This window comes from Mycobacterium sp. KBS0706 (assembly GCF_005938675.2).
In the GTDB taxonomy this organism is placed as follows: Bacteria; Pseudomonadota; Alphaproteobacteria; order DSM-16000; family Inquilinaceae; genus Inquilinus.
In genome coordinates this window covers 1-115343 of sequence record NZ_VCCH02000006.1, presented here as the reverse complement: position 1 = coordinate 115343, position 115343 = coordinate 1, and the positions used below count along the sequence as shown (strand labels likewise).

At 69.8% G+C, this 115343-nt stretch carries 93 protein-coding genes (1 of these 93 running past the window's edge); 67 read left to right on the top strand and 26 right to left on the bottom strand.

What is annotated here, in order from left to right; genetic code table 11:
* The 5 genes in view from tssG (FFK22_RS05090) to FFK22_RS43760 are tightly spaced (at most 33 nt apart) and all read left to right on the top strand, a layout consistent with a single transcriptional unit that may run on beyond the window.
* Positions 1 to 16, top strand: the 3' portion of a protein-coding gene (gene tssG, locus FFK22_RS05090; RefSeq protein ID WP_138889005.1) for a type VI secretion system baseplate subunit TssG. It extends 1073 nt beyond the left edge of the window; 16 of the gene's 1089 nt are visible here — the last part of the coding sequence; its start codon lies off the left edge, out of view; its stop codon occupies positions 14 to 16.
* A complete protein-coding gene (gene tssH / locus FFK22_RS05085) occupies positions 16 to 2664 on the top strand; it encodes a type VI secretion system ATPase TssH (RefSeq protein WP_138889006.1) in 2649 nt (882 codons plus the stop codon). The genes tssG (FFK22_RS05090) and tssH (FFK22_RS05085) overlap by 1 nt, the downstream gene beginning before the upstream one ends.
* 11 nt (positions 2665 to 2675) lie before the next feature.
* Complete coding sequence (locus FFK22_RS05080; RefSeq protein WP_138889007.1) at positions 2676 to 4772, top strand: type VI secretion system Vgr family protein; 2097 nt, start codon at positions 2676 to 2678, stop codon at positions 4770 to 4772.
* A 33-nt stretch (positions 4773 to 4805) separates the two neighbouring features.
* The gene (locus FFK22_RS05075; RefSeq protein ID WP_138889008.1) at positions 4806 to 6071 is read left to right on the top strand and encodes an ImcF-related family protein; all 1266 of its coding nucleotides are present in this window, start codon (positions 4806 to 4808) and stop codon (positions 6069 to 6071) included.
* A complete protein-coding gene (locus FFK22_RS43760; RefSeq protein WP_221938398.1) occupies positions 6071 to 7435 on the top strand; it encodes a M23 family metallopeptidase in 1365 nt (454 codons plus the stop codon). The genes FFK22_RS05075 and FFK22_RS43760 overlap by 1 nt, the downstream gene beginning before the upstream one ends.
* 50 nt (positions 7436 to 7485) lie before the next feature.
* Here the strand turns inward: FFK22_RS43760 and FFK22_RS05065 are convergent, their stop codons facing one another.
* Positions 7486 to 8103 (bottom strand): hypothetical protein, encoded by a 618-nt coding sequence (locus FFK22_RS05065; RefSeq protein WP_138889009.1) that lies wholly within the window; start codon positions 8101 to 8103, stop codon positions 7486 to 7488.
* A gap of 172 nt (positions 8104 to 8275) precedes the next feature.
* Here FFK22_RS05065 and FFK22_RS05060 point away from each other — a divergent pair, with 172 nt between their 5' ends.
* Genes FFK22_RS05060 through FFK22_RS05035 form a run of 6 tightly spaced genes read left to right on the top strand, consistent with a single transcriptional unit; the run spans position 8276 to position 15819 of the window.
* Positions 8276 to 8788, top strand: coding sequence for a peptidase S1 (locus tag FFK22_RS05060; protein ID WP_138889010.1), 513 nt, complete (start codon positions 8276 to 8278; stop codon positions 8786 to 8788).
* Positions 8789 to 8796: 8 nt separating this feature from the next.
* Positions 8797 to 10260 (top strand): serine/threonine-protein kinase, encoded by a 1464-nt coding sequence (locus tag FFK22_RS05055; RefSeq protein ID WP_138889011.1) that lies wholly within the window; start codon positions 8797 to 8799, stop codon positions 10258 to 10260.
* On the top strand, positions 10257 to 12269 hold the full coding sequence (locus FFK22_RS05050) for a vWA domain-containing protein (RefSeq protein WP_138889012.1): 2013 nt from the start codon (positions 10257 to 10259) through the stop codon (positions 12267 to 12269). Before FFK22_RS05055 ends, FFK22_RS05050 begins: the two co-directional genes overlap by 4 nt.
* Positions 12266 to 12994 (top strand): ABC transporter ATP-binding protein, encoded by a 729-nt coding sequence (locus FFK22_RS05045; RefSeq protein ID WP_138889013.1) that lies wholly within the window; start codon positions 12266 to 12268, stop codon positions 12992 to 12994. Before FFK22_RS05050 ends, FFK22_RS05045 begins: the two co-directional genes overlap by 4 nt.
* A 4-nt stretch (positions 12995 to 12998) precedes the next feature.
* Positions 12999 to 14213, top strand: coding sequence for an ABC transporter permease (locus FFK22_RS05040; RefSeq protein WP_138889014.1), 1215 nt, complete (start codon positions 12999 to 13001; stop codon positions 14211 to 14213).
* On the top strand, positions 14206 to 15819 hold the full coding sequence (locus tag FFK22_RS05035) for an SUMF1/EgtB/PvdO family nonheme iron enzyme (protein WP_138889015.1): 1614 nt from the start codon (positions 14206 to 14208) through the stop codon (positions 15817 to 15819). The genes FFK22_RS05040 and FFK22_RS05035 overlap by 8 nt, the downstream gene beginning before the upstream one ends.
* Before the next feature lie 33 nt (positions 15820 to 15852).
* On the opposite strand, the gene FFK22_RS05030 is transcribed toward FFK22_RS05035, so the two are convergent.
* On the bottom strand, positions 15853 to 17535 hold the full coding sequence (locus tag FFK22_RS05030; RefSeq protein ID WP_138889016.1) for a hybrid-cluster NAD(P)-dependent oxidoreductase: 1683 nt from the start codon (positions 17533 to 17535) through the stop codon (positions 15853 to 15855).
* A gap of 52 nt (positions 17536 to 17587) precedes the next feature.
* A complete protein-coding gene (locus FFK22_RS05025) occupies positions 17588 to 20713 on the bottom strand; it encodes an FHA domain-containing protein (RefSeq protein WP_138889017.1) in 3126 nt (1041 codons plus the stop codon).
* A 270-nt stretch (positions 20714 to 20983) separates the two neighbouring features.
* Between FFK22_RS05025 and FFK22_RS05020 the strand changes: the two genes are divergently transcribed.
* The 3 genes from FFK22_RS05020 to FFK22_RS05010 all read left to right on the top strand — a co-directional run bounded on the left by FFK22_RS05020 (position 20984) and on the right by FFK22_RS05010 (position 24798).
* On the top strand, positions 20984 to 22036 hold the full coding sequence (locus FFK22_RS05020; RefSeq protein WP_138889018.1) for a cytochrome-c peroxidase: 1053 nt from the start codon (positions 20984 to 20986) through the stop codon (positions 22034 to 22036).
* Positions 22037 to 22079: 43 nt separating this feature from the next.
* Complete coding sequence (locus tag FFK22_RS05015) at positions 22080 to 23795, top strand: DAHL domain-containing protein (RefSeq protein WP_138889019.1); 1716 nt, start codon at positions 22080 to 22082, stop codon at positions 23793 to 23795.
* Between the two features lie 85 nt (positions 23796 to 23880).
* Positions 23881 to 24798, top strand: coding sequence for a response regulator (locus tag FFK22_RS05010; RefSeq protein WP_186002313.1), 918 nt, complete (start codon positions 23881 to 23883; stop codon positions 24796 to 24798).
* Positions 24799 to 24868: 70 nt separating this feature from the next.
* Here FFK22_RS05010 and FFK22_RS05005 read toward each other — a convergent pair whose 3' ends face one another.
* From FFK22_RS05005 to FFK22_RS04995, 3 genes are read right to left on the bottom strand one after another with little or no spacing between them, the layout of a single operon-like run.
* The gene (locus FFK22_RS05005) at positions 24869 to 25711 is read right to left on the bottom strand and encodes an alpha/beta hydrolase (protein ID WP_138889021.1); all 843 of its coding nucleotides are present in this window, start codon (positions 25709 to 25711) and stop codon (positions 24869 to 24871) included.
* Positions 25708 to 27801: a substrate-binding domain-containing protein gene (locus FFK22_RS05000; RefSeq protein WP_138889022.1), complete on the bottom strand. Its 2094-nt coding sequence runs from the start codon at positions 27799 to 27801 to the stop codon at positions 25708 to 25710. The genes FFK22_RS05005 and FFK22_RS05000 overlap by 4 nt, the downstream gene beginning before the upstream one ends.
* A gap of 4 nt (positions 27802 to 27805) precedes the next feature.
* Positions 27806 to 29077, bottom strand: coding sequence for an amidohydrolase family protein (locus FFK22_RS04995; RefSeq protein WP_138889023.1), 1272 nt, complete (start codon positions 29075 to 29077; stop codon positions 27806 to 27808).
* Between the two features lie 562 nt (positions 29078 to 29639).
* Between FFK22_RS04995 and FFK22_RS04990 the strand changes: the two genes are divergently transcribed.
* The 7 genes from FFK22_RS04990 (at position 29640) to FFK22_RS04960 (ending at position 36617) form a co-directional block, all read left to right on the top strand.
* Positions 29640 to 30734, top strand: a complete 1095-nt coding sequence (locus FFK22_RS04990; protein ID WP_138889024.1) for a Gfo/Idh/MocA family protein — start codon at positions 29640 to 29642, stop codon at positions 30732 to 30734.
* A 42-nt stretch (positions 30735 to 30776) separates the two neighbouring features.
* Complete coding sequence (locus tag FFK22_RS04985; protein ID WP_138889025.1) at positions 30777 to 31682, top strand: sugar phosphate isomerase/epimerase; 906 nt, start codon at positions 30777 to 30779, stop codon at positions 31680 to 31682.
* A 140-nt stretch (positions 31683 to 31822) separates the two neighbouring features.
* Positions 31823 to 32884, top strand: coding sequence for a LacI family DNA-binding transcriptional regulator (locus FFK22_RS04980; protein ID WP_138889026.1), 1062 nt, complete (start codon positions 31823 to 31825; stop codon positions 32882 to 32884).
* 16 nt (positions 32885 to 32900) lie between these two features.
* Positions 32901 to 33752 (top strand): phytanoyl-CoA dioxygenase family protein, encoded by an 852-nt coding sequence (locus FFK22_RS04975; RefSeq protein ID WP_138889027.1) that lies wholly within the window; start codon positions 32901 to 32903, stop codon positions 33750 to 33752.
* Between the two features lie 96 nt (positions 33753 to 33848).
* On the top strand, positions 33849 to 34781 hold the full coding sequence (locus tag FFK22_RS04970) for a substrate-binding domain-containing protein (protein ID WP_138889028.1): 933 nt from the start codon (positions 33849 to 33851) through the stop codon (positions 34779 to 34781).
* Positions 34782 to 34863: 82 nt separating this feature from the next.
* Positions 34864 to 35835 carry an ABC transporter permease gene (locus tag FFK22_RS04965; protein ID WP_138889029.1) on the top strand — a complete coding sequence of 324 codons (972 nt, stop codon included), beginning with the start codon at positions 34864 to 34866 and terminating at the stop codon, positions 35833 to 35835.
* Between the two features lie 5 nt (positions 35836 to 35840).
* Positions 35841 to 36617 (top strand): ATP-binding cassette domain-containing protein, encoded by a 777-nt coding sequence (locus FFK22_RS04960; RefSeq protein ID WP_138889030.1) that lies wholly within the window; start codon positions 35841 to 35843, stop codon positions 36615 to 36617.
* On the opposite strand, the gene FFK22_RS04955 is transcribed toward FFK22_RS04960, so the two are convergent.
* The 8 genes from FFK22_RS04955 to FFK22_RS04920 form a co-directional block, all read right to left on the bottom strand.
* On the bottom strand, positions 36618 to 38939 hold the full coding sequence (locus tag FFK22_RS04955; RefSeq protein ID WP_138889031.1) for an alpha-L-rhamnosidase: 2322 nt from the start codon (positions 38937 to 38939) through the stop codon (positions 36618 to 36620). It lies immediately after the preceding gene.
* Between the two features lie 102 nt (positions 38940 to 39041).
* Positions 39042 to 40052, bottom strand: a complete 1011-nt coding sequence (locus FFK22_RS04950; RefSeq protein ID WP_186002312.1) for a LacI family DNA-binding transcriptional regulator — start codon at positions 40050 to 40052, stop codon at positions 39042 to 39044.
* Between the two features lie 63 nt (positions 40053 to 40115).
* Positions 40116 to 40943: a carbohydrate ABC transporter permease gene (locus FFK22_RS04945; protein ID WP_138889033.1), complete on the bottom strand. Its 828-nt coding sequence runs from the start codon at positions 40941 to 40943 to the stop codon at positions 40116 to 40118.
* Positions 40940 to 41878 carry a carbohydrate ABC transporter permease gene (locus tag FFK22_RS04940; RefSeq protein ID WP_138889034.1) on the bottom strand — a complete coding sequence of 313 codons (939 nt, stop codon included), beginning with the start codon at positions 41876 to 41878 and terminating at the stop codon, positions 40940 to 40942. Before FFK22_RS04940 ends, FFK22_RS04945 begins: the two co-directional genes overlap by 4 nt.
* Positions 41878 to 43164: an ABC transporter substrate-binding protein gene (locus FFK22_RS04935; RefSeq protein ID WP_138889035.1), complete on the bottom strand. Its 1287-nt coding sequence runs from the start codon at positions 43162 to 43164 to the stop codon at positions 41878 to 41880. Before FFK22_RS04935 ends, FFK22_RS04940 begins: the two co-directional genes overlap by 1 nt.
* 248 nt (positions 43165 to 43412) lie before the next feature.
* A complete protein-coding gene (gene kdgD / locus FFK22_RS04930) occupies positions 43413 to 44333 on the bottom strand; it encodes a 5-dehydro-4-deoxyglucarate dehydratase (RefSeq protein WP_138889036.1) in 921 nt (306 codons plus the stop codon).
* A 20-nt stretch (positions 44334 to 44353) separates the two neighbouring features.
* Positions 44354 to 45349: a mannonate dehydratase gene (locus FFK22_RS04925; protein ID WP_138889037.1), complete on the bottom strand. Its 996-nt coding sequence runs from the start codon at positions 45347 to 45349 to the stop codon at positions 44354 to 44356.
* Positions 45350 to 45436: 87 nt separating this feature from the next.
* Positions 45437 to 46177, bottom strand: coding sequence for a FadR/GntR family transcriptional regulator (locus tag FFK22_RS04920; RefSeq protein WP_221938397.1), 741 nt, complete (start codon positions 46175 to 46177; stop codon positions 45437 to 45439).
* A gap of 144 nt (positions 46178 to 46321) precedes the next feature.
* Here FFK22_RS04920 and FFK22_RS04915 point away from each other — a divergent pair, with 144 nt between their 5' ends.
* The 6 genes from FFK22_RS04915 (at position 46322) to FFK22_RS04890 (ending at position 52412) form a co-directional block, all read left to right on the top strand.
* A complete protein-coding gene (locus FFK22_RS04915; RefSeq protein ID WP_138889039.1) occupies positions 46322 to 47914 on the top strand; it encodes an ABC transporter substrate-binding protein in 1593 nt (530 codons plus the stop codon).
* Between the two features lie 28 nt (positions 47915 to 47942).
* Positions 47943 to 48968, top strand: coding sequence for an ABC transporter permease (locus tag FFK22_RS04910; RefSeq protein WP_138889040.1), 1026 nt, complete (start codon positions 47943 to 47945; stop codon positions 48966 to 48968).
* Positions 48968 to 49861, top strand: a complete 894-nt coding sequence (locus FFK22_RS04905; protein ID WP_138889041.1) for an ABC transporter permease — start codon at positions 48968 to 48970, stop codon at positions 49859 to 49861. Before FFK22_RS04910 ends, FFK22_RS04905 begins: the two co-directional genes overlap by 1 nt.
* Positions 49851 to 50717, top strand: coding sequence for an ABC transporter ATP-binding protein (locus FFK22_RS04900; protein WP_221938396.1), 867 nt, complete (start codon positions 49851 to 49853; stop codon positions 50715 to 50717). Before FFK22_RS04905 ends, FFK22_RS04900 begins: the two co-directional genes overlap by 11 nt.
* Complete coding sequence (locus FFK22_RS04895; protein WP_221938395.1) at positions 50714 to 51475, top strand: ABC transporter ATP-binding protein; 762 nt, start codon at positions 50714 to 50716, stop codon at positions 51473 to 51475. Before FFK22_RS04900 ends, FFK22_RS04895 begins: the two co-directional genes overlap by 4 nt.
* 100 nt (positions 51476 to 51575) lie before the next feature.
* On the top strand, positions 51576 to 52412 hold the full coding sequence (locus FFK22_RS04890; RefSeq protein ID WP_143956798.1) for an IS5 family transposase: 837 nt from the start codon (positions 51576 to 51578) through the stop codon (positions 52410 to 52412).
* 55 nt (positions 52413 to 52467) lie between these two features.
* Here FFK22_RS04890 and FFK22_RS04885 read toward each other — a convergent pair whose 3' ends face one another.
* The 8 genes from FFK22_RS04885 to ccrA form a co-directional block, all read right to left on the bottom strand.
* Complete coding sequence (locus tag FFK22_RS04885) at positions 52468 to 53748, bottom strand: acyl-CoA dehydrogenase family protein (RefSeq protein WP_186002311.1); 1281 nt, start codon at positions 53746 to 53748, stop codon at positions 52468 to 52470.
* Positions 53749 to 53812: 64 nt separating this feature from the next.
* Positions 53813 to 54280, bottom strand: coding sequence for a MaoC family dehydratase (locus FFK22_RS04880; RefSeq protein ID WP_138890179.1), 468 nt, complete (start codon positions 54278 to 54280; stop codon positions 53813 to 53815).
* A gap of 16 nt (positions 54281 to 54296) precedes the next feature.
* Complete coding sequence (locus tag FFK22_RS04875) at positions 54297 to 55364, bottom strand: beta-ketoacyl-ACP synthase III (protein WP_186002310.1); 1068 nt, start codon at positions 55362 to 55364, stop codon at positions 54297 to 54299.
* A 13-nt stretch (positions 55365 to 55377) separates the two neighbouring features.
* Complete coding sequence (locus FFK22_RS04870; protein WP_221938394.1) at positions 55378 to 59262, bottom strand: type I polyketide synthase; 3885 nt, start codon at positions 59260 to 59262, stop codon at positions 55378 to 55380.
* Positions 59262 to 60560: a carboxymuconolactone decarboxylase family protein gene (locus FFK22_RS04865; RefSeq protein ID WP_138890178.1), complete on the bottom strand. Its 1299-nt coding sequence runs from the start codon at positions 60558 to 60560 to the stop codon at positions 59262 to 59264. The genes FFK22_RS04870 and FFK22_RS04865 overlap by 1 nt, the downstream gene beginning before the upstream one ends.
* Before the next feature lie 132 nt (positions 60561 to 60692).
* Positions 60693 to 62804 (bottom strand): AMP-binding protein, encoded by a 2112-nt coding sequence (locus tag FFK22_RS04860; RefSeq protein WP_138890177.1) that lies wholly within the window; start codon positions 62802 to 62804, stop codon positions 60693 to 60695.
* A gap of 80 nt (positions 62805 to 62884) precedes the next feature.
* On the bottom strand, positions 62885 to 63640 hold the full coding sequence (locus FFK22_RS04855; protein WP_138890176.1) for a glucose 1-dehydrogenase: 756 nt from the start codon (positions 63638 to 63640) through the stop codon (positions 62885 to 62887).
* Between the two features lie 122 nt (positions 63641 to 63762).
* Entirely contained in the window at positions 63763 to 65001 is a 1239-nt protein-coding gene (gene ccrA, locus FFK22_RS04850; protein ID WP_221938393.1) for a crotonyl-CoA carboxylase/reductase, read from the bottom strand.
* Between the two features lie 900 nt (positions 65002 to 65901).
* On the opposite strand from ccrA, the gene FFK22_RS04845 reads away from it, so the two are divergent.
* The 15 genes from FFK22_RS04845 to FFK22_RS04775 all read left to right on the top strand — a co-directional run bounded on the left by FFK22_RS04845 (position 65902) and on the right by FFK22_RS04775 (position 79437).
* The gene (locus tag FFK22_RS04845) at positions 65902 to 67050 is read left to right on the top strand and encodes a LeuA family protein (protein WP_186002309.1); all 1149 of its coding nucleotides are present in this window, start codon (positions 65902 to 65904) and stop codon (positions 67048 to 67050) included.
* 55 nt (positions 67051 to 67105) lie between these two features.
* A complete protein-coding gene (locus FFK22_RS04840) occupies positions 67106 to 68851 on the top strand; it encodes a thiamine pyrophosphate-dependent enzyme (protein WP_138890174.1) in 1746 nt (581 codons plus the stop codon).
* Between the two features lie 2 nt (positions 68852 to 68853).
* Complete coding sequence (locus tag FFK22_RS04835) at positions 68854 to 69351, top strand: MEKHLA domain-containing protein (protein ID WP_138890173.1); 498 nt, start codon at positions 68854 to 68856, stop codon at positions 69349 to 69351.
* A gap of 223 nt (positions 69352 to 69574) precedes the next feature.
* Complete coding sequence (locus FFK22_RS04830; RefSeq protein WP_138890172.1) at positions 69575 to 72037, top strand: type VI secretion system Vgr family protein; 2463 nt, start codon at positions 69575 to 69577, stop codon at positions 72035 to 72037.
* Complete coding sequence (locus FFK22_RS04825; protein WP_186002308.1) at positions 72034 to 73056, top strand: DUF4123 domain-containing protein; 1023 nt, start codon at positions 72034 to 72036, stop codon at positions 73054 to 73056. The genes FFK22_RS04830 and FFK22_RS04825 overlap by 4 nt, the downstream gene beginning before the upstream one ends.
* Entirely contained in the window at positions 73053 to 73922 is an 870-nt protein-coding gene (locus tag FFK22_RS04820) for a hypothetical protein (protein WP_138890170.1), read from the top strand. Before FFK22_RS04825 ends, FFK22_RS04820 begins: the two co-directional genes overlap by 4 nt.
* Positions 73923 to 73933: 11 nt before the next feature.
* On the top strand, positions 73934 to 74479 hold the full coding sequence (locus FFK22_RS04815) for an SMI1/KNR4 family protein (protein WP_138890169.1): 546 nt from the start codon (positions 73934 to 73936) through the stop codon (positions 74477 to 74479).
* Between the two features lie 13 nt (positions 74480 to 74492).
* Positions 74493 to 75191 (top strand): hypothetical protein, encoded by a 699-nt coding sequence (locus FFK22_RS04810; protein WP_138890168.1) that lies wholly within the window; start codon positions 74493 to 74495, stop codon positions 75189 to 75191.
* Positions 75188 to 75481 (top strand): PAAR domain-containing protein, encoded by a 294-nt coding sequence (locus tag FFK22_RS04805; RefSeq protein WP_138890167.1) that lies wholly within the window; start codon positions 75188 to 75190, stop codon positions 75479 to 75481. The genes FFK22_RS04810 and FFK22_RS04805 overlap by 4 nt, the downstream gene beginning before the upstream one ends.
* 13 nt (positions 75482 to 75494) lie before the next feature.
* Entirely contained in the window at positions 75495 to 76196 is a 702-nt protein-coding gene (locus FFK22_RS04800) for a DUF4123 domain-containing protein (RefSeq protein WP_186002307.1), read from the top strand.
* Positions 76129 to 76533: a hypothetical protein gene (locus FFK22_RS04795; RefSeq protein ID WP_138890165.1), complete on the top strand. Its 405-nt coding sequence runs from the start codon at positions 76129 to 76131 to the stop codon at positions 76531 to 76533. Before FFK22_RS04800 ends, FFK22_RS04795 begins: the two co-directional genes overlap by 68 nt.
* Positions 76534 to 76537: 4 nt before the next feature.
* The gene (locus tag FFK22_RS04790) at positions 76538 to 77470 is read left to right on the top strand and encodes a hypothetical protein (RefSeq protein WP_138890164.1); all 933 of its coding nucleotides are present in this window, start codon (positions 76538 to 76540) and stop codon (positions 77468 to 77470) included.
* Between the two features lie 9 nt (positions 77471 to 77479).
* Positions 77480 to 78061: an SMI1/KNR4 family protein gene (locus tag FFK22_RS04785; RefSeq protein ID WP_138890163.1), complete on the top strand. Its 582-nt coding sequence runs from the start codon at positions 77480 to 77482 to the stop codon at positions 78059 to 78061.
* Between the two features lie 111 nt (positions 78062 to 78172).
* Positions 78173 to 78754: an SMI1/KNR4 family protein gene (locus FFK22_RS04780; RefSeq protein WP_138890162.1), complete on the top strand. Its 582-nt coding sequence runs from the start codon at positions 78173 to 78175 to the stop codon at positions 78752 to 78754.
* Positions 78751 to 79437 carry a hypothetical protein gene (locus FFK22_RS04775; RefSeq protein WP_138890161.1) on the top strand — a complete coding sequence of 229 codons (687 nt, stop codon included), beginning with the start codon at positions 78751 to 78753 and terminating at the stop codon, positions 79435 to 79437. Before FFK22_RS04780 ends, FFK22_RS04775 begins: the two co-directional genes overlap by 4 nt.
* A gap of 62 nt (positions 79438 to 79499) precedes the next feature.
* Here the strand turns inward: FFK22_RS04775 and FFK22_RS04770 are convergent, their stop codons facing one another.
* From FFK22_RS04770 to FFK22_RS04760, 3 genes are all read right to left on the bottom strand, one after another.
* The gene (locus FFK22_RS04770; protein WP_138890160.1) at positions 79500 to 80036 is read right to left on the bottom strand and encodes a hypothetical protein; all 537 of its coding nucleotides are present in this window, start codon (positions 80034 to 80036) and stop codon (positions 79500 to 79502) included.
* Positions 80037 to 80047: 11 nt separating this feature from the next.
* Entirely contained in the window at positions 80048 to 80764 is a 717-nt protein-coding gene (locus FFK22_RS04765) for a hypothetical protein (RefSeq protein WP_138890159.1), read from the bottom strand.
* Between the two features lie 78 nt (positions 80765 to 80842).
* The gene (locus tag FFK22_RS04760; protein WP_138890158.1) at positions 80843 to 81319 is read right to left on the bottom strand and encodes a type VI secretion system tube protein Hcp; all 477 of its coding nucleotides are present in this window, start codon (positions 81317 to 81319) and stop codon (positions 80843 to 80845) included.
* A 352-nt stretch (positions 81320 to 81671) separates the two neighbouring features.
* Here FFK22_RS04760 and FFK22_RS04755 point away from each other — a divergent pair, with 352 nt between their 5' ends.
* The 25 genes from FFK22_RS04755 (at position 81672) to FFK22_RS04635 (ending at position 114400) form a co-directional block, all read left to right on the top strand.
* Positions 81672 to 82181 carry a peptidase S1 gene (locus tag FFK22_RS04755; RefSeq protein ID WP_138890157.1) on the top strand — a complete coding sequence of 170 codons (510 nt, stop codon included), beginning with the start codon at positions 81672 to 81674 and terminating at the stop codon, positions 82179 to 82181.
* Positions 82182 to 82327: 146 nt separating this feature from the next.
* Positions 82328 to 83470, top strand: coding sequence for a type VI secretion system protein TssA (gene tssA, locus FFK22_RS04750; protein WP_138890156.1), 1143 nt, complete (start codon positions 82328 to 82330; stop codon positions 83468 to 83470).
* 54 nt (positions 83471 to 83524) lie between these two features.
* Entirely contained in the window at positions 83525 to 84058 is a 534-nt protein-coding gene (gene tssB, locus FFK22_RS04745) for a type VI secretion system contractile sheath small subunit (protein ID WP_138890155.1), read from the top strand.
* A gap of 5 nt (positions 84059 to 84063) precedes the next feature.
* Complete coding sequence (gene tssC / locus FFK22_RS04740; protein ID WP_138890154.1) at positions 84064 to 85563, top strand: type VI secretion system contractile sheath large subunit; 1500 nt, start codon at positions 84064 to 84066, stop codon at positions 85561 to 85563.
* Positions 85564 to 85573: 10 nt separating this feature from the next.
* On the top strand, positions 85574 to 87127 hold the full coding sequence (tssC, locus tag FFK22_RS04735; protein ID WP_221938392.1) for a type VI secretion system contractile sheath large subunit: 1554 nt from the start codon (positions 85574 to 85576) through the stop codon (positions 87125 to 87127).
* A gap of 40 nt (positions 87128 to 87167) precedes the next feature.
* Complete coding sequence (locus tag FFK22_RS04730) at positions 87168 to 87995, top strand: type VI secretion system accessory protein TagJ (protein ID WP_138890153.1); 828 nt, start codon at positions 87168 to 87170, stop codon at positions 87993 to 87995.
* On the top strand, positions 87982 to 88476 hold the full coding sequence (gene tssE / locus FFK22_RS04725; RefSeq protein WP_138890152.1) for a type VI secretion system baseplate subunit TssE: 495 nt from the start codon (positions 87982 to 87984) through the stop codon (positions 88474 to 88476). The genes FFK22_RS04730 and tssE overlap by 14 nt, the downstream gene beginning before the upstream one ends.
* Positions 88469 to 90280: a type VI secretion system baseplate subunit TssF gene (gene tssF, locus FFK22_RS04720; RefSeq protein ID WP_138890151.1), complete on the top strand. Its 1812-nt coding sequence runs from the start codon at positions 88469 to 88471 to the stop codon at positions 90278 to 90280. The genes tssE and tssF overlap by 8 nt, the downstream gene beginning before the upstream one ends.
* Positions 90277 to 91311: a type VI secretion system baseplate subunit TssG gene (gene tssG, locus FFK22_RS04715; protein ID WP_221938391.1), complete on the top strand. Its 1035-nt coding sequence runs from the start codon at positions 90277 to 90279 to the stop codon at positions 91309 to 91311. Before tssF ends, tssG (FFK22_RS04715) begins: the two co-directional genes overlap by 4 nt.
* 37 nt (positions 91312 to 91348) lie before the next feature.
* Entirely contained in the window at positions 91349 to 94003 is a 2655-nt protein-coding gene (tssH, locus tag FFK22_RS04710; RefSeq protein ID WP_138890149.1) for a type VI secretion system ATPase TssH, read from the top strand.
* 48 nt (positions 94004 to 94051) lie between these two features.
* On the top strand, positions 94052 to 95404 hold the full coding sequence (tagH, locus tag FFK22_RS04705) for a type VI secretion system-associated FHA domain protein TagH (protein WP_138890148.1): 1353 nt from the start codon (positions 94052 to 94054) through the stop codon (positions 95402 to 95404).
* A 176-nt stretch (positions 95405 to 95580) separates the two neighbouring features.
* Entirely contained in the window at positions 95581 to 96069 is a 489-nt protein-coding gene (gene tssJ / locus FFK22_RS04700; protein WP_186002306.1) for a type VI secretion system lipoprotein TssJ, read from the top strand.
* A gap of 3 nt (positions 96070 to 96072) precedes the next feature.
* The gene (gene tssK, locus FFK22_RS04695) at positions 96073 to 97413 is read left to right on the top strand and encodes a type VI secretion system baseplate subunit TssK (RefSeq protein WP_138890146.1); all 1341 of its coding nucleotides are present in this window, start codon (positions 96073 to 96075) and stop codon (positions 97411 to 97413) included.
* Positions 97414 to 97416: 3 nt separating this feature from the next.
* Complete coding sequence (gene icmH, locus FFK22_RS04690) at positions 97417 to 98823, top strand: type IVB secretion system protein IcmH/DotU (RefSeq protein WP_138890145.1); 1407 nt, start codon at positions 97417 to 97419, stop codon at positions 98821 to 98823.
* Between the two features lie 4 nt (positions 98824 to 98827).
* A complete protein-coding gene (gene tssM / locus FFK22_RS04685) occupies positions 98828 to 102475 on the top strand; it encodes a type VI secretion system membrane subunit TssM (RefSeq protein WP_138890144.1) in 3648 nt (1215 codons plus the stop codon).
* Positions 102457 to 103170 (top strand): type VI secretion system-associated protein TagF, encoded by a 714-nt coding sequence (tagF, locus tag FFK22_RS04680; protein WP_138890143.1) that lies wholly within the window; start codon positions 102457 to 102459, stop codon positions 103168 to 103170. Before tssM ends, tagF begins: the two co-directional genes overlap by 19 nt.
* The gene (locus tag FFK22_RS04675; RefSeq protein ID WP_186002318.1) at positions 103167 to 103934 is read left to right on the top strand and encodes a PP2C family serine/threonine-protein phosphatase; all 768 of its coding nucleotides are present in this window, start codon (positions 103167 to 103169) and stop codon (positions 103932 to 103934) included. Before tagF ends, FFK22_RS04675 begins: the two co-directional genes overlap by 4 nt.
* Positions 103931 to 105475, top strand: a complete 1545-nt coding sequence (locus FFK22_RS43755; RefSeq protein WP_221938390.1) for a serine/threonine-protein kinase — start codon at positions 103931 to 103933, stop codon at positions 105473 to 105475. Before FFK22_RS04675 ends, FFK22_RS43755 begins: the two co-directional genes overlap by 4 nt.
* Positions 105472 to 107481: a vWA domain-containing protein gene (locus FFK22_RS04665; protein WP_138890141.1), complete on the top strand. Its 2010-nt coding sequence runs from the start codon at positions 105472 to 105474 to the stop codon at positions 107479 to 107481. The genes FFK22_RS43755 and FFK22_RS04665 overlap by 4 nt, the downstream gene beginning before the upstream one ends.
* On the top strand, positions 107478 to 108212 hold the full coding sequence (locus FFK22_RS04660; RefSeq protein ID WP_138890140.1) for an ABC transporter ATP-binding protein: 735 nt from the start codon (positions 107478 to 107480) through the stop codon (positions 108210 to 108212). Before FFK22_RS04665 ends, FFK22_RS04660 begins: the two co-directional genes overlap by 4 nt.
* A 7-nt stretch (positions 108213 to 108219) precedes the next feature.
* Positions 108220 to 109434 (top strand): ABC transporter permease, encoded by a 1215-nt coding sequence (locus FFK22_RS04655; RefSeq protein WP_138890139.1) that lies wholly within the window; start codon positions 108220 to 108222, stop codon positions 109432 to 109434.
* A complete protein-coding gene (locus FFK22_RS04650) occupies positions 109427 to 111055 on the top strand; it encodes an SUMF1/EgtB/PvdO family nonheme iron enzyme (protein ID WP_138890138.1) in 1629 nt (542 codons plus the stop codon). Before FFK22_RS04655 ends, FFK22_RS04650 begins: the two co-directional genes overlap by 8 nt.
* Before the next feature lie 17 nt (positions 111056 to 111072).
* A complete protein-coding gene (locus FFK22_RS04645) occupies positions 111073 to 112353 on the top strand; it encodes an ImcF-related family protein (protein WP_186002305.1) in 1281 nt (426 codons plus the stop codon).
* Positions 112353 to 113852, top strand: a complete 1500-nt coding sequence (locus FFK22_RS04640) for a M23 family metallopeptidase (protein WP_138890137.1) — start codon at positions 112353 to 112355, stop codon at positions 113850 to 113852. Before FFK22_RS04645 ends, FFK22_RS04640 begins: the two co-directional genes overlap by 1 nt.
* A gap of 161 nt (positions 113853 to 114013) precedes the next feature.
* Positions 114014 to 114400, top strand: a complete 387-nt coding sequence (locus tag FFK22_RS04635; protein WP_186002304.1) for a DUF3060 domain-containing protein — start codon at positions 114014 to 114016, stop codon at positions 114398 to 114400.
* Between the two features lie 157 nt (positions 114401 to 114557).
* On the opposite strand, the gene FFK22_RS04630 is transcribed toward FFK22_RS04635, so the two are convergent.
* Positions 114558 to 115304 carry a VOC family protein gene (locus FFK22_RS04630; protein ID WP_138890135.1) on the bottom strand — a complete coding sequence of 249 codons (747 nt, stop codon included), beginning with the start codon at positions 115302 to 115304 and terminating at the stop codon, positions 114558 to 114560.
* Positions 115305 to 115343: the final 39 nt, after the last annotated feature.

Below are 115343 nucleotides of genomic sequence, written 5' to 3'. Positions count from 1 at the left end.
CTCGTGGAGTCCGTGATGACGGGCATCAGCCGCCGCAACCTGTTCAGCAAGCTGAACGCGCCCTGCTACGCCGCGATCGAGAGCGCCACGGCGTTCTGCAAGCTGCGCGGCAACGCGTATGTCGAGCTGGTCCACTGGCTGCACCAGCTGAACGAGGTCGCCGATTCCGATTTCGGGCGGATCCTGCGCAGCTTCGGCGTCGACCCGGGCATCCTGGCGCGCGACCTGACCCGGGCATTGGACCGGCTGCCGCGGGGCGCCACCGCCGTCTCAGACCTGTCGCAGCACATCGAGGACGCGACCCAGGAGGCCTGGCTGGTCGCGACCCTGGCCTTCGGCGACGACCGCATCCGCTCCGGCCATCTGCTCTATGGCTGCCTGTCGAGCCGCCCCCTCAGCCATGCCTTGCTCGCGATCTCGCCCGAATTCGGCAAGCTGGCGCTGGACCGGCTGCGCGACGGCTTCGAGGCGATCACCCGCGGCTCGCCCGAGGCCACGGCCGCGCAGGCACCGGTGGAGGCGGCGGGCGAAGCATCGCCGGCGGCTCCCGGCGGGCGCGGCGGCGCCCTGGCGCGCTACACCGTCGACCTGACCGCGAGCGCCAGGGCCGGCAAGCTCGACCCGGTGATCGGTCGCGACCCCGAGATCCGGCAGATCATCGACGTGCTGATGCGGCGGCGGCAGAACAACCCGATCCTGACCGGTGAGGCTGGCGTCGGCAAAACCGCCATCGTCGAAGGCCTGGCCCTGCGTATCGTCGCCGGCGAGGTGCCGGCACCGCTGCGCGACGTCGCCCTGCACGCGCTGGATCTCGGCCTGCTGCAGGCCGGCGCCGGGGTGAAGGGCGAGTTCGAGCAGCGGCTGCGCGACGTCATCGCCGAGGTCCAGGCGGCGCCCCATCCGGTGATCATGTTCATCGACGAGGCGCACACCCTGATCGGCGCCGGCGGCCAGGAGGGCACCGGCGACGCCGCCAACATGCTGAAGCCCGCTTTGGCCCGCGGCACGCTGCGGACCATCGGCGCCACCACCTGGGCCGAGTACAAGCGGTACATCGAGAAGGACCCGGCGCTGAGCCGGCGCTTCCAGGCCATCCCGGTGGCCGAGCCGGACGAGCCGCAGGCCGTCACCATGATGCGCCGCATGGTGCAGGCGCTGGAGAAGCATCACGGCGTCGAGATCCTGGATGAGGCGGTGGCGGCGGCGGTCGCGCTGTCGCGGCGCTACATCCCCGCCCGCCAGCTGCCGGACAAGTCGCTGAGCCTGCTGGACACCGCCTGCGCCCGGGTCGCCGTCAGCCGCCATGCCCGCCCCGACCGGCTGGAGCATGAGCGGCAGCGGATCGACGCCCTGACGCTGGAGCTGGAGATGCTCGGCCGCGAGGAGGCCGATGGCGGCGATGTCGGGAAGCGCCGGGCGGAGGTGGAGGAGGCGCTGGAAGAGGCCAGGCAGGAGGCGGCGCGGCTCGACGTCCGCTGGCAGGCCGAGCGCAGCCTGGTCGAGGAGATCCAGCGGGCCCGGGCCGCGCTCCGCGCCGACGGCGACGCTGCCGATCCGGCCGAGCTGCGGCAGCTCGACGGCGAATGGCGCGAGATCCAGGAGGAGGCGCCGCTGGTGCTCGACCGGGTCGACCGCAACGCCGTGGCCGCCGTGGTGCAGGACTGGACCGGCATCCCGGTCGGCCGGCTGCTGAAGGACGAGGCCACCACCCTGCTGTCCCTCGCCGATTCCCTGGGCCGGCGCGTCGTCGGCCAGGACCACGCCATGGAGGCGATCGCCCAGCGGGTGCAGACCAGCCGCGCCGGCCTGGACGATCCGGCCAAGCCGATCGGCGTCTTCCTGCTGTGCGGCCCGTCCGGCGTCGGCAAGACCGAGACGGCGCTGGCTCTGGCCGAGACGCTGCTGGGCGGCGAGAGCAACCTGATCACCATCAATATGAGCGAGTTCCAGGAGGCGCACACCGTCTCCTCGCTCAAGGGCGCCCCGCCCGGCTATGTCGGCTACGGCCAGGGCGGCGTGCTGACCGAGGCGGTGCGCCGGCGGCCGCATGCGGTGATCCTGCTCGACGAGATCGAGAAGGCGCATCCGGACGTCCACGAGATCTTCTTCCAGGTCTTCGACAAGGGCGTGATGGAGGATGGCGAGGGTCGCAAGATCGACTTCCGCAACACGCTGATCCTGCTGACCTCGAATGTCGGGGGCGAGCAGATCGCGCGGCTGTGCGCCGCCGAGGCTCGGCCGGAGCCGGAGGTGCTGGAGAGCGCGCTGCACCGGCCGCTGCGCGAGGTCTTCCCGCCGGCCCTGCTGGGCCGGATGACACTCGTCCCCTACTACGCGCTGAGCGACGGCATGCTGGACCGCATCGTGCGCCTGCGGCTGGACCGGATCGCCGACCGGATGATGCAGGCCCACAAGGTGCCGCTGACCTGCGACGACGCCGTGGCCGAGCTGATCGCCCGGCGTGCGCGCCAGGTCGACAGCGGCGGCCGCATGGTCGACGCCATCCTGACCAGCACGCTGCTGCCGGCGATCAGCCGGCACATCCTGGCCGAGCAGCGGGACGGCCGGCCGGTCGGCGCGCTGCACATCGGCGTGCGGGACGACGCCTTCCACTACCAGTTCGACGGCGGCCTGCCGGCCGCATCCCTGCAGCCCAGCGACTAGGCGACATCACCATGCCCCTGTCGACGATCGAAACCCTGCTGAAGGACAACCGCTTCGCGGCGGTGACCTCGGCCGCCTTCCAGCTGAACGAGGTCTATCTCCGGCGGCTGAGGGGCGTCGAGCGGCTCGGCGAGCCCTTCCTCTACGAGGTGACGCTCGCCAGCCCCGACCCGATCCAGGGCTTCGCCAAGGTGCCCGGCCAGACCCTGACCGCCGGCCTCAAGCTCAAGGGCACGGCGACGCGGTACTTCCACGGCATCGTCACCCGGTTCCAGTATGTCGGCCTGGACGACACCGAGCGCCTCAACTACGTGGCGGAGGTGCGGCCCTGGCTGTCGCTGCTCGAATACCGCCGCAACAGCCGGATCTTCCAGAACAAGACCAGCATCGAGATCATCACCACGATCTTCCGGGAGCACAACGGCACCTTCAAGAACAAGACCACCGGGAGCCTGCCGCGGCGCCCTTTCTGCGTCCAATACGACGAGACCGACCTGGCCTTCGTCAGCCGGCTGATGGAGCAGGACGGGATCTACTATTACTTCGAGCATGCGGAGAACCGGCACGAGCTGGTGCTGGTCGACAACGCCTCGAGCCACCAGCCCTGCACGCCGCAGGTGGTGGAGACCCACCACAATCTGCGGCCGGCCCGCAACCTCCACCAGGACGACCTGATCCTGCGCTGGGAAGAGGTGGTGTCGATGCAGCCGGACAGCATCGTCATGCGTGACTACGACCATGAGAAGCCGACGGCGAACCTCGACGCCGTGGCACGAACCCCCGCCGTGAAGGTCGGCGGCATCCCGCCGCGCAAGACCCTGGCGGGCGCCGCCCCCGGGCGACCCGGCGGAACGCCGGTCGCGCCTGTGGCGGCGGTCAAGACGACGACGGCCCCCGGCAGCCCCTCGTCGACGCAGGAGAGCTTCGTCTATCCGGGCCGCTACATCGAGAAGAAGGACGGCGATTTCTATGCCAGGATCCGGGCCGAGGAGCTGGCCTGCAGCGCCTATCGCGCGCGGGTCGAGAGCACGGCGCGGCAGATCACGACCGGATCGATCTTCACCGCGGCGAATCCCTTCTATTACGGCGATGTCGATTCCCGCCCCAAGCCCACCGAGCGGTTCCTGGCGGTGGGCAACGAGTTCACGGTCGTCGGCGAGGTCGGAGAGGTCGCCGACGGGCCGGGGAACGCCGTCGACGCCAGCGACCGCTTCCTCTACCGCAGCATGGTCGAGATCATCCCGGCGACCACCCAGTACCGCCCGCTGCGCCGCACGCCGGCGCCGGTCATTCAGGGGCCGCAGACGGCGCTTGTCGTCGGCCCCAAGGCCGACACGATCACGACCGACAAGCTCGGTCGCATCAAGGTCCAGTTCTTCTGGGACCGCGAGGGCAAGAAGGACGAGAACAGCTCCTGCTGGATCCGGGTGGCCCAGAGCTGGGCCGGCAAGGGCTTCGGCGGCCTGATCATCCCGCGCATCGGCCAGGAGGTCGTGGTCGACTTCATCCACGGCAACCCGGACTGGCCGCTGGCGACCGGGGTCGTCTACAACGCCACCAACCTGCCGCCCGAGACCCTGCCGGCGGACAAGACGCGCTCGACCTTCCGGACGCACACCGACCGCGGTGCGGTCGACGCCTATAACGAGCTGCGCTTCGAGGACAGGCGGGACCGCGAGGAGGTCTGGCTGAAGGCGCAGAGGCAGTACAACGTCAAGGTGCTGCAGAAGCACGCCATCGATGTCACGGAGAAGTTCGTCCTCACCACCGGGGCGGCCACCGAGGAGAAGACATCGGCGATGCCGTCCCTTCCCGGGCAGCAGGCAAGCTCCCGCATCGAGGTCACGCCGGACAGGATCAGGTTCCTGGTCAAGGGCGCCAAGGACTGGCAACTCCTGGAGCTCGGCCCGGACGGCCTCATCATCCTCGCCGACGGCTTCTCGATGATCACCGCCGAAAAGGCCGAATCCTTTCCGCCGATCCTGCCCGGCCGGCCGCCGAAGGAGGCCTCCAAGGCCAAGCTGGAACTGGGCATGGAGATGAGGCAGGGCCTCGAGCCCGGGATCGGAGAGGACAGCCCCGGCAGCAAGGTCTTCGGCGCGGCGTAGCGCCATGTCCCATCGCACGGAGGGGTGAGCGCAATGCGCCGTCGGGCATGCATCGCGGGCTGCATCCTGGCCCTGCTCGCCGGCCTGGCGGCGATCCATGTCTCGAACCACCGCGTCGCCGACCGTGCGCGCGCCGCGATCGAGGCCGCGCAGGCGGCGACGCCTGCGCCCGACGCGGCGCCGGAGGATCCGGCGGCCGCGCTGCCGGCCCTCGACGCGCTGGCCGCCTCGCCGTTGGCGGCTCCTGAGCCCCTGCCCTGGTGGCGGCAACTGAGCCTGAACGCCGCGCCGCTGGAGGATCTCGCCGCCGCGACCACCGGGCTCGACCGCGAGTTGCTGCGGGAGGCGTTCCTGCATCGCCTGGCGCAACGGATCCTGGCCCGGATCGACCAGCCGGATGTTGGCTCGGACCTCGCCTTCGACGGGCTGAAGGCGGCGCTGGCCATCGGCGGCACCGGCCCGCGGCAGGACGGGCTGATCCGGCTCTGGGCGTCGACCGACTGGTCGATGACTGCCCCGGACGCGCTGCGCCAGGCCCTGGTGGTGCAGCTCGACCGCGCCCTCGCCGCCGAGCCGCGCCTCGCCCCTGCGCTGGACATGGCGGTGGTGGAGCGGATCCGAGCCCGGCTGCGCGGCGAGCCGCTGTCGGCCCGGGCCTATGCTGCGATCCGCACCTCGGATGCCGCCCAGGGCCTGCCGCCCTTCCGCGCCGACCTCGTGCTCGGGGCGGACAGCTGGGCGGTGCGGCGCCGGTCGGGCGCCTCGCTGGCCACGCCGATTCCCGGGCTGCTCACCGCCGACGGCTTCCACCGGGTGGTCGTGCCGGCACTGACGGATCTGTCCGCCTCGCTCGGCTCCGACGACTGGGTGCTGGGCGCGGCGCCGTCGGGCGGCGGCGACCTGACCGCCGCCGTGCTGGCGCTCTATCTCGACGACGTGGCTCGCGCCTGGGATGGGCTGCAGGACGACCTCGCGCTGGTCCCCGCCACCGATCCGGAGACGGCGACCCATCTCCTCGCCGCGCTGACCCCGGCGCAGGGACCGCTGCTGCGCCTCGCCGTCGCCGCCCGCCGGGCCACGCTGTTCGACCGCGGCCAGGCCGACGACGCGGCCCTGGCGACCCTGGCGCGGAAGCTCGGCGGGCTGCGCCTGTGGACCGCCATCGACCGCCGCTATGCCTGGCTCGACGGTACGGAGCTGCAGGGCGCCCTGCTGCTCGACGACGCCATCCGCCGCTTCGTCGCGACCGCCGGCAGCATGCCCGCCGACACCGCGGCGCCGGCCGGGGCTCTCGACTGATGCCGCGGGACGTCATCGCCGAAGCCGAGGCCGCCGCCTCCGGCATCGTCGCCGGCGCCGCCGGTGCCGCGTGCCTCTGCCGCCCCGAGCTCGGGCTGTGGGCCGTGGTCGCGGCCGGGGCCGCGCAATCCCGCCGCCTGCTCGAGGATCTCGCCGCACTCGATGGCGCGGTTGACGAAGCGCAGCTGACGCGCATCGTGCGGCGGAAGACCGGCGTCTCGGCGATGATCGCCCTGCTGCGGCCGCCGCATCTGCTGTGCCTGCGCCTGGGCGGCGGCAGCGCCCATCGCCTGGGTCGGGCCGGCCTCGCCCCCCTCGCCCCGGACGCCGGGACGATCCGCGTCCGGCTGGACGCAGGGGACCGCGTCATCCTCGGCGCGCCGGCCGTCGCCGAGATCGTCGACAGGACCGCGCTATTGCTCGAACGGCTGCCGCCGGAGGCCGCCGCCCGGCTGCTGGTGCAGCGCGCCGGGGAAGCCGGCCGGCACGGCTGCGGGACGGTGGTGCTGGCGCTGCCCGACCGGCTGCCGATGGCGGCAAGACCCGTCGAGACCCCTGCGTCGGCCCCTCCGCCATCCCGCATCCGGCCGATGGCCGTCAGCGCCGCAGCGGCCCTGGCTTTGTCCTTCACCGCGGTGCTCGGCATCGCCGTCCTTCGGGATGCCCCCGAGCCGACGCTGCAGCGCCAGGTCGCGGAGGCGCCGTCCCAGGAGAGCGGACCGGTATCGGCGGATGAGGGCGACCTGGCTGCGGCCGACCGCCGCTTCGCCCAGACGGCGCGGCTGGCCGTCGCCGTCGCCGCGATCGACCGCACGCTGCAGCAGCTCGACCTGGCGCCGGCCGCGGAGGATCGCGACGCCGCGATCCGCCCCTTCTCTCCGGGGTCGATCGACGCGCAGGCCCGGGCGCTGGCGGCCCGCCTGCCCGGCTGGCCCTTGTCGGTGCCGCTGCGCGTGCCCTTGCGGCTGTCCAGCCCCTTCGGCTGGCGGGTCCATCCGGTGACCGGCGTTCCCACCCTGCATGCCGGGCTGGACCTGGTGGCGCCGGCGGGAACCCCGATCTACGCGACCGCCGACGGCCGCGTGCTGCGGGCCGGGCCGGCCGGCGGCTACGGCAACATGGTGGAGATCCAGCATGCCGACGGCCTGGTCACGCGATACGGCCACATGCAGTCGATCGCGGTGGAGGCGGGGCAGGAGGTGACGGCGGCCACGGTGATCGGCCAGCTCGGCTCGACCGGCGTGTCGACCGGCCCGCATTTGCATTACGAGATCCGGCGCGCCGAGCAGCCGGTCGACCCGATGCCCTTCCTGCAGGCCGGGCAGGCGCTGAAGTCGATGCTCGTCGCCGTCGCCGGGAACTGAAAGGGCGGCCCCAAGCCGCCCTCCATCCTTCTGTGGAACCGACCCGAGGCTCAACTTGCGCCGGGCGGAGTGACGACCGCGGCGGCGGGCGCGACGACGGGAAGGGCCTGCGCCGGCGCGAACACGCCAGTCCCGCCGACCTCGGCCGGTTTCGCCACGTCCCCGGTCTGCGCCGTCGTCCCGGGAACCGGCTGCCCGTCGCCGATGGTGTTGACCAGCCCGGAGACGGAGACGATCAGGCCGCTGAGGTCGTTGATCGTCGATGCCTGCTCGGTCCAGCCGGCGGTCTGATCGCCGGTGGAGATCCGGGCGCGGACCATGCCGCGGCGGACCTGGCTTTCCGCCTGCCGCAGCGCCGCATACTGCGCTGGGGTGCCGTTCTGGCCGAGATTGGCCCTGGCCTCGATCACCAGCTTCTTCAGAAAGCTCAGCCGCTGCTGCACCGTGTCCATCGCGCGGTCGAGCGTGACCCGCGATGACTGCGCCTTGCGGGCGATGACCTCGATCGGCAGCGTCGTGCTGGCGACCGGCGTCGCGGGCAGCGTGCCGGCGGCCGCGGCCCCCTTGCCGAATTGGGGAAACGGCTTCGGATCCGGCAGGCGATCGGCGCAGGCGGCGCAGAGCAGGCCCAGACCGAGCACGATCATCGGCGACTTGAGCGGAGACATGGGCAGCGCCTTCTCGAAGATTGCGGGAAGCCCGGCATCCTGATCCCGGCATCACCGCTGCGGAGCATGCGAAATCGACATGATCGTATCCGGGCGAAAGGCCGATGAATTCTGGCCCGCCCCCAGATCACGACGCATATTTCCTGGGAACAGCCCCGACCTGGAGGCACCTATGCCAATCGCAAAACGCGCCTTTGCGGTTCTTTTCTTCCTGTTATTGACGACGCCGGCCTCGATCGCGCAGCAGGTCGCAGCCGTTTCGGCGACACCGCCGGACCCGACGGCCCGGCCCTACTATCTGGCCGCCACCCTGACGGGGGCGTTCCGGACCGATCCGTTGCCGATCGGCGTCCTGGCCGGAGGGCGCATGTCGGTCGTGGGCCTGGCCGGCGACTGCGTCGGCAACATCACGCCGGAACGCCCCGATGCGACGATCGATCTCGAGGATGTCCCCGGCCCGGTGAATTTCTACGTGGCGGCGGGCACGGACACGGCGCTGGTGGTCCACACCCCCGCGGGGCAGTGGCTCTGCGCCGACGACAGCGAGGCGGGGGGCGTCAACCCGGCGATGACGATCAACGCGCCCGGGAACGGCTCCTACGCCGTCTGGGTGGCGTCGGTCGAGGCCCCCGACCGGCCGGTGCCGGCCGTGCTGGTCGTCAGCGAGCTGCCGCCGGTCTGGTAGCCGTGGTCATGACCGCCGATCCGATGCGTGACGCCGAGACGCCGCCGGCCGACGAGACGCGCCTGGTCGCACCGGCCGCGCCGAGCGCCTCGGCCGCACCGAGGGCCTCGGCCGCGCCAGGCGAGCCCGACGCCCCGGCCGCGCCGGCGGAGGACGGGCCGTCGCTGGCGCCGGGGACGGTGGTGCTGCACACCTACCGCATCATCCGGCTGATCGGCCGCGGCGGCATGGGCGAGATCTACCAGGCCGAGCACCGCGACCAGCGGACGCTGCATGCGATCAAGATCATCCGGCCCGACCTGGCCGGCGACGAGTCGATCGTCAGCCTGTTCCTGCGCGAGGCCGAGGCCCTGCGCAAGATCCGGCACGCGGCGATCGTCGCCTATGACGGCCTGTTCCGCGACTCAACCGGCCGACTGCATCTGATCATGGAGTATGTCGACGGCCCGTCACTGCGCGACCGGCTGCGCCAGGGACCGCTCGCGCCGCACGAGATCGCCCAGCTGCGCGACCGCCTGGCCGCCGGGCTGGCCGAGGCCCATGACAAGGGCATCTATCACCGCGATCTGTCGCCCGACAACGTGATCCTCGAGCATGGCCGGCTGGAGCAGGCGAAGCTGATCGATTTCGGCATCGCCCGCTTCGCCGACCCGAGCATGCGGACCCTGGTCGGCAGCCGCTTCGCCGGCAAGCTGTCCTGGGCCTCGCCGGAACAGATCGGGTTGTTCGGCGCCCAAGTCGACGGCCGGTCCGACATCTACAGCCTGGGCCTGGTTCTCGCCGCTGCCGCGCGCGGCCGGCCGCTGGAGATGGGCAAGACCATGATGGCCACGGTCGAGGCCCGCAAGACCACCCCCGATCTGGACGGCGTGCCGCCCGGCCTCGCCACCCAGATCACCCGCATGCTGGCCCCCGATCCGCGCGACCGGCCGCAATCGATGCGCAGCCTGGTCGACGAGGCGGAGCCCGACCGGCTCCGTTGGCTCGAACGCCTCCGATCGCGGCCGGCCCTCGGTGCCGCCCTGCTCCTCACTCTGATGGCCTTCGCCGGCGCGGGGTGGTGGTGGTCCGGTCCGGACTCTCCCCCGGCGGCACCCGCGCCGCTGCCGCTGATGTCGGCACCGCCGGGCGCGGCGGAGCCGGCGCAGGAGCTCGACCGCGAACAGCTGCCGCGGATCCTGACGCTGGCGCCGGCCGAGGTCTTCGCCGCCGGCCAGCGCTTCCTGACCGAAAAGCGCGACGCCGACACGGCGCTGGTGCTGTGGGAGGAGGCCTCGCGGCGCGGCAGCGGCGACGCGGCCTTCGGCATCGCGCAGTTCTACGACCCGAATGTCCGGACCACCGGCCCGAACCCATTCAGCGCCCCCAACCCGACCAGGGCGCGGGAGTTCTACGCCTTGGCCCTGCAGCGCGGCATCGGCATCGCCCGCGCCCGGCTGCAGGCCCTCGACAACGCGGAGTCCGCGCGATGACGATCCCAGCCTTCCGGCTCCGCCTCGCCACCCTGCTGGCCCTGGCCTGGCTGGCGGCCTTTGCCGCCCCGGCGATCGCCCAGGACCCGGCACCTTCGCCCGGCGCCCGCAAGCCGCTGCTGATGGCCGGCACGACGAGCCTGTGGCAGCGGGTGCTGACCCGCCCGGGCGCGCGGCCGTCCCAGTCCCCGGGCGGGCCGCCGGCCGAGGCCGAGATCCCGCCGCTGACCATGGTCTTCGTCTATGCCCGGGCGGCCGGCGACGGCGGCAACTGGCTCGAGGTCGGGCCCAACACCGGCGGCCAGACGCTGGGCTGGCTTCCCGAGGCCGAGGCGATCGACTGGAAGCAGACCCTGGTGGTGAACTTCACCAACCCGGTCAACCGCGACCGTGCTCTATTCTTCAAGGATTCCGCGCCGCTGCTGTCGATCATGGAAGCGCCGGATGCGGAGGCCCGAACCGCGGCGCTTCGGCAAGCGGCGGTTTCCGGAACGCTGCCGCCGGACAGCCCGATCGCGGCGATCGAGCCCTCGACCTGGATCGATCCGGCCAAGACGTTCTACCTGCTGCCGATCCTGAACTGGACCGATGGCTATTTCGCCAAGGGCTTCCCCGGCCTGGCCCTGCAGGTTGCGGCGACCTCGCTGCAGGAGACTGCAGACCCGCCACCGCAGGCGACCAACGCCGCCGACACGGCGCAGGTGATGGCCGGCTACCGCGCCGGCGTCGTCTTCGTGGTCGACACCACCGTGTCGATGGACCCCTATGTGGCGCGGACGCGCGAGACCATCCGCACCCTGATCGAGAAGCTGCACGCCGAGGAGGGCGACAAGCTCAGCCTCGGCCTGGTCGGGTTCCGCGACGTGCTCGATGACGGCCGCCCCGACGAGTACATCGCCAAGGTCTTCGCCACGCTGTCCGACGGGCTCGACCCGAAGGGGTTCCTCGACCGCTTCGACGCGGCCAAGGTCTCGCATGCCGACAACCGCGACTTCCGCGAGGATTCCTTCGCCGGGGTCAAGGCCGCGCTGGACGACATCGACTGGACCGGCGTGGCCGGGCGGCTGATCGTGCTGATCACCGACGCCAGCCCGCGCCGGGCCAACGACCCCTATTCCTCCACCCATCTCGACCCCGACCAGCTGCGGCTGCTGGCCCAGTCGAAGGGCGCCGCGGTGCTGGTGATCCACCTGAAGACCGCCGCCGGCAAGGACGACCACGCCGCCGCCGAGGACGCCTATCAGCCGCTGTCCGACTATCCCAATGTCGGCAGCCTGTACTTCCCGATCGAAGGGGGCGACCTGCGCACCTTCGGGTCGGTGATCGACCGGATCGCCGGGATCATGCTCGGCCAGATGCAGACGGCCGCGGAGGGCCAGGTGGCGCCCGCGGCGGATGCGCCTGCCGCCGCCGACACCAAGGCCGACGATCCGAGCCGGGAGGCGCTGGCCCGCACCGGGCTGGTCGGACGCGCCATGCAGCTCGCCTATCTCGGCCAGAAGGAGAACGGCCGCGTCCCGCGCCTGTTCTCGTCCTGGATCTCGGACCGCGACATCGCCAACCCGGCCCGCAAGGCGCTCGACGTGCGCGTCCTGATCACCAAGAACCAGCTGTCCGACCTGCAGACGACGCTCGCGGCGATCATCGATGCCGGCGAGGCGACGCGGGTGGCGCCGAACGACTTCTTCCGCCAGCTGCGCAGCGCCGCCGCGACCATGGCCCGGCGGCCGGAGGGCGTCGGCCAGGAGGAGTCGCGGCACCTGGCCGAACTCGGGCTGATCGGCGAATACCTCGAAGGCCTGCCCTATCGCAGCCGGATCATGGAGCTGACCGAGGATGACTGGCTGTCCTGGAGCTTCGGCCAGCAGCGCCAGTTCCTGGACGACCTGCAGGCCAAGGTGACGCTGTACCAGCAGATCTACGACAACACCGATTTGTGGATCGCGCTCGACGGCCAGCGCACCGGCGGCGAGGCGGTCTATCCGATGCCGCTCGATGCGCTGCCATGATCGGCCCGGCCCCCGTCTACACGCTGCGCGACGTGGTGCTGCGGCGCGGCGCCCGCACGGCCGGGTTCGAGCTGCATGTCAGCAACCTGGTGGTGCCGCGCAGCGAGATCCTGTTCCTCAACGGCCAGTCGGGATCCGGCAAGTCGACGCTGCTGGACCTGCTGGCAGGGACGCTGGCGCCGGACCGGGCAGAGACCTTCGAGCTGGCGGCCATCGGCCGTCCGCCGCTGGATCTCGCGGCGCTGTGGCGCCGGCGGCGGCGGGACGCGCTGGCCGCGCTGCGGGCGCGCAGCATCGGCTATGTGCTGCAGACCGGCGGCCTCCTGCCCTATCTCTCGGTGGTCGAGAACATCGCCCTGACCGCCCGCATCGCCGGGCGCTACGATCCCGGCCATGTGCGCGAGCTGGCGGACCGGCTGGGCCTCGGCCGGCTGCTCGGCCTCAAGCCGGACCGGCTTTCGGTGGGTGAGCGGCAGCGGGTCGCCATCGCCCGCGCCCTGGCCCATCGCCCGGACGTCCTGCTGGCCGACGAGCCCACCGCCTCGCTCGACCCGCCGACGGCCGACCGGGTATTCGCCCTGCTGGTCGAGACGGTCGAACGCTTCCGGACCACGGCCGTCATCGCCTCGCATGACTGGTCGCGCACCCAGGCCAGCGGGCGGCGGATCATCGGCCATGCCCTGCGCCGCGAGGACGACGTCGTGCGCGCCTATTTCTGGACCTGAGCCGATGACCGGACGCATCACCATGGCGGCGCGCCTCGCCACCCGGGATTTCGGCCATGACTGGCGCATCGCGCTGTGCCAGGTGCTCGGCCTGGCCGCGGTCCTCGCGCCCCTTCTCGTCCTGTTCGGGCTGCGCTTCGGCCTGATCGACACCATGGCCCAGCGCCTGATCGAGGACCCGCGCAACCGCGAGATCGTCCCCGCCGGCAGCGGCTGCTTCGGCGACGCAGTCTTCGCCGAGCTCGCCGCCCGGCCGGACGTCGCCTTCGTCACGCCGGCGACCCGCGCGATCGCCGCCGGCATCACCCGGCTGCGCAGCGAGGCGGGCGGCCGCACCCTGTCCGGCACGCCGATGCTGCCGACCGGCCGCGGCGACCCGATGCTCGGCGCGGCCGAGCCCCCGGCCGGCGCCGCGGTGGTGCTGACGCGGCGGCTGGCCGAATCCCTGGGCGTCGCCGAGGGCGGCCGGCTGGTCGCCGAGATCACCCGCCAGCGCGACGGCACGCTGGAGGCGCAGCGCATCCCGCTCACCGTCTCCGGCATCACCGACCAGCCGGTCTCGCCGGGCGAGGCGATCCTGGCGCCGCTCGACCTGCTCGTCGCCACCGAGGACTGGCGCGACGGCTACGCCGTCGACGACCGCGGCTGGTCCGGGGGGCCGCGGCCGCAGACCGAGCGCAGCTTCGCCCGGTTCCGCCTCTATGCCCGCTCGATCTACGACGTGGCCGGGCTGGAGGAGGCGTTCCGGCGCCAGGACATCGCGGTCCGCACGGCCGCGGCCGACATCGCCCAGATGCAGTCGCTCGACCGCAATCTCGGCGTCGCCTTCTGGCTGATCGCCGGCTGCGGCGGCTTCGGCTACCTGATCTCGCTGGCGGCCGGGCTGCGCAGCCATGTCGAGCGGAAGCGGCGCGACCTCGCCCTCTTGCGGCTGATCGGCCTGCCGACCCGCGCCCTGGTCGCCTTCCCGGTGACCCAGGCCGTTCTGATCGCGCTGCTCGGTCTCGTCCTCGGCGCCGCGGTCTTCCAGGGCGCCGCCACCGTGCTCAACACCACCTTCGCCACCGGCCTCCTGCCCGGCGAGCGCATCTGTCGGTTGCTGCCCGTCCACCTCGCCGTGGCCGCGGCGGCGACGATGGCGGCGGCGCTGCTGTCGGCCAGCTGGGGCGGCCTGTTGGCGGCCCGCATCGAGGCCTCCAAGGAGCTCCGCGATGGCTGAGCGCCGGTCGTCCCTCCGGGGCCTGCTGATCGGCGCCGCGCTGCTGACGGCCTCTCCGGCCATCGCCGAGGACGCCCCCTGGCCGGTCGAGGCCTACAACCCCGCCCCGGCGGAAGGCGACGTGGTGCTGCCGATGCCCTGCGGCGGCGCCATGGCGTTCCGCCGCGTCGCCCTGCCCTCGACCGGGGTGCTCGACGACGTCCGGGTCCAGTTCGGCGACGCCCAGCCCGAGCTCGGCTTCTTCAGCGACCGGCGCTATGACGTGATCGCCGGCGCCTTCGGCGACCCTGCCGTCCCCGGCACCCGCTATTTCCTGATCGGCAAATACGAGGTCACCCGCGCCCAATGGGCGGCGCTGTCCGGCGATGCCTGCCCGGCCCCCGGGATGCGGCAGCGCGTGCCGCAGACCGAGATCTCCTGGTTCGACGTGGTCGGCTTCGCCAACCGCTATTCGCAATGGCTTCTGGCTCATGCGCGCGACAAGCTGCCCGCGGAATCGGGCACGCCCGGCTTCCTGCGCCTGCCGACCGAGGACGAATGGGAATATGCGGCCCGCGGCGGCATGGCCGTGTCCTCCGAGAATTTCCTGGCGGCCCGGTTCCCGATGCCGGAGGGCGCCGCCGACTATGTCTGGTACCAGGGCACCGGCTCGGCCGAGGGCCGGCTGCACCCGATCGGGCTGCTCAAGCCCAACCCGCTCGGGCTGCACGACATCCTGGGCAACGCCGCGGAGATGATGCTGGAATCCTTCCGGCTGAACCGGCGCGGCCGGCTGCACGGCCAGGCCGGTGGCTTCATCGCGCGCGGCGGCGACTACAACACCCCGCTGAGCCAGATCCGGTCCGGCATGCGGGTCGAGATGCCCTACTACGCCGCCGGCGCCGCCACGGCCACGGAAAGCCAGCAGCTCGGCTTCCGCCTGGTGGTCGCGGCGCCGGTGGTGACCTCGCCCGAGAAGCTGACCGAGATCGAGAAGGCCTGGGAGGCGATGCCGTCCTCCGGCGAGGCCCCGTCGACCGCGCGCCGCGAGGATACCGCGCTCGGCACCATCGACCGCCTCGCCGACCAGGCGGGCGACGAGGCGGTCCGGGCCCAGCTGCGCGACGCCGGCCGATCGATCCGCGAGGCGCTGGTCGACCGCAACGACGCCCGGGACCGCACCATCCGGCTGCTGATCAATGTCGGCGCCCTGCTCGGCAACAAGCTGCGCACCGACCATCAGCGGCTGCTGGCGGTGCAGCGCGCGATCGAGGGCGTGGCCCGGCCGGCGTTGCGCCAGCTGCAGGCCCGGCGCCAGGATCCGCCGATCCGCAAGGCCATCGCCGACGCCACCGCCCGGATCGGCGAGATGGAGGCCCAGCGGGACGGGCTGGAGGACACCGTCAAGACCTCACGCGAGACCTATGTCGACACCGTGCTCAGCACCGGCAGCGACTATTCGGACGAGATCATCGCCGCCCAGTTGCCGGCGCTGAAGGCCGAGCTGCACGCCCGCGGCTCCGACGCGCTGCTGCCTTATGTCGACCTGTTCGTCCAGCACATGCGGCGGATGCGCGACAACAGCGCCGCCGACCCCCAAAGCCTGATCGACGACCTGACCCGGTGAGGCGGCGACCGATCGGCCGCCGCCTCACCGCTCTCAGGCGTCGATCACGACGGTTCCCCTCGCCTGGCCGATGCAGGCCAGGAAATAGCCGTCCGCGATCTCGGGATCGGACAGGACGGCCTGGCCATCCATGCTCACGGTGCCGCTCAGCTTCCGCATCCGACAGGTGCCGCAGACGCCGGAGCGGCACGAGCTCTGGACCGGAATCGCATGGCGGTCGGCGGCGTCGAGGACGGATTCGCCGACGCGGCAATCGACCGTCCGTTCGCTGGCCTGGAAGACCAGCCTGGCCTCGACGGCAGCAGCGGCGGCCGGGGCCGGTGCGGCCGCGGCGGTCGCCTTCGGGACCGCGGGAGCGTGGACCGCCGCCGTAGCCTGGGGCGCCGGCAAGGCGGGGGCGGAGGCCGGTGCGCCGCCGAAGCTTTCCTCGTGGTAGCGGGCCATCGGGAAGCCGCGCGCCTGCAGCAGCGTCCGGATCATCGCCATGTAGCCGGCAGGGCCGCAGACGAAGACCTCGCGCTCCATGACGTCCGGCGCCAGCAGCCGCAGCAGCGCCTCGCTGAAATGGCCGGTCGGGCCGTTCCAGGACTGTCCCGGGGATACCCGCGACGGCACGACGGCGAGACGCAGCGCCTCGCCCAGGCGCGAGCTGAGATGCTGCAGCTCCTGCCCGAAGATCACGTCGTCCGGCGTGCGGACATTGTTGATCAGCACGATGTCGGCGGCGCAGCCGGTGTCGGCGAGCCAGCGCAGCATCGACATCGCCGGCGTGACGCCGCTGCCGCCGGCGATGAACAGCAGCCTGGCGGCGGGCCGGTCGACGCAGGTGAAATGGCCGTGCGGGCCGATCAGCTCGAGCTCGAATCCCGGCACCATGGTGTCGTGCAGCCAGTTCGAGACCCAGCCCTTGGGCACGCGCTTGACCGTGATCGACAGGGTGTAGGGCCGCGACGGAGAGGACGAGATCGTGTAGCTCCGCCGCAGGGTCCGGCCGTCGACCGGCAGCTCCAGCGTGATGAACTGGCCGGGCTTGTAGCTGAACAGGCGGGGCGGGTCGGCGGCCAGGGTGAAGGTCCTGGTGTCCCGCGTCTCGTCGATGCTGGCGATGCAGCGAACCTTGAGCCGGCCGCCCTGCCAAACCGGCGCCTCGCCGATCGCCATCCGCGCCGCGGTCCAGGGCTCGGCGCCGGCCGTCGCAGCCGCGGCCGGTTCCGGTCTCGGCTCGATCTCGGCCTCGCGCGGCGCGTCCGCCGCGGCGGGCGTCGGATGCGCCAGCAGAGCCTCGAGCTCCTGCCGGGCGTTGGCCCGCCCCCGCGACTCGCCGAGGGCGAACCGGACGCCCGCCCGTGACGGCCCCCGGCTGACGCGCTGCACGAAATCGGCGAGCGACGCCTTCAGCGCGTCCGCCCGCCCGGTGCCGAAATCCTGGTCGAACCGGGCCAGCTGGCGGGCGATCGCCTCGCGGTCCGCCGACAGCGTCCCGGCCTCGTAATCGGCCCAGGTCGCCGTATAGTTGAACCGCAGCGTGGTCAGCGCCCGGCACATATCTTCGTTGTCGGTCCAATGCAGGTCGTTCATCAGCGTCTGGAAGCGCTGCACCTCCTGCGGCGTGATGTCCTTTTCGCTGTCGGCGACATAGACAAAGACCAGGAACACGAGAACCGCCAGGTCGACGCCCTGTGTTTCGGCTGTAATATTTTCGGTCAGCGTATCCATTGCGCGTGGTTTCCCTGTCTTGGTTCTCGTGTTTTGTGGTGCGATCCGGCGATCAGCTGGCGTAGCGGAGGGACGGCGTGAGATCCGCGGCCTCAGCGGCGACCGGCGGCGGCCGATCGTCCGGCGCCGTCGCGGCCAGGCCGGGCCGCCCGATGGTCATGACGATCGCGAAGTCGCTGACGATCTCGAAGGCTGCGTCGCCATCGCCCGGATCGATCAGATCGCCGGCCTCGAAGCTGCGCGCGAACGTGCGGACCGATCCGAACTGGAGGAAGCGCATGTCGCCCGACCCGGCCGCCGCCGGCAGCGTATCGCCGGCCCGGAAGCGCCCGACCCGGCAGTCGCGGACGATGTCGGCGAGGGCGGAGAGCCCCAGCGGCCGCAGCGCCGGGCTACGGGCCAACGCCACCAGCCGCAGCGCCGGATCGAAGGATCGCAGGCAGCGGCTTTCGGCGGCGTCCTGCCAGCCAATCTGCAGGCTGGCCCCGGCGCCCGGCCCGAAGGTCAGCAGGGCGTCGCGGCGAAGGACGAAGGATTCGCCGTCGCCGGCGACGCCGTCGACGAAGATCCGGGCGCCGTCGAGCCGCAGGATGCGGACCTCGCCATGGGCCGAGGACAGCGCCATGTGGTACGGCCACACCATCGGGCTGGCGATGGTGATGTCGTTGCCGGGGCCGCGGCCCACCGTGATCATCGGCTGCGCATGCGTCGAGCGGCTCCGGGTGCCGTCGGGCAGCGCGACCACGGCGTGGATCACCGGCTCGGCCGCGCCGGACTCCGCCGCCGCGGCACCGGCCAGGATGTCCACCGTCTGCCGCAGCAGCCAGTGGCCGTCGGCCTGCCCGTTCTCCGCGAGCCGCCGCGCGGTGCCACGCGCCAGCGCGTCGTCGACATAGCTGAACGCGGTCAGCGTCAGGGCGCGGACGACCGGCGCCTCGTGCTCCAGCAGCAGGGCCAGGCTGGCGGCGCGATCGAGGCCGGCGGCGATGACCTCGCGGAACGACCGCCGCGGCAGCTCCGCGGGCCGCTCGCCGTCGATCTCGGGCGCCATGCCCTGCAGGACGGCGGTGATCGCTTCGCCGAGCGCCTGCCCCCAGCTGAGATCCTCGTGCCCGGCGACCGGTCGGGACAGCCCGTCGACCACGCCATCGCCGGCCAGGGCGGCCAGATCCTGCGCATACCATCGGCCGAGCTTGCCGTCGCCGAAGGCATGCAGGCAGGACAGTCCGGCCTCGCACAGCGCCCCGAACCGGTCCTCGTCGGCCGCCAGCAGCAGCTCGTTCAGGGTGCCGGCGAAGCGGTCGGGCAGGCTGGAGCTCTGCAGGCAGAAATACGCCCCCTGCAGCTTCGCCAGGGCATCGAGGATCGACTCCATCTGCCGGGCCAGCATGCCGCCAGGCGCGGTGAACTCCGCCATCACGCCGCGATGCTCGGCATCGGTGATCTGCAGGCTGGTGCGCAGGGTCCTGATCGTCGATTGCATGCCCGGATCGGTCCGGACCGTGTCGAGCGTCCGGCCGGACGCGACATGGGCGACGAGATACCGGCCGATGATCTGGTGGTAGTTGGCGACGCAGGCCATCCGCTCCTTGGTGGTGGTCCGGACGGCGCCGAGGACCGCGGCCTCGGAGATCTCCGGCTCCTCCAGCAGCCGCAGATGGTCCTCGTCACTGATCTCCATCTGCTGCCGCACGTCGTGCAGCAGATCGGCAGACGACACCGCCCCGGTCTTGCCGGTGGTGATGGCGTCGTCCAGCAGGTTGCGATAGGCCTCGAGCTTCTGGTCGTGCGACAGCTCCGGCAGCACCTTGGCCAGGACGTAGATCTCGTCGGGCTTGAGCTCGCCGACCGACCGGCCATCCAGGTACCGGCTGAGGTCGATCTTCAATTTTTTCAATTGATTGAGCAAACTTGACGCGATCTTCTCACGCTCATACCGGAACGCCGAGCGATTGAGCGTCTGCCACAGCCACATCGTGCTGAGCGAGACGATCAGGATGTCGACGAAATGGATCGCGGCCGGGGGCAGCATCAGCAGGCTGGGCCGGCCGCCATACAGGTAGAAGATGTTGATCGACAGATAGGCGCTGACGCCCAGGCAGTGGTTGACGATCTCCACTTCGGGGATCGGCTTGCCGGCGCGGCTCCGCAGCCAGCGATAGGTCCGCTCCAGCCCGGTGCCCAGGGCCAGCGAGGCCAGGACGGCGGTCCCCATGACCAGCGGCACGGCGACCAGCTTGGGGATCGGGATCGCCTGGCCGGCGAGATACAGGCCCGGATCGAGCAGCCGGCCGAGCGCCCCGGCCTCATGGCTCCAGACCCCCGAGAGGTAATAGTCCCAGCTTCCGGCATACAGGTAGAAATACCAGTAGAAGCCAATGATCAGCCCGTTGAACATGTAGTAGATGCGGCGCCGGGCCGGATCGAGGATCGAGCTCCAATAGGATTGCTCGAGATCGATATCGCCGCAGTTGGCGGTGCAGCCGACGCAGGCGCTGCGGTCGCCGCCGGGCGAGCTGGTGCGGCACATCGATTGCGGCACGGCCGGGCGCTGCAGATGCGGCGCGCTTTCCAGCAGGCCGCGCGGCTCGGTGTAGATCTTCTGGACGATGTTCGCCGGGCAGAAGTAGTTGCACCAGGACTTGCCGCCCCAGAGGAAGCCGACCAGGAATGCCGCCGCCAGCACAACGAGCAGGGCGGCCGCCAGCGCATAACGATCGCTGTTGATGAACAGGATCCGCGCATTCAGCCCGGCGAACAGGATGCCGAACTGGATGTACCAGGCGTTGCGGTCGAGCCAGCCGCCGCGCGGGATCAGCGCCAGCGTCCGCTCGAGCTTGCCGGTCCGGCGCCGCACAACCGTACGCTGCCGCTGCCAGCCCAGGTAGCGCGGCAGCTGGGACATCAGCGACAGCGGGCAGATGCGCCGCCAGGCCTCGTGCCCGAACACCATCAGGAACAGCGGGATCAGCGGGACGACAATCGTCCAGAACACCCGGGCCCCGACCTGGTACGGCTCGCTTTCCAGCACGCCGTCCTGGACCGCGACGGGGGTGCCGGCATGGGTCCAGCCCATCGAGACCGGATCCCAGAACAGCGAGGCGATGAGACCGGCCCATCCGGTCAGCAGCACGCCCCTTGCCACGAGCATCTTCCGTTCGGCGGTCCGCGCGAGCATGTCAGGCCTTCCCTGCAGTGGCGGCTGGGCAACGACCGGCCGGGACGGGTGAATCCTGGCCGGTGGTGCGCGACGCTCGGGGCTGGTGTCAGCACTCTGCTCCCAGAGGCCCGCGGTCCTGACGGTACCGCAGCGGCGTGGGCTCGCCGCCCATCACCGCGATGATGTGGCCATAACCAGATCGCATAGTGTGGAGATCTTCTTCCGACGGACACTAATTCCAGCCACGCATCGTCGTCGCGGCCACTAATCCGTCAGGGCAGGCAGAAGATGAAGCATGATCCCGACCCTCAGCACTGTCGCGTGACAGGGCAGGCTTCGGCCCCGACCGTCGGGCGGCAGCTCCTGCTCGCCGCCGTGCCCGCCCTGGCCCTGGCGTTTCTGGGACCCGCTTTGGTTGCCGCGCAGACGCCGGAGCCGATCGCTCCGATCCCGTTCCAGCTGGAGCTGGATCAGCGCAAGGTCAATCTGGGCGAGGCCCTGTTCCACGATGTCCGGCTGTCCAAGGACAACGAGAATGCGTGCTCGTCCTGCCATGACCTCGACAATGGCGGCGACGACGGCCTGGCCAAGTCGAAGGGGCTCGGCGGCAAGGCCGGGAAGCGGAACACGCTGACGATCTTCAACTCGACGCTGAACTTCCGCATGATGTGGGATGGCCGCTTCGCATCGTCGGAGCAGCAGGTCGAGGCCGCGATCCACGACCCGGCCGTGATGGGCACGACCTGGCCGGCGATCCTCGACAAGCTGGCGCAGGACCAGGCGCTGACCCAGGCCTTCGCCGGGCTGTATCCCCAGGGGATGCAGCCGCAGACCATCACCGACGCGCTGGTTGTCTATGAACGGTCGCTGATCACGCCGAATGCGCGGTTCGACAGGTTCCTGCGCGGCGACGCGGCGGCGCTGGACCCCGACGAGCTCGAAGGCTACCGCCTGTTCAAGACCTATGGCTGCGCCTCCTGTCATCAGGGGGTGAATGTCGGCGGCAACATGTTCCAGGTGTTCGGGGTGCTCGGGATGCCGGGGGACTATTTCCGGTCGCACGGCCCCGTCGCCGATCCCGATTTCGGACTCTACAACACCACCAAGGCCGAGGAGGACAAGTTCGTCTTCCGCGTCCCCAGCCTGCGCAACGTCGCGCTCACGGCGCCCTATTTCAACGACGGCTCGGCCGCCACGCTGACCGAAGCGGTCGACGCCATGGCGAAATACCAGCTCGGGCGCCAGATCCCGCCGCGCGACAACGCGCTGATCGTGGCATTCCTGCGAACCCTCACCGGCGAATACAAGGGACGCCCGCTCGACGCGCGCGTTTCGCAGTGAATCGGCCCACCGCAATTGAAGAGACGGTGACGGAGATCATGTCATGATCGTCAGACCCAGGATCGTCTGCAGTGTCCTCGTCGCCGTTCTTCTCACGGCCCTGGCGAGTCTTCTGGCGATGCTGCGCGCGCCGGACACCCGGCCGTCGGAGCTGCTGGCCAACCTCGCCGAGATGAAACAGATCGACGCACTGTGGAGCGCCGACGTCCTCAGCCTGGAGCTGGGCCTGAACCCCAACTACGACTCCGTGGCCGCGCCCGTCGGCAAGCTGGCCGATCGCTACCGGACGATCGAAGGCCTGGCCGAAGGCGATCCGGCGGAGACCGGGGACCTGTCGTCCTCGCTCGCCGCGTATCGCTCGGCGATGGATGACAAGATCCGCATCGTCGAGCGGATCAAGGCGCAGTATTCGATCATCAGCAACTCCTCGCGCCTGCTGCCGATCGCCGCGGCGGACCTGTTCGCCGAGCTCGAAGGCGGCGCGGACCGGCCCACGTCCAATCCGCCGATCGCCAACCTGCTGACCCGCATCGTCATCGACGTGGCCAGCTATATCGTCACCCCCAGCGAGCAGCTCCGGCAGGTCATCGACAACCAGATGGCCGCGTTGCGCGAGGCCGCCGGCCGGACATCGCCCGAGGCGGCGTCCAAGGCGGACACGCTCTTGGCCCATATGGCGGTCATCCTCCGCCAGAAGCAGCTCGGCACCAAGCTGATCGTGGACCTCACTGCCGTGCCGACCGCCCAGGCGATCGACCGCCTGCAGCGCGACGCGCAGGCCCTGGAGGCCGACCAGAACCGGTACCGGTCGCTGCTGCGCGACCTGATGCTGGTGTGCTGCTTCATGCTCGTCCTGGCGACGGCCTGGGCCGCCTACCTGCTGCGCCGCCACTACCGGCAGCTCAACCAGGACAAGTCCGCGCTGCAGCAGGCCAACCAGGATGTGCAGTCGCAGCTGATCCAGTCGTCGAAGCTGTCCGCGATGGGCCAGATGGTGGCGGGCATCACCCACGAGATCAACACGCCGCTGGCCTATGTGAAAGCGGTGTTCTGCCTGATCCGGGACCAGATGGCCGAGATGCAGGTGGGCAGGACGGCCGCCTCCGGCATCATTGCGGAGCTGCGGCCGGCCGGGGCCGACGGGCTGCCCGACGATCAGATCGGCGAGCTCAACATGCTGATCGACGAAGGGCTGCACGGCCTCGAGGAAATCACCAACCTGATCATCACGATGAAGAACTTCTCGCGCCTCGACAAAGGCCGTCTCGAATATATCGACATCGAGGAAGCCCTGGACGGCGCCGCCCTGATCGCCCGCTCCGAAGTCAAATACATCGCCGACACGATCAAGGACTACGGCAAGATCCCCAAGATCCATGCGTCGGCGACGCAGCTGAAGCAGGTGTTCCTGAACCTGATCAACAACGCCGCCCATGCCATGGCCGATCAGCCCAGCCGCGGCAAGCTGACCCTGCGCACGCGGGCCGAGTCCGAGGACTCGATCCGGATCGAGATCGAGGACAGCGGAACCGGCATCCCGGCGGACGTCCTGCCCAGGATCTTCGATCCGTTCTTCACCACCAAGGATGTGGGCAAGGGGACCGGCATGGGGCTGTCGATCTGCTACCGCATCATCCAGACCCATGGCGGCACCATCTCCGCCAGGTCCCAGCCCGGCGTCGGGACCACCTTCACCATCATCCTGCCGCATCGCGCCAAGGCCGATGCCGAGCATCGGCTCGAGCAGGCCGCCGCGTGAGACACCTTCACCATCCGGCCGCCGCCCGGCCCGACTCCGCTTGCCACCCCTCCCATGACGCTTCGCAGGTATGAAGGAGAGCGAGATGACTGACAGGCCCAGCCTGCTCTTCGTGGACGACGAAGAGCGCATCGTGAAGCTGCTCAAGGTGATGTTCCGGTCCAGCTATGACGTCCACACCGCGACCAGCGGGCGGGAGGCCCTGGCGATCCTGGAGGCCCACCGGATCGACGTGATCGTCTCCGACCAGCGCATGCCGGAGATGGTCGGGATCGAGCTGCTGTCGCAGGTCTGCAGGCGGTGGCCCAACACGGTCCGCATCCTGCTCACCGGCTACAGCGACCTGGTCGCCATCATCGGCGCGGTCAACGAGGGCGAGGTCTTCCGCTTCCTCAACAAGCCGTGGAACCAGGACGAGCTGCGCCAGGTCATCGCCGAGGCGGTCGAGATCGCGCGCTCGGCCCCGGCCGCGGCCGAGGAGGCGGAGGCGGTGCTGACGCCGCCGCTCGGCGTCGCCACCAAGCTGCTGGCGATCGACGGCCTGGCCAGCGATCGCCAGGAAATGCTCGAGATGTTCACCCGCGACTACAGCATCCTGACCGCCTCGACCGTGGAGGAGGCGCTGGAGATCCTGGAGCAGGAGGAGATCGGCGTCATCGTCACCAACAGCGAGGTCGACGGCGTCGATGTCACCGACATGCTCTCGCAGATCGCCAGGATCGATCCCTCGATCACCGTGGTGGCGACGACCTCCGCCCCCGACGCCGACACCATCGTCAAGCTGATCAACCAGGGGCAGATCTACCGCTTCGCCATCAAGCCCCTCAGCCCCAACGTCTTCCGCCTCGCGGTCAGCGCCGCCATCCGCGAGCATCGCCGGCGCCTGGTCGACCCGAGATTCGCCCGACAGCCGGTGCAAAGGCAGGTCGCGACGGCGGAGGGCGGCGGCGGACTTCTCGACAACATCGTCCGCAGCCTGGGCCGCTTCACCAAGGTCAGCTAGATGCGGCCCGGACCGCGTGGACCACCTTCCGGATATCTGCTCTTCGATGCAGCCGAAGGCCGGCGTCAGATCAGGCGCCTTGTCGCGACGCCGCGATCGTCCGCCCGAGCCGCTCCGCCAGCGCCGAGCCCGGAGTGCCCAGCGCCGTGGCGATGCTCATATGGTTCTCGCCCGGGAGGGTGGCGAAGCGGCTGTCGACGCCCGCCCCGGCCAGGCGCTCGGCGAAGGCCTGGCCCTGGGTCAGGAAGGGCAGCGTCTCGTCGGCGCCGACCACGACATCCACCGCCGGCCCCGGCACCGGCGTCGCCGAAAGCGGGGACCAGGCCGCCACCTCCTCCCCCGTCAGCGCGATCTCCGGCTGCAGGAAGCTGCTTGTGATCGGGTCGAGGTCGTAGATGCCGCTGACCAGCAGCAGCGACCGCACCGGCAGGGCCGGCGCCGCCGCCTCCCCCGCCCCGCGACAGGCGAGAAAGCTGGTGAGATGGGCGCCGGCGGAGGTTCCGCTGGCGCTGAGCGCCGCCGGGTCGCCGCCCCAGCGCCCGGCATGGACGGACAGCCAGGCCACCGCCCGCCGCACCTGGCCGACGATCGTCGCCATCCGTGCCTTGGGCATCAGCGAGTAGTCGATGATCGCGGCGATCGCGCCATGGCCGGTGATGGCATCGGCGACGAAGGCGAAGTCCTGCTTGGAAAAGGCGCGCCAATACCCGCCATGGACGAAGACATGGACCGGGAACGGTCCCTCCCCCTCCGGCGGCAGGTACAGGTCGAGCTTCTCGTCCGGATGATCGCCATAGGCCAGGTCGCGGACGCCGCGCAGCGACTGCCGGGTACGCTCGCTGGCTTGGCGATAGGCGGCGAGATGGGCTTCGAACTCCGGCACATGGGCGCGGATCATGAAGGGGTCGGTCATGGCAGCACGGCCTCGGTGACGGGAGGGGGATCGGTCGGAAGCACGGACGCGGCGGTGTCCGGCAGGTCGAGGCTTTCGAGCGCCGCCCGGGCCGCCGGCAGATCGGTGGCCGGCACGCGCAGCAGCAGCACGGCGCGCACCTGACCGTCGGCGCCGCGGATCGGCCGCGCCGCTTCGCCGAGATCCGGTCCGGCCTCACCGGCAAGGGCGGCGACGCGCTGCCCGCCTTGGGCCCGGATCGCCGCGACCAGCTCGGGCAGCGTCAGCGAGGCGTCGCGCCGCGGCCGGGCATGGGCGGCCAGCAGCCAGCGCATCCGCCGCTCCGGCAGCTCGGCCACCAGCAGGCGGCCGGCCAGGGTCCAGTTCACCGGGGTGCGGCAGCCGACCGCGATCGGCGGCATCCCGGGCGCGGCACGGCCGAGGGCGATGGTGCAGCGCTCGCCATGCAGCACCGCCAGCGCAGCGGCGCCGCCGGTCGAGCGCGCCAGCCGGTCCAGAATCGGCTCGGCCATGGCGGCGAGATCGGCGATGCCGATCGCGGCGAAGCCGGCGGCCCGGGCCCGCGGCCCGGCGCGGATCCGGCCGCGGCCGCCGCGCTGCAGCAGCCCCTGCCCGGCCAGCGGCCCGAGCAGATCGTGCAACGATGAGCGCGGCATCGCCACCGCCTCCAGCAGGTCGGCGATGCCGGCCTCGCCGCCATGCGCCTTGAGCCAGACCAGGATGTCGAGCGTGCGCAGGATTGAGCGGGCGCCGCCTTCGGCCGCCGCCCTCTTCCCGACCGCAAAGGTCGTCGGGTCGTAATCCTCGCCCATGCCGTGGCCCAGGACCAGGCTGGGCGGCCGGTCCCAGCGCACATGGTCCTCGACGAAGATATCGGCGCGGACCGAGGCGGTCTCGCAGCCGCGGCTGATCACCAGCGGCGTGTGCACCTCGATCCGGCGCGGCAAGGTGCGGCCGGCCAGGATGTCGAGCGCGGCCTCGACCGCGCGGATGCCCATGGCTGGCGGGAAGTCCATCGCCGCCAGCTTCACGCCGTGCAGGATCGCCAGCTGGTAGACCGCGTTCTGGTCGCCGCCGGTGTGCGGCGGCACGCGGCCGTCGCGGCCGGCATCGACCCAGGCCTGGATCGACCCGGCGCCGTGCAGGCCGCTGTCGCACCAGATGCCGTCGATGGCGTCGCCCCAGCGCCCGATCAGCGCGGCCATGGCGCGGCGGCCGGCCGCGACCGTCAGTTCGGTGCACACCGTGTCGAGGATGCGGATGCCAGGCGCCAGGGCGAAGACCTCGCGTGCCGCCCGGGCCCGGCGCAGCAGCGGTCCGATCTCCGGGTCCCCCACCATCATCACCAGCCCACCGCGGCCGCCCAGCGTCTCGACCAGCCATTGCGCCGGCAGCCGGCCGATCGCGGTGTCGGGGCCTGCGACCTGGACCAGGGAATGCGCCGTGTCGCCGAGCAGCCGGTCGACCATCACCACCGGCAGCCCGGCGGCGCAGGCCCGGGCCAGCGGTGGCAGCAGCGCCTCCGTCTCCAGCGGGCTGACGATCAGCGCGTCGACGCCCATGGCCAGGAAGGCGTCGATGTCGCGCGCCTGGGCCGCGGGGTCGTCATCGGCATGGGCGATGCGCAGCGCCGCGACGCGGTCGGCCTGCTCCGCCGCCGCGAACTGGACGCCATGGATCAGCCCCTGGCGCCAGAGATTGGCGCGGGATCCGTTGGAGAAGCCGAGGACGTGGGGCGGCTGCCGGGCGAAGGGCGCGGCGTCGACCAGCTCGGTGAAGCCGGGGTTCCACAGGAACGACCGGGCCGGGCCGGTCGTTCCCCGCAACCGCGGCCGGGATGGCGCGGCCTGCGACTCGGCCTCCAGCGCCACAGCCAGGTCGAACCAGGCGGCGCCGAGCCGCACCGCGCCGCGTCGCGGCGCCTCGAGCCAGCCGGCGGCCAGCATCGGCCGCAGCACGGCATAGAGGCTGGAGCGCGGCACGGCGAGGTCCTCGGCCAGAACGGCAACGGCCGCCCCGCCGGGCGTCTCGATCAGCCGGTCGACGACCCCGAGCAGGACCTCGACGCCCGACTGATGGACACCTGCCACCGCGTCACTCGGCGGCAGCCCGCATCGCCCGCCGCGGCGACAGGCGGTGCATGGCGCCGTCCTTCATCACCATGCGGATGGCGCCGTGGTCGTGGATCAGGGCGATGTCCTTGAGCGGATCGCCGTCGACCAGGATCAGGTCGGCCAGGAAGCCCTCGCGCACCTGGCCCAGCCGGTCGCCGAGGCCCATCAGCTCGCCGCCGATCCTCGTCGCGCATTGCAGCGCCTCGGACGGGGTGTAGCCGAAGAGCGTGACGAAGTGCTCGACGTCGCGGGCGTTGGTGCCCTGCGGCGTCCAGGCGAAGCCGTAGTCGCCGCCGATGACGACGCGGATGCCGCGCTTGCGCATCTCGGCATAGGTGCGCTGGCTGGCCTCCATGCACAGATGCATGCCCAGCTTGCGCGCCTTGGCCTCGTCGATACCCCAGGGCCCGGCCTCGTGGATGGTGTTGTAGATCAGGCCGATGGCGGGACCGACGAAGACCTGGTCCTTCTTCGCCTCCAGCATGTCCAGCGCCTCGCTGTCGGCATGCTCGCAATGATAGATCACGTCGACCCCGGCGCGGATGGCGCGCTTCACCGCCTCGCTGGCCCGGGCATGGCAGTTGACTTTGCGGCCGAAATCATGCGCGGTCTCGACCGCGGCCTCGACCTCGACCCGCGACATCACCGTCATGCCGCCCTTGGCCGGGTCGACGAAATCGTCGCCGGAGATGTTGATCTTGATGTTGTCGACATCCTCGCGGATGCAGGTGCGGACGGCGTGGCGGATCGCGTCCGGCCCGTCGCAGACCCAGCCGAAGCTGGACCGCTCCAGGTGCAGCCGGCTCTCGTCGCCGAGGCCGCCCGTCACCGTGATCTCCGGGCTGGCAGCGCGGATGCGCGGGCCTTTCAGCCGGCCCTGGTTGACCTTGTCGCGGATCACCACATCCAGCCGGGTCTTGGCGGCCGCCGCCGAATAGGCGCTGGTGAAGCCGTGGTCGAGCAACAGCTCGGCGTTCCACATCGTCTCCAGCACATGCTCCTCGACGGGCACGTCGCCGAGATCAGTGTTCCGCGCGGCACCGCAGAAGGACAGATGGGCGTGGCCCTCGACCAGCCCCGGCAGCAGCGTGGCGCCGCCGCCGTCGACCGTCTCGCAGCCGCCGGCATCCAGCCGCTCCGCCGCCGGGGCCACGGCTTGGATGCGGTCGCCGCGGACCACGACCTGGCCGGGATAGGGGTCGCGGCCGCTGCCGTCCCAGATCATCGCGCCGGTGATGTGATAATCGCCCATGGGATCCTCCGCCTTGAGCAGGAGGCGGGTCGGCCCGCCTTCCGCGCGTTGCCGATTTGCCGATCCGCCGCTGCGCTCGGCCTGCGGCCCGATGCAGCGCGTGGTCCCGAGCCCGAGAACGCGTCGGGCGGCGAACGACAGGTCCCGCCGATGACCGGCAGCTCGACGCCGTCATAGCCGTGGCGCTTCAGGGATTCGAGCACCGGGCGGTCGGCGGGCGTGATCGCCCCTCTCACCACCAGGAGATTGAAGCCGATGTGCAAGCGTTCCTCCCAGTTCCGGGCCCGTGGCCATCGCCCGCGCCCTGATCTGTTTCCCGAAGGATGAGGTTCACCCGCCGCTCGCGTCAACGCAGCGGCGCGGACCGATGTCCGACATTCTGGACAATCCGTCCCCGAACGATCGATCAGGCATAACATCCTAGTTGAATGACATGTCGCCCAACGTCCGGTAACGCACCTCATTCGATCATCTTCAGTCGAAAACAACCCCCTCCAGATTCATCATTGAAGCCAAAAAGGCGAATCGGTAACGTACCTCAAAACATGCCAGGGAGGCCGCCATGTCCGTGCCGTCGGGTTTCGCGCCCGATCCCGAGATCCGTTGCCGTGACCATCACATCGGCGCGATCGGGGCCGGGTTCATCATGGCGGATGTGCATCTGGCGGCGTATCGAGAGGCCGGCTTCCCGGTCGTCGCCATCGCCAGCCGCACCCCGGACAAGGCCCGCGCGGTGGCGGAGCGCTGGGGCATCCCCCGCGTGCACAATACGCCGGCGGCGCTGATCGAGGACCGCGAGGTCGAGATCCTGGACATCGCCTTCCCGCCCGACCAGCAGCCGGCCCTGATCCGGCACGCGTTGCGCCAGCCGCATATCCGGGCGATCCTGGCGCAGAAGCCGCTGGCGATGGACCATGCCGAGGCGCAGCGCCTGGCCGCGGAGGCCGCGGCCGCCGGCAAGGTGCTGTCGGTCAATCAGAACATGCGCTTCGACCAGTCGATGCGGGTGCTGAAGCAGCTGCTCGACCGCAACGCGCTCGGCACGCCGGTGCTGGCGACCGTCGAGATGCGGGCGATCCCGCACTGGCAGCCCTTTCTCGAGGCCTATGGCCGGCTGACCCTGCTCAATATGAGCATCCACCATCTCGACGTGCTGCGCTTCCTGTTCGGCGATCCGGTCGAGATCTACACCGCGGCGCGGACCGACCCGCGCACGGCCTTCCCGCATCGCGACGGCATCTGCTGCTCCACCCTGTCGTTCCCGGGCGGGCTGATGGCGGTGAGCCTGGAGGATGTCTGGTCCGGCCCGCGCGCCGAGGGCTTCGACAGCGACATCTACATCAAGTGGCGGGTCGAGGGCACCGACGGCCTGGCCCAGGGCACCATCGGCTGGCCGGACTATCCGAAGGGCAGCCCCAGCACCCTCTCCTATTGCGCGCCGGAGACCGGCGGCAGCTGGGTGCAGCCGCGCTGGGACACGATGTGGTTCCCGCACGCCTTCAAGGGCGTGATGGAGCAGCTGCAATACGCGGTGAAGACCGGCGAGCCGCCGCTGCTGAGCGGCGCCGACAATGTCCGCACCATGGCCTTGGTCGAGGCCGCCTACCGCTCGCTCACCGAAAAGCGCGCCGTCCGCCTGGCGGAATTCGGCGCCTGACCACAACAAACACGGACAACAACAAACACGGAGGAACGCGTCATGATCCAGGTCGGCATCTTCACCGGATACTTCCCCTATTCGCTGCCGGAGACGGCGAAGAAGATCCGCTCGCTGGGCTTCAACACCGTCCAGCTCGACCTCGCCTTCAAGGACATGGACCTGTCGACGAGCGCGATCACGCGCGACAAGTGCCGGACCATCCGCGAGACCTTCCGCGACCACGACCTGCCGGTCTGCGCCGTCAGCGGCTACACCAACATCGTCCACCCCGACCCGGCGGCGCGGCAGGCCAAGCTGGAGCATCTGCGGACGCTGATCCGCCACGCCCGCGACCTGGGCAGCCCCTATGTCATCAGCGAGACCGGCACCTTCGCCACCGACAGCGACTGGGTGCACCACCCGAAGAACAAGACCGAGGAAGGCTACGAGGAGTGCCGCGCGGTGGTCGAGGACCTGGCCCGCACCGCCTATGACCACGGCGCCGTCTTCCTGCTCGAGACCTATGTCAACAACGTCATCGGCTCGGTCGACGAGACGCTGCGCCTGTTCGCCGACGTGCCCAGCCCCGGCCTTGGCCTGCTGATGGACCCGACCAACTATTTCGAATCCCACAACATCGACCGCATGGACCGGGAGCTGAACCGGATCTTCGACGCGCTGGACGACCGCATCCGGATCTCCCACGCCAAGGACGTGAAGCGGTCCGGCACCGACAAGTCGGAGAAGCATGCCGACATCGACGCGTCGGAGGCGCACAGCTTCCGCGGCGTCGGCGAGATCGAGCTGCCAGCGCCGGGGCTGGGGTCGCTGAACTACGACCTGTACCTGCAGCGCCTGTCCCGCCGCCACCCGAACATCCCGCTGATCATCGAGCATCTGGAGGAGGCCGACGTCCCCCGCGCCAAGGCCTTCATCGACGGCAAGCTGCGGGCGCTGGGGGTGTGAGGGTGATCCTTTCCGCACCCCTTTCCTTTTCTGTCATGCCCGGGCTTGACCCGGGCATCCAGGGGATGTCGATGCCGCTCTGGGTGGCCCCTGGATTGCCGGGTCAAGCCCGGCAATGACAGGTGGGGAGACTTAGCCCGATGAAGCAAGCCGTCGAGCCCGTAGACGCCGGAACGCGCAAGGCCAGGATGGTCGACATCGCCCGCGAGGCTGGGGTCAGCCTGGCCACGGTCGACCGGGTGCTGAACGGCCGCGACGGTGTCAACGCCGAGACCGCGAGCCGGGTCCAGGCGGTGGTGCAGCGGCTGAACTATGCCCCCAACCTGGCCGCCAGCCTGCTGTCGCGTGGCAGGATCCTGCAGTTCGACATCGTCCTGCCGGCCGGCAGCAACACCTTCATCCGCGACCTCGGCGACGCCGTGCTGGCGGCGGAGCGGGACTTCACCGCCTTCGGCGTCAAGCCGCGGCTGCACCTGATCGACGGCTTCGACCCCGACGCCCTGGCCGAGGCGCTGCGCCGGGTTGGCCGTGGCAGCGACGGCGTCGGCGTCATCGCCCTCGACCACCCGGCGGTGCGCGAGGCGGTGGCGGAGCTGGCGGCGGCCGGCGTGCCGGTCGCGACCATGGTGTCGGACCTGCCGCAATCCGCCCGCATCGGCTATGTCGGCGTCGACAACCGCGCCGCCGGCCGCACCGCGGGCGACCTGATGGGCCGCTTCCTGGCCGGGCATGTGGGCGAGGTCGGGCTGATCGCCGGCAGCCTGGCCTATCGCGGCCATGAGGAGCGCGAGGCCGGCTTCCGCAGCGTGCTGCGCGAGCGCTTCCCGAACCTGACCGTCCCGGCGCTGGTCGAGGGCCACGACAGCGTCGAGCAGAGCGCCGCGGTGACCGCACGGCTGCTGGACACCCATCCCGCACTGATCGGCCTCTACAACATCGGCGGCGGCAACCGCGGCGTCGCCGAGGTGCTGCGCCATCGGCCGGCCGACGCGCCGCACCTGGTCTATATCGGCCACGAGCTGACGCCGCACACCCGCCGCTTCCTGATCGACGGCGTGATGGACGCGGCGATCAATCAGAACCCCCGCGCCGAGGCGGCGGAGACGCTGCGGCTGCTGCTGGGCCACCACACCCGCCCGGGCCCGTCCGAGCCGGCCGCGCCGGTGCGGATCGAGATCTTCACCCGCGAGAACCTGCCTTGAAGACCAGGAGGACACCATGCCCTTTCCGCATCTGACCGAGGCCGACCACGCCGCCTTCTGGCGCAACGGCTATGTGGTCAAGCGCAGCTTCTTCGACGCCGAGGAGATCGGCCTGCTGCAGCAGGCGATCGCGCAGGACGAGGGCATCCGCAGCCATGTCGTGGCGCTGAAGGACAGCCTGGGCGGGTCGACCGAGCTGGCGCTGTGGAACCACCCGGGCGACGATTTGTTCGGCGCCTTCGCCCGCTGCGAGCGCATGGTCGGCGGCGCCGAAAAGCTGCTGGGCGGCGAGGTCTACCACTACCACTCCAAGCTGACGATGAAGCGGCCCCGCGCCGGCGGCGCCTGGGATTGGCACCAGGATTACGGCTACTGGTACAACAATGGCTGCCTGTACCCCGACATGCTGTCGGTCGCCATCGCGGTCGATCGGGCGACGCAGGAGAATGGCTGCCTGCAGATGATCCGCGGCAGCCACAAGCTGGGCCGGATCGACCACGGCCGGGTCGGCGGCCAGACCGGCGCCGACATGGAGCGGGTGAACCAGGCGCTGGAGCGGATGCCGCGCGACTACATGGAGATGGCGCCGGGCGACGTCTGCTTCTTCCACGCCAACACGCTGCATGCGTCGGAGCAGAACAAGTCCGAGCATTCGCGCAACGTCATGCTGTGCTGCTACAACGCCGCCTGGAACGACCCGTACAAGGCGCACCACCACCCCGGCTATACCCGGCTGGAGAAGGTGCCGGACGAGCGGATCAAAGGGCTGGGCCTGACGCTCGACGCCGGCCACCGCGCCTTCTTCGATCCGGAGCGGGACGAGACGGTCGAAGCGAAGACCCAGTCCGACAGCACCGCGATGCGCTGAGGCCGGGGCGGATCTCGCCCGGCCGCCCGCACTGTGTCAGTCTCGATCCATGCCGCCCATCGACAGTGAAGGCGGCGATCACAGGGGAGGAAACGCATGTTCAGGCGATTGTCGCTGCTGCTTTGCAGTGTCCTGCTGGCGCTGGCGGCGCCGGCTGCGGCCCAGGCCAAGACCTTCTACTGGATCTCGCACGGATCGCCGGCCGACCCGGTCTGGACCTATTTCCTGGCCGGGGCCAAGCAATGGGCCGCCGACACCGGCCAGACGGTCAACACCTCGTTCCACAACGGCGACGTGCCGTCCCACCAGGAAGCGGTGCGCGCCGCGATCGCGGCCAAGGCCGACGGCATCGTCACCACCAGCCCCGACCCGGGCAGCCTGGTCGCGGTGGTGAAGGAGGCGAAGGCCGCCGGCATCCCGATCATCAACTTCAACACGCCCGATCCCACGGCCGGCTTCGACGCCTATGTCGGCGGCGACAACACCACCTTCGGCCGGCACTGGGCGCAATACCTGGTCGACAAGGGCCTGGTGAAGTCCGGCGACTTCGTCTGGCTGCCGGTCGAGGTGCCCGGCGCAACCTATGGCGTGCAGGAGGAGGAAGGCATCTCCAGCGTGCTCAAGCCGCTCGGCGTCACCTGGGAGGTCACCGACAACACGCTGGACCAGGCCGAGGTGATCAGCCGCATGGTCGACTACCTGACCGCCAACCGGACGAAGATCAAGGCGATCATCGGCCTGGGCGACCTGGTGACCGGCAGCATCAAGCGCGTCTTCGACCAGGTCGGCGTCAAGCCGGGCGAGATCCCGGTGGTCGGCTGGGGCAATTCGCTGGACACCACCCAGGAGGTGCTGACCGGCTACGTCAACGCGGCGCAGTGGCAGGACCCGGAGGCGACCAGCTATGTCGCCCTGTCGCTGGCAGCGATGGCGTCCGGCGGCGTCCCGCCGGGCTTCAACGTCATCACCGGCGCGCTGTACGAGAAGGACAAGGCCCAGATCTATGACAAGATCCTCTCCGGCAAGTGACACTGCGCCGGAGGCATCCGCGGCGGCCCGTGCCGCCGCGGATGTGGCACTCCCGGGCCGTCCGTCCCTCCACCACCGGTCGATGATCCATCGCCTGGTGGCCAAGCCCGAATTCGGACCTCTCGTCCTGCTCGTGGTCGAACTCGCCGCCTTCTGGGCGATCAACCCCGAATTCCTGTCGCCACAAAACATCAGCAACACCCTGGCCTTCACCGTCGAGCTCGGCCTGATCGCGCTGGCGATGACGCTGCTGATGACCTCCGGCGAGTTCGACCTCTCGGTCGGATCGGTCTTCGGCTTCGCTCCGGTCTTGATGTGGACGCTGTTCAACAGCGGCACGGCGCCGCTGGAGGCCGGCTTTGTCGCCGCGATCGCCGTCGCCGCCCTGGTCGGGCTGGTGAATGGCTGGTTCGTGACCCGGCTGCGGATCCCGTCCTTCCTGGTCACGCTCGGCATGCTGCTGGTGGTGCGCGGCACCGCGCTGTTCATCACCGACGGCTTCCCGCAGCGGACCTGGAACACCGGCGGCAACTGGCTGGCCTGGCTCCTGGCCGGCGACTTCTTCATCGGCAGCTTCCGCATCTACATGTCGCTGTTCTGGTTCATCGCCGCCGCGCTGGCGATGGGCTATGTCCTGAACCAGACCAAGGCCGGCAACTGGATCCAGGCCTCGGGCGGCAATCCCGGCGCGGCGCGGGCCCGCGGTGTGCGCGTCGGCCGCACCAAGATCGCGCTGTTCGTGCTGTCGTCGATGATGGCCGCTCTCGCCGGGGTGATCAGCTCGATCCGCACCTCGTCCGCCAACCCGAACAGCGGCACCGGCTACGAGCTCGAGGTCATCGCCATGGTGGTGATCGGCGGCACGGCGCTGAGCGGCGGGCGCGGCACCATCCTCGGCACCGTGCTGGGCATCTTCATCCTGCGGGTGATGCGCAACGGCATCGTGCTGATCGGCGTGCCCGGCCTCGCCTACAACATCTTCATCGGCGCGATCATCCTGGGGATGATGGCGCTGCACTCCTGGCTCGACCGCCGGCACCAGGCAGGGAGTTGACCGCCATGGCCGAACCCCTGATCCGCATGGCGCATATCAGCAAGTTCTACGGCCGGGTTCGGGCGCTGGAGGATGTCAGCGTCACGGTCGGCGAGCGCGAGATCGTCGGCCTGCTCGGCGACAACGGCGCCGGCAAGTCGACGCTGATCAAGATCCTGTCGGGCGCCGTGCCGCCCAGCGGTGGCGACATCTTCATCCGCGGCCGCAAGGTCGAGATCGGCAGCACCACCGACGCCATCGCTCTCGGCATCGAGACGATCTACCAGGATTCGGCGCTGGTGACGCAGCTGTCGATCGCCCGCAACCTGTTCCTGGGCCGCGAGCCGATCCGGGGGCCGCGACTGCTGAACCGCATGGATCACGCCGCCATGGACGCGGTCGCGCGCGACCTCCTGAAGAAGGTCGGCATCAGCAAGGACATCCCGCCCGACACGCCGATCGGCTCGCTGTCCGGCGGCGAGCGCCAGGCCGTGGCGATCGCCCGCGCGATGCATTTCGACAGCGACCTGATCATCCTCGACGAGCCGACCAACAATCTCGGCGTGGCGGAGACCCAAGGGGTGCTGCGCTTCGTCCGCAACGCCCGGGATTCCGGGCATTCCTGCATCTTCATCGCCCACAACATCCACCACGTCTTCCAAGTGGTCGACCGCATCGTCGTGATGCGCCGCGGCCGGGTGGTGGCGGACGACATCGACCCCAGGCGCACCAGCGTCGAGGAGGTGGAGCGGGTGATCACGGGCATGACGGAAGACGGTGTCGCGATGGCGCCGGCCTCGTAGTCAGTCGGACAGCGCGCTGCGGTCCGGCAGCACGAAGGTCAGTGTGTGAGTGCCGGGCGGCAGGACCGCCTCGCCCCGGACCGGCGTATCGCCGAGCCGCGGATCGCCATGGCGCGGGCCGGGACGGAAGTGGCCCTCGCAACCCTCGGGCAGCGTGACCGTGTAGACCACCCGCCGGCCCTCGCAGGACCAGCGGGCCTCGATCCGGCCCTGCGGCACGTCGTGGAAGGCCGAGACCGGCGACAGGGCCGGGATCGGTGCCGGATCGACGATCACGCGGGCGAAGCCCGGCGCCTCCGGGTCGGGCGCCAGGCCGGCGACGCTCTCGAACAGCCATTGGCACACGGCGCCATAGGCGTAGTGGTTGTAGCTGTTCATGCTGGGCTCGTAGATCGAGCCGTCGGGCGCCATGGCGTCCCAGCGCTCCCAGATCGTCGTCGCCCCCTGCGCCACCTGGTACAGCCAGCCCGGCACCTCCTGCTGCAGGAACACCTTCGCCGCAAGGTCGTCGAGGCCGAGCCTGGTCAGGGCCGGCAGCAGCGCCGGCGTGCCGATGAAGCCGGTGCCGATCTTGTGGTCGGCGTCGATGACGACCTGCCGGAAATAGCCCTTCGCCGCCGCGCGCTGCCCCTCCGGCAGCAGGTCGTACAGGAAGGCGAGCGCGTAGGAGGTCTGGTCGTTATGCGCCAGCCGGCCGGACGGCGCGACGAACTCATGCGCGAAGGCGGCCCGGATCGCTTCCGCCCGCTGCCGCATCCGCGCCGCGAGATCGCGATCGCCGAGCACGCCGGCGATGCGGGCCAGCAGGTCGGTCGAGATGAAATGGTAGATCGTCGCCGCGCAGTCGTCGGCGATGGTCGGCCGCGGCTTGCGGTTGTCGCCGACCGGCTGCAGCCAGTCGCCGAAGGTGAAGCCGCGGGCGCCCCAATGCGGCGGCGGGCGCACCACCGGGCCGTCGGAGATCGACCACACGAAATCGACCCACTTCACCATCGCCGGCAGGCATTCGGCCAGCACGTCGCGGTCGCCGCAGTGGATGTAGAGCACCCAGGGAATGACGACGATCGCGTCGCCCCAGCCGGTCGACCCGAAGAAACCAGGGAAGTGATCCGGATGCAGCCGCGTCGGGTCGGGCGAGACATGCGGCACCGCGCCGTCCGCGCGCTGGTCCGCCATCACGTCGCGCAGGTATTTGCGCAGGAAGGCATGGCTGTCGGCGAGCCAGCAGGCCGTGCCGGCGAAGACCTGGGCGTCGCCGGTCCAGCCCAGCCGCTCGTCGCGCTGGGGGCAATCGGTCGGGACCTCGATGAAGTTCGCCCGCTGCGACCAGATCGTGTTCTGCACCAGCCGATCGACCAGCGGATGGCCCGAGGTGAAGCCGCCCGCGGGGTCGGGCACCGAGGAGATCGGGATCGACCGGATCGCCTCGACCACCGCCTCGCCCGTGATCGTCACCCGCGCATAGCGGAAGCCGTGGAAGGTGAAGTGCGGCGCGTAGGTCTCGGCGTCGCCGCCCTTGAGCATGTAGCGGGTCTCGGCCTCCGCCCGGCGATAGTTGCGGTTGTCGAAGTACCGGTCCGGGCCGAGCACCTCGGAATGCTCCACCCGCAGCTCCGCCCCGGCACGGCCGCGGATGGTGGTGCGCACATAGCCGGCGACGTTCTGCCCGAAATCGTAGATCGTGCGGCCCTCGGCATCGGTCCAGGACGCCGCCGGCGCCAGCGGCGGCAGCTCGCGCACCGGCGCCGTCTCATGGGCGACGAGAAGCGCCTTGTCGAAGGCCAGCACCTCGACGCCGTGGCTGTCGGCCAGGGCTTCGCGGCGGGCGTCGTAGATCTCGCCGAAATAGATACCGGATTTCCGGATCGGCAGCTCACCGCTGACCCAGGCTGCATCGGTGCGCAGAAGGGTTCCGTCCGGCCCGGCCAGCTCGGCGATCGCCGCGATCCGGTCGCCCCAGCAGTTCCGGATCGCCTTCTCGCCCCACATGATCGGCGAGCGATACCAGCCATCAGCCAGCCAGATCTCGATCCGGTTCGCGCCGGGCCGCAGCAGCGGCGCCACATCGTAGGCCTGGTAGGCGATGCGGTCGTCATAGCAGGTCCAGCCCGGCGTCAGCAGGTCGCGCCCCACCCGCGTGCCGTTGACGAAGCAGCGATAGAGGCCGAACGCCGAGATGAACAGAGTGGCCCCGGCCGGGACCGCGGCGAGGTCGAAGCCGCGGGCCACGAAGCTCGCCGGCCCGCCCTCTCCCTGGTCCGCCCGCGGCGCGATCATCTCGGCATCCCAGCGCCGACGCCGAAGGGCTGCTGCCTCTGTCATCTCGCCTTCCTCCCCGAGCCGGTCACGCATTGTTGTAGACCGATCTACACATGCTTCACCATTCACCCGGCTGGCGCAACCGGAATCAGGACTTCGCGCCCGCTAACCGGCCGGATCGGTGGACCGGCGCACGACCAGTTGCGGCGGCGTGACGGCATGCTGCTCGTTTCTACGGCCGTTGATACGGTCGATCAGCAGATCCGTCGCTGTCCGCCCCAGCGTGACCGCGTCCTGGTCGACCGATGTCAGCGAGATCTGCAGCAGGCCCGCGACCCAGGAATTGTCGTAGCCGACGACGGCGAGGTCGTCCGGCACGCGCAGGCCCAGCTGGTCCGCCGCCGCCAGCACGGCGATCGCGACCTTGTCGGTCCAGGCGAAGATGGCGGTCGGCCGGTCGGGCCGCGCCAGCCATTCGGCGGCGAGGTCGCGTTCACGCATGGAATCGGGGCTCCACCGGCTGTCGACGATGGCGGCCTCCAGGCCGTGGCACGCCATGGCCTGGATATAGCTCTCGCGGCGCACGGTCGCAGAGTTGGTTTCGCGGGCGCCGCTTTCCTCGAGGCCGAGGAAGCCGATGCGGCGATGGCCTGCCACGACCAGATGGTCGACCACGGCGGCGGCGCCGGCGCGGTCGTCATTGTTGACCGTGTCGAAGCCGCCGCCGCTGTCGTGCCACCCGATCACCACGACCGGCACGTCCCGCGCGATCTCGACCAGGTCGTCGCGCTCGAGATGCGGCCCGATCATGATGAGCCCGTCGAGATTGCGGTCGAGCATGGTCTCGATCAGGCTGCGCTCGGTCGCGTCGGCGGAGGGGCGGACGCCCAGCAGCGGCTGGTACTTCGTCTGCTTCAGCCGGGCGACGATGCCGTCGAAGATGTCCGGGAAGAACGGGTTGCGCATGTCCGACATCAGGACGCCGAGCGTGTCGGTCGACCCGCGCAGCCCCCGCGCCGCCATCTGCGGCCGGTAGGACAGCTCGCGCATCGCCGCCTCGACCCGGCGGCGCATCTCGTCGGACAGGCCGTAGGCGTTGCGCAGCACCTTCGACACGGCGGCGCGCGAGACCCCGGCCCGGTCGGCGACATCCTGAATGGTGGCACGCTTGCTCAATCGACGACCCCCACGCGGCAGCACGCTGCCGGTCTAGTCCGCCGCGCGCCTCCGGACAACCGGTCAGCCTTTGACCCCGCCTGCCGTCATGCCCTCGACGATCTGCCGGTTGAAGAACAGGAACATCACCAGGGGCGGAATGGTGACGATCAGGATGTTCATGAACAGCAGGTTGAACGACGTGTTGAACTGGCTCTGGAAGTTATAGAGCGTCAGCTGCACCGTCGCGTTCTGCGCCCCGGGCAGGTAGTAGAGCGGGTTGGTGAAGTCGTTGAAGATCGCGACCGACTGCACGACGATGGTGGTGACGACGACCGGCTTCAGCAGCGGCAGGATGATCCGGAAGAACAGTTGCAGCGGCCCGGCGCCGTCGATGACCGCGGCCTCGTCGAGGTCCCGGGGGATCGTCGCGATGAAGGCGCGGAACAGCAGGATCGAGAAGGACAGCCCGTAGGCGACCTCGATCAGCACCAGGCCCGGCAGCGTCTTGAACAACCCGAGCGACTGCATCACCCAGATCGTCGGCACCACCGCCGGCGGCATGATCAAGCCGGTCAGGACCAGCAGCCTGATCGCCCCGTTCCAGCGCCACCGCCGCCGCTGCAGCACGAAGCCGACCATGGCGGCGAAGACCACCAGCAGCGTCACGCTCGCGACCGTCAGGATGGTGCTGTTGACGAAGGCGGTCAGCAGCATGCCGTTCCGCGCAGAGACCACCTCGCGGATGTTGTCCCAGAGCCGGATCGTCTCCGGCCAGGCGAATTGCAGCAGCGCGGCCTCCTGCTTGGTCTTCAGCGCCGTCACCACGACGAAGGCGAAGGGCACCAGGAAGACGACGGCCGAGACCAGCAGCGCCGCGATGCCCCAGCCATAGTAGCGGGCCCGGGTCATGCCTCGACCTCGCGCCGGTTGAGGTGGAGCGACAGCGGCACGACCAATATCGCCACCAGCAGGAACAGCACCACGTTGCCGGCGGTGGAGAGGCCGTAGAAGCCGGCCTGGTACTGCTTGTAGATGACCGAGGCGATCACGTCGGAGGTGAAGCCCGGCCCGCCGCGCGTCATCGCCCAGATCAGGTCGAACGACCGCAGGCCGCCGATGAAGGACAGGATGATCACCGTAGTCGTCGCCGGTCGGATCAGCGGCAGGGTGATGTGGCGGAAGCGGTCGAACGGGCCGGCGCCGTCGATCTTCGCCGCCTCGTGGTAGTCCCGCGGAATCGAGACCAGGCCGGCGATGTAGATGACCGTGGCCAGGCCGACGCCCTTCCACACATCGACCAGGGCCACCGACAGCAGCGCCAGGTCCGGGTCGGTCAGCCAGGCCGGCCCCTGCAGCCCGAACAGCGACAGGCCGACATTGATCAGCCCCCGGGTGGGATGCATCATCACCGAGAAGGTGATGCCGACCCCGATGGTCGAGACCAGGACGGGGAAGAAGACGATCGCCCGCAGCAGGTCGCGGCCGAAGATCGGCGCCGTCAGCAGCAGCCCGAGCAGCAGCCCCAGCACCACCTTCAGCCCGGAGGTGACGGCGGCGTAGATCAGGGTGTTGGTGATGCCCTGGAACAGGAAGGGCTCGCGGAAGAACTGGCGGAAATTGTCGAGCCCGATGAAGGAATAGCTGAACAGCGTCCATCGGGTCAGGCTGAAGAACAGCGACGCCAGGGTCGGCAACAGGAACAGCGTGCCGAAGACGATCGCAGCGGGCAGGTGGAACCACAGCGGATAGGCGTCGCTGCGGCGTCGCCGGGATGCGGCGGGGCGGGCGCGCCGCGCCATGGCCGCCGGCGAGGCGGGACCGGGCGGGCTGGTTTCGGGCAGCATCACTCCCAGCCGGACAGGCCGAGCTGCAGCGCCTGCTTGCGGACGTCCTCGTCATAGAGCGCCGTGCCGTCGGCGGCGGGGCGGATGCCCGAGCCGACCTCGACCGTGATCTGCTCCAGCGCCGGCCCCTTGATCGGCGACAGGAACTCCAGCGCCGGCGCGGTGGCGCCGTCCTTGCCGAAATAGCCCAGGAGATCGGAGACGATCGGCGGGATGTCCGCCGGCAGGGCGCAGCTCTTCAGGAAATAGGGGCCGGTGGCGCCGACGGCTTTGGTCTGCGCCTCGCATCCCTCCTTCGAGGCAATGAAGGCGACGAACTTCTTTGCCTCGTCGAGATGCTCGGTGCTCTTCGGGATATAAATGCCCGCGAGCATCCAGGTGGTCAGGCCGTTCGTGTTCGGGTCGTCCCCCGGCATGGCGAAGAAGCCGACATCGTCGATGGACTCGCCGTAGTTTTCGCGGATGTTGCCGACGGCGTTGGTGAGCATCGGGTAGTGCGCGCCCTCACCCCTGGCGACCATGCGCAGCCCGTCGTCATAGGTGGCGGAGGCGAAGTCGGGGTTGAGGTAGCCCGCCTTGAACACCTCCTCCTGGTACTGGAAGCCCTTCAGGGCGGCGGGGCTGGTGGCGAACTTCGCCTGGTTGGCGGTGTAGCGCTCCGGGAAGTCGGGCTCGGCCTTCAGCACGTTGTAGAAGTCGCCGAGCACGAAGAGCTGCGAGGTCCAGGTGTCCTTGAAGGTCTGGATCACCGGCGCGATGCCGCCCTTGGCCTTGATCGCCGCGTTGTTCCTCATGAACTCGGCCCAGGTCTTGGGCACCGACAGGCCGAGGGCGGCGTAGACCTTCTTGTTGTAGAGGATGCCGCCACCCATGGCGCCCTGGATCGGCGCCCCGTAGACCCGGCCGTTGGCGGTGACCACGCCCTTGAAGATGTCGAGCACATCGGCCTGGAACGGCTCGTCGGTAAGATCGACGAGGGTCTGTTCCGGATTGATGGCGTGGAACAGCGACCCGGCGTTGTAGAGGAACACATCGGTCATGTCGCCGGTCGCCAGCCGGGTCTTGATCAGGTTGTCGCCCTCCGCCCCGCCGGGCCGGGTCTCCACCTCGATCTCGATGTCAGGATTCCGGGCGGTGAACTCCGCCGCCAGGGTCTCGGCGATCTTCACCGTGGATGGGGCGTTGTCGACGAGGAAGGTCAGGCTGACGGTGTCGGCCCGGGCGGGCGCAGCAAATGCGACGCCGGCGGAGACCGCGGCGAGCAGGAGCGGCCGGAGGATGCTCATGGCGTTCTCTCCCTTCTGATCCGGTCCGAGCAGGGCGTCAGAAGGGAGGGTCGCGGGAACGCTGCCGGCATACGCCGCGGCTTGCGGCGTCGTGCCGTTCGAGGTCGTGGCGTTTCAGGCCCGAACCTCGTCCTCCCTGTCTTCCATGCCCCCTCTTTGGATGGGTCACAAGGAAAGTGTAGATCGGTTTACATCACTCGAAAAGCGCTATCGGCGCGCCCGTCGTGAAGAGAGGAAGGCGCGGCCGGTCAGGCCGGCGCCAGGATCTCCGCGTGCTGGGCCAGCAGGCCGCGCAGTTGCGCCATCTCCTCCGGCTTGAGGTCGGTCAGCGGCGGGCGCACCGGGCCGGCCGGGCGGCCCATCACCGCCAGGCCGGCCTTGATGATCGACACGGCATAGCCCTTGCCGCGGTTCCGGATCGCCAGCAGCGGATAATAGAAGTCCTGCAGCAGCGCGTCGGTCGTCGCCGTGTCGCCGTCGCGCAGGGCGCGGTAGAAGCGCTGCGCCAGCTCCGGCACGAAGTTGAACACGGCCGAGGAATAGGTGGTCACGCCGGCGCTGAAATAGGGGGCGGCGAACACCTCGTGGGTCGGCATGCCGCCGATATAGGCCAGGCGGCCGCCCATGCGGCGGGTGATCTCCAGCACCAGGTCGACCTGGCCATGGCCGTCCTTGAAGCCGACCAGGTTCGGGCAGGCGTCGCACAGCCGGGCGATGGTGTCGGCCGACAGCACCGCATTGTCGCGGTTGTAGACGATGACGCCGATGCCGACCGCGTCGCACACCGCCTTGACATGGGCGTAGAGCCCCGCCTGCTCCGCCGTCATCAGATAGGGCGGCAGCAGCAGGATGCCGTCGGCCCCCGCCGCCTCGGCGTCCCGGGCGATCCCGACCGCGATATGGGTGCCATAGCCGCAGCCGGAGACGATCGGCGTGGCCCCGGCGGCGGCCTTCGCCGCGCGCACCACCTGCGGCACCTCGGCCGGGGTCAGCGAGAAGAACTCGCCGGTGCCGCCAGCGGCGAACAGCACCGCGGCGTCGAAGCCGCCGAGCCAGCCGACATGCGCCTCGTAGCCGGCACGATCGAAGCGGAAGTCGGCATCGAAATGAGTCACGGGGAAGGACAGGAGCCCGGCGGACAGGGCACCCTTCAGCGTCTGGGGATCCATGAAGGCCTCGTTCGATCGGATCAGCGGGTCACGGACCCCGGATACAGCTGGCCCACCGCTTCGAGCTGGGCAGCGATGTAGCCGTAGCAGAAGGCGAAGGCGACGGCTTCCGGGTCGCGGCCGCTGATGGTCGGCACGTGGTCCGGCATCACCATGTAGGGGTAGCCGAGCTCGGCGTAGAGCTTGATCGACCGCCACATGTCCATGTCGCCCTCTTCCGGGAACGCCTCCATGAAGGACAGCTTGCGGCCGCGGATGTTGCGGAAATGGACGTTGAAGATCTTGCCGCGGCTGCCGAACCAGCGGATCACGTCGTCGATCTCGTTCCTCGGGTCGTCCAGCATCTCGCCGACCGTGCCCTGGCAGAAATTGAGGCCGTGGTAGGGGCTCTCGCGCATCTGCACGAATTTCTTCAGCCCGTCGACCGTGCCCAGCACCCGGGTGACGCCGCGATAGCCGGGCGGGGTGTAGGGGTCGTGCGGGTGGCAGGCCAGCCGGATCCGGTTCGCCTCGGCGACCGGGATCACGCGCTCGAGGAAATAGTCGATACGCTCCCAGTTCTCGTCCTCGGACAGGGTGCCGACCAGGGTCGGCGGCGCGTCGTGATCGGCCTTGTCCCAGCGGAAGGAGGCGTTCATCGACCCGCCGCGGCCCGGCTCGTCCGGCGTGCGCGGGATGCCGATGATGTTGAGGTTGTATTTGGCGGCCGGGATCCCGGCCCTGGCCAGGTTCTCGATCAGCCGGCAGATCGAATCGATCTGGCGGTCGCGGTTCGGGCCGGCCGACAGGATGTCGGGACTGTCCGACTGCTCGATCGGGCGCGAGCCGAGCGGCAGTTGCACCATGTCGAGCACCAGGCCAAAGCTCTCGACCTTCTCGCGGTGGCGCAGCAGCACGTCCAGCGACCAGTCATGCGGGTTGCCGGGCGGATTGTCGTTGAGGTGCCGGACGCCGAGTTGGGCCATGACCCGGTAATCGTCGTCCTCCCGAATCCCGTTCTGCGTTCCGAGATACATGCCCGCACCCTCCCTCAGATCAGCTTTGTTGGCTGAGGTAATATGACATCATATGACTGATGACAAGCCGGAACGCGGCGGCGCCGATCAGGATTCGGCGTCGCCCGTCAGCCCGCCCAGGGCGCGGTAGCGGCGCTGGCTTTCGGTCAGGTGATGACGCATCGCCAGGCGGGCGCCGTCCGGGTCCTGGCGCTCGATCGCCTCGATGATCCGGGCATGCTCGACGATCACCTTGCGCAGATAGCCGGTCGTCGCCTCGGCCGACTCGCCCAGCCGGCTGCGCGGGATGGTCCGCTTGCCGAGATAGGTCAGGACGTCGCTGTAGAAGTGGTTGTTGGTGGCTGCGGCGATCGCCAGATGCAGCCCGAAATCGGCGTCGACGGCGCTGCCGCCGATATCGACGGCTGCGATCATGCGGTCATGCGCCAGCAGGATCTCGGCCTCCTGCCGCGACGACCGGCGCAGCGCCGCCAGGCCCGCCGCCTCGATCTCCACCCCCATGCGGAACTCCAGCAGCTCCAGCACCTCCGACAGCCGGGTGAAGTCCCCGGACAGGAGGCCCGGCTCGGCCTCCGTCCCCGGCGTCACGAACACCCCGACGCCCTGGCGCGGCTCGACCAGTCCCCTGGCCCGCAGTTCGGCGATCGCCTCGCGCACCACGGTGCGGCTGACGTTGAATTCCTCGATCAGGCGCTGCTCGGTCGGCAGCCGGGCGCCGACCGGCAGCACGCCGTTGGCGATCCGGTGGCGCAGGGCGTCGGCAACCGCGACGGCCAGCTTCTCGCGGCGTCGCGGGGGCCCCGAGTCAATTCCGATTGGGTTCGGCACCGCTCCTCCTGATCGCTTCGTCCTGGGGGCGTGCCCTCCGCCCGTATCCGTCATCGGCAGTCACACATTTGACTCTTGCGAAGTCAAGTTCGACGATGATAGTCGTCAGACAACAGACATCATATCAAAAACAGGGAGGACCGTATGGGATCCTGGAAAAAGAGGTTGCTGGCCCTGGCCGTCGCGCTGGTGCCGATCTGCGGCCCGGCGGCGGCCAAGACGCCGGCCGACCAGCTGGTGATCGGCGCATCGCTGGCGCAGGTGCTGTCGCTGGACCCCGGCCAGGCCACCGAATCCGGATCCTGGCTGATCACCTCCAACATCTACGACCGGCTGGTCTCGACCGATCCGAACGACGCCACCAAGCTGGTGCCACAGCTGGCCGAGAGCTGGGAGGTCGACGGCAAGTCCATCGTCTTCCATCTGCGCGACGCGAAGTTCGCCTCCGGCAACCCGGTCACGGCCGAGGATGCGGCGTGGTCGCTACGGCGGATGCTGAAGCTGAACCAGGCCGCCGCATCGCTGTGGAAGCCCTACGGCTATGACGAAAAGAACATCGACGACTTCCTCGAAGTGGTCGACCCGAAGACCTTCCGCCTGAAGCTGCCCGAGGGCACGATCGCCGAATTCGTGCTGTTCGCCCTGTCGGGCAACAACGGCGCCGTGATCGACAAGGCCGAGGCCACCAAGCACGAGGCCAACAACGATTTCGGCAACGCCTGGCTGCGCGCAAATTCGGCCGGGTCCGGCCCGTTCGTGCTGAAGCGCTGGTCGCCGAACGAGATCATCCTGATGGACCGCAACGACGCCTTCTGGGGCGGCGCGCCGGCGATGAAGCGGGTGGTGATGCGCCACGTCGCGGAGAGCCAGGTGCAGCGCCTGCTGCTGGAGCGCGGCGACATCGACGTGGCGACGGCGCTCGCCGCCTCCGACATCGCCGCCTTCGACGGCAAGGCCGGCTTCGTCACCCAGCGCGTGCCGACCGGCGGCTTCTACGTGCTGGCGATGAACACGCAGAACAAGTACCTGGCCAATCCGGATGTCCGCCGCGCCATCGCCTGGGGCCTGGACTATGCCGGCATGCAGAAGACGATCATGGGGCCGTATGGCCGGGTCCGCCAGGTGCCGGTGCCGGAGAACTACCCGACCGCCCTGCCCGACCCGGGCTACACGCTGGACGTCGCCAAGGCCAAGGAGCTGCTGGCCAAGGCCGGTTTCCCGAACGGTTTCCCGCTGGTGCTGAAGACGATCGCCGAGACCCCGCGCGTCGACCTGGCCACCGCGATCCAGGCCTCGCTGGCCCAGATCGGCATCAAGGTCTCGATCGAGCAGGGCAATGGCAGCCAGATCATCGCCTCCCATCGCGCCCGGGAGTTCGACCTGCTGATGCCGCTGACCGGCGGCGGCAACATGGCCGATCCGATCGGGTCGCTGCAGAACTTCACCTACAATCCGGACAACAGCCCGACCGGCAATTCCGGCTACTTCACCTGGCGGTCCGCCTGGGACATCCCGGAGCTGACCAAGCTGACGGTCGAGGCCCGCGGCGAGGAGGATCGCGCCAAGCGCGAGGCCCTCTACACCGAGATCCAGAAGCAGTTCCTGGCCAGCGGCCCGGCGATCCTGCCGATGTTCGAGCGGTTCTCGCCGGTGGTGGTGTCGGCCAATGTCGAGAACTTCATCGGCCAGGGCTTCCGCGGCGTCCGGCTGGACATCGTCAAGAAGAAGGCCGAGTGACCCATGTTTCCAGGCGACGAGGGCTGACATGACCCGCGACCTGCCGCTCAAGCTGCTGCGCCGCCTCTTCAGCCTGGCTCTCAGCCTGCTCGTCCTCTTGTGCCTCACCTTCGTGATCGGGCGGCTGATGCCGTCCGATCCGGTGGGCGCCATCGTCGGCGAGCTGGCGGACCCGGCAGCCTATGCGGCGATGCGGGCCAAGATGGGCCTGGACCTGCCGATCCCGGAGCAGTTCTGGGTCTATCTGACCAACATGCTGCATGGCGACCTGGGCACCGCGGTCCTGACCGGCAACCCGGTGGTGTCGGACCTCGCCGCCGCCTTCCCGGCGACGCTGGAGCTGGCGACGCTGGCCATCATCCTCAGCGTCGCCGTCGGTGTGCCGCTGGGCCTGCTGGCAGCGCTGTACCGCGACACGCTCCTGGACCAGATCGCCCGGGTGCTGGCCCTCTTGGGCCATTCCCTGCCGGTGTTCTGGTTCGGCATCGTCGGGCTGATCGTGTTCTATGCCGGGCTGCAATGGGTCGGCGGGCCGGGCCGGATCGACGTGTTCTACGAGGGCATCGTCGAGCCGCGGACCGGCGCCATCCTGATCGACAGCCTGCTGGCCGGCGAGCACGAGATCTTCTGGAATGCCCTCGGCCACCTGATCCTGCCGGCCTGCATCCTGGCCTATGCCGCGATGGCCTATATCGTCCGCATGACCCGCAGCTTCACCCTGGAGCAGCTGGGCCAGGACTACATCATCGCCGCCCGGGCCAAGGGCCTGCGGCTGCCGGCCGTGGTCTGGGGCCACATCCTGCCGAATATCGCGGTGCAGCTGGTCACCATCCTGGCGATCTCCTACGGCCATCTGCTGGAGGGGGCGGTTCTGGTGGAGATCGTGTTCTCCTGGCCCGGCATCGGCCAGTACATGACCAATGCGCTGATGATCGGCGACATGAACGCCATCCTGGCCTGCACCCTGCTGATCGGCCTGATCTTCATGATCCTCAACGTCCTCGCCGACGCCGCCTATCTGGCGCTCGACCCCCGCACCCGGGAGGCCCGCTGATGTCGATGCAGGCAGAGCAGCCGATGCCGCCCGCCGCGGCGGAGCCGGCCGCCGGCGGCGCCTGGTCCGTCCAGATCCGCCGCTTCCGGCGCGAGAAGCTGGGCATCGCCGGGCTGGCCGTCATCGGCGTCCTGGCCGTGATCGCCCTGCTGGCGCCGTGGATCGCGCCTTACGACCCGGCCGTGCAGAACCTGAACAACGTGCTGCAGCCGCCCGGCTGGACCCATCTCGCCGGCACCGACGAGCTTGGCCGCGACATCTTCAGCCGCCTGGTCTGGGGCAGCCGGATCACTCTGCAGATCGTCGGCACGGTGACGCTGATCATCGGCCCGATCGGCCTCCTGATCGGCGTCGTCGCCGGCTATTGCGGCGGGCGCGTCGACGCCGTGCTGATGCGCGCCACCGACATCGTCCTGTCCTTCCCCTCGCTGGTGCTGGCCCTGGCCTTCGCCGCGGCGCTCGGCGCCGGCCTCGGCACCGCGATCGTCGCCATCTCGCTGACCGCCTGGCCGTCGATCGCCCGGCTGGCGCGGGCCGAGACCCTGGTGGTGCGGCAGGCCGAATACATCGCCGCGGCCCGCCTCTACGGCGCCTCGCATCTGCGGCTGATCGGCCTCTATGTGATGCCGATGTGCATCCCGTCGGTGATCGTGCGCCTGACCCTGTCGATGGCCGGCGTGATCCTGACCGCGGCGGGCCTCGGCTTCCTCGGCCTCGGCGCCCAGCCGCCGGCGCCGGAATGGGGGGCGATGATCTCCAGCGGCCGCAAATTCATGCTCGACGCCTGGTGGGTCTCGGTGATGCCCGGCCTGGCGATCCTGGCGACCAGCCTGGCCTTCAACCTGCTGGGCGACGCGCTGCGCGACGTGCTGGATCCCCGCCATGCCCGCTGAAGTCATGACGAACGCGCCGATGCTGCAGGTTGAGAACCTGTCCGTCACCTTCGGCCACGGGGCCTACACCACCCGGGCGGTGCGCGACGTCAGCTTCGCGCTGGGCCGCGAGCGGCTGGGGATCGTCGGCGAATCCGGCTCGGGCAAGTCGACGGCCGGACGCGCCATCATGCGGCTGCAGCCCAAGGGCGCGCAGGTGCAGGCCGACGCCCTGCGCTTCGCCGGCCGCGACCTGCTGGCCCTGCGCGAGCGCGAGCTGACCCGGATCCGCGGCCGCGACATGGCCCTGATCCTGCAGGATCCGCGCTATTCGTTGAACCCGGTGAAGCCGATCGGGGTGCAGATCGCGGAATCGGCGCGGGTGCACCTGAAGCTGGGCAGCCGGGCGGCGCGCAAGGCGGCACTGGAGATGCTGGGCCATGTCCGGATCCGAGATCCGGAGCGAACCATGGCGCTGTACCCGCACGAGATCTCTGGCGGCATGGGCCAGCGCGCCATGATCGCCATGATGCTGCTGAACAAGCCGAAGCTGGTGATCGCCGACGAGCCGACCTCGGCGCTGGACGTCAGCGTGCGCCAGGACGTGCTGACCCTGCTGGACGGGCTGGTGCGCGAGAACGGCTCCGGGCTGATCCTGATCAGCCACGACATCCGCATGGTGGCGCGCTTCTGCGACCGCATCCTCGTCATGTATGCCGGAAGGGTGGTCGAGGAGCTGCGCTCGCTCGACGAGGCGGCGCACCCCTATACGCGCGGCCTGATCGCCTCGATGCCGGGCTTCGACGGCCCGCGGCCGCACCGGCTGCCGGTGATCGACCGGGCGAGCCTTGCCGCCTTCGAGGAGGCCGCCCGATGACCGCGCCTTATGCCGACGCCATGGTCCGGGTCGCGGATCTCGACGTGCGCTTCCAGTCCCGCCGCGGCACGGCGCATGCGGTGAAGAGCGTGTCCTTCGCGGTCGAGCCCGGCGGCGCGCTGGGCATCGTCGGCGAATCCGGCTGCGGCAAGTCGACGGTGCTGCGGTCCCTGGCCGGGCTGGAGCAGCGCTGGACCGGCCGGATCGAGCTGGCGGGCTACCCGGTCGGCCCGAGGCGCGGGCGCGACGAACTGGCCCGGGTGCAGATGGTGTTCCAGGATCCCTACGGATCGCTGCATCCGCGGCACCGCATCGGCCGCGCTTTGGCCGAGCCGCTGATCGCCATGGGCCTGCCGGACCCGTGGGACCATGTGCCCGGGGCCCTGGCGCGGGTCGGCCTGCCGGCGCGCTTCGCCGACCGCTACCCGCACGAGCTGTCGGGCGGCCAGCGCCAGCGCGTCGCCATCGCCCGGGCCCTGGCCCTGCGCCCGTCGATCGTGCTGCTGGACGAGCCGACCTCGGCCCTCGACGTCTCGATCCAGGCTGAGATCCTGAACCTGCTGATGGCCCTGCGCGAGGAGCACCGGCTGACCTATGTCTTCGTCAGCCACGACCTCGCGGTGGTCGGCCAGATGTGCGACCGGGTGCTGGTGATGAAGGACGGGGCCTGCGTCGAGGAGCTGTCCTCCGACGCGCTGCGCGCCCGGACCGTCGCCGCGCCCTACACGCAGGAGCTGATCGCGAACAGCTTCCTCTGACCCGGGCTCGCTTGCCGTCTTAGTGTCTGACCCGAAAAGAGTTGAGTGATATCAGTCAGTTGTGATTCGGTCGTGGTTGCGAGCTACGACGAAGCACAAGATGGTCTGGACTGATATCACTCGGGCGCAGTATCGGCGGAAGGGGCTGCGCTATTCAAGCGATACGACGGATGAGGAGTGGCGGCTGATATCGCCGTATTTGCCGCCGCCACGGCGGCTGGGCCGGCCGCGGACCACCGATCTTCGGGCGGTGGTGAATGCGCTGTTCTACATCGCGTCGAGCGGGTGTCAGTGGCGGCTGCTACCGGACAGCTACCCGCCCTTCACGACGGTGCAGCGGTTCTTCTACGCCTGGCGCGACGACGGCGTATGGCGGCGGATCAATCATGAGTTGGTCATGCTGTCGCGCCAGGCCTCCGGCCGCGAGGCCAGCCCGTCGGCCGGGGTGATCGACAGCCAGTCGGTCAAGACCACCGAGGCGGGCGGTCCACGGGGCTTCGATGCCGGCAAGAGGATCAAGGGCCGCAAGCGCCATATCGTCACCGATACCGCCGGACACCTCCTCGGGCTCGATGTCCATATGGCCGACGTCCAAGATCGCGACGGGGCAACGGCCGTTCTGGCCTCGGTGCGGACGCTGTATCCCTGGCTGCGCCACCTGTTCGCCGACGGGGCTTATGCCGGCGACAAACTGGCGACCGCGCTCGCCGGATTGGGACGGTGGACCATCGAGATCGTCAAACGATCGGATACCGCCCGCGGCTTCGTCCTGCTGCCACGGCGCTGGGTCGTCGAGCGCACCTTCGCCTGGCTCGGCCGGTGCCGAAGACTCGCAAAGGACTTCGAGGCTACCGTCGCCAGCGCCCAGGCCTGGCTCTGGATCGCCCACGCCCGACTCCTCTCCAAACGCCTCGCCAGACTTCCCTCCGCTTTATGAGTCGGACTCTTAGATCCGATCGCCCGGCACGGTTTCCGGCCGTGCCCCGCAACCATCAGGCTTCGAGGCCCGCGCCGACCTCATAGGATTGCAGCAGCCAGTTCGCGCCCTGCAGTCCCAGGGCGTGGTTCTCGCCGCCCTGGATCAGGCAGACATCGAGATCCCGCAGCAGCCTCTCGACGATGGCGTCTCTCGCCAGCCCCTTCGCCCCGAAGATCTGCTGCGCGTCCAGGACGATCTCGTGCGCTGTCTTCGTCGCGGTCGTCTTCGCAGCGATCGACGACAGGATGTGGGGACCCTGCGCCGAAAAATTATAGGCCGCTGCACGGCGGACGGCCGCCCGGCAGATCTCGAGCTTCCGCCACATCTCCCACAGACGCCACCGGACGAGTTGGTGGCGGACCAGCGGCACGCCGCCCTGCTCGCGCTCCCTGGCATAGCCGAACGCCCGGTCGAAAGCGGCCCGCGCGATGCCCGTCGCGACCGCCGCGACATTCATGGCCCCGGATGTGTGGGTCGCGAACATCGACGCGTAGAAATCCTCCCGGCCCTTGACGATGTAGCTCCTGGGAACCCGGACATGGTCGAACCGCACATGCCCGGTCGGCAGCGATCGCTGCCCGATCTTCTCGACCGGCGGCCCGCGCTCGACGCCCGGCAGGTCGAACGGCACCAGCAGGGCGACGCCGTTGACCCCGCCATCGGGCCGTCCGACGCCGTCGCCATGGTCGGCCGGGCAATGGATCAGGGCGCATTCCGCGATCGGGGCGCAGGAGATCCAGTCGGACGAGACCCCGGTCAGGACGACCTCGGTCGGGCCCATGACGGCCTGCAGGCTACCCTCGGACTGCCGCGATCCCGCCGCCAGCTCGAAGCCCTCATGGTCGATCGCGTCGGACCCCCGATCCGCCAGGATCGCGATCCAGCAGCCGCGCAGGTTGCCGAACCGCTCGATCAGCTCCGCATTGCCCGTCGCCAGGGCCGTGGATGCCGGCATCTTCGATGTGAACGCCGCGACGGCCAACCCCGCATCGCCATAGGCCAGCTCCTCGAACAGGAGGGGCAGCGTTCGCCGCAGCCGGTCCGGTCCCAACGCCGCCAGGGTCGAGGGGCCGATGCCCAGCCGCTCGAAATCGTCGAGATACCGCCACAGGGGGGATGACGGCGCCGTCACCTCCGCGGCCGGCATCGGGTCGAGCCTGTCGGCGACGGGGCGCATCACCTCCAGCGCGAAGGTCCTGAGCCGGCGTTGCAGCTGCCGCTCCTCGTCGGTGACGTCGGCATCGAGCCCACCGAATTCGAGACGCGGTCCTGCGACGCTTCCGGCACTCCGCATCATGGCCTCCTTGCACCCCGAAACTTCAGCTTCGAGGGCTGGCCCCGGTCGCCGCCAAGCCGAATCAGCCGCTGTTCGCGATGGTAGCGCGGGACGGCACGAGGATCACGGCCTCGCCGTCGATCACGAGCCTGTCTCCGACATAGCATCGGGTCTGTAGCACCACCCGGTTCCGCTCGGGCATCATTCCGGCCACTGTGACGCGCGCCGTCACGGTATCCCCCGGCCGCACCGGTGCCTTGAACTGCAGGCTCTGCGAGACGTAGATCGAGCCCGGCCCCGGCAGCCGGGTGCCGATGACCGCTGAGATGAAACCGGCGCTGAGCAGGCCGTGAGAGATCCGTCCCCGGAAGCGCGTGCCTTCGGCGTAGACCTGGTTGAGATGCACCGGATTGGTGTCGCCGGATACGCCCGAGAACAGCAGAATGTCCGCTTCGGTCACCGTCTTGCCGAAGTTGGCCGACATGCCGACGGCGAGGTCCTCAAAAAAATACCCCTCCGCGTCGCCGCGCCGGGTCATCACATCGTCCATTCCGAGTCTCCACCCGTTACCAGCGGACCAGGGCGGCGCCCCAGGTCAGGCCGCCGCCCATCGCTTCGATCAGGACGAGGTCACCCTCGCGGATACGGCCGTCGGAGACGGCGTCGTCCAGGGCCAGGGGGATCGAGGCGGCGGCGGTGTTGGCGTGCCGGTCGACCGTGAGCACGATCTTCTCCTGCGGCAGGTCCAGCTTGCGCGCCGTGGCCTCGATGATGCGCCGGTTGGCCTGGTGCGGCACCAGCCAGTCGATGTCGGCCGCGGTCAGCCCGTTCGCCCTGAGGGCCTCGTCCGCCACCGCCGCCAGATTGGTCACGGCATGCTTGAACACCTCGCGCCCGTCCATGCGGACATGGCCGACCGTGCGGGTCGAGGATGGGCCACCATCGACATAGAGCTTGTCCTCGTGGCGGCCGTCGGAGTGGAGATGCGTCGACAGGATGCCGCGGCCCTGCGCACCACCTTCGGAGAGGCCGGCCTGCAGGATGACGGCGCCGGCACCGTCGCCGAACAGCACGCAGGTGCTGCGGTCCGACCAGTCGAGCAGGCGCGAGAACGTCTCGGCGCCGATCACCAGGGCCGTCCGCACCTGGCCCTGGCGGATCATGGCGTCGGCGATCGACAGGGCGTAGACGAAGCCGGAGCACACCGCCTGCACATCGAAGGCGGCGCCGCCGGTCATGCCCAGCGCCGCCTGCACCCGCACGGCGGTGGCCGGGAAGGTCCGGTCCGGCGTGGTCGTCGCCAGGATGATCAGGTCGAGCTCCGCCGCGGCGATCCCGGCCCGGCCCAGGGCGGCGCGGGCCGCCGCCAGAGCGAGGTCCGATGTCGTCTCGCCCGCCGCGGCGACCCGGCGCTCCCGGATGCCGGACCGCTGCACGATCCATTCATCCGAGGTGTCGACCAGCGCCGCCAGCTCTTCATTCGTCATGCGACGGCGGGGCAAGGCCGAGCCGCAGCCGATCACCCGGGCGCGGCGCACCAGGGCGGGCTGGACCTCGGTGCCCGAGGCAGTGCCAGCGGCCGGAACGCTTCCATCGTCGTCGCGGCCGCGGACCAGGGTGTCGAGCTCGTTCATCATTTCCGTCCGCTCACTCGGCCACCAGGGGCACGGGCTGTACGATCTGCTTCGCCGCCGCTGCGAGGAAGCCGGCCACGGCCTCGACCGCGGGAGGCTGCATGATCGAGAAGTGATCGCTGTCGAGGCCCAGAATCCGCAGCGGCCCGCTGGAAAGCGCCTCCAGGTGGGGAGCAGCCTCGTCGGAGCTTCCGGCGTTCTCGGCGCGGAGGGCGAGGGCATAGGACAGCGGCGCCCGAACCGGCCTCGGCCGGTGCCCGGCCAGCGCGGCGGCGTTCGCCGCATGGATCCGGAGCACGCGCTCCACGGTGGCGGGGTCGGCGATGGCGCGAAGGCGGCCGAGGCCGTGCTGCTCGCTGAAGACCGCCTGGAATTCCGGATGGCCGATCATCAGGTCGAGGACGCCGTCATTTTCCGCTCTCCCGACACTGTCGACCAGGCGGCGGATCCGGCGGGCGTAGACGCCGTCCGGCAAGGGGCTGTCGATGTCCACCAGCCCGGCGATGCGCGCGCCCTCCTCCTCCCATTGGGCGGTCATCTCCTGGGCGACCGCCCCCCCGAAGGACCAGCCGCCGACGATGTCCGGGACCCTGCCGGCGGCTTCGAGGACGGCCCGGCGATATAGCCTCGCCAACTCGCCAAGTGAGCGATACCGGACATCGCCCGCCTCGGCTTCCGGGTGCCGGACGCCGAGGACTCGGGCATCGCCGGGCCAGGCGGCCGCCAGCTCGCCGTAACACAGGACGTCGCCCCCGACCGGATGGATCAGCGCCACCAGCGGGCCCGGGCCGTCGCGGAGGGTGAGCACGTGGTCGGAGGACTCCCGGACCGACGGCATCGGCATGACGATGGCCTCTGCCGCTGCGGGCGCCGCCTGGGCCGGTGCAGGCGTGGCCCGCTCGCCCTCAGAGCCCGGCCCGTCCGAATAGAAGGCGGCGATGCTGCGCAGCGAGGCACCGGCGGCGAACCAGGCCAGCGGGACGGCTCGACCGAAGGCCTGCTGCAGGCGGCCGCGGATCGCTGTCAGCGCCAGCGAGTCAAGGCCAAGGGTCACCAGGGCCGCGTCGGCATCCTCGTCGACCGCGTCGCCGATGACGGGACGAACGATCTCGACAACCGAGGCCAGACTATCGGCGGCTGGCGTGTTCGCCGATGAGCCCGCGGCATCCTCGACCGGCCCCTCGCCCGAGGTCTCGGCGGATGGCACCGGATGCAGGCCTTCGGCGCGCGGCTGCAGCCCCACGGCCGGCAGCTCGATGTGCTTCAGGTCGAAGGCGTAGGTCGGCGCCTCGACGGGGGATGGCGGGGTCCCGTAGAGGCGGCGCCAGTCCGGCGAGTGGCCGGCGCAGTACAAACGCGCGCAGGCATGGGCCAGGCCGTCGGGCTCCGGATCCTCGTCGCCGCCGGGGCCGTCGCAGAGCGAGGAGATCGCCCGACTCCAGTCGCCGGAGGCCGCCTTCGCCAAATTGGACAGGGCCTTGCCGGGCCCGACCTCGAGGAAGGCGACGCCGTCCTTGGCGATGGTGTCGAGCGCCGCCCGGAACCGCACCGGCCGCTCGACCATGTCGACCCAGTGATCGACCGTGGCGATCTCGTCCCCGGCGCGGCGGCCGGTGACCGTCGAGATCAGCTCGATCTCGGGCGCCTGGAGCCGGATCGGGGCCAGGGCGTCGCGGAACGGCGCCAGGATCGGCGCCAGCAGCGGCGAGTGGCCGGGGGTGTCGTAGGTCGCCACCCGCGACACCCGGATGCCTTGCTCCAGCAGCGCCCGCTCGGCACCGGCGACGGCCGCGGCCGTGCCGCTGAGCACCGTCTGCTCCGGCCCGTTGATCGCGGCGATGAACAGCTCCGTGCCGAACCGGAACGCCGTCTCGAGCCATTCGGCGCCGGCGGCCACCGCCAGCATCGCGCCGTGCGGCCGCAGCGTCTCGAACAGCCGGCCGCGCGCCTCCACCGCCTTGAGCCCGTCATCGAGCGACATCACGCCGGCGACGACCGCCGCCGCGTGCTCGCCCAGCGAATGCCCGATCACCACATCGGGGCTGATGCCGAGCCTGATCCAGCTGCGGGCCAGCGAATGCAGCACGACGAAATGCGCCAGCTGCCCGGGATCGTGGCGGGCGCGGGCGGGATCGCGGTCGAGGATGGCCCGCTGTACCTCGGCCGCTACGCCCGGCGCCAGGCGCGCGAGGCAATCGTCGACCGCCGACCGGAAGATCGGGTTGTCGCGGTACAGGCCTCCGCCCACGCCGGGCCGCCAGCCGCCCTGGCCTGGGAACAGGAACACCAGCCGGCTCTTCGGCGCCGCCTTGCCGATGTGCCATCGGCCGGACGGCACACCGGCCGCATGTTCGCGCAGCGCCGCGGCCATCTCATCAGGCGAAGCGCCGACCACGGCCAGCCGGCGGTCCCAATGCTCGCGCCGGACGCTCGCCGTGTAGCACAGGTCGCGCAGCCCCGGTCCGGAAGGGTCCAGCGGCGCCTCATAGGCGGCCGCGAGCCTTCCCAAAGCCGCCTGTGATCGCGCCGAAAGGGTCAGGACCCGCATCCGGTCCGGCTGCTGCGCCGGCCTGGCCGTCGGCGGCGGCGCCAGCACGGCATGGGCGTTCGTGCCGCTGATGCCGAAGGAGCTCACCGCCACCAGGCCGCCCTCGGCCGGCAGGTCGCGGCCGGTCCGCGGCACCTCCATCCCGGCCCCGTCCCAACGGAACCGCGGATTGGGGGTGTCGAAGCCGGCCTGGGCCGGTGCATGCCGATGGCGCAGCACCAGGATCGCCTTGACCAGCCCGGCGATGCCCGCTGCCCCTTCGAGATGGCCGAGCTGGGACTTCAGCCCGCCCAGCAGCAGCGGCGACCGCCGCGCCACGTCGCGCGTATAGGCGTTGCGCAGGGCCGTGAGCTCGATCGGGTCGCCGAGCGGCGTGCCGGTGCCGTGGGCCTCGACATAGACGACATCCTCCGGGCCGGCGCCGGCCTGGGCCAGCGCCTGCCGGATCACGGCCTCCTGCGCCGCCCCGTTCGGGGCCGTCAGGCCGTTGCTGGCGCCGTCATTGTTCACGGCAGACCCGACCAGCAGCGCCTCGATCCGATCCTTGTCGGCCGTCGCCTCGCCGGTTCGCTTCAGCACGACCACGGCGCCGCCCTCGCCGCGGATGTAGCCGTCGGCCCGGGCGTCGAAGGTGCGGCAGGTGTCGGTCCGCGACATCGCCTGCAGCCGGGCGAAGCCGATCGTCTCCTCCGGCCCGAGGATCAGGTTGGTGCCGCCGGCGATCGCCAGGTCGCAATCGCCGCAGCGCAGGCTCTGCGCCGCCAGATGCACCGCCACCAGCGAGGCGGAGCAGGTCGAATCCAGGAAGATCGCCGGGCCCTGCAGCCCGAGCGTGAATGCAACGCGGCCGACGCCGACCGCGCGGTTGGCGCCGAGCTTGCCCCAGGCGGTGATGCGGTGCGGGTCGCCGGAGGCGACGGTCCGGCGTGCGTAGTCGACGTCGCCGGCGGTCAGGAACAGGCCGACGCGCCGCCCGCGCAGGCTCGACGGCACGATCCCGGCATGTTCCAGCGCGCTCCAGCACAGCTGCAGCATCCAGCGCTGCTGCGGGTCCATCTCCAGCGCCTCGGCCTGGGAGATGCGGAAGAACTCCGGATCGAAGCCGTAGGGATCGCCGACATAGCCGGCCCGCCGCGAATAGGTCGTCCCGGAACGGTCGGGATCCGGCGAATGCCAGGCCGCGATGTCGAAGCGGTCCGCGGGTGTGTCGCGGATGGCGACCTTCGCGGAGGTGACGAAGTCCCAAAACGCGGCCGGCGTGTCGTTGTCGCCCGGCAGCCGGAACGCCATGCCGATGATCGCCACGGGGTCGACGACCGGACCGCCCCCCTGCTGCAACTGACCTTGCATCAGACCTGCCCCTCCAGTCGGGCGAACGCATCGGGGAAAACTCGCGGCTGCCGATCGGACAGGGCCTCGCCGAGCCGCACCATCGCCTGCTTCGTGACGACGGCGCCGGCATAGGGCAGGAGTTGAAGAACGGCCTCGGTGACCTCCTGCCGTTCTGCCCCCGCGTTCAACGCGGCATTGACGTGGCGCTTGAACGGCTCCGTATCGATGACGCGGCCGGTCATCGCGAGCGCCGCGACCGTGACGAGCTCGCGCGTCTTGGCATCGAGTCCGGGCCGGACGAACACGCCCCGCGTGGCGACGCTCGTGTATTGGCGGACGAGATCCGGAGCGATGTCCTCGATGTCGGTGAGGAAGGTCTGGTCGGGCGGGTATTCCCTCCCGCGCCAGACCCGGGGCCATTTCTCGAAGCGCGAACCCTCCTCGATCACGGCTGGGCCGGCGCTGTCGAAGCCTTCCTTCTCCTGGTCGCTGTCGCGAGGCTGCTCGACCTCGTAGCGCTCGAAGACCTCCAGGGACGCGCCCGCCAATGCCAGGACGCGCGGCCAGCCGATGTAGCCGGTCATCTGGATCAGGACCTCGATCAACTCCGATCGGGTCCACCCGCACCGCAGGCATGCCTCGAGGCCGTCCCGCACATCGCCGGCCTGGTTGCTCCTGGCGATGATCATCCCGAGCGTCGCCAGCTGTCGATCTCTCGGCTCCAGCCCGGGCCGGGTCCATAATTCGGTGTCCCCGAACTCGGCGATCAGGCGAGCGAGATCCGGGGAGAGGTCGGCGTCCGGTTTCGGCTTCCGCAGGAGAGGACCGGAGCTGCCGGCCTCCGGCCGTGAAACGGCCGGATCGAGATCCGTCGTATCCAGATCGATCGCCCGCTCGCGCAGCACCTCTCGAACGAGCCCGAGACCGCTGAATGCCGCCTGGAATCCGCCATGGACGAAGGACTGGATGACGATTTCGACAAGCTGACGGGGCGTCCAGCCTGTGTTCAGCATTCCCGCGCAATGGAATTTCAGGGCCGACGGCGCGTTGCCCATGACGCAAAGAACACCGACGGTGACGAGTTCGCGGGTCTTCAGCGACAGCTCCGGTCGCCCGACAAGCTCGCCATATCCGTGCTCGATCAACAGCCGGTGGAACTCCGGCGAAAGCTGGAAAAGCGGCCGCACCATTCGATCGTAGTCGTCGCCGCCGACCGCCCTGATCGCGGCGATGCCGGCGTCCCATCGGGAGGGCTTCTGCTCCCGCTCGTCATCGGCATGCACAGCATCGGCACTGGCCACATCGCTCTCGGACATCGCGTTATGAAACTCCTGCGGCCGCGCGAGGCGGTTAAGCCTGGAGCCGGGGGTGAAAGGGATCGACGGGGACGATGGGTGCTGCCGGGAGCGCCGGGGGGGCGGGCTCCATGGCGCACAACGCGGAGGCCGCTACCAGTTGGCCGCCTCCGCGATCGGCGCTTCCCGGCTGGCGGCGGCACCGGTCTCACGGGAACCGACTCTGCCCGCGAGGTAGCCCGCCAGCGCGCCGAACGTCGTGTATGTCCAGAGCAGGGTCTGGTCGAGATCGAGGCGAAGCTCGGATTCGAGGAAATGCGTCAGCTCGACCGAGCTGACGGAGTCGAACCCGATCTCAGCAAAGCTCTGACCCGGATGCGACGGCGCACCATGACCGCGCGAAACCGACCAGTTCGTGATCAGGGTCATCATCGCGTCGATGGTCCCGACGCCGGAGGCAGGGTTCGGCGCGGGCGCCGCCGCAGCCTCGGACAGCCTTTCGCCAGGCACCTTGACCGTGATCGGAACCACCTTAGAGGAGCGGCCCTGGATGGCCCGCTCGAGCTCTCCGCGCTGATAGAGCGTCCGGCACAGAACCCGCTGGATCTTGCCGGCCGAGGTCTTCGGCACCGTCTCCGGCTTCGTCAGCACCACGTCCGACACCGCGATGTCGTGCTCCCGGAACACGGCCTCGGAGATCCGTGAGACCAGCTCGTCCCGATCGGCGGTCGCGAGCCATGACCGCTCGATCTCCTGGACCACGACGATCGCCTCGGCATTCTCGCGCTCGATCGAGAACACCGCCCCGCCTGCGGGCTTGAGCGCGTCGTGCGACCGCTGCACGGTGGCCTCGATATCCTGCGGATAGATGTTCCGGCCGTTGACGATCATCACCTCCTTGATCCGGCCGGTGACGTAGAGCTGGTCGTCGATGACGATGCCGAGATCGCCGGTCCGCAGGAACGGGCCCTGTCCGTCGGTCGTCCTGGCGCCGAAGGTCTGCTCGGTCACCTCCGGGCGCCGCCAATAGCCGCTGGCGACGCAAGCGCCGGAGACCCAGATCTCGCCGATCGCGCCGTGTCCGCAGATCTCGCGCGTCTCGGGATTGACGATGGCGACGGTCTGGGGCGGCCGAACCCGCCCCGAGCTGACGATGATCCGCGATCCTGCCCCCAAGGCGGGGACGATGCGGCCGGCATCGAGGGCATCCGGATCGACCGACAGCATTGCCGGCGCCTGGCCGGGATCACCGACGGAGACCATCAGCGTCGCTTCCGCCAGGCCGTACACCGGCTGGTGAGTCCCGGCGCGGAAACCGTGGTCGCGGTAGGCCTCGCTGAAGCCGTCGATCGTCGAGGCTCTGATCGGCTCCGCCGCGTTGACCGCATAGGCCCAGCTCGACAGGTCGAGGTCTTCGCGCTTGTCGGCCGGGATCCGGCGGACGCACAGCTCATAGGCGAAGTTCGGCGCCATGCTGATCGTCGCCTTGTACCGGCTGATCGTCTCGAGCCATCGCCTCGGGTTCTGGATCAGCGACACCGGCGGCAGCATGATGCAGAGCGCGCCGTCGAACACCGACTGCAGGATGTTCCCGATCAGGCCGAGGTCGTGATAGGGCGGCAGCCAGCAGACGACGACCGCGTTGAAGTCGAAGCCGCACCAGGGGCCGATCACGCCGGCATTGGCGAAGAGGTTGCCGAATGTGACGATCGTGCCCTTCGGGATGCCGGTCGACCCCGATGTGTATTGCAGGAAGGCCGGGGTATCCGACGACGGGCGTGGCCAGGCGATGCCCGCGGGATCCGCGTCCAGGTCGTCCGGCGACAGCATGGGCAGGGACGACAGCTCGGGGTTTTCGGCGAACCAGCCGGCGAGCTTCGGCACCGAGGCCGCCTCGGTGAGGATGCAGGCAGAATCGGAGTCACGCACGATCGCGACCAGCCGGTCCCAGGTCGAGCGCCCCGGCTTGGCCAGATGGCACGGCAAGGCGATGACGCCGGCCCGGAGGCAGGCGAGGAAGGAAACCACGAACCCTGCGCCGGGCTCGAACAGCATCAAGGCACGGGATCCGCGGAGGCCTCGCGCCACGAGGGCGGCGGCGTATCGCTCCACCTGGTCGTGCAGCTCGCCATAGGTCAGCCGGAGCTTCTCGGTTCCGTCGGTGCCGACGACCACGAATGCGTCCTTCGCCGGATGGGCCATCGCCCTTTGCGAGAGAATGTCTGAGAACCAGCGATCGGCATGAGCCAGCGGGTCAGTCGCCATCGGGACCTCCTGGGAGTGCGCCTGGGGGCGCTCGTGACGTGTTTGATTGGTATGGCGAGCGGCCGAAGCCGCCGCGCGAGCTAAGCTGCGGTGAAGCCGCCGTCGACCGCGAGCGTCGCACCCGTGATGAATGATGCCGCGTCGCTGGCGAGGAACAGAGCCGCCTCAGCCACCTCGGCGGCCTCGCCGAAGCGTCCGATCGGGTGGATGGCCAGCAGCGCTTCCCTGGCCCCCGGCGGCGCGATCAACCGGTCCAGCATGTCGCTTTTCGTGCCGCCGGGGCAGATCGTGTTCACTCTGACATTCCGGCCGCCATATTCGAGTGCGGCGCATTTCCCCAGCCCGATCAGGCCGTGCTTCGCCGTCTCATACGCCGCGAGCCCCGGCATCCCGACCAGCCCCAGCACCGAGGAGGTGTTCACGATCGCCCCTCCTCCGGTCTTCAGCATCTCCGGGATCTCGTATTTCATGCTGAGGAAGACGCCCTTGAGATTGATCCCCATCAGGCGGTCCCAGTCCTCCTCGTCATGTTCGACAAGCGTCTTGCCGAGGATCTCGATTCCGGCGTTGTTGAAGGCGATGTCGAGCCGGCCGAAGGCTTCGACCGTATGGGCCACGGCGTTCCGGCAATCCTGCGCCTTGGACACGTCGGTCCTGATGAAGATGGCGTCGCCACCTGCATCGCGAACGCTCGCGACGACGCGCTCCCCCTCTTCGACGCGGCGAGCCGCGACAGCGACTTTCGCGCCCTCCCTTGCGAAGAGCTCCACGGCTGCCTCGCCGATACCCGAGCTGCCGCCTGTGATCAGGGCGACCTTGTTCTGAAGTCTGGACATGAGTTGCTCCGCCCGCATCGCCCGTTCAGGCCTGCGCATTGTCGCCACGGCAATGGCCCGCCGGGGACTTCGTTGATCCATCGAGAATTTGAGGTTTCGCGCCTGATGCCGGCGCCCGCCGATCAATCCAGCCGCGCTCCCTCGCCCGGCCGAGCGGCATGGATCAGGACCGCCATGTTGCCGGGACGGTGCTGGTTCCGCAGCATCTTGGCGTGGGCCGCCGGCAGCTCGTCCCAGGCGAACAGCTCCGACAGGCACGGGTCGATGCGGCCCGCCATGACCAGGCGGTTGGCCTCGGCCGCCTGCTTCAGATTGGCGAAGTGGCTGCCCTGGATCCGCTTCTGCCGCATCCACACATAGCGGGCATCGAAGGTCAGGTCGTAGCCGCTGGTGGCCGCGCAGAACACCACCATGCCGCCGCGCTTCACCAGGAAGCTGGAGACCGCGAAGGTGTCCCGCCCCGGATGCTCGAAGACGATGTCGACCTCGCCGCCGGGACCGGCCGCCTGGCGCACGGCCCGGCCGAAGGCCTTGACCTTGTCCAGATAGGCCGCATAGCCGGGCGATCCGATCGGCGGTGGCGCCCCCCAGCAGTCGAACTGGGTTCGGTTGATCGTCGCCGCCGCGCCGAGCTTGCGGGCATGGGCGGCCTTCGCCTCGTCGGAGACCACGGCGATTGCCCTCGCTCCGACCACGGTGGCGAGCTGGATCGCCATCGATCCCAGTCCGCCGGCGGCGCCCCAGACCAGGACGGTCTTGCCGGGTCCGACAACATGCGGCACATGGCCGAAGAGCATGCGATAGGCAGTGGCCAGCACCAGCGTGTAGCAGGCGCTCGCCTCCCAGGTCAGGTGCTTGGGCTTCGGCAGAAGCTGGGCTGCCTGGACGCGGGTGAACTGCGCGAAGGCGCCGTACGAAGTCTCGTAGCCCCAGATCTTCTGGGTCGGCGACAGCATCGGATCGCCGCCGTTGCACTCCTCGTCGTCGCCGTCGACCTGGCAGCAATGGGCGATGACCTCGTCGCCGACACGCCAGTTGCGAACGTTCGATCCGACCGCCCAGACGATCCCGGACGCATCCGAGCCGGCGATGTGGAACGGATGGTCGTGGAAGTCCATCGGCGACACCGGATGGCCGAGTGCCGCCCAGACGCCGTTGTAGTTGACACCCGCCGCCATCACCAGGACGAGGACTTCGTCCGGGCCGATCGCCGGCACGTCGACGATCTCCCGCTGAAAGGCGGTCGAGGGGTCGCCATGAGCCTCTCGACGGATCGTCCAGGCATGCATCCGCTCCGGGACGACGCCGAGCGGAATGTCGTGGCCAAGATCGAATGCTGCCGGCGTAACAGGCGCGAGCACGTTGGCCCTATGTCCGAAGTCCACAATAGTCAAAGCATCCCCCACAATTTGCAAAGACTCGCGCGAAATCTGCGAGAGCGCAACTGCGACTCGAAAGCGCGAACACACCAGTTGGCGGCGGGAAGTTTTTTATCAATCGAGACTGCATAGTCTCTTAGACTTGATGTGCCATTTGGTTAGGAAAATCGCAACTTAAAAAATGCGGGTTGTGGGAACTTTTTCTCGAATCAACATCAGGCTATATTATCTAAAGATTTATGCACATTAAGTAATATAACCAGAGTAACGGGAAAGCCACGGATTCTCATAGAGTTGGTTGCCGGCGACGAGTTGCCATGTCCGAAGCCTGCTGCAATTTTGACCAATGTGCTTATATTCGCATCGAATGCCGCAAAATGATGATCAGCCAATCTTTAAACAAATGTTTATTAGCGCCGATGATCTGTGGATCCCTTCGGCCACCGCTGAAGCCCGATGTAATGTGGGCTATCGGGCCGACAGCGGCGCCTACCAGAAAGCCGCCTGGGATTGCCGCAAAGCTAGGCGTCAGATATTACGATAATAGTTCCGAACTTTTTCTCACTCTCTTAGCTTATTAAAATAAAATTGATTGCATTTTTTGACATAAGGATTCTTTTGACTCTGCAAAATACGCACAGTTAAATAATGTCCGATAAACGAGAAATCCGCTTCCAACTATATTCGCAGATTTGCGAGTAAGTTGAGAAAGCGGCCATCTGGCCAATACACCCGTCTTACCAATGCGACTCCACTTCGAGAATGAAGACGCCTGGGCGAAGCAATCCACGCCTCCTCAATCAGAACCCGAAGTCCTTCGGGAAACGTGATGGCGACCTGATTGGAGATCAGACCATGCCGACTGTTTGTAGTCATCGGCCGTTGACGATTTTCGACACCAGCCTGCGCGATGGCGAGCAGGCGCCCGGGAATGCCATGTCGCTGCAGCAGAAGCTGCGCATCGCCCGCGAGCTCGAGGCGCTGGGGGTGAACACGATCGAGGCGGGATTTCCGGCGGCGTCCGACAACGACCTCGCCGCCGTCCGCGCCATCGCCGAGGCGGTGCGGGACAGCCGGATCTGCGCCTTCGCCCGGGCCAGCCGCACCGACATCGAGGCCGCCGCCAAGGCCGTGGAGCCGGCCCGGTCGGCGCAGATCGAGATCCTCGGCGTCGCCTCCGAGATCCACCTGCGCCACAAGCGCCAGATCTCGCACCAGCAGGCGCTCGACGAGATCGAGAGCGCGGTCCAGCTCGCCCGGCGGATCGGCTTCGACGACATCTGTGTCGCCCCCGAGGACGCGACCCGGGCGGACCCGGACTTCCTCGGCGCGATGTGCGAGGCCGCCGCCCGCGCCGGCGCGACCATGATCCTGATCCCGGACACCGTCGGCTGCCTCCTGCCCGGCCGGGTGCCGGCCCTGGTCGAGACCGTGCGGGCGCATGTGCCGGCGGAGGTCAAGGTCGCCATGCACGCCCATGACGATCTCGGCCTGGCGGTCGCCAACACCCTCGCCGCCATCGAGGCGGGGATCGACGAGATCCAGGTGACGCTGTGCGGCATCGGCGAGCGCGCCGGGAATTGCGCCCTGGAGGAGGTGGTCGCCGCCCTGACGGCCCATCCGACGCATTTCAACCGGTCGACGACCATCGACATTCGCCGGGTCTATGCCGCCTGCCGGCTGCTGATCGACAGCATCCAGCTGCCGATGGCACGCGGCAAGGCCATCATCGGCGAGAACGCCTTCGCCACCGCCGCGGGCATCCATCAGGCCGCGATCATCCGCAACCCGCAGACCTACGAGTTCCTGGAGCCGGACATGTTCGGCGCCGAGCGCCGGATGGTGATCAGCCGCCATTCCGGCCGGCATGCGCTGAAGGCGAAGATCGAGGCCTTCGGCCTGTCGCCGACGCCCGGCCTCGTCGAATCCCTCTATCGCGAGCTGACGGCGTCGGAAGAGCCGGTCTGCAGCGACAGCAAGCTGCGCTCCCTGGTCCTGCAGAGCACGACGGAAGCCGCGCTGCCGGCCTGACCGAAGCCCCAGCCCGGCTCGTCGCACCACACTCCCGTGAATTCGAGGCGTTCGCATGGATATTCATGTTGCGGAAACCGTGACCGGTTACGAGGCCCTGGTGGCGACGTTGGAGTCCTGGGGCATCGAATTCTGTGCCGGCGTCACCGGCGGCGGCACGATCCGCTTCCTGGAGACTCTGCCCCCGCTGCAGCCGGGCGAGGATGCGGCCGGCGCGAGCGAGCCGGACGGGATGCGCTTCCTGTCGCTCGGCGAATACGCCGCCGGCTTCGTGCCGCTCGGCAGCTGGCTGGCGTCCGGCCGCATCGGCGCCTGCGTCGCGACGACGGGTGCCGCGACCAAGCTGCTGGGCTGCGGCCTCAGCGACGCCAAGCTGCACGACATCCCGGCGGTCTACATCATCCCGGCCTCGCCGGCCTCGACCGAAGGGCTGAGCCCGCTGCAGGACACCAGCCGCCATGGCAGCCACATGCTGGCGCAGCTGCGGGCGGAGCTGCCGGACGGCGTCTTCGTGCTGGATGACGCCGCTGCCATGCGACGGCAGCTGCAGCAGGCCCATGCCCAGCTGAAGCGCTGCAAGCCGGTCGTCCTGGTCCTCGACCATGGGGCGCTCAGGACCGAGATGGCGGCGGACCCGTATCGCGCGCCCTCGCCCCCCGATCCGGCTGCCGCGCCGGCCGGGACGGACGCCTTCATGGATGCGTTCTGCCGCAGCATCCGCGGCCGGCGCGTCGTCATCCTCGCCGGCGAGGAGCTGGCCCGGGTTCCCGACGCGCCGCAGTTGACCTCCCGCCTGTGCGAGCGGCTCGGGGCCCCCATCGTCTGGAGCATCAACGGCGCCAACGGGGTCGAGCGCGGCAATCCCCGCGGCTTCGGCTATATCTCCTTCGGCGGTAACGACGCGGCGATCCGGCTCTGGCAAAGCATCGGGGCGGAGGACGTGCTGCTGGTCCTCGGCGCCTGCCCGGACGAATACACGGTCAACCACGCCCCCTATGCCGCCGGCGACACCTTCGTCCTGACCGGGCTGCAGGGCGGCTACGGCCAGGTCGAAGGGGGATTCGGCCACCGCGCCGCCGGCGTCTACCGGCAGCTCGTCGCCCCGCTGGACACGGCGCTCGAGTCCTTGCTCGATCGGCTCGACTGGCAGTTGCCGGAGACCCGCCGGGCCGATCCGGCGCCGGACGACCTCAACACACGCCGGCCCGGGGCGCCGAAGCCTGGCCATGTCGACATGGCCGCGCTGCTCCGGGCGCTGGATGCGCGCTGGCGGCCGAACACCATCGGCTTCGACGATGTCTGCCTGGCCTATAAGGACCGGCAATACGTCGTCCAGCGCCCCCATCCGCAGGCGCGCTTCTTCTCGCTGTATCGCGGCTCGGCCATGGGCAACGTGCTCGGCCTGGCGATCGGCGCCAAGCTCGCCGCGCCGGAGAGCGATGTCGTCGGCTTCACCGGCGACGGCTGCTTCCGCCTGTTCGCCGGATATCTGGCGGAGGCCCGCGACCTTGGCCTCCTGCTGTTCGTGCTCGACAATGCCAGCTACGGCATCATCGAGCAGGGGGTGCACACCATCATCCCGGATGCGCCGGCGTCGCGCCGCCACTTCCGGCTGACCCGGATGGATTTCGGCGCCATGGCCGGCGCCTGCGGCTGGCGGTCGGCGGCGCTTCGCCCCGAGCTCACCAATCTGGACGACATCCTCGACGCCCATCGCGCAGGCCCGGCCTCGACGCTGGTCACGGTGCCGGTCGATTCCGGCCACATCCTCGGCATCAACCCTCGGGCCGGCAACCTGTGACCATGCAGTCCCGCCCCGCCCCGCGAGCCGACCTCTATGCCGTGAGCCTCGCCCGCGATCCCGATTTCCTCCGCCTCCTGGCCGGCAGCCATGCCCGGCTGGTCGGCGCGCCGCTGCTGCCGGAAGACGCCCGCGACGACGAGGCCCGGGCGCGCTGGCTGTACGAGGCGGCGCCGTTCTGCGTCCTGGCGCACAACACCGATGCCGATCCGCGCTTCATCTATGCCAACCGGGCGGCCCAGGCCCGCTTCGAATATGGCTGGGACGAGTTCACGACGCTGCCGTCCCGCCTCTCGGCCGAGGCGCCGGACCGGGCGGAGCGGCAGCGCCTGCTGGACGCCGTCACCCGCGACGGCTTCATCGGCGACTACCGCGGCCTGCGCATCGCCAAGTCCGGCCGGCGCTTCTGGATCGAGAGCGCCACCGTCTGGCAGCTGGTCGACGAGGCCGGCGCGCTGCACGGCCAGGCCGCGGCCTTCCGGGACTGGCGGGAGATGTAGAATCGACAGGCATGTCTGCAACGATCTGCCCACGGACATGCGCCGGGGGAATCGGCCAATCGGATAGGCCGGATGTCCCTTCTCGTAACAAAACAGACATGAATCTCGGCCTCCGGACACGGAGAAACTCCTGACTCCGACTCCGATCCTATCTCCTGGCTTGCCAAAGCCGCCCGATCTGGCGACAAGTTGATCAGATTTCGATCCAGTCGGGATTGTTGCCATGGCGGGGTACGATTACGTCGGCTCATTGACGCAGGCCGGCCGGCTGTTGTCGATCGACACGCCGCTGGGCCGGGACGTCCTGCTGCTGGAACGGATGCAGGGGCAGGAAACGCTGTGCGACCTGTTCGACTTCCGGCTGCACGTGCGCTCGAAGCGCCAGGACATCGCGCCGGACGAGGTGGTCGGCCTGCCGCTGTCCTGGACCCTGGAGCTGCCCGGCGGCTCACGGCGCAGCTGGTCCGGCGTGGTCGGCGCGATCGAGGCGGGACATGCGGTCGGCGACGGCATGCGCGCCTACACCGTCACCGCCAGGCCCTGGCTGTGGCTGTTCTCGCACACTTCCGACTGCCGCATCTTCCAGCATCAGACGACGCAGCAGATCCTCGAGACCATCTTCGGCGAGGCCGGGATCCGGGACTACGACTTCGGCGCCGTCACCGGGCCGAAGGAGCCCCGCGGCTACTGCGTCCAGTACAACGAGACCGACCTGAACTTCGCCTTCCGGCTGCTGGAGGAGGAAGGATGGTGCTGGTGGTTCCGCCATGAGGCCGGCCAGGACGGCGGCGCGGCCCGCCACGTGCTGGTGGTCGCCGACAATCCGCGCGCCTTCGCCCCGGGCGAGGAGCCTCGGCTGCGCTACACCACGACCAATGTCGACCTGAACGACGTCACGGTCTGGACCCGGCGCTGGGCCTTCAAGCCCGGCGCGGTGGCCGAATCGGACTGGAACTTCGAGACGCCGCGGCAGGACCTGACCCGGGCGCAGCCGACGGTCAACCCGATCAAGACCTCCAAGCCGTTCGAGATGTATCGCTGGGGCGGACGGTTCTTGGAGAAGGGCCGGGCCGACCACATCACAAGGCGCCGCATGGAGGTGCATGAGGCCGCCTTCGACACGATCGCGGCCGACAGCGGCAACCGCCGCATCGCCCCGGGCCAGGGCTTCACCCTGTACGGCCACCCGATCGCGGCCGAGAACGGCGACTACACCGTGATCTCGGTCGACCACGAGGCCAAGGACCCGACCTACGCCCCGGACGCCGGGATCGAAGGGCCGAGCTACGCCAACCGTTTCGCCGCCATGCCGGCGAACAAGCCCTTCGTGCCCGAGCAGAAGACCCCGCACCCGAAGATCGAGGGGGTGCAGACCGCGACCGTGGTCGGCCCGCCGGGCGAGGAGATCTGGATCGACCAGTACGGCCGCATCCAGGTGGCCTTCCACTGGGACCGCTATGCCAGGAAGCGCGACGGCGACAGCTGCTGGATCCAGGTCTGCCACGCCGTCTCCGGCGGCAATCACGGTCTGCAGGTGAAGCCGCGCATCGGCATGACCGCCTTCATCACCTATGTCGACGGCGATCCGGACAAGCCGCTGTGCATCGGCACCGCGCCGAACCCGGACAACATGGTCTCCTACGCCTTTCCCGACAACAAGACGCGCTCGACCTGGCGTTCGCTGTCGCACAAGGCCGAGGGCTATGTCGGCAACAACGAGATCTCGATGGAGGACGACACCGGCCGGGAGAACCTGTTCCTCCACGCCCAGAAGGACCACACGCTCAAGGTCCGCAACAACCATGTGAAGCGGGTCGACAACGACAAGGTCGAGAGCATCGGCGCCAGCAAGGCGATCAACGTCGCCGCCAACCACAAGGAGGAGATCGGCGGCTCGATGAACCTGACGGTCGGCGGCGCCGGCGGCGGCGCCTCCAGCCTCCTGTCCAATGTCGCCGGGCTCGCCGGCTCCTCGGCCGGGCTGATCGCCCAGGCCACCAGCATCGCCCAGCGGGGTGGCGCCTTCTCGGGTGGGGGCGGCGGTTCCGGCGGCGGCGACGGTTCCGGGCTCGCCGGCAGCCTGGCCGCCGGCGCCTTGTCCGCGACCCCGGCGCTGATGCAGAGCTTCGCCGGGCTGATCGGCGGCTCGGCGCTCGGCTTCCTCGCCGGCCCCGCCCTCAACGCGCTGTCCGGGCTGGTGGCCGGCCCCAGCACGCGCCAGGACGCCGGCGCCGCGCTGCAGGCCTCCGGCACCGGACTCGGCACCGCGGTCAACCAGCTGTTCTCCCTGCCCGGCATGAAGAACACCGTCGTCGGCAGCTTCCAGGCCGACACCATCGGTGTCGGCCGCCACGAACAGGTCGGCGTCGCCAAGACCGTCAATGTCGGACAGGCCTATGTCGTCAAGGTCGGCACGGAGCTGCGCACCAAGGTCGGGGAGACCGTCGACCTCGTCTCGGGCGAGAAGATCGTCCATCGCACCAAGCAGCATTTCACGGCGGCGAAGGAGAAGATCCTGCTCTCGGCACCGGGCGGGTCGATCGAGATCAACGAAACCGGCATCGTCATCAAGGGGCTGAAGGTGGAGATCAAGGGCAACTCGATCGACTTCTCCTCGGGCGGCCCCGGCAAGGGAACCGACCTGGCCTTCAGCGAGGAATGCCCGGCCCAGAAGTCCAAGCCATGATGCAGGCGGCCCTCGACTTTCTCGAAGCCGGGCGCGCCGCCGCCGGCGACGGGGCCAGGCTCTATATCGTCGCCGATGCCGGCCGCGACCGGAACATCCGGACGCTGCTGCAGGGCCTGGCCGAGGAGAGCGCGTCCCTGTACCAGGGCGAGGCCCTCGCGGAGTATGGCGACGAGGCGCCCTGGCTGGCGACGGCCGGGCCGCATGGCGGCTTGTGGAGCTGGCTGATCGAGGAAGGGCTGGGCCGGCGCTGGGGCGTGTTCCTGGTGTCGCACCGGGACTTCGACTCGGTCCGCCGGCATCTGCGCCGCTTCGTGAAGATCCGGACCTGGGAAGACCAGCTGGTCTATTTCCGCTTCTTCGATCCTTTCATCTGGAACAGCCAGGTCGGCTTCCTGTCGGCGGAGCAGCGCCGGCATCTGTTCGACGGCATCGACCTGACGATGACCGAGCTGGGCGACCAAGGCTTCATGCGCCTGAGGCTGGAAGCGGATGACCGCTTCGCCGCCCGCATCATCGAGCCGAAGCCCGATGGCGGGATCGCGACCACGGACCGGCTGCAAAGCCTCCCCGGGATCGACCTGGCCGGCTCCGGCATCCGGCCCTTCCTGACGCTGACGCGCGCGCAGATGGAGGCGCCGCTCCTGTTCAACCGGCCGATGCTGGTCGAGCATGTGCTCGATCACCTGCGGCCGGATCATGGGCAGCGCATGTCCTTCTTTCCCGAAGGGGCGCAGCGCTCGATGGTCAATCGCGGCATCGAGCTGGCGTTCTCCTACGGCATCTCCGACCTCGCCCATATCCGGCTGTTCTGCGACCTGATGTGGCGCATGGCGCCCGGCTTCCACCGCCAGCAGCAGATCACCGCCGTGCTGCGGCGCACCGACCTGCCGGCCGAGCGGCGCTTCGACATCCTGGCGGATGACCGCTATGCCGACGCCTGGGTCGAGGCCGAGGAGCTGCGCGACTTCAAGGATTGGTTCCCCGACCTGCCACGCCCCCAGGGGACGACGCCATGAGCCAGGAATTCAACCGCCTGGGCCAGCAGGAGCTCAAGAACGACATCTGGAGCAAGGCCAAGGAGATCGCGGTCCAGAATCCGGAGATCATCACCGATGTGACCGGCATCTTCGACCCGACGCCGATCTCCGACGGGATCTCCACCGCCGCCGCCTTGTGGAAGGGCGACTGGATCGGCGCCGGCCTGTCTGCCGTCTCGATGTTTCCCTATCTCGGCGACGCCATCGGCAAGACCGGTAAATTCGCCCGCTACGGCGCCAAGGGCGAGAAGATCGCCGACCTCGTCGGCGGCCTGATGGCCAAGGCGCTGAAGGGCGGCGACGCGCAGCGCCAGTTCCTGCAATGGCTGTCGCCGCAGAAGGTCGACGAGCTGCGCAAGCAGGCCATGGCCAAGGTCCGCGAGGCGATGCTGAAAGCCCGCAAGAAGGTGCCCAACTGCAAGGAGTGCGAGGAGTTCAAGGGCAAGCTGCAGATGCCCAAGAAGGGCGAGAAGGGCAAGTGGAACACGCCGGACGGCGAGGCCCCGGCAAGCGGAAGCGGCAAGTTCGAGTTCAACGAGCCGGTGAAGCTGCCAGACGGCCGCACGGTCGACCATATCGAGTACAAAGATGGCTTTCCCGTCTTCGACAACTATGTCGAGGGACAGAAGCACACGCTGGATGTCGTCACCGGAAACGTGGACAAGGACCTGTCCCAGCTGAAACGGCAATACCCGGGCACCGAAGTGCCGGACCTCGATGACTACGTCCTGCACCATTTCGAAGACGGGCAGGTCGGGTTCGTTCCGAGGGCGGTGCATGACAAGGCGGACACCGGCGTGGCGCATGCGGGCGGCAACTCGATCATCAACTCGGACCTGTTTTGAGGAGCACGACAATGGACCTGGCGAGCATCAATCCTCGTCTGGCGGCGGTCGCCGCAGCGCAGCCCAACGCCAGGCAGGCTGCCGACGCGATATCGGCTCTGGAAGCCCAGATCGGGCTTCCCCTGCCGGCCGAGTATTCGGATTTCCTCAAGGATTGCGGCGCGCTGAAGATCCAGAACACCGATCTCGGCTGGTTTGTCGTGACCTTCCTGGCGGGCGACCAGAAGGTCGTGCAGTCCGGCTATTTCGGCGGCTTCAGCAACACAGAGCGGATCGCGGACCGGTACAAGAAGTTCATCGACCCGTCCAAGCATGAAGACGGCGTCGGGGCTCTGATTCCGCGGAGCATGATCCCGATCGGCGTCAATGCCGGAACGGATTACGTCCTCCTGGACCTCTCCGCCGAGCGCTCGGGCTGGGTCTGGCAGTGGCCGGAGCAGTACGCCACCTGGGGCACGGACGAGAACAACCGGATGGGCCTGATCGCCCGTGGCTTCAGCGAGTTCCTCGCCGGCATCGGGACCGAGGACGAGGTCGAAGCGGCGCTTCGACGCTGACCGGGGAGATCCCGTGTTCCTCGATCCGGCCAGGCTGGTGCCCGCCATTCGGCGCGACGCGGAGCTGATCGCCTCGACATCGTTCGAGGCGTGGCCCGAGGCCGCGCAGGCGGCGGCGCTTGCCCGCCCCCTCGCCGCGCTGCGGCTGCCGCCCGCCGATCTGGAGCGGGTTCTCCGGCACAACCGGTCGTATCGGACGCGCCACGGCATCGCCGCCGCCCCGGCGATCGACGACCTCGCCGCGGGCCTGGCCGCCATCGCCTCCACGAAGCGGCTCTTCCCGAAGCTCGGGCCGCTGAGCTGGAAGGAGGCGCCCTGGCTGGCCTGCCTCGACGGCGCGGCGGCCGCGTTGTGGAGCGGCGTCCTGCTGCGTTCGGCGACCGATCGCATGGCGCTGGTGCTGGAAGCCTGGCTGGCGCTGGAGCTGCCGGCCTTGCTGCATCTTTTCCCCCATCTCGATCTCGCCGATGCCACGGAAATCCGCTTCGCCGTTCAAGGTGGAGCGATCCGGACGGTCCGGCGCCGAGACGGCGGGGACCGCCCGGCTGCCCCCGGCGAATCGGGAGCACTGGAGTTCGTCCGGTCGCTGGTCGGCCGAACGTCGCTCGACCGGGTTTTCATCGACGTGATCGACCGGGGGGCGAACGACCCCCGCATCGTCGACATCAATCCCATTCTCGATACTCGCCAGGATTTCGGGAGGGCCGCATGACCGGACGACCGATCGCAACCATCGGCCATCACCACCTCTGCCCGGCGGCCGAAGGGTCGAAGCCGCATGTCGGCGGCCCGATCTCGCAGCCGCAGCAGAGCTTCGTGCGGTTCAACGGCGTCCCGATCGCGGTGCGCGGCGACAAATGCATCTGCATCGGCCCCCTCGACACCATCACCGGAGGGTCCGGCCTCGTCCGCATCAACGGCAAGGCCGTGGCCAGGATCGACGATGCGACCGCACACGGCGGCCGCATCGTCCAGGGCGTGTCCTCGATCAAGGCCGAGTGAGAAGGCCGCCACCATGATGAAGCAGGCGGTCCTCGACTTCCTCGAAGCCGAGCGCGCCGCCTTGGGCGACGACGCTCGACTCTATGTCGTCGCCGACTGCAGCCGCGACCGGACCATCCGGACGCTGCTGCAGGCCCTGGGCGAAGAGAGCGTCAGCCTGTACCAGGGCGAGGCTCTGGCGGAATATGGCGACGAATCGCCCTGGCTGGCGACGGCCGGCCCGCATGCCGAGTTGTGGACCTGGCTGGTCGAGGAAGGGCTCGGCCGGCGCTGGGGCGTGTTCATCGTCTCGACGCTGCCCTTCCCGGAACTGCGGTCCCATCTTCGGAAATTCGCCAAGGTCCGGACCACCGACGGCGCGTCGCTGTTCTTCCGTTTCTTCGACCCTCAGGTGCTCGCGGGCCAGGTACGCGTGTTCTCGAAAGAGCAGCGCGAGCGCTTCTACGCCGGCATCGCGACCCTCGGCTTCGAGATCGGGGACGACGTCTTCATGGCGGCCAGCCTGCTGCCCGATGGCCGGCTGCAGTGGCGCAGCGTCAGAGGATCCGACGATCAGGCGACCATCCGTAAGGAGGGCTACGCCACCCTTCCCGACGTCAATCTGGCGGGGTCAGCCGCGCGGCCGGTCTTCGTGTTCACGCGAGCAGATGGAGCTGCCGATCCTGATCAACCGGCCGCTGCTGATCGAGTATCTGATCGACTATCTGGAGGATGATTTCCGAGCCCGGATGAACCTCTATCCGAAGGGCTATCTGCAGCTGATGATCGCCCACAGCGCCCAGTTGGCGATCGAGACCTTCAGGATCCACGACCTGGCGCATATCAAGCTCTTCGCCGGCCTGATGTGGCGCATCGCCCCCGGCTTCCACAAGGAGCCGCAGATCAACGCCGTGCTGCGGCGGACGGACGTGCCGGCCCGCGACCGCTTCGACCGCATCCTGCAGCCGGACTTCGCCGACGCCTGGGCGCGGGCGACCGATCTGCGCGGCTTCCGGCACTGGCTGCCCTTCGCGGAAGCCGGCTTCACGGACCAGGATCTCGACGAGGACTAACGCCGTGGAGGAATTTCAGAAGAACTTTAAATCCAACGCACTCGGGGATCTTTGGGAATTCTCAAAGAACAATGCTGAACTGATTCCGGATGTCACCGGCCTTGTCGATCCGTCGCCCGCCTCAAACATCGCGTCCGCTGCGATCGGAGTGAAGAATTTCGTCGTTGCTGCTTGGGATCTCAATCTGGGCGGCATGGGTGGTGCGGTTGTCGATGTGGCCGGCGCGGCGGCGGCGTATATCCCGGGGGTTGACGTCGCCAACCTGATTCGAAAACTGAACAAGCTCGGCCCCGTCGGCATCCGGGCCGCCAAGCTGGTGGAGAAGGTCGGCACCGGCTTCGACAACATCACCGACGCCCAGGCCCAGTTCACGCAGCTCATGGGCAAGGACGCGATGATCAAAGCGCGCGCCGATGCCCTGAAGAAGGCCCAGGAAGAGGCCATGAAGGCCCGCAAGGGGCATCCGAACTGTAAGGAATGCAGGGAGGATATGAAGGGCAAGATGCAATTGCCGCAGAATGGCGGCACCTGGAAGGACGCCAACGGAAGACCGCTGAAGGAAGCCCCGGCGGACGGGTCGGGAACCTTCACCTTCGACCAGCCCCAGCCATTGCCCGACGGCATGAAGGGGCCGGACGGGAAGACAACGGTCGACAGCATCCAGTACAGGGGCGGGGAGCCGGATTTCAGCGCCTATAGCTATCCCGGCAGCCGCCACCAATTGGATTCGATGACAGGATCGGTAAAGCAGGACAAGCCGGCATTGGATGCGTTGATGAGAAGCAATGGCTCAGAGCCGCCCGATCCCCGAAACTGGGTCGCTCACCATTTCAACGATGGTTCCGTAGGCTATATTCCCAAGTCGATCCACGACAGAGCCCTCGGCGGCGCCAGCCATACCGGGGGCAATTCTCTACTGAATTCTCCGGTCTTCTAGGAGGAAAAAATGACTTTCGATCTGAATGCCGTCAACCCACGATTGGTCGAGGTATGGGAGCGCACGCGCCTGCGTCGACCGCAACGGGTTCGGGTAAACATCAAGCCCTTGGAAGATATCGAAAAGGATTGCGGAAACAAATTTCCAGAAGATTATTGGAATTTCATGAATCAGTATGGATCGATATCGCTCGATTTAGGAGATATAGATACGTGTATAGTACAATATTCGATAGGAAACGCCATCAAAAAAGATTGGCAATGGATTTATGGAATAGCAGATAGCGACTTTGTTCTAGAATATTATATGAAACTATCACGACCCCATATCCATTTCGCGGATCTGGGACCGATGATTCCACCAAAAACTGTTCCTATCGGATACACCGCAGACGGAGATGAGTTTTATCTGATGGATCTATCTAACGAAAAATACGGCAGGATCTGGCACAAAGGAGAAGGCACACGCGCCACTTGGGGCACCGAAGGCAACACGATTCTGGGCTTCGTCGCGCCGAGCTTCACTGCGTTTCTCGCCGGACTGATGACCAAGGACGAGGCCGAGCAAAAGCTCGCTGCCGAAAGCCCGTGAGCGGGCTGGGCGGCGGCGACCGTGCGGATTCGATTTTGTCGCAGCCATAAGGTGTTGGGTGCGCCGAAGACAACTGGCGGCTGAATTCTCCGGTCTTCCGAGGGGTAACCGATGGCCTTTGATCTGAACACCGTCAATCCGCGCTTGATCGAGGTTTGGGAGCAAACGCGAACGCGATGGCCGGATAAGATGCAGCCGGATACCCGACCGCTGGAGGAGGTGGAGGAGGATTGCGAGGCGCAATTTCCTTCGGATTACTGGGATTTCATGAAAACATACGGATCTGTATCCCTTAGTCTCGGAGAGATAAAAGCATGCATAATACAATACTCAATAGCAGGATCAATTAGAAAAGACTGGCATTGGACACTCAGCATCTCACCATCAAGATCTGTGCGCGAAAACTACATGACGCTGTCCAGGCCGCACATGCACTATGCTGATCTGGGGCCACGAATTCCACCCAAGACGGTTCCGATTGGGGTCTCGTATAGCGGAGACGAAGCATATCTCCTGGATCTGTCCGAAGAAAAATACGGTAGAATTTGGTATAAGGGAGAGGGCACACGCGCCACCTGGGGCACCGAAGGCAACATGATCCTAGGCTTCGTCGCGCCGAGCTTCACCGCGTTTCTCGCCGGGCTGATGACCAAGGACGAGGCCGAGCGCAAGCTTGCCGAGGAAGGCCGGTGAGGCTCGACTTCGCCGCCGCCATCCGGCGCATCGAAACCTGCGCCGATCGGGTCATCGAGACCTCGTTCGAGAATTGGCCCGAGGGCCTCGCCGACCACGCCCTGGCCCGTCCCCTCGCGTCGCTGTGGATCGCGCCCCGCGACCTCGAGGCCGTCCTGTCGCACAACCCGCCCTATCGCCGGTTCCGGGGCTGGAACGTCGAACGCAACATCCCAGCCGTATCCCGGGCCGGGACGGAGGCGATCGACGGCGGCCTGTTCCTGAAGCTGGGCCCGTGCAGCTGGCACGAACGATGGGGACTCGGGATCGGATCGCCGGCGGCGCTGGCGGCACACGGCTTCGGCACGGCCCTGAGAAACGTGACCGACCGCATGGCCGTCATCCTCCATGCCTTCGTCACCCGGGGCGAAGGCACGTATCTCCACCTCTTCCCCTTCGTCGATCTCTCGGCGGCCCGCGAGTATCGGGTGCTGATGCAGGGCGGCGTCGCCCGCCTGCAGCGTGTCAAATATCGCGAGCAGCCGGGGGAGGCAGCGGCGGGCCGCCAGGATGCCGACGACCGGATCATCGCGACGGCGTCCCGGCTGGCTTCGACCTATCGGCTGAAGGATTGTGTCCTCGACCTGGCGAGCACCGGGCGCGAGGACGACATCCGCCTCATCGAGATCAACCCGGCCGTGTGATCCGGGCGATTAGGACGCTGGCGCCGGCAGCGCGGCCGCGTATGGCCGCGTCGCCCGGTCGATCAGGCGGCCGCCGCCGCGCGGTCCTCCTCGCGCAGCGTCACGGCGATCACGGCGAGGGCCGCCAGCAGTCGGGCGCCGGCCGGCCGCGACTCGGCTGAATCGGCCGGGCTCCGGCCCGGACGGCCGCCGCTCAGGGCGACGGACCGGATCTCCGCCCCGTCGATGCCGGGGATCAGCCGCGCCAGGGCGGCGTCGAACAGGCGCGACGGCCGCAGCGCTCCGCTGCCGCCGTTCTGCTCCGCCCCGGCCAGGCGGTCGCGGGCGATGCGGCCGGCCTGGGCCGCCAACGCCTCGTCCTGCGCCGGTGCGGCCGAGGCGGCGGTCGACCCGGAGGGCAGCCGCCAGGCGAGCCGGCTGCGGAAACCGGGCAGCGACGGCCCGAGCTCGGAGACGGCCCATTCCAGCAGCATGGCCTGGCGCTGACGCCGCAGCGTCTCCGCCGCCGTGCCGGCGGCCTCGGCCGCGGAGCGGGAGGACGGCCCGTCGAGCTCGCGCAGAACCTCTCGGACCAGTTCGATCATCTGATCAGCGCGCATGATCTTCATCCTCAGCTGATGGGGATGGCAGGGGCCGGGGCTGGGCTCGGCGCCGCCGGCACCGGAATCGGATTCGGCGCGGCGGCCGGGGGCTCCTGCACCAGCGGCCGCGACGCCCGGATCCGGCTCATGTCGACATCCGGGGACAGCCCGGCGCGGGCCTGCTCCTGGGACAGCCCCGCTCGGGCCGGCTCCTCGGGCGGCAGCCCCACGCGCGCCTGCAGCGTCGGCGCCGCCACCGGCTCGCCCTCGCCGATGGTGTGGACCAGGCCGGAGACCGAGACGATCAGGCCGCTCAGATCGTTGATGGTCGAGGCCTGCTCGGGCACGGTGGCGGCGTTCCGGCTGGTCGACACGCGGGTCCGGCCGAGGGCCAGGCTGACCTGGCGTTCGGCCTTCTGCAGCTCGGCATACTGGTCCGGATTCACCCGGCGGCCGCCCTGGTCGTCCAGGTTGGACCTGGTCTCGACGATCTGCTGCTTCAGCTGCGTCAGCCGCTGCCGCATGGTCTCGACCGTGCGGTCGAGCGTGAGGCGCGAGGTTTCCGTCTTGCGGGCCAGGGCCTCGGCCGACAGCGGCACCTCGGCGACCAGCGTCGACGCCGGTGCCGCGGGTTCCGGCCCCTTGGCGTAGCCAGGGAACGCCTTCTGGTCGGGAATCTCCTGGCCGCAGGCCGCCGCCAGGAGGGACAGGGCCAATGCGGTGGCCGGGGACTTGATCGACATCATCGGCAACACCTTTCGCGAATGGGGAACGGGCCGGGACCCGCGACGGGTCCCGGCCGGCCAATCACCTTCGCAACCCGCTTACCCGCGCAGCGTGGTGCCGACGTCGTAGCTCGCCACCTGGTTGCTGACGGGCTTATGGTTCTCGTCATAGGTGGTGTATTTCAGATCCACCTTGGTGAAGTTCAGGGTGCACTCCTCGACCGGGCGGTCGCCCGTGGTGTTGATCTGGTAGCCGCTGACCAGCGCGTTGGTCAGCTTGTACTCCATGTAGGTGCTGCCCGGGCTGCCGGTGGTGACCAGGTGGATGGTCACGGCCTTGCCCTGGTTGCCGGTCGCGGCAGCCTCGAACAGCTTCAGGGACGCCCCGTCCATCGCCTTGGTCAGGCGAATCTCGCCGATCACCGGCTCGGAGGCCTCGCGGTTCTGGGAGGAGCCGGACGGCGTCGAGACGGCGCGGTGCACGCCCCAGTTCAACGACGCCACATCCATCCACTTCTTGTGGTTCTCCTGCGTGGCATCGCCCTGGATGCCATCGATCTGAACGTAGATCGCCATGGTCCCTCACGTCTCCTTTCGTAGGAAATTAGATGCGAACGGCATCATCCGATACAGGGGGCCGGGTCCGCCACGAGGGCTCCGGCAATCCAGAGCACCTCGGATCATGAACTTCCTTGGAATCCCTTCCCAAATTACAAACGACCGCTGTCGCGTCCTGACATTTCCGCCTAACCAGCTATAATCTGCGCGGCGGTCCTGACACATCAGCGTCACATTTCAGGTCCAGATCCCCCTGGGTGACTCAAGCACGCTCGAGACAAATGCATCTATACACAGGATTATGGAATCTGGAAGGCGAAAGGCATTTAGCGCATAATCGATATTAGGTAAGCTCGGAAGGAGGCCCCTGGTGCGGCTTTGTTGGACAATCCTCGCGCTGGTGGTGAGCGCAACCCTGGCTTTCGGCCCGATCTCGGCCCAGCAGCCCGAGTCGCCGTTGCCGCCGCCCAATCCGGAGGCGCCCCCCTACTATAAGAGCCTCACTCTCGAGGGCGAATTCAAAACAGACCCTTTTCCCATCGGTGTCGTCGCCGGAGGCCACTACTCCGTCTCCCGCATGGGCCGGGACTGCATCGGCAACATCACGGCCGAGCGCCCCGACGTGACGGTCGAGTTCAAGGACGGGAAGCGTCCGCTCACCCTCTATGCCGCCGCCGCGTCGGACACCTCGCTCCTGGTCCACACCCCGGGCGGGCAGTGGCTGTGCGCGGACGACACCACCGACGGCGGCATGAACCCGGCCCTGACCTTCGACCGGCCGGAGAACGGCACCTATGCCGTCTGGGTGGCGTCGGTCGATACCTCTAGCCGGCCGGTCCCGGCCGTCCTGGCGATCAGCGAATTCGCCCCATCCTGGTGATGCGCAGGACGGACGGATCATTTCCCTATGGCCGGCGGGCGCCGCTTCCCGGCTCCCGCCCGCTAGGATATGCCTCTATGCTCAAGAGAACTGCGGCCTATGATAAGACAGGTCCGCGGTGCGATCGGCAATAAGCGAGCAGCCCGGTGCAGACTCCTGAGGTCCTGAACATCCAGACGCTGCTGGCGCCCATTCCGGGGGCGAGCCCGACCGGGATCGACCCGCGGTCGGACGTCTCGCCGACCGCGCCGTTCCAGCGCCTGCGAGACCTGAGGGCCCAGGCGCGCGCCCAGGAACGTGCGGCCGACGCCGAGGACGACGCGGCCCAGCCGACGGCGGAATGGCGCCAGATCGTCGCCGCCGCGGGCGAGATCCTGGCCGGCCAGTCGAAGGACCTCGAGGTCGCCGCGATGATGGTCGAGGGCGTGACGCGGCTGCACGGCTATGTCGGGCTGCGCGACGGCTTCCGGCTGCTCCACGCCCTGGTCGAGCGGCACTGGGACGGCCTGCACCCCGCCCCCGACGAGGACGGGCTGGCGACCCGCCTGCGCCCGATCACCGGGCTGAACGGCGAAGGCGCCGAGGGCACGCTGATCCAGCCCATCCGGAAGGTTCCCCTGATTCGCGGGCAGCAGGACGACTATGCGCTGTGGCAGATCATCCAGGCGGGCGAGGTCGCTGCGCTGGACGACGACCGGCGGCAGCAGCGCCTGGCGGCCGGGGCGCAGGATCTCGACGCCGTCATTGCCGCGGCCCAGGCGATGGACGCGGCGGAGGTGTCGACGACCTTCGCCGATATCGTCGGCGCCCAGGACGCCTTCCTGCAGCTGTGCCACGGCCTGGACCAGCGCTGCGGCGCGGAGTCCCCGCCGACCTCGAACATCCGCAACGTGCTGGAGGCGGCCCGGGATGCCTTGTTCCTGGCCCTCGGCGATCGCGGCCAGTCGCTGCGGCACACGATCGGCGCGCCGTCCGGCGCCCCCGCAGCCCCCCCGGCCCCGCGCCCTCAGCCCGACGGGTCCGGACGGGACGCGGCCCCCGCGGCGCCCCCCTCCGGCGGGCGCCCCGCCGGCGGAATCGCCGACCGCGAGGACGCCCTTCGCCTGATCGAACAGGCGGCCGCCTGGTTCCGCCGGATGGAGCCCCAGGCGCCGATCTCCTACACGCTGCAGGAAGCGGTGCGGCGGGCCCGCCTGCCGCTGCCCGAACTGGTCGACGAGCTGATCCGGGACGATGCCGCCCGGGGAGATTTTCTGGTGGTCGCCGGCATCAGGTCCCGCGGCGCGTGATGCCGCGGCCGCAGGTGTCGGGAGCAATGCATTGAACAAGACGAGGTCGCGGTGATGATGTCCAGCATTCACGACAAGCTCGAGCGCGTTCGCAAGCCGCGCGTCCACATCACCTACCAGGTCGAGACCGAAGGGGCGGTCATCGAGAAGGAGCTGCCGTTCGTGGTCGGTGTCCTCGGCGATTTTTCGGGGGACCCGACCCAGCCGCTGGCGCCGCTGCGCGAGCGTAAATTCGTGCAGATCGATCGCGACAACTTCAACGACGTCATGGCGCGGATCGCGCCGGGCCTCAATCTGAGGGTCGAGAACACGCTGAAGGACGACGGCACCGAATTCGCCGTCAACCTCGCCTTCAAGTCGCTCGACGACTTCGAGCCGGCCGCGGTCGTCCACCAGGTCGAGCCGCTGCGCAAGCTGCTGGAGACCCGGAACCGGCTGCGCGACCTGATGACCAAGATCGACCGCTCCGAGGATCTGGAGGCCCTGCTCGAGCAGGTGCTGCAGAACAAGGAGCAGCTGTCCCGGCTCTCGCATGAGCTCGGCACCCAGGATGCGCCCCCCGCGGGCGGCGGCGGAACGAAGGAGTAAGGGCCATGGCCGTGGAGAAGTCCCAGACCCAGACCGCCGCCCCGACCGTCGAGACGACGACCGCGCTGCTCGACCAGGCGATCTCGGCGACGCGGCAGACCGAGCCCGAGCGCGCCCAGGAGCTGCTGCGCACGCTGACGGAAGAGGCGCTCAAGGGCACCGTCACCTATGACCGCAACCTGACCGCGACCCTGAACCAGGCGATCAAGGTCATCGACGAGCAGCTGTCCCGCCAGCTGGCGGCGATCATGCATCACGAGAAGTTCAGGAAGCTCGAGGGCTCCTGGCGCGGGCTGCACCACCTGATCAGCAGCACGGAGACGAGCGCCATGCTCAAGATCCGTGTCATGAACGTCTCGAAGCGCGACCTGCACCGCGATCTGAGCAAGGCGGTGGAGTTCGACCAGAGCCAGATCTTCAAGAAGATCTACGAGAGCGAGTTCGGCACCCCCGGCGGCGAGCCCTACGGCGCGCTGATCGGCGACTACGAGTTCTCCAACCACCCCGAGGATGTCGAGCTGCTGCAGCACATCAGCCAGGTGTCGGCGGCGGCCTTCGCCCCCTTCGTCTCGGCGGCGGCCCCGGCCCTGTTCGGCTTCAACGACTACACCGAGCTGTCGCGGCCGCGCGACCTGGAGAAGATCTTCGAGGCCCAGGAATACGCCAAGTGGCGCAGCTTCCGCGACAGCGAGGACAGCCGCTTCGTCACCCTGACCATGCCCCGGGCCCTGGCCCGGCTGCCCTATGGCGACAGCACCCGCCGGATCGACGAGTTCGATTTCGAGGAGGCGCCGATCGACGCCGACGGCATCCACCGGGCGATGGCGCATGACCATTACTGCTGGATGAACGCGGCCTATGTGATGGGCACGCGGCTGACCGACGCCTTCGCCCAGTACGGCTGGTGCACCGCCATCCGCGGCGCCGAGGGCGGCGGCAAGGTCGAGGGCCTGCCGTTCCACACCTTCGTCAGCGACGACGGCGACCCGGACCACAAATGCCCGACCGAGATCGGCATCACCGACCGGCGCGAGGCCGAGCTGTCGCGCCTCGGCTTCCTGCCGCTCTGCCACTACAAGAACACCGACTATGCGGTGTTCTTCGGTGCCCAGAGCACGCAGAAGCCGAAGAAGTACGACCGGCCGGAGGCGACGTCGAACGCCGCCATCTCGGCCCGCCTGCCCTACATGATGGCCACGTCGCGCTTCGCCCACTATCTGAAGGTGATGGCGCGGGACAAGGTCGGCTCCTTCCTCGAGGCGGAGGATTGCGAGGCCTGGCTCAACCGCTGGGTCATGAACTACGTCAACCACAACAAGGATGCGAGCCAGGAGATGAAGGCCCGCTACCCGCTGGCGGAAGCCAGGATCTCGGTCAAGGAGATCCCGGGCTCGCCCGGCGCCTACAACGCGGTCGCCTGGCTGCGGCCCTGGCTGCAGATGGAGGAGCTGACCACGTCGCTGCGCATGGTGGCGCGGATTCCGAACGCCGGCGGCAACGGCTGATCGCAGCCCGATGCCGGAAGGGGCCACGGCGCGCACCCGGCCGTCCGGTCACGACCGGACCGGCCTGGGGCCGGACCTGATCGATCGCATCCTCGCCGGCGGTGGCCGGGACGCCGCCGACGGGGCCGGCCCTGTCGTCGCGTTCCTGGCCGAGCCGCGAACGGCGCACGCGCTCGTCCTCTGGCTCGGGCGGATGGAGGCCGCGCGCCTGCTGCGCGACCGCCGGGCGCTGCTGGCGGCGATCGACCGCGAGATCGCCCGGATCGACGCCCTGATCTCGGCGCAGCTCGACGCCATCCTGCATGCGCCCAAGCTGCAGCAGCTGGAAGCGAACTGGCGCGGCGTCGCCTATCTGGTCGACGGCGCCGCCGGCACCGCCGCCAAGATTCGCCTGCTGGACATCGGCTGGGCGGAGGTCTGCCGTGATCTCGATCGGGCCATCGAGTTCGATCAGAGCCAGCTGTTCCAGAAGATCTATGAGCAGGAGTTCGGCACGCCCGGCGGCGAGCCGTTCGGAGTCCTGGTCGGCGCCTATGAGATGCGGCACAGGCCGGCGCCCGGCCACCCGACGGACGATGTCGTAGGCCTGCGCGGCATGGCGCAGATCGCCGCGGCCGCCTTCGCACCGTTCATCGCCGGGACGCACCCGACCCTGCTGGGCGTCGAGAGCTTCGCCGAGCTGGGCCAGCCGATCGATCTGGCGCACGGCTTCCGCATCCCCGACTATGTCCGCTGGCACGCGCTCCGCGAGATCGAGGAGGCCCGGTTCCTCGGCCTCACCGCCCCCCGGACCCTGACGCGGCTGCCCTGGGCCGATGACGGCAGCCGGGCCGACGGCTTCCGCTATCGCGAGGACGTCTCCGCGCCCGACCTTTCCGGCTATTGCTGGGCCCCTGCGGTCTTCGCCTTCGCCGGCACGCTGATCCGCGCCTTCGACCAGTTCGGCTGGTTCGCCGAGATCCGCGGTGCCGCGGCGCAGGGCGGCAGCGGCGGGCTGGTGACGGACCTGCCCGGCATGTCGTTCGGCACCGACCGGCCGGGCGTCGGCTACAAGATCGCCCTCGATGTCGAGCTGACCGATGCGGTCGAGAAAGACCTGACCGATCTCGGCATCATCGCCCTGTCCCGGGCCCGGGACACGCCCCATGCGGTGTTCCATGGCAACCCGTCGCTGCAGCGGCCGAAGGGCGACAGCCGGCAGCCGGCGGCGACCGCCAATGCCCGGCTCTCGGCGATGCTGCAGTACATCTTCTGCATCAGCCGCTTCGCCCATTACGTGAAGGTGATCGGCCGCGACCGCATCGGCGCCTTCCAGACCGTCGAGGACTGCCAGGAATTCCTGCGCCGCTGGCTGCTCGGCTACTCGGTCGCGAGCGACACCGCCACCAGCGAGCAGCGCGCCCGCTATCCGTTGCGCGAGGTCGACGTCTCGGTGCGCGAGCTGCCCGGTCGGCCGGGCCTGTATGGCTGCATCATCCATCTGCGGCCGCATTTCCAGCTGGACCAGGTGGCGTCGAGCTTCCGCCTGGTCACCGAAATCGCCCATGCCGGCCAGGCTGCGTGATGCCGCCGGCCGGGTCGAAGAAACGAGTCGAGGATCCGACATGACCTCTGCGACCGAGCATTTCCACGCCGGCCGCCTGGCCGAGGCTCTCGCCGCCGCCCTGGCCGAGGTGAAGGCCGCGCCCGGTGACACGGCGAAGCGGGTCGCCCTGGCCGAGTTGCTGTGCTTCGCCGGCGACTTCGAACGGGCCGACCGCCAGCTCGACGTCGTCGCCGACCAGGATCCCGGGGCGGCGCTGGGCCTGGCCCTGTTCCGCCAGTTGATCCGCGGCGCCCAGGCCAGGGCCGAGCATTTCTCCGCCGGGCGGCTGCCGGAGTTCCTGGACCCGCCGGCCCCGCATCTGCAGCGCCTGCTCGAGGCCGGGCTCGCCCTGCGCGACGGCCAGGGCAGCGAGGCTGGCCGCCTCGCCGCCGAGGCGGAGGCCCTGCGGCCGCCCTGCCCGGGCCGCCTGGACGAGGCCGAGATCGACGACCTGCGGGACATCGACGATCTCGTCGCGCCGGTCTTCGAGGTGCTGACCAGCACCGGGAAATACTACTGGGTGCCGATGGAGCGCGTCGCCGCGATCGAGTTCCACGCGCCGGAGCGGCGGCGGGACCTGCTGTGGCGGCGCGCCTCGATGACCGTCACGGACGGCCCGGAGGGCGATGTCTACCTGCCGGTGCTGTATGCCGGCGCCGTCAATGGCGCCGATGACGGCGCCAGGCTGGGCCGGATCACGGACTGGCAGGGCGGGGACGGCACCCCGGCCCTCGGCGTCGGGCAGCGCTGCTGGCTGGCGGGCGAGACGGCGGTGCCGATCCTGCAGGCCGGCCGGTTCGAAGCACGGCCGGCCGCTGACGCCGGAGCAGCCCATGGCGAAGGATGACGGCGCCCTCCTGCTCTCCGTGCTCGACCGCCTGCTGGCGGACGAGGCGGACCCGGTCATGCGCGGTGGCGTGCAGCGCGCGGCCCGGTCCCTGGCGGATATCCGCAACGGGGTCCGGCGCGACCTGGAGAACCTGCTGAACACGCGGGCACGGCCGATCGCCTGGCCCGACGCCTGGGACGAGCTGCGCTCCGCCCTGACCGGCTACGGCCTGCCGGATTTCACCGCCCTGTCCATGACCTCCGCCGAGGACCGCGAGCGCTTCCGCGCCGTGATCGAGGCGACCATCCGCCGGTTCGAGCCACGGTTCAGCTCCGTCACCGTCCGCCTGCTCGACAATGCCGAGGGCCTGGACCGCACGCTGCGGCTGCGGATCGACGCGCTGATGCATGCCGAACCGTCGCCGGAGCCGATGACCTTCGATTCGGTGCTCGAACCCGTGAGCCGCAGCTTCTCGGTGACCTCGCGCAGCCATGGCTGAAGACCTTCTCGCCCATTATCAGCGCGAGCTGACCTATATCCGCCGCCTGGCCGGCGAGTTCGCCGACGCGCATCCGAAGATCGCCGGGCGGCTGCGGCTGAGCGGCGAGGCGACGGACGATCCCTTCGTCGCCCGCCTGATCGAGGCCTTCGCCTATCTCAACGCCCGGATCCGGACCAAGCTCGACGACGACTTCCCGGAGCTGACGGACGCGCTGATCGGGGTGCTGTACCCGCATTACGCGGCGCCGATCCCCTCCATGGCGATCGCGCGGTTCGACTGCCGGGCGGATATGCGGGGCGCCTATCGCATCCCGCAGGGGACCGAGGTCAGCACAGAAGCCGTGGACGGCGAGGCCTGCCAGTTCCGGACGGGCTATCCGCTGACCCTCTGGCCGATCGCGCTGGACACGGTCGCCTTCGGCGCCAGGCCGATGGCGGCGCCGCCCAATCCGCGGGCGGCGGGTGCCACCGCCATCCTGCGCGTCGGCCTGCGCTGCCTGAACGAGGCGACGACCTTCTCCTCGCTCGGCATCGAGACCCTGCGCTTCCATTTGTCCGGCCCGGCACTGCAGGCGCTGCCGCTGTACGAGTTGATCCACAACGACTGCTTGTCGATCGCGGTGGCCGACGGCCCGACCGACCCCAATCCGACGATCCTGCCGGCCGGGGCGATCAAGCCGGTCGGCTTCGGTCCCGACGAAGGGCTGTTGCCGTATCCGGCCCGGTCGCATCTCGGCTATCGGCTGCTGACCGAATATTTCGCCTTCCCCGAGAAGTTCCTGTTCTTCGACCTCGAAGGGCTGGAGGCCAAGACGCTGCTCGATGCCGGCCGGCGGATCGAGATCTTCTTCTATCTGCGCCGCGGATCGGCCGATCTGGAGCGCAGCGTCGGCCCGGAATCCCTGGCCCTCGGCTGCGCCCCGATCGTCAATCTGTTCCCGTTGCGGGCGGAGCCGATCACGGTCACCCAGGCCACGACCGATTATCGCGTGGTCCCCGACTCCCGACGGCCGACGGCGACCGAAGTCTATGCGATCGAGCAGGTCGAGAGCTCGGACGAACGCGGGCAGGTGACCGCCTTCGAGCCGTTCTACGCGCTTCGACACGCCGGCACGCGGCGCGCCTATTGGCATGCCGCGCGCCGGCCCGGGAGGCAGGGCGAGAACGGGACGGAGGTCTTCCTGTCCCTGGTCGACGAGGCCTTCGACCCGGCGGCGTCGCCGAAGACGACGCTCTCGGTCGATATCCTGTGCCTGAACCGGGACCTGCCGAGCCGCCTGCCCTTCGGCGGCGGCCATCCGTATCTGGGCGCGGCGGATTCGTCCCCCGCGATCGACCGGGTCACCTGCCTGACACCGCCGACGCCGACGCTGCGCCCGGCCATGGGCAAGCGCGGCCGCTGGCGGCTGGTCTCGCATCTCGCGCTCAACCATCTGTCGCTGACCGACGACACGGACGGCATCGAGGCCCTGCGCGAGATCCTGAAGCTTTACGACTTCCGGGATTCGCCTGAGACGCGGGCCGTGATCGACAGCCTGCTGAAGGTCTCCGGCCGCCGCGGTTCGGCGCGCCTGCCGGGCGACGCGCTGGGCGGCTTCGCCCGGGGCGTCGACATCACCGTCGAGTTCGACGGCGAACGCTTCACCGCCGCCGGCCTCTATCTCTTCGCCTCGGTGCTGGAGCGCTTCCTCGGGCTGTATTGCAGCATCAATTCCTTCTCGCGGCTGACCGCCGTCATCCGCGGCCGCTCGCAGCCGCTGCGGCGGTGGCCGCCGCGGGCGGGGGAGACGGTGCTGCTGTGATCGACCGCCTGGCCAAGAAACCCTGGAGCGTCGAGGCCTTTCAGGCCATCCGCCTGCTCGAGACCGCGGCCCGGAAAGGCAACCCGGGGCGGGACGGCCGCGGCCGCCCGATCGGTGAGGATCTGCCGCCCGCCGACGAGGCCGTGCGGCTGACGGGCACCACCTCCCTCGCCTTTCCGGCCGGCTCGGTCGCCCGGTTCGACCCGCCCACCCCGGACGAAGGCGGGCCGCCCCGGCTGGCCGTCACGCTGTTCGGGTTGACCGGCCCGTCCGGCGTCCTGCCCAGCCACCTGACGGCCGAGGTCAACCGCGCCGCTCGCCAGAAGCGGCCGGCGCTGAAGGCGTTCCTCGACCTGTTCCAGCATCGGCTCGCCTCCTTCTTCTACCGCGCCTGGGCGAAATACCGCCTGCCGATCGCCTATGAGCGTGCGGGCGGCGCCGAGGACGGGATCTCCGATGCCCTGCGCGCCCTCGTCGGCCTGGGCACGCCGCATCTGCAGCGGCGCCTGGCGGTCGACGACGAGGCGATCATCCACTATGCGGGACATTTCGCCCGCTGGCCCCGGTCGGCGGCGGCGCTGGAGGCCCTGCTGAGCGACTATCTCGGCCTCCCCGTGGCCGTGAACCAGTTCGAGGGCACCTGGCTGGCCCTGCCGCCGGAGGAACGCAGCGTGCTGCCGACCGAGGCCTCGCCGGACGGCAATTTCTGCCAGCTCGCGGTCGATGCGGTCGTCGGCGAAAGGGTGTGGGACCGGCGCGGCAAGGTCCAGATCCGGGTCGGCCCCGTCTCCTGGGCGCGCTTCCAGACCTTGCTGCCGGGATCGGACGAGGTCCGCCGCCTGGCCGAGCTGACCCGCCTCTATGTCGGGCCCGGCCTCAGCTTCAACCTGCGCGTCGTGCTCGACCGCCGGGAGGCTCCCGAACCGCGGCTCGGGCCCGAGGCGTCACGGCTCGGCTGGACCAGCTGGGCCGTGTCCCAGCCGCCGCCGGCCGACCTGTCCGACGCCGTTTTCGAACTGGACGACATCTGATGCCCGCCGCACCGACCGACCGCAACACGAGCCCCGCATGGCCGCCATCGATCTGAAATCCCTCGTCGGCAAGCTGAACGCGCCGTGCCGCCGCGCCCTCGAAGGCGCCGCCGGCCTGACCCTGTCGCGATCGCAGTTCAACGTCGAGATCGAGCACTGGCTGGTGAAGCTGCTCGAGGACGAGCGGTCCGACGTCGCCGCCTGCCTGCGCCACTACGAGATCGCGGTCGGGCGGGTCGCGGCCGAGCTGGCCCGCGCCCTCGACCGGCTCAAGACCGGGAATGCCCATCCGCCGGCCCTGTCGCCCTCCCTGGTCACGCTCGGGCGCGAGGCCTGGCTGCTGGCCACGCTCGAATATGGCGACGGGCAGATCCGCTCCGGGCATCTCCTGGTGGCGCTGCTGTCCGACGAGACGCTCGGCCAGCACGCCCGCGCGGCGTCGCCCTCGCTCGCCCGCATCCCGCCCGACGAGCTGCGCCGCAGGCTGACCGCGATCACCGCCGCCTCGGCCGAGACCGCCGAGACGACGGTGCGCACCGACAGCGCCGGCCCCGGGCCGGTCGCCGCGGGGCGGACCGAGGCGCTCGACCGCTACACCATCGACCTGACCGAGCGCGCCCGCGCCGGCCGGCTCGACCCGGTGCTCGGCCGCGACGGCGAGATCCGGCAGGTCATCGACATCCTGACGCGGCGGCGGCAGAACAATCCGATCCTCACCGGCGAGGCCGGGGTGGGCAAGACCGCCGTGGTCGAAGGCTTCGCCCTGCGGATCGCCGCCGGCGACGTCCCGGAGGATCTGCGCAACGTCTCGCTGCGCACGCTCGATCTCGGCCTGCTGCAGGCCGGTGCCGGGGTGAAGGGCGAGTTCGAGAACCGCCTGAAATCGGTGATCGAGGAGGTGCAGGCCAGCCCGCGGCCGATCATCCTGTTCATCGACGAGGCGCACACCCTGATCGGCGCCGGCGGCCAGGCCGGGCAAGGCGATGCCGCCAACCTGCTGAAGCCGGCGCTGGCGCGCGGCGAGCTCAGGACCGTCGCCGCCACCACCTGGTCCGAATACAAGAAGTATTTCGAGAAGGACGCGGCCCTGACCCGCCGGTTCCAGGTGGTGAAGGTCGACGAGCCGGGCGAGGCGGCTGCGATCGACATGATGCGCGGCGTCGTCCCGATGCTGGAGGCGCATCACGGGGTCCGGATCCTGGACGAGGCGGTCGAGGACTGCGTCCGGCTGTCCCACCGCTACGTCGCCGGCCGGCAGCTGCCCGACAAGTCGATGAGCCTGCTCGACACCGCCTGCGCCCGCGTGGCCATGGCCCATGCGGCCACACCCGAGGCGATCGAGGAGCGCCGGCGCCGGATCGAGCGGCTGGAGGCCGAGATCGCCATCCTGCGGCGGGAGGAGGCGACGGGCGGGGAAACCGGGCGCATCGCCGATCTGCAGGCGCTGCGCGACCAGGCCGGGGCCGAGCACGAGGCGCTCCGGGCCCGGTGGGAGCAGGAGCGTGGCCTGGTCGACCGGATCCGCGGGCTGCGCGACCGGATCGAGGCCGCCGAGGGCCTCGGTCCCGCCGCGGATGAGGCGGAGAGCCCGTCCGAGGACGTCGCGGCGCTGCGTGCCGAATACGCCGAGACCCGCCGCGCCCTGGCGGAGATGCAGGGCGAAGCGCCCCTGATCCCGGTCGAGGTCGACGCGCAGGCGGTCGCCGAGGTCGTCGCGAATTGGACGGGCATCCCCGTCGGCCGCATGGTGTCCGACGAGATCCGGTCGATCCTGGCCCTGGAGGATCGCCTGCGCGAGCGGGTGGTCGGCCAGAACCATGCCCTGGAGGTGACGGCCCGGGCGATCCGCACCGCCCGCGCCAAGCTGACCGACCCGCGCAAGCCGATCGGCGTGTTCCTCTTCCTCGGCCCGTCGGGCGTCGGCAAGACCGAGACCGCGCTGGCCCTGGCCGACCTGCTGTATGGCGGCGAGCAGAACCTGACGGTCATCAACATGTCGGAGTTCAAGGAGGAGCATAAGGTCTCGCTCCTGCTCGGCTCGCCGCCCGGCTATGTCGGCTATGGCGAGGGCGGGGTGCTGACCGAAGCGGTTCGGCGGCGCCCCTATTCCGTCGTGCTTCTGGACGAGCTGGAAAAGGCCCATCCCGGCGTCCAGGACGTGTTCTACCAGGTGTTCGACAAGGGCATGCTGCGAGACGGCGAGGGTCGGGACATCGACTTCAAGAACACTGTGATCATCCTGACCTCGAATGTCGGCACCGATCTCATCGCCAAGCTCTGCGCCGATCCCGACACGGCGCCCGCCCCCGCCGACCTCGCCGCGGCGCTTCGCCCGGAGCTTCTGAAAACCTTCAAGCCGGCCTTCCTCGGCCGGCTGTCGGTGATCCCCTTCCTGCCGCTGGACGACGACACCATGCGCAGCATCGCCCGGCTGCAGCTCGAGCGGATCCGGCGGCGCATCGAAGAGTCCTACGGCGCCCGCTTCAGCTACGACGACAGCCTGGTCGACGAGCTTCGGGCCCGCGCGACGGAGAACGAAAGCGGCGCGCGGGCCATCGAGCAGATCCTGGCGAACACGCTTCTGCCCGAACTGGCCGCCGAGTTCCTCGCACATATGGCGGATTCGCATCCTGTCCGGGACGCGAGCGTATCCGTCGACTCCCACGGCACGATCCAATATCGTGTGTCATAGCGCGGTCAGGACTGTGCTCCCTCGCACCTTCTCCCGAGTTTCTCGGCCATGAAGCTGATCCTCGACCTCACCACCGGCGGCTCCGGCCCATCCGGGAGCGACGCCATCAGGACTCTCGATCGTTGCGGCCTGACCCTGGGGCGCGGCCAGGACAACGATTGGGTGCTGGAGGACGATTCGCGGTTCGTCTCGAAGAACCATTGCCTGATCGACTATGTCGACGGCCGCTACGTGCTGTTCGACCTGTCGACCAACGGCACCTTCATCAACGGCGGCACGACCCCCGTCGGCCGGTCCGGCAGCGCCGTGCTGTCCGACGGCGACCGGATCGCGGTCGGCGACTACCACTTCCTGGTCCGCCTGTCCGGCGCGGACGCCCCGGCCGCCAGCCATTCGATCGATATCGACGATCCCATGGCCCTGCCCTTCGGCGTCGACACGGCCGGCGGCGCGAAGCTGCCCCCGCATCAGCCGGATGAGGCGGGATGGCCGCCCGTACCGGCGGCGTCCCGCCCCTCCCCCTTCGCACCCGCTCCCGACGATGGCTGGACCCGTGCGGCGGAGCCCGATCACATCCCGGCGGCGCATGTGGCCATCCGGCCCCCCGCGCCGCAGTTCCGGGAGATTCCGGAGGACTGGGCCGAGCAGAGCCCGGCGCCGGCGGCGAGGCCGGCGCCGGTGCGTTCGATCCCGCGGGACTGGCACGACACGCCGCAGCCCGCGCCGACGCCGCCGCCGCCGCCGGATCCGGCGCCCGCCATGCCCGAGGCCGCGCCCCTTGCCGCCGAGGCGCCGCCGCCCGGCCCCGCCGGCCCCGATTCCCTGCGCCTCGTTCTCGAGGCGGCCGGCCTGGATCCCGCGCAGTTTCCGGCGGAGCGCAGTGATGAGCTGGCGCGCATGATCGGCCAGATCCTGCGCACCAGCGTTCAGGGGCTGCTGGAAGCGCTGGATGCGCGGTCATCCCTGAAGACGGAATTCCGGATCGAGCGGACGGCGATCCAGCCGCGCAACAACAACCCGCTGAAGTTCGCGACGTCGGTGGAGGAGGCCATCACCGCCATCTTGTCGCCGCCGCTTCCCGCCTTCGCCAAGGGGGCGGATGCGATGGAGGAGGGATTCCGCGATCTGCGCCGCCATCAGATCGGCACCATCGGCGGCATGGAGGCGGCGCTGCGGCATCTCCTCGACCGGCTGTCGCCGGACGCGGTGGCGGAATCCGCGGGCGGTGCCTCCGGCGGGCTGGGCGCGGTCCTGCCCGCGGCCCGCAAGGCCCGGCTCTGGGAGGCCTATGTCACCCTGCACCGGCAGATGTCCGACCGGGCCTCCGAAAGCGTGCGGGATCTGTTCGGCAAATCCTTCGCCGAAGGATACGAACGCCTGAGCGATCCCGTTCAGAAGTAATCGCAAGAAGATAGTACAGTCACAATAACCGTGCAGACTGCACATCTGTAATGAGGATGTAACGCATGCCGGCTATGGACAGAAGGACGGGTTTTTTCCTCGCGGTCTGGCCTCAGGACAAAACGCCTGCTAGACAGGACGGCAATGCTACCAGCCGGGTGGGATAGGAGATGCGCTTGCGGGGATTGATCGCGGTGATGGTCGCGGCCGGGCTGCTGGCGGGGTGCGGAACCTTCGGGGCGGTCAGCGACATGGTCGATCGGACGCTCGGCTTCAAGCCGGGGGATACGACGATCACCGTCGATGCCGCGCCCGGCGTCAATCCCGACGCCTCGAACCGCCCGTCGCCGATCCTGGTCCGGATCTACCAGCTCAAATCCGGGGCGGCGCTGGAGCAGGCCGACTATTTCAAGCTGGCCGAGACCCCCCAGGCCGTGCTCGGGGATACGCTGATCAGCAGCGAGCAGATGCTGCTGACGCCGGGCAAGACCCGGACGCTGTCGGTGCAGTTCGACCCCGCCGCCCACCAGATCGGGGTGGTCGCGGGCTTCCGCGACATCGACCGGGCCAAGTGGCGCGCCGTCGAAAGCATCGATCCCGGCGATGTCAACGAGGTGGCGATCCATGTCGGCGCCGCCGACATCTCGATCAAGGTCGAGGACTAGGCGATGGGCTGGGACAACAAGGTCGTCTGGGCGGAGGGCATGTTCCTCCGCACCCACCATTTCCAGCAGTTCGACCGCTACGTCGAGAAGCTGGTCCGCGCCCGCGTCGCCGGCCTGCTGCCTTACGGCTGGGGCGTCCGCGAGCTGCGGCTCAACCGCGACCTGCTCGGCACCGGCAAGTTCGCTGTCTCGGCGGTGTCGGGCGTGCTGGACGACGGCACGCCGTTCTCCGTGCCGGAGGATACCGATCATCCCGCTCCCCTGACGGTGCCGGAGAACACCAAGAACACCATCGTCTACTTGGCGGTGGCGGTCCGGCAGCCGGGGAATCCGGACATCGACCACGACGAGGCCAACGCGACGGCGCGCTACGCCACCACGGAGTTCGAGGCGACCGACGCGAACGCCTTCTCCCCGGCCGTGGCGTCCTTGCAGGTGGCCCGGCTGCGGCTGCGATACCTGCTCGAGACCGACGACCGGTCGGGCTATGTCTGCCTCGGCCTCGCGCGCGTCGTCGAGGTCCGGGCCGACCGCAGCATCGTGCTCGACGACCGGTACATCCCGCCCTGCCTGGCCCATGACGCCTCGGCCGGCCTGTCCGGCTACGTCTCGGAGCTGGTCGGGCTGCTGCATCATCGCGGCGAGGCCCTGGCCGGTCGGGTCAACGCCACCGATGCGCGCGGCGTGGCCGAGGTGGCGGATTTCCTGCTGCTACAGCTGGTTAACCGCGCCGAACCCCTCTTCGCCCATGTCGCCGCGGCTTCCGGCATCCATCCCGAGCGGCTCTATGCCGCCATGCTCGAGCTGGCGGGGGAGATCTCGACCTTCACCGGCCGGGACAAGCGGCCGGTCGCCTTCCCGCCCTATCGCCACGACGATCTGCAGCACTGCTTCCAGGCGGTGATGATCGAGCTGCGCCAAGCGCTGTCGGCGGTGCTCGAGCAGAGCGCCGTTCCGATTCCGCTCGAGGAGCGTCGCTACGGCATCCGCGTCGCCTCGATCCATGACCGGACGCTGCTCGACCAGGCCGCCTTCATCCTCGCGGTCCGTGCCGACGTGTCGGCCGAGGCGGTGCGCCGGCACTTCCCGTCGCAGATCAAGATCGGGCCGGTGGAGCAGATCCGGAACCTGGTCAACGCGGCGCTGCCGGGCATCACCATCCGGCCGCTGCCGGTGGCGCCGCGCCAGCTGCCTTACCATCCGGGCGTGATCTATTTCGAGATGGACCGGAACAGCCGCCACTGGACCGATCTCAAATCGTCCGGCGGCATGGCGGTCCATGTCTCGGGCGAGTTCCCGAACCTGCAGCTCGAATGCTGGGCCATCAAGGCGCAACGGGGATAGCCGATGGTCGATGACGATCCGTTCGCCGACCCGCAGGATGCCGACCGCACCGTGATCCGGCCGCGCCCCGGCGGCGCGCGCCCCGCGGCGGTGGTCACCGGCGGCATCCCGGGTGGGGACGGGGAGAAAACGCTGGTGCCGCGCGCGACCCCTCAGCCCCGTCCCCGCCTCGCGGCCGGGGTGGCGATGCCGGACTTCGACGGCGCGGCGCCGATCGCGCCGACCGGGGTCAACAAGGTCATTCAGGCGGCGACGCCCCTGTTCGCGCTCGCGGTGCGGCTGAAGAACCGAGCCGTGCATCGCGACGTGCCGCTGCTGCGCGAGCGCGTCATCGCCGAGATCCGCGCCTTCGAGCGCAACGCGCTGGCGACGGGCGCCACGGCCGACGCGATCCGGGCCGCCCGCTACGGGCTCTGCGCCACCATCGACGACCTCGTCCTGAACACGCCCTGGGGCAGCCAGAGCGTGTGGACGAAGCAGTCGATGGTCTCGGCCTTCTACAACGAGACGTGGGGCGGCGAGCGCTTCTTCGACATCCTCGACCACCTGATGCGGGACCCGGAGCGGACGCTCGACATCCTCGAGCTGTTCTATGTCTGCCTGGCGCTGGGCTTCGAGGGGCGCTACCGGATCGATGCCCGCGGCCCCGCCCGGCTGTCGGAGACCCGGGACTCGCTCTACACCGCCATCCGGCGGCGGCGGGACCATCGCGAGCGCGCATTGTCGCCGCATTGGGCCGGCATCGCCCCGACGCGGCGGCTGTCCCGCCTGGTGCCGCTCTGGGTCATCGGCGCCGCGGCCGGCGCGATCCTGCTGGGGGCCTTCTTCACCTATCAATGGCTTCTGGACGGGACGCTGCAGCCGGTGATGGCGGCGGCCGCCCAGGTGCCGCCGGTCGGTCCGGTGGTGATCGAGCGGCCGGCGCCGGTCGAGCCGCCGCCGGCGCCCAAGGTCGTCGAGGAGACCTCGGGCAGCCGCCTCAAGCGCTTTCTCGAGCCGGAGATCCGCGAGGGCCTGGTCACGGTCATCGAGGATCAGCAGAGCGCCCGCGTGCGGATCAACGGCAACGGGCTCTTCGCCTCGGCCAGCGACACGGTGACCGACGACCGCAAGCCGATCCTGATCCGCATCGGCGACGCGCTGAAGACGGAGCCGGGCCAGGTCGTGGTCGAGGGCCACACCGACAACCAGCCGATCCGGAACCTGCGTTTCCCGTCGAACTGGCAGCTTTCCCTGGCGCGGGCCGAATCGGTCCGCCGGATCCTGGCGGACCGTGTCCAGGACGACCCCCGCTTCTCGGTCGAGGCGAAGGCCGACACGGTCCCGCTGGTCCCGAACGACACCTCCGACGGCCGGGCCCAGAACCGGCGGATCGAGGTGGTGCTCCTCAAGCCCACGAAGGGCGGCTGACGCAGTGCGCAAGATCGTCTCCATCCTGACGGCCCGCTGGTTCGTATCCCTGGTCGGCGTGCTGCTGCTGTCGACGATCATCTGGTTCGTCGGTCCGCTGATCGCGGTGGCGGAGGTGCGGCCGCTCGAGGACGCGCTCATCCGCGTCGTCATCATCGCCGCGATGCTGGTGCTCTGGGCCTTGGCGATCGCCTGGTCCGCCGCGCGCAGCCAGCGGGCGAACGCGAAGCTGGTCGACGAGGTCGCGGCGGACAATACCGCCCCGGCCGACACGGCGGATGACGAGATCGAGGCGATCCGCGGCCGGCTGTCCGAGGCGCTCGCGGTGCTGCGCAAGACGCGCCTGGGCCGCAAGGGCCGCCGCCGCTGGCTGTACGAGCTGCCCTGGTACGTCCTGATCGGCCCGCCCGGCGCCGGCAAGACCACGGCGCTGCTGAACTCGGGCATCGATTTCCCGCTCGCCGACCGCACCGGCCAGGGCCAGGACGCCATCCGCGGCATCGGCGGCACCCGGAACTGCGACTGGTGGTTTACCAACGAGGCGGTGCTGATCGACACCGCCGGCCGCTACACCACCCAGGACAGCCACGCCGCGCGCGACGCCGCGGCCTGGAAGGGCTTTCTCGGCCTGCTCAAGCGGAATCGCCCGCGCCAGCCGATCAACGGCGCGATCGTCTGCGTCAGCATCTCCGACGTCGCGCTGATGCCGGACAGCGAGCGCCTGGCCCATGCCCGCGCCGTCCGCCAGCGGCTGCAGGAATTGACGGACGAGCTCGGCGTCCGCTTCCCGATCTATGTGCTGTTCACCAAGGCCGACCTCCTGGCCGGCTTCTCCGAGTTCTTCGACAATCTCGGCCGCGAGGACCGCGAGCAGGTGTGGGGCGTCACCTTCACCCTCGACGAGGGCAAGGGTGAGACCGGCGTCGTCCCGGACTTCCTGCACGAGTTCGACCTGCTGGTCGACCGGCTCAACGACCGCGTCGTCGAGCGGCTGCACCAGGAGCCGGACATCCAGCATCGCAGCCTGGTCTACGGCTTCCCGGCCCAGGTCGCCTCGATGCGCGAGGCGCTGCACGAGTTCCTGACCGAGGCGTTCCGCCCCAGCCGCTACGATGCCAGGCCCTTGCTGCGGGGCGTCTATCTCACCAGCGGCACTCAGGAGGGAACGCCCTTCGACCGGCTGATGGGGGCGATGGCCCGGTCGTTCGGGCTGGATCGCCAGCAGATGGCAGCCGCGCATGGCCGCGGCCGCAGCTATTTCCTGACCGACCTGCTGCGCAAGGTGGTCTTCGCCGAAGCCGACATCGTCTCGACCAATCCGCGGCTCGAACGCCGCCTGCGCTGGATCCGCTGGGGTGCGACGACCGCCGCCGCCGTGGTCGTGGTTGGCCTGGTCGCGGCCTGGACCGTCAGCTATCTCGGCAACCGGACGCTGATCGCCTCGGCGCAGGACGGCCTCGACGGCTACGCCGCGAAGCTGGGCGACACCAGCGGGCCGGTCCGCGACGCCGACCTGGCTCCCGTCCTGCCCGCCCTCGACGCCCTGCGCGCTGCGCCGACCGGCTACGAGCGGCAGGACGATCCGGCGCCGTGGGAGCTGCGGTTCGGACTGTGGCAGGGCGACACCCTGTCCCAGGGCACCGTCCAGGCCTATCGGCATGCCCTGAACACCGTCCTGCTGCCGCGGCTGGTGCTCCGGCTGGAGGACATCCTGCGCAGCGTGCAGCAGCCCTCCGACCTCGCCTATGTCGCGTTGAAGAGCTACCTGATGCTCGGCGGCAAGGCGCCCGACGTGGATGCTGCCACCATCCTCGAATGGCTGCGCATCGACCTAGCGCAGCGCTATCCCGGAGAGCAGAACGCCGCCCTCCGCCAATCGGTCGAGGCGCACACGGCCGCGCTGCTCGAGCGGCCCCTGGCCGGGATCGGGATCGACGGCCGGCTGGTGGAGCGGGTGCGCGGGATCATCGCCGCGACGCCTCCGGCACAGCGCGCCTATACGCTGCTCGCCGCCAGCCCAGACGCCGCAGCCCTGCCGATCTGGACCGTGAGCGACCATGGCGGGCCCGAGACCCCGCGCGCCCTGGTCCGGGCCTCGAACAAGAGTCTTGGGGAGGGCGTGTCGGGGATCTTCACCTATCGCGGCTTCCACGACGTGGTCCTGACCGAGGTCGAGAACGCGGCCCGCCTGGTGGCCTCGGACCGCTGGGTGACCGATCCGCAGGCGGCGGCCGGCACGCCCGACGACGCGGCCGTGGCGCGGATCGCCAGCGATGCGCTGCAGCTGTACTACAACGACTACATCTCGGCCTGGAACGCGCTGCTGGCCGACATCCGCGTCGTTCCGTTCGAAAGCCGGGAGCATGCGGTCGAGGTCCTGAACATCCTGTCCGGCCCTGGGTCGCCTTTGGCCGCGATCCTGCGTGGAGCGGCACAGGAAACCGCGCTGACCAAGGAGGCCCCGGCTCCCGCCGCGGGGCAGGCCGCGCCGGAGATGAGCGCCGGGCAGAAGCAGGCCGCCAACGTCGTCGGCGCCCAGGTCGAGACCGCGGCGCAGAACCGCTTCGGCATGGGCGGCCGGCTGGCGTCGCTGCTGGCCCAGGACTATGCCCGGACGCGCCTCGGCGCCGCCGCCTCGGCGTCGACGGACTCGGCCCCGCTGCCGGGCGCCTATGTCGAGGAGCGGTTCCGCGACCTGCACGCCTTCGTCGAAGGCCCGAACGGTGCCGCGGCACCGCTCGACGACATGATCCGGACGCTGGCCGACGTCTATCGCCAGATGAACCGCAGCGCCATGACGCCCGGCGCCGCCGGGGTCGCGGCCAATGCCGAGCTGGCTGCCCTGGCGCAGCAGCTCACCGCCTCGGCCGGCCGCGCGCCGGAGGCGATGCGCGGCTGGGCGGAGCAGATCGCCCAGGCCACCTCCAACGTCACCATCGGCGGGGCCCGGCAGACGCTGAACGCCGACTGGAACACCACGGGCCGGCCGCTGTGCCAGACGGCGCTGGCCGGACGCTATCCGCTCGCCCGCGGCGCCCGGCAGGACGTGAAGCTGGACGATTTCGGCCGGCTGTTCGCCCCCGGCGGGCTGATCGACGGCTTCTTCTCCAGCAACCTCGCGCAGTATGCCGACACCTCCCGCAACCCCTGGCGCTGGGCCAAGCTGAACAATGTCGATCTCGGCATCGCCGACAGCACGCTGGCACAGTTCGAGAAGGCCGCCCGGATCCGCGACGCGTTCTTCCCGCAGGGCGGGACGCAGCCCAGCATCGGCTTCGAGATCGAGCCCGTCGACCTGTCGCCCGAGGCGGCGAGCGTGACGGTCGACATCAACGGCCAGACCGTCTCCTACGACCATGGCCCGGTCCGCCCGGTGTCGATGCGCTGGCCGGGCACCGGGGCCGGCCAGGTCCGCGTTTCCTTCACCGCCGTCGACGGCTCGCCGAGCGGCGGCATCACCCTGGACGGCCCCTGGGCCTTGTTCCGGCTGGTCGACCGGTCCCGGATCGCCGGCGCCTCGGCCAGCGACCGGTTCCGCCTCACCATCAGCGAGGGCAAGGACAGCGCCACCTTCGAGATCCGCACCGCCAGCGTCCTCAGCCCCTTCACGCTGCCGCAGCTGAGGGAGTTCCAATGTCCGCAGGCCTTCTGATCCCGGGGGCAGAGAGTCCCGGCATCTTCGGCAAGCTGCCGTGGCTCGGGGACTTCGTCACCCGCCGGCTGCCCCACAGCTTCGTCGAGCCCTGGGACGACTGGCTGCAGCGCGGCATGGCGGCGACGCGCGAGGCCCTCGGCGAGGTCTGGCTGGACAGCTTCCTGACGGCGCCGGTCTGGCGGTTCCTGCTGCCGGCGGGCAGCGCAGGCCCTGCTGCGATGGCGGGGCTTCTGATGCCCAGTGTCGACCGGGTCGGGCGCTATTTTCCCCTCACCCTGGCCTCGCCGCTCGATGTCGATCCGGGGCCTGAGGCGCCGCTGCTCGCCGCCGGATGGTTCGACGTGCTGGAACGGACCGCGCTCGCCGCGCTCGACGACGCCACGGCGCCGGAGGCATGGGAAGCCGCAGTCGAGCGCCTCGGCCCCCCGCCGCTGACGGAGGAGGAGCCGTCGCCGGTCGAGATCGGCGACGGCTGGTGGGGCACATCGCTGTCCTCGTCCGACGGACTGGGGGCCGACGGGCTGGGCATCGCCGCGCTGCGCCTGGGGACAGCACCGTTGGCGGCTCAGGCCCGGTTCTGGACCGGGCCGGCCGCGCAGGGCTGGTACCTCGCCGGCGACGGGCTGCCGCCGCCCGCGGCCTGGCCCCGCGCGTTCATGAGGGCACGCCTGGCCACGGAGCCCGCGCAGTGAAGCGCTTCCAGTTCCGATCGGCCGGCCGCACCGATGCGGGCGCGGTGCGGCGTCACAACGAGGACGCGTTCCTGTCCAAGCCGGAGACCGGCCTGTGGGCGGTGGCCGACGGCATGGGCGGCCATCGGAACGGCGACCAGGCGAGCCGGATGATCGTCGAGGCCCTGGACCGGGTGCAGCTCCCCGAATCCGGAGCCGCCTTCATGGGCGACGTCCACGCCCGGCTGTCCGAGGTACACGACGCCTTGCGGCGGGAGGCGGAGCAGACCGGCGCGACGACCGGGTCCACCGCCATCGTGCTGATGGTCCATGCCGGCCGCTTCGTCTGCCTGTGGGCCGGCGACAGCCGCCTCTATCTGCTGCGCGACCGGCAGCTCTGGCAGATCACGCGGGACCATTCCTATGTGCAGGAGCTCGTCGACAGCGGCGTGCTGTCGCCGGAAGCGGCCCTGCATCATCCCCAGTCCAATGTGATCACCCGGGCGGTGGGCGCCTCGGACGCGCTGGAGCTGGAGATGGAGCGGAGCGTCGTGCTGCCGGGCGACGTCTTCCTGCTGTGCAGTGACGGCCTGACCCGCGTCGTCTCCGAAGGCGAGATCGCCAACCTGCTCGACGCCATGCCGCCGGACCAGGCGGCCAGCGGTCTGGTCGACCTGGCGCTGGGCCGGGGCGCGCCGGACAACGTCACCGTCGTGATCCTGGCCTGCGAGGACGAAGAGGAGCGCACCGTACCGCCACGCCGGCCGAATGGAGGCTGGTCGTGACCGCCGGACCCGAGCGTCGGCCGGAAGACCCGTTCCGGACGGCCGAACCGACCACGCAGGAGCCGTCACGGGAGCCAAGGTCGGCGACCGAGCTGTCGCCCGGCGCGACCGTGCTGTTCACCTACCGCATCGTCCGGCTGATCAGCCGCGGCGGCATGGGCGAGATCTACGAAGCCGAGCACATCGACCAGCGGACGCGGCACGCCATCAAGATCATCCTGCCCGAGCTGATGGGCGATGAATCGATCGTCGCCCTGTTCCTGCGCGAGGCCGAATCGCTGCGCAAGATCCGGCACGCCGGCATCGTCAGCTATGACGGGCTGTTCCGCGACGAGTCGAGGCGCCTCCACCTCGTCATGGAGTATGTCGACGGCCCGTCCCTGAGCGAGAGGCTGCGCGACGGGCCGCTGACGCCGGAGGAGGTCGGCGCCCTGCGTGACCGCCTCGCCTCCGGGCTCGCCGAGGCGCATGACATCGGCATCAGCCATCGCGACCTGTCCCCCGATAACATCCTGCTCGAGCACGGCCGGCTCGGCGGCGCCAAGCTGATCGATTTCGGCATCGCCAAGCTCTCCGATCCGGACGCCCAGACCGTGGTCGGCAGCGCCTTCGCCGGCAAGTTCTCCTGGGCGTCGCCGGAGCAGGTCGGGCTGTTCGGCGCCCAGGTCGATTCGCGGTCCGACATCTACAGCCTCGGCCTCGTGCTCGCCGCCGCCGCCCGCGGCCGGCCGCTGGAGATGGGTCGGTCGATGATGGCGGTGGTCAACGCCCGCCGCAGCGTTCCGCAGCTCGATGGCGTGCCGCCGAGCCTCGCCCCCCAGATCGCGAGAATGCTCGAGCCCGACCCGCTCGACCGGCCGCAATCGATGCGGGAGATCATCCTCGCCGCCGGACAGGGGTCGGCACCACCGGCCCGGAGACCGCGGCGCCGGGTCGCCGTGGTCGCAGCCCTCCTCTGCCTCGTCCTGGCCGCGGCCGCCGGCGGGCTCTGGTGGCAATGGCAGCCGACCGCGCCCGCACCGCCGTTGCCGCAACCACCGCAGCCATCGGCGGCCGCATCCAGGCCTGCCATCGAAGTGGTGCCATCGGAGCCGGCGCGGCGTGAACTGGCACGGCCAAAACCGGTGCAGCCGGTGCCGGAGCAGTCGGTGCCGGTGCCACCGAAAGCGGAGGCCCCGGCCGAGGCCGGAACCGGGGGCCGCCAGGATCCCGCCCCGCCGCCGGACCGGCAGCAATTGCCCCGGCTCCTGGACCTGCCGCCGCGCGACCTGTATCTGGCCGGGCAGCGCTTCCTGCAGGAGAAGCGCGACGCGGACACCGCACTCGTCCTGTGGGAAGAGGCCACGCGGCGTGGTAGCGGCGAGGCCGCGCTCGGCATCGCCCGCTTCTACGACCCGGACTCCTGGGACCAGGGCCCCCACCCCTTCACCGCTCCGAACCCGGCCAAGGCGCGGGAGTTCTACGCGACCGCCCTGGAGCGGGGGATGGACGAGGCCCGGCCGCGCCTCCAGGCCCTCGGCAACGCAGGTTCCGAACCATGACCCGAATGGCTCCCCTCGCCCGCATCCTTGCCGTCGGCCTCGCGCTCGGGCTGTCGACGGCGGTCTTCGCCGGCGGAGCGGCGGCGCAGACCCCGTCCGCACCAGCGGAAGCCCGGACGCCGCTGCTGATGCCGGGAACGACGAGCCTGTGGCAGCGCGTTCTCACCCGGCCGGGCGCGAAGCCCGTGGCCACGCCGGGCCAAGCTTCGGCGAGCCCCGAGATCCCGGCCCTGTCCATGCTCTTCGTCTATGGCCGGGCGAAGAGGGGCGACGCCGACTGGATCGAGATCGGCACGACCCCGGGCGGGCGGACGCTGGGGTGGATCCCGGCCGCGGAGGCGATCGACTGGAAGCAGACGATGGTCGTGCTGTTCACCAACCCGGTGAATCGCGACCGCGCCCTGTTCTTCAAGGAGTCCGATCCACTTCTGACGCTGATGGAATCACCCGACGCCGGCACCCGGGCGGCGACGCTGCGCCAGGCCGCCGAAACCGGCGCGCTGCCCCCGGACAGCCCGATCACGGCGATCGAACCGTCGGCCTGGATCGACCCCGCCAAGAATTTCTACCTGCTACCGATCCTGAACTGGACCGACGGCTATTTCGCCAGCGGCTTCTCGGGGCTGGCTCTCCAGGTCGCGGCGACATCGCTGCAGGAGAAGCCCGAACAGGCCGAGCCGGCCAAGCCCGATCCCCGGGTCGCGGCCAAGCTGCTGGAGGGGTATCGCGCCGGCGTCGTCTTCGTCGTCGACACCACCGTGTCGATGGAGCCCTATGTCGCCCGCACCCGCGCCACCATCGAGGCGCTGACCGGGAAGCTCGCGGCGTCCGAGGAGGGCGACCGGGTCAGCTTCGGCCTCGTCGGCTTCCGCGACGTGATGCCTGACGGTTCGCCCGACGGCTACATCACCAAGGTGTTCGCGACCCTGGCCGACGGGCACGACCGGGCGTCGTTCCTCGAGCGTCTCGACGCCGCATCGGCCTCGACGGCGGACAATCTCGATTTCCGCGAGGATGCCCTGGCCGGCGTCAAGGCCGCGCTCGACGACATCGACTGGACCGACGTCGCCGGTCGCTTCGTCGTGCTGGTCACCGACGCCAGCCCGCGCCGCGCCAGCGATCCTTATTCCTCGACCCATCTCGACCCGGACCAGCTGCGCCTGCTCGCCCAGTCCAAGGGCGCGGCGCTGATGGTGATCCATCTGAAGACGCCGGCCGGCAAGGCGGATCATCAGGCCGCCGAGGACGCCTACACGCCGATGACCGCTTATCCGAATATCGGCAGCCTGTATTTCCCGATCGAGGGCGGCGACGTCCGCACCTTCGGCACGGTGATCGACCGGATCTCGGAGACGATCCTCCGGCAGATGGATACGGACACCCAGGTCGCAGGCGAGGCCCCGCCGGCGGCGCTATCCCCGGCGGAGGCGAGCGACAGCGCCTTCGCCCGCGCCGGCCTGGTCGGCCGCGCCATGCAGCTCGCCTATCTCGGCCGGATGGAGGGGGACCAGCCACCCCGCCTGTTCTCGGCCTGGGTCTCCGACCGCGATATCGCCAACCCGGCCCGCAAGACGCTGGACGTCCGGGTCCTGATCACCCGGAACCAGCTGTCGGACCTGCAGGCGACGCTGAAGGCGATCATCGACGCGGGCGAGTCGACGCGGGTGGCGCCGAACGACTTCTTCCGCCAGCTGCGCAGCGCCGCCGCGACCATGGCCCGGCGGCCCGAGGGCGTGGGCGGCGAGAATGCCCGCCGGCTGGCCGATCTCGGCCTGATCGGCGAGTACCTCGAGGGCCTGCCCTACCGCAGCCGGATCATGGAGCTGAGCGAGGACGACTGGCTGTCCTGGAGCTTCGGCCAGCAGCGCCAGTTCCTCGACGACCTCGAGGCCAAGGTCACGCTGTACCGGCAGATCTACGACAACACCGACCTGTGGATCGCCCTCGACGGCGACCGCAGCGGCGGCGAGGCGGTCTCTCCGATCCCGCTCGACGCCCTGCCATGAACGTCCTGGCGCCCCCGCCGGTCTATGCCCTGCGCGACGTGACGCTGCGCCGCGGCGGCCGGACTGCCGCCTTCGAGCTGCATGTCAGCAACCTCGTCGTCCAGCGCGGCGAGATCTGGTTCCTGGCGGGCCAGTCCGGCTCCGGCAAGTCGACCTTGCTGGACCTGCTGGGCGGCACCCTGGCGCCCGACAGCGCCGGCGCCTTTCACCTCGCCGGCGGCAAGGGCTCCCCGGTCGACCTGGCACTGCTATGGCGCCGCCGGCGGCACGACGCCCTCGCCGCACTGCGGGCCGACAGCATCGGCTACGTGCTGCAGACCGGCGGGCTGCTGCCCTATCTGACGGTCGGCGAGAACATCGCCCTGACCGCCCGCGTCGCCGGCCGGCACGACCCGGGGCATCTGCGCGCCCTGGCGCGCCGGCTGGGCATCGCAAGGCTGCTCGACGTCCAGCCGCGCAGCCTGTCGGTCGGCGAGCGCCAGCGCGTCGCCATCGCCCGCGCCCTCGCCCACCGGCCCGACATCCTGCTGGCGGACGAGCCCACGGCGTCGCTTGACCCGCCGACGGCGGAGCAGGTGTTCGGCCTGCTGATCGAAACCGTCCAGCAGTTGAAGACCACGGCCATCATCGCCTCGCATGACTGGGCCAGGACCGAGGCCGGCGGGTACCGGACCTTCGGCCACGCCCTGCGGCGCGAGCGGGATGCCGTGCGCGCCTATTTCTGGACCTGAGCCGGTCATGGGACGGATCGCGCTCGCGGCGAACCTCGCCGCCCGGGACTTCGGCCACGACTGGCGGATCGTGCTGTGCCAGGTGCTCGGCCTGACCGCGGTGCTGGCGCCGCTGCTGGTCCTGTTCGGCATGCGCTTCGGCCTGATCGACACCCTGGCCCAGCGGCTGATCGAGGATCCGCGCAACCGCGAGATCGTGCCGGCCGGCAGCGCCCGCTTCGACGCCGCGTTCTTCCGCGACCTGGCCGGACAGGACGGGATCGCCTTCATCGTGCCGGCGACCCGCTCGATCGCCGCCAGCTTCACCCGGCTGCGCAAGGCGGATGGCGACGGCCGCCCCCTCTCCGGCGTCGCGCTGCTGCCCTCGGGGCCGGGCGACCCGCTGCTCGCCGGCAACGCGCCGCCGGCCGGGGATGCGGTCGTGCTTGGACGCCGGCTCGCCGACAGCCTCGGCGCGGTCGCGGGCGACCGGCTCATCGCCGAGATCACGCGGCAGCGCGACGGCCGCCTCGAGGCGCAGCGCCTGACCCTCGCCGTCGCCGGCGTCACCGATGCGCCGATCGCGCCGGCCGACGGCCTGCTGGCGCCGCTCGACCTCCTCACCGCCACCGAGGACTGGCGGGACGGTCTCGCCGTCGCCGACCGGGGCTGGGCCGGCGCCGCGCCACCGGCCGCGGACCGCGTGTTCGCGCGGTTCCGCCTCTATGCCCGCTCGATCTACGACGTCGCCGCGATCGAGGCGCGGCTCAAGGAACGCGGCATCGAGGTCCGCACCGCCTCCGCCGACATCGCGCAGATGCAGCTGCTGGACCGCAATCTCGGCATCGCCTTCTGGCTGATCGCCGGCTGCGGCGCGCTCGGCTACCTGGTGTCCCTCGCCGCCAGCCTGCGCGGCCATGTCGAGCGCAAGCGGCGGGATCTCGCCATGCTGCGGCTGATCGGGCTGCCGACACGGTCTCTGGTCGCCTTCCCGGTGGTCCAGGCGGTGCTGATCGCGGTGCTCGGCGTGGCCCTCGCCGGCATCGTCTTCCAGGGCGCGGCCACAGCGCTCAACAGCATCTTCGCCGGCAGCCTGCAGCCCGGGGAACGCATCTGCCGGCTGCTGCTGGTCCATTTCGGCGTCGCCGCGGCGGCGACCATCCTGGCCGCGCTGCTGTCGGCGAGCTGGGGCGGCCTGCTCGCCGCCCGCATCCAACCGTCCGAGGGACTTCGTGATGTGTGATCGACCGGTCCGGCCGCTGCGAGCCGCGCTTCTGGGACTCGCAGCCTGGCTGGCGATCGCCGCCCCGGTCCGGGCGGCCGAGCCCATCACCTGGCCCGAGGATGCCTACAACCCGTCGCCGGCGCCCGGCGACATCGTCCTGCCCCTGCCCTGCGGCGGCGCCATGGCCTTCCGGCGCATCGACCTGCCCTCGGCCGGCGTGCTCGACGACGTCCGGGTCCAGCTCGGCGACGCCCAGCCGGAGCTTGGCTTCCTCAGCGACCGCCGCTTCGAGGTCATCGCCGGCTCCTTCACCGACGCGGCGACGCCGGGCGTCCGCTACTTCCTGATGGGCAAATACGAGGTCACCCGCGCGCAGTGGGATGCGCTGGCCGGCGGGGACTGCCCGAACCCGACGATGCGGACGCGGCTGCCGCAAACCGAGCTCTCCTGGTTCGACGCCGTGGCCCTCGGCGAGCGCTATTCCGAGTGGTTGATCACCCATGCCCGCGACGTGCTGCCGTCGGAATCGGGAACCCCCGGCTTCACCCGCCTGCCGACGGAAGATGAATGGGAGTATGCCGCCCGCGGCGGCATGGCGGTCTCCTCGGAGACGTTCCTGGCGTCGCGGTTCCCGATGCCGAGCGGCGTTCCGGCCGAATATCTCTGGTACCAGGGCACCGGGTCGGCGGAAGGCAAGCTGCATCCGATCGGCCTGCTCAAGCCCAATCCGCTCGGCCTGCACGACGTCCTGGGCAACGCGTCGGAGATGATGTTCGAGCCATTCCGGCTGAATCGGCGCGGCCGGCTGCACGGCCAGGCTGGCGGCTTCATCGTCCGCGGCGGCGACTTCACCATGCCGCTCGACCAGATCCGCTCCGGCATGCGCGTCGAGATGCCCTACTACGCCGGCGGCAGCGGCAAGGCCACCGAGACCCGCCAGCTCGGGCTTCGCCTGGTGGTGGCCGCACCGGTCATCACCTCGCCCGAGAGGCTGGCGGAGATCGAGCGCGAATGGCGCGCCATGCCGTCGTCGAGCGAAAGCCCGGCGAACGCCCGCCGCGAGGACGCGGCCCTGAGCACGCTGGATCGCCTGGCCGACGAGGCCGGGGACGAGGCCGTCAAGACCGAGCTGCGCGGCGTCGGGCAATCGATCCGGGAAGCCCTGGTGGACCGGAACGACGCCCGGAACCGGACGGTCCGGTCGCTGGTCAATGTCGGTGCGCTGCTCGGCAACAAGCTGCGCACCGATCAGCAGCGCCTGCTGGCCGTGGGCCAAGCGATCGAGCAGGTGGCGCGCCCTGCCCTGCGGCAGCTGCAGTCGCGGCGTCAGGATGCCCAGACCCGCAAGGCGCTCGGCGACGCCGAGGCGCAGATGCAGCAGATGGAGCGGCAGCGCTCGGGGCTGGAGGACACGGTGCGCACCTCGCGCGAGATCTATGTCGACACCGTGCTGAGCACCTCCGGCGACTATTCGGACGAGGTGGTCCAGGCGCAGGTGCCGACGCTGAAGGCAGAGCTGCATGCCCGCGGCTCGGACGCGCTGCTGCCCTATGTCGACATCTTCGTGCTGCACATGCAGCGGATGCGCGACAACGGCGCTGCCGATCCCCAAAGCCTCGTCGACGACCTGACCCGATGACCCGGCGGCGGACATGGATGGCGGTGCTGGGGGGCGGGCTCGCCGCCGCCGCTCTCCTCGCCGCCATCCATATCGCCAATGAGCGGCTCGCCGCGGATGCGCGGTCGGCGATCGCGGAAGCTCGCGCCACCGCCCCGGACGCCGCGGCGTCCCCAGACGATCCTGCCGTCGCCCTCGACGCCCTCGACCGTCTCTCCGCCTCCCCGCTCGCCGGCGCGCCGCCCGCCTGGTGGCGACGGGCGAGCCTGAACGCCGCGACCCTCGACGATCTTCGGGCGGAGACCCGGCGGCTGGATCGCGACCTGCTGCGCGACGGGCTTCTCGGGCGGCTGGCCAGCCGCATCCTCGAGCGGATCGAGCGCCCCGACATTGCGCCCGAGCTCGCCTTCGAGGGGCTGAAAGCGGTCCTCGCCCTCGGCGACGCGAGCGTCTCGCGACAGGACGATCTCGTCCGCCTCTGGGCCTCGATCGACTGGTCCGTCACCGAGCCCGCCCCCGACCGGCGCGAGCGGCTGGCGCGCCACCTGGAGCAGGCCCTGGCCATGGAACCGCGCCTCGTGCCCGCGGTGGATGCTTCGGCGATCGACCGGGTCCGGGCCCGCCTGCGGCAGACGCCGCTGTCGGTCCGGGCGTACGCCGCAATCCGCAGCTCCGAGGCTGCCCAGGCGCTGCCGCCGTTCCGCGCCGATCTCGTCCTCGGTGCCGATGGTTGGGCGCTGGCCCGTCGCTCCGGAACCTCGCTTGCCACGCCGATCCCGGGCCTGCTCACCGCGGAGGGTTTCCATCGGGTGATGGCGCCGGCGCTGGCCGATCTTTCCGGCGCGCTGCAGGCCGATGCCTGGGTGCTGGGCGGGAGCGGGCAGCCCGAGACTGTCGGGCGCACGCTCGTCGCGACCGTGCTCGGGCTCTATCTCGACGACGCGGCCAGGGCCTGGGACGGTCTTCTGGACGATCTCGAGATCCTGCCGGCCCGCGCCGAGCCCGGCAGCGCCGGCCAGGTCATCGACGCGCTGACGCGATCGCCCGGCCCGCTCCTGCGCCTCGCCATCGCCGCACGCCAGGCCACGCTGTTCGACCGGGCGAGCAGTCCGGATGCAGCGCGGCTTGCGGCCCTGGCCGAGGCTGTCGGCGGCATGAGGCCGTGGTCGGCGATCGACCGCCGCTACGCCTGGCTTCTCGCCGGCGACGGCGCGGATCTGCCCGGCTTCGCGGCGCTGATCGACGCCGCGCGCCCGCTGGTCGATTCGGCCGGCGGCCTGCCGGGCGACGCGCCGCCATCAGCGTCACCCCTCGACTGATGCGGGCGGCGGCTCCCCGGCCGGGCGCGGATCCACGCGCCGCCTGCGACGCCGGCATCGCCGGGGCGCCTGACGCCCTGTGCCGGCCGGAGATCGGCCTCTGGGCGCTGGCCATGCCGGAAGGCGAGGCGCCGGATCTTCGCCACGAGGCCGCCGCCGTGCTGCGCGATCTCGCAGCGCTGCCGGCCGGGCTCGGCCCGGCGGAGCTGGCCCGGGCCGTTCACCGGCGGGTCGAGCGGGAGGCGCTTCGGTCCGGTCACCGGCAGCAGTCCCGCCGGCAATCCGAGGGCGTGTCGATCCTGGCCGCGATTGTCAGCCTGCCGCATGTGATGTGCTTCCGGACCGGCGAAGGCGGCCTTTATCGCCTCGGGCCGGACGGTCTCGCCGCGCTTCCCTTCAACGGGCGGTCGCAATCCGGAAAGAGGACCTCCCAGCCGGAGGTGGCGCAGATCCGCCTGGAAGCAACAGACCGGCTGGTCCTGGCCTCCTGCGATCTGTCGGCCGACACGACACAGCCGGACGATGCATCCCTGCTGCACGAGCCGCCCAATGCCGCGGCCCGCCGGCTGGCGGCGCACGCCGGCACCCTGGGATCGCGTCAGCCGGCGGTGCTCGTGCTGGCCGTCCGGACCGACCCCGATGCCGACGCAGGACAGCCGGCATCGCCGTCGCGCCATCGACCTCCCGCGGATGGACGTACCCGTCCCGCCGGACGGGCACCACTCCCGCTCCTCCTGGGCGTCGGGGCGTTGGCCGTGGTCACGGTCGCGGCGGTCGGCCTGGCGCTGTCGTACCGGCCCGGGCCGGTGCGGACGGCGCCGTCCGCCCTGGTCGCCGCGCCCGACATGGACCTTGCGGCGCTCGGCCTGCCATCGGCCGATATCGCAGCCACTGATCGGCGCCTGGCGCAGACCGTGCGCCTGGCCCTGGCGGTCACGGCGATCGACAGTGCCCTGGACCGGCTCGACCTGCCACCGGCGGCCGGCCCAGCCCTGATCGCGGATCCGTTCTCGCCCGCGGCGCTCGACGCCCATGCCCGCCTTCTGGCGGCCCGGCTGCCGGGGCTGCCATTGGCGACGCCGCTGCGCGTCGCCTACCAGAAGTCGAGCCCCTTCGGCGTGCGCGTCCATCCGATCACCGGCCTGACGATCCTGCACACGGGCGTCGATCTCGTCGCCCCGGCGGGAACCCCGATTTTCGCCACCGGTGCCGGCCGCGTCCTGCGATCGGGGCTCGCCGGCGGCTACGGCAACATGGTGGAGATCCAGCATACCGACGGGCTGGTCACCCGATACGCGCATATGCAGTCGCTCGCCGTCGCTGCCGGCGCCCCGGTCTCGGCCGGGACCGTGGTCGGCACCCTCGGCTCCACGGGCGAGTCGACCGGTCCTCACCTGCACTACGAGATCCGGCGCAGGGATGTCCCTGTCGACCCGATGCCGTTCCTCGAGACCGGCCAGGCCTTGAAGGCCGTTCTGCTCGTCGCGTTCCGGAAATGAAGGCACCGCGCCCATCCGGTGACATAATCCGATGCGGACAATGTTCATCCGTTCCCACGCCAGGCACAGTATCCTTGTACAATCCTGTCGGAACCTGCCGCAGATCGCGTCCGATCGGACCGAACGGCGCGGCCCCACCGGCAACGAAGGGAGGAGAGCCGATGACCGCGATCAAAAGTCAACGGACGACCCGGATGATCTCCGGCATCGCAGCCGTGCTCGGGTTTTCGATTGTTCCCTGCGCTCCGTCGCAGGCGGAGATCCTGATCCTGCAGAGCGCGGCCGAACGTCAGCCGATCGCCTGCGCCGACCGCGACGTCGTCATTCGCGCCGACGACCAGCGCTACAGCCTCGCCGGCAAGTGCCGTTCGCTGATCCTCGAAGGCGACCGCAACTTCGTCTCGATCGAGCTTGCCGCCGGCGCCACGCTGACCGTGTCCGGATCGCAGAACCAGGTCTTCTGGAAGGAGAGAACCGAGACTCCTTCGATCGTGGACGCCGGCAGCGGCAACCGAATCACCCAGCTCGGCGGCCAGACCCGACCGTGATCCTGTTGCATCGCCCGGTTGCCCCGGGTGATTTGAACCTGTCGGCGCAAGAGGTTGATTCTGCTGGTCTGCTTTCAGCCCCCCAAAGCAGACAAGCCCTCGTCTTGCGATGAGGGCTTGCAGGTATCGTTGGGCGCCGAATTCCTCGAATGGCGGCTTAACCTTCGGCCCGGGTGATGCGGACGCCCTGGGTGCGCACCGGGTCGAGATCGCCCACAGCCCTGCCGGGAGCGACGCGCAGCGTCAGCGACACCGGCCCCTCGCCGCGCGCCGCCAGCGCTGCCGCGGCACGGTCCGGGCCGAGCAGGCTGACGGACTGGCCGTCGCCGAGATCGATGGGCGCGCCGGGCGCGGCGGCGATGCCGAGCAGGGCGCCGTAGCGCCAGGCGCTGACCTCGGTGTTCTCCACCGCTACCTCGATACCGGCGACGCCGAGCGCCCCGTTGGCGTGGCGGCGGACATCGCCCTCCGGCACCCGCAGCCGGCGCGGGGTGACGTCGCCGCACAGGAAGGGCAGGTCCGAGGTCGCGGCCCGCGCCGTGCGCCATTCCAGCCGCTCGCCATCCGGTCGCAGCCGGCCGCCATCGGTCGGGCCCTCGAACTCGAGGCCGCGCGCCTTGGCCGCCGCCACATCGGCCGCGATGTCACCGGGCAGCAGGGCAAGATCGACCAGGCCATCACCGGCCTCGCTGAGCACCCGCCACCAGCGGAACTCCGGGTTCGGACGCCGGAAGGCGATCAGCTCGATATAGGCGCCATCGGAGAAGACGATCAGCGCGTTGTGGCTGGCGCCATGGGTGTGCTCCCCGCCCGGCACCACGGTGAAGCCGAGCGCCTCGTAGTCGGCGACGGTGCGCTCCAAGTCCCGGACGGCGATCACCACATGGTCCAGCGACAGGCTCATGGTCGTCTCCTGTTCCGATGGGTCGCGGTCAGGCTTTCG

Excerpts from the sequence above, each read along its gene's own strand:
- FFK22_RS05015 (WP_138889019.1), top strand. The coding sequence starts at position 22,080 with ATGATCGTCAGACCCAGGATCGTCTGCAGTGTCCTCGTCGCCGTTCTT.
- FFK22_RS04970 (WP_138889028.1), top strand. The coding sequence starts at position 33,849 with ATGTTCAGGCGATTGTCGCTGCTGCTTTGCAGTGTCCTGCTGGCGCTG.
- FFK22_RS04935 (WP_138889035.1), bottom strand. The coding sequence starts at position 43,164 with ATGAGCATCCTCCGGCCGCTCCTGCTCGCCGCGGTCTCCGCCGGCGTC.
- FFK22_RS05075 (WP_138889008.1), top strand. The coding sequence starts at position 4,806 with ATGCGCCGTCGGGCATGCATCGCGGGCTGCATCCTGGCCCTGCTCGCC.
- FFK22_RS05005 (WP_138889021.1), bottom strand. The coding sequence starts at position 25,711 with ATGACCGACCCCTTCATGATCCGCGCCCATGTGCCGGAGTTCGAAGCC.
- FFK22_RS04805 (WP_138890167.1), top strand. The coding sequence starts at position 75,188 with ATGACCGGACGACCGATCGCAACCATCGGCCATCACCACCTCTGCCCG.
- FFK22_RS04875 (WP_186002310.1), bottom strand. The coding sequence starts at position 55,364 with ATGAACGAGCTCGACACCCTGGTCCGCGGCCGCGACGACGATGGAAGC.
- tagF (WP_138890143.1), top strand. The coding sequence starts at position 102,457 with ATGTCCGCAGGCCTTCTGATCCCGGGGGCAGAGAGTCCCGGCATCTTC.
- FFK22_RS43760 (WP_221938398.1), top strand. The coding sequence starts at position 6,071 with ATGCCGCGGGACGTCATCGCCGAAGCCGAGGCCGCCGCCTCCGGCATC.
- FFK22_RS04630 (WP_138890135.1), bottom strand. The coding sequence starts at position 115,304 with ATGAGCCTGTCGCTGGACCATGTGGTGATCGCCGTCCGGGACTTGGAG.
- FFK22_RS04635 (WP_186002304.1), top strand. The coding sequence starts at position 114,014 with ATGACCGCGATCAAAAGTCAACGGACGACCCGGATGATCTCCGGCATC.
- FFK22_RS05055 (WP_138889011.1), top strand. The coding sequence starts at position 8,797 with ATGACCGCCGATCCGATGCGTGACGCCGAGACGCCGCCGGCCGACGAG.
- FFK22_RS05060 (WP_138889010.1), top strand. The coding sequence starts at position 8,276 with ATGCCAATCGCAAAACGCGCCTTTGCGGTTCTTTTCTTCCTGTTATTG.
- tssC (WP_138890154.1), top strand. The coding sequence starts at position 84,064 with ATGGCCGTGGAGAAGTCCCAGACCCAGACCGCCGCCCCGACCGTCGAG.
- tssF (WP_138890151.1), top strand. The coding sequence starts at position 88,469 with ATGGCTGAAGACCTTCTCGCCCATTATCAGCGCGAGCTGACCTATATC.
- FFK22_RS04840 (WP_138890174.1), top strand. The coding sequence starts at position 67,106 with ATGGATATTCATGTTGCGGAAACCGTGACCGGTTACGAGGCCCTGGTG.
- FFK22_RS04880 (WP_138890179.1), bottom strand. The coding sequence starts at position 54,280 with ATGGACGATGTGATGACCCGGCGCGGCGACGCGGAGGGGTATTTTTTT.
- FFK22_RS04650 (WP_138890138.1), top strand. The coding sequence starts at position 109,427 with ATGTGTGATCGACCGGTCCGGCCGCTGCGAGCCGCGCTTCTGGGACTC.
- FFK22_RS04965 (WP_138889029.1), top strand. The coding sequence starts at position 34,864 with ATGATCCATCGCCTGGTGGCCAAGCCCGAATTCGGACCTCTCGTCCTG.
- FFK22_RS04890 (WP_143956798.1), top strand. The coding sequence starts at position 51,576 with ATGGTCTGGACTGATATCACTCGGGCGCAGTATCGGCGGAAGGGGCTG.
- FFK22_RS05010 (WP_186002313.1), top strand. The coding sequence starts at position 23,881 with ATGACTGACAGGCCCAGCCTGCTCTTCGTGGACGACGAAGAGCGCATC.
- tssE (WP_138890152.1), top strand. The coding sequence starts at position 87,982 with ATGGCGAAGGATGACGGCGCCCTCCTGCTCTCCGTGCTCGACCGCCTG.
- tssB (WP_138890155.1), top strand. The coding sequence starts at position 83,525 with ATGATGTCCAGCATTCACGACAAGCTCGAGCGCGTTCGCAAGCCGCGC.
- FFK22_RS04945 (WP_138889033.1), bottom strand. The coding sequence starts at position 40,943 with ATGACCCGGGCCCGCTACTATGGCTGGGGCATCGCGGCGCTGCTGGTC.
- FFK22_RS04980 (WP_138889026.1), top strand. The coding sequence starts at position 31,823 with ATGAAGCAAGCCGTCGAGCCCGTAGACGCCGGAACGCGCAAGGCCAGG.
- FFK22_RS05080 (WP_138889007.1), top strand. The coding sequence starts at position 2,676 with ATGCCCCTGTCGACGATCGAAACCCTGCTGAAGGACAACCGCTTCGCG.
- FFK22_RS04640 (WP_138890137.1), top strand. The coding sequence starts at position 112,353 with ATGCGGGCGGCGGCTCCCCGGCCGGGCGCGGATCCACGCGCCGCCTGC.
- FFK22_RS04660 (WP_138890140.1), top strand. The coding sequence starts at position 107,478 with ATGAACGTCCTGGCGCCCCCGCCGGTCTATGCCCTGCGCGACGTGACG.
- FFK22_RS04905 (WP_138889041.1), top strand. The coding sequence starts at position 48,968 with ATGTCGATGCAGGCAGAGCAGCCGATGCCGCCCGCCGCGGCGGAGCCG.
- tssH (WP_138890149.1), top strand. The coding sequence starts at position 91,349 with ATGGCCGCCATCGATCTGAAATCCCTCGTCGGCAAGCTGAACGCGCCG.
- FFK22_RS04925 (WP_138889037.1), bottom strand. The coding sequence starts at position 45,349 with ATGTATCTCGGAACGCAGAACGGGATTCGGGAGGACGACGATTACCGG.
- FFK22_RS04800 (WP_186002307.1), top strand. The coding sequence starts at position 75,495 with ATGATGAAGCAGGCGGTCCTCGACTTCCTCGAAGCCGAGCGCGCCGCC.
- FFK22_RS04770 (WP_138890160.1), bottom strand. The coding sequence starts at position 80,036 with ATGCGCGCTGATCAGATGATCGAACTGGTCCGAGAGGTTCTGCGCGAG.
- FFK22_RS04655 (WP_138890139.1), top strand. The coding sequence starts at position 108,220 with ATGGGACGGATCGCGCTCGCGGCGAACCTCGCCGCCCGGGACTTCGGC.
- FFK22_RS04730 (WP_138890153.1), top strand. The coding sequence starts at position 87,168 with ATGACCTCTGCGACCGAGCATTTCCACGCCGGCCGCCTGGCCGAGGCT.
- FFK22_RS04780 (WP_138890162.1), top strand. The coding sequence starts at position 78,173 with ATGGCCTTTGATCTGAACACCGTCAATCCGCGCTTGATCGAGGTTTGG.
- tssC (WP_221938392.1), top strand. The coding sequence starts at position 85,574 with ATGCCGGAAGGGGCCACGGCGCGCACCCGGCCGTCCGGTCACGACCGG.
- FFK22_RS05065 (WP_138889009.1), bottom strand. The coding sequence starts at position 8,103 with ATGTCTCCGCTCAAGTCGCCGATGATCGTGCTCGGTCTGGGCCTGCTC.
- FFK22_RS04910 (WP_138889040.1), top strand. The coding sequence starts at position 47,943 with ATGACCCGCGACCTGCCGCTCAAGCTGCTGCGCCGCCTCTTCAGCCTG.
- tagH (WP_138890148.1), top strand. The coding sequence starts at position 94,052 with ATGAAGCTGATCCTCGACCTCACCACCGGCGGCTCCGGCCCATCCGGG.
- tssK (WP_138890146.1), top strand. The coding sequence starts at position 96,073 with ATGGGCTGGGACAACAAGGTCGTCTGGGCGGAGGGCATGTTCCTCCGC.
- FFK22_RS04835 (WP_138890173.1), top strand. The coding sequence starts at position 68,854 with ATGCAGTCCCGCCCCGCCCCGCGAGCCGACCTCTATGCCGTGAGCCTC.
- FFK22_RS05040 (WP_138889014.1), top strand. The coding sequence starts at position 12,999 with ATGACCGGACGCATCACCATGGCGGCGCGCCTCGCCACCCGGGATTTC.
- FFK22_RS04785 (WP_138890163.1), top strand. The coding sequence starts at position 77,480 with ATGACTTTCGATCTGAATGCCGTCAACCCACGATTGGTCGAGGTATGG.
- FFK22_RS04995 (WP_138889023.1), bottom strand. The coding sequence starts at position 29,077 with ATGGGCGATTATCACATCACCGGCGCGATGATCTGGGACGGCAGCGGC.
- FFK22_RS05035 (WP_138889015.1), top strand. The coding sequence starts at position 14,206 with ATGGCTGAGCGCCGGTCGTCCCTCCGGGGCCTGCTGATCGGCGCCGCG.
- FFK22_RS04960 (WP_138889030.1), top strand. The coding sequence starts at position 35,841 with ATGGCCGAACCCCTGATCCGCATGGCGCATATCAGCAAGTTCTACGGC.
- FFK22_RS05045 (WP_138889013.1), top strand. The coding sequence starts at position 12,266 with ATGATCGGCCCGGCCCCCGTCTACACGCTGCGCGACGTGGTGCTGCGG.
- FFK22_RS04900 (WP_221938396.1), top strand. The coding sequence starts at position 49,851 with ATGCCCGCTGAAGTCATGACGAACGCGCCGATGCTGCAGGTTGAGAAC.
- FFK22_RS05025 (WP_138889017.1), bottom strand. The coding sequence starts at position 20,713 with ATGCTCGCGCGGACCGCCGAACGGAAGATGCTCGTGGCAAGGGGCGTG.
- FFK22_RS04665 (WP_138890141.1), top strand. The coding sequence starts at position 105,472 with ATGACCCGAATGGCTCCCCTCGCCCGCATCCTTGCCGTCGGCCTCGCG.
- FFK22_RS04765 (WP_138890159.1), bottom strand. The coding sequence starts at position 80,764 with ATGATGTCGATCAAGTCCCCGGCCACCGCATTGGCCCTGTCCCTCCTG.
- FFK22_RS04855 (WP_138890176.1), bottom strand. The coding sequence starts at position 63,640 with ATGTCCAGACTTCAGAACAAGGTCGCCCTGATCACAGGCGGCAGCTCG.
- FFK22_RS04975 (WP_138889027.1), top strand. The coding sequence starts at position 32,901 with ATGCCCTTTCCGCATCTGACCGAGGCCGACCACGCCGCCTTCTGGCGC.
- FFK22_RS04940 (WP_138889034.1), bottom strand. The coding sequence starts at position 41,878 with ATGCTGCCCGAAACCAGCCCGCCCGGTCCCGCCTCGCCGGCGGCCATG.
- FFK22_RS04825 (WP_186002308.1), top strand. The coding sequence starts at position 72,034 with ATGATGCAGGCGGCCCTCGACTTTCTCGAAGCCGGGCGCGCCGCCGCC.
- FFK22_RS04865 (WP_138890178.1), bottom strand. The coding sequence starts at position 60,560 with ATGTCCGAGAGCGATGTGGCCAGTGCCGATGCTGTGCATGCCGATGAC.
- FFK22_RS04860 (WP_138890177.1), bottom strand. The coding sequence starts at position 62,804 with ATGGCGACTGACCCGCTGGCTCATGCCGATCGCTGGTTCTCAGACATT.
- FFK22_RS05030 (WP_138889016.1), bottom strand. The coding sequence starts at position 17,535 with ATGGATACGCTGACCGAAAATATTACAGCCGAAACACAGGGCGTCGAC.
- FFK22_RS04915 (WP_138889039.1), top strand. The coding sequence starts at position 46,322 with ATGGGATCCTGGAAAAAGAGGTTGCTGGCCCTGGCCGTCGCGCTGGTG.
- icmH (WP_138890145.1), top strand. The coding sequence starts at position 97,417 with ATGGTCGATGACGATCCGTTCGCCGACCCGCAGGATGCCGACCGCACC.
- FFK22_RS04830 (WP_138890172.1), top strand. The coding sequence starts at position 69,575 with ATGGCGGGGTACGATTACGTCGGCTCATTGACGCAGGCCGGCCGGCTG.
- FFK22_RS05050 (WP_138889012.1), top strand. The coding sequence starts at position 10,257 with ATGACGATCCCAGCCTTCCGGCTCCGCCTCGCCACCCTGCTGGCCCTG.
- FFK22_RS04885 (WP_186002311.1), bottom strand. The coding sequence starts at position 53,748 with ATGCGGAGTGCCGGAAGCGTCGCAGGACCGCGTCTCGAATTCGGTGGG.
- FFK22_RS04815 (WP_138890169.1), top strand. The coding sequence starts at position 73,934 with ATGGACCTGGCGAGCATCAATCCTCGTCTGGCGGCGGTCGCCGCAGCG.
- FFK22_RS04795 (WP_138890165.1), top strand. The coding sequence starts at position 76,129 with ATGGAGCTGCCGATCCTGATCAACCGGCCGCTGCTGATCGAGTATCTG.
- FFK22_RS05020 (WP_138889018.1), top strand. The coding sequence starts at position 20,984 with ATGAAGCATGATCCCGACCCTCAGCACTGTCGCGTGACAGGGCAGGCT.
- FFK22_RS04645 (WP_186002305.1), top strand. The coding sequence starts at position 111,073 with ATGGCGGTGCTGGGGGGCGGGCTCGCCGCCGCCGCTCTCCTCGCCGCC.
- FFK22_RS04820 (WP_138890170.1), top strand. The coding sequence starts at position 73,053 with ATGAGCCAGGAATTCAACCGCCTGGGCCAGCAGGAGCTCAAGAACGAC.
- tssH (WP_138889006.1), top strand. The coding sequence starts at position 16 with ATGACGGGCATCAGCCGCCGCAACCTGTTCAGCAAGCTGAACGCGCCC.
- FFK22_RS04870 (WP_221938394.1), bottom strand. The coding sequence starts at position 59,262 with ATGCAAGGTCAGTTGCAGCAGGGGGGCGGTCCGGTCGTCGACCCCGTG.
- FFK22_RS04895 (WP_221938395.1), top strand. The coding sequence starts at position 50,714 with ATGACCGCGCCTTATGCCGACGCCATGGTCCGGGTCGCGGATCTCGAC.
- FFK22_RS04985 (WP_138889025.1), top strand. The coding sequence starts at position 30,777 with ATGATCCAGGTCGGCATCTTCACCGGATACTTCCCCTATTCGCTGCCG.
- FFK22_RS04760 (WP_138890158.1), bottom strand. The coding sequence starts at position 81,319 with ATGGCGATCTACGTTCAGATCGATGGCATCCAGGGCGATGCCACGCAG.
- FFK22_RS04955 (WP_138889031.1), bottom strand. The coding sequence starts at position 38,939 with ATGACAGAGGCAGCAGCCCTTCGGCGTCGGCGCTGGGATGCCGAGATG.
- kdgD (WP_138889036.1), bottom strand. The coding sequence starts at position 44,333 with ATGGATCCCCAGACGCTGAAGGGTGCCCTGTCCGCCGGGCTCCTGTCC.
- FFK22_RS04990 (WP_138889024.1), top strand. The coding sequence starts at position 29,640 with ATGTCCGTGCCGTCGGGTTTCGCGCCCGATCCCGAGATCCGTTGCCGT.